The organism is Photobacterium sp. ABD4_091 (assembly GCF_056160145.1).
Window position 1 is genome coordinate 230,687 of record NZ_JBSWWQ010000004.1, and the last position, 115,343, is coordinate 346,029.

The following is a 115,343-nucleotide window of genomic DNA, read 5'->3' on the forward strand; positions in this document are numbered from 1 at the left end:
GGCACATGATTTCCATTGCTGTACGGCCAGCGAAAAAAGGATGGCTATTGGGTTTTTGTACCCAGTTATATACGCTCTCTTCCGCCGAGAACATGATCCGCAGGCATTTGTGGATATTGAGGATATAACTCATTCTTTCCAGTAAATCTTTCGATACCTTTGCTGACTCAGGATGAGTACGGTACTTATTCAGCGTCGAACGGCTGCTTAGTCCAAGCAGTGCCATTTGCTGGGTTTGGCTGCAAGACCATTTATCAAGAATGTTGAAAACAATGGGCAAAACGGCATTGCCTGCTTGGGCGAGTTGCTGGGATTGATTGGCTTGGGCTGCATTCATAATTACCGCTCCACTTGTCTATATATGAACAAATTTAGCACATCTATACATATACAACCACAATAACGATGTTGTTTTCCTCGGCATGAGGTAAAAAAATACCCAGCGATTGCTGGGTATTTCGAATACTCAATTTGAACAGTGCTTAATTATGCCTGAGTGCTCTTTGCTGTGTTTTCGGCAATTTTCACAATAACCTTAACAGCCTGCTCCATCCCTTCAATCGTAATGAATTCATGAATGCCGTGGAAGTTGTAGCCGCCAGTGAAAATGTTCGGACAAGGAAGCCCCATGAATGACAAGCGTGCACCATCTGTACCACCACGGATAGGTTTGATCAAAGGCTGTACATCACACTCAATCATCGCTTGCTTGGCAAACTCAATAATGTGTGGATGAGGCTCTACCATCTCACGCATGTTGTTGTAGCAGTCAGTCAAAACGAGCTCAACGCGGCCCTTCTTCAGCTGGCTGTTAAGCTCATCAACTTTGGCTTGCATGAAAGCTTTACGGCGCTCCAAGCCTTCACGATCGAAATCACGGATGATGTAGCCAAGTTCAGTTCGGGCAACCGCAGGCTCCATGGATTTAAGGTGATAGAAACCTTCGTAGCCTTCTGTGCATTCTGGTGTGTCTTCAGCAGGCATCATCAACTGGAACTGTGCCGCGATGTTCATCGCATTAACCATTTTGTTTTTGGCTGTACCAGGGTGAACATTGACACCATGACAGATAACATCTGCTGATGTGGCATTGAAGTTTTCGTATTCCAGTTCACCTACAGGGCCGCCGTCGATGGTGTAAGCCCATTTGGCACCAAATTTCTCAACATCAAACAGGTTGGCGCCACGGCCAATTTCTTCGTCAGGGGTAAAGCCGATACAGATATCACCATGTGGGATTTCTGGGTTCGCAATAAGATGAGCGGCTGCTGTGATGATCTCGGCAATCCCCGCTTTATTATCAGCCCCTAACAAAGTGGTGCCGTCAGTGGTGATCAGGTTATGGCCATGCAACTTATTGAGATCTGGGTATTGAATTGGCGACAGAACTTCATCACCAATGCCGAGGGCAATATCGCCACCTTGATAATTCTCAACGATTTGAGGTTTCACATTTTTACCTGATGCGTCAGGTGCGGTATCCATATGGGCAATAAAGCCTATCGCTGGCACTTCATGGCTGACATTAGAAGGCAAGCGAGCTGTTAGGTAGCCATTGTCATCTAGGGTGACATCTGAAAGGCCAAGTTCAACCAATTCATCTTTCAGCTGCTGAGCTAATACACGCTGCCCTTCAGTACTTGGGCAGTGGGCATTGGCTGGGTTAGATTGAGTTTCAAAGCTCACGTATCGTAAAAAACGCTCAATTAAGTTATCCATGTCCCACTCATTTTTGGTCAAGTAATTTAATGTACCCAGCAAGTATCCCGATAGGAGCAGTTAAATGAATTGCGATGAATCAGTTTTTTGTGGATTAAATGAAGAATGCTTAGAGCGCTGACCACTTTTTCACATACAAATCACACCAAAGGCAGCATTTTTGATTAATTTTCCAACAGTGGATGCGTATGTATGCTGCACAAATCTGCTTCTGTAGTTTAATTTGTGTTGTGTTATTATAAGCACGTTTCGATTACGCCTTATCATTACCTCGGTCTAGCCGAAGTTAAAGTGTGTAGAAATGTAAAAGGTTGATCACCCACTATAGAACCCACATCTTATTTAGCTGCCATTCAGTATGTGTGACATCGGTAGAAAATATTTTTTCAAATAGTGCATAAGATATATTTAAACCAAGGAGGTCTTATGCTGACAAATCTATTTCTACCGCATGAACCCATTGAAAAAACTTTGGATGTTCAAATACCCGTTATTAACGATAATATTCCAGCCAAACTCAAGCTGAGGTATAAAAAAGGAAAGTTAAAAGCAAATTTACACTTCTGCAATAAAGATGGAAATGAAAAACTAGACCTGTTCTACCCTCGTATTGCTTCAGAGTTCAAGCGTCAAGCTCAGCTTAGCTTTACCCAATGTTGCCACTCTCGTTACTTACCTAACTCTCTTCTCACTTCTCAAGTGTCGAAATGGTGCAATAACAACGCCAAGCTATATATCTCTTACGAAACGCCAGATGGCGTCAAAGTGACTGAACATCAAAAAGGAGGTATCAGAATCAAAGCAAGTAATAGTGATTTAAATGTCTAACTTCTTCTTTGTTTATACAAAAAGCCCGGATTAGTATCCGGGCTTTTTATTTTCATGAGTAATTTCTTTATATCATGCCTGGGGGATCCAAGGCGTTACTTTTACTGCTGGCTGCGCAAAACTCACGGTTTCACCGTCAGAGAGTGAAGGGAGATCGATAACTTTGGTATCGCCATTGTCAAAATGAACAACCACACCTTCGACATCAGGCATAAACCAACCAGAAAACATCCCACCGAGGTCAGACAACATCTGGTTCATCTGAGGCACAAGCTTTGCCACTTCCGATTGCTCAATAGAGGTTCCGTAATCCTTCTTTGCAATAACTTGCATCGATACATCACAGGTAATGCCATCATCAATAACAAAGGTGACGTCTGGGTTGGCCTGGCGCAAGTTGCTATCGATAGGCACTGACAATTCATTGTTTTCCGGAATAACAAGTTCTTCGAAATGCTCGTCCTTGCGCATTGATCCTTCATGGATCTGGCAAACGCTGCCGTCTTGCTGGTTAAGCAGGAACAAAGCAATTTTTACATCTTCATGCCCTTCTTTCACATTCTGCTTGAGCTTGCTGTAAAGCGTGCTGTAACGCATTTCTATGTTCTGAGCTGCTGCATCCTGAGCATAGAGCGATGTGCTGGCAAATAAGCCTGCTAATAGCCAATAGGTCAACTTCATCCTTTATCCTTGGCGCCAATATTGATTGTTATGCTTGATCATAGCTTGTATCTCATCAACATAAGCCTGACCACGTTCTGAGTAACGGCTTAGCCCCTCTGCTAATTTAGTGCCTTCAATCACCTCACCGGAAACCCGCTGAGCAGCACGAATGTCACGCAAGTCTTGGTAAGCACGGTTGGTATTTACATTCATGAAGTAAGCTTGTACTGATAAATATGGCGACGCAAAAACAGCCACTTCATGGCTAGCGCCTTCATTTCGGGCATTTGGAACTAAACCGCAGCCCTTACGATAACACCATTGGCCAAAATAGTTGTTTCCTTCCACTGCAAAGCGTGATGTTCCCCACCCTGATTCATTAGCCGCCTGACTTAAGACAAGCGACTCAGGAAGAACATCGACTCGCTGTAGCATTGCTGATAACCATTCTGCTGTCACGCCTTGGTCATTGAGTGCCAGTTTGTATTTATCAGCTAGCTTATCGGCATAGGTACGTTGATCCCCCGAAAGGGTCTTTCCTGCGGAGACGGTCGATTTAATACTTTCCAAAAACTGGCGCTCTTTATCAACCCGTTGGTTTTCATGTTCAACCGCTGGGCGTAGGAAATCAAAGAAAGCGGCTTTCTTTTGGTTAACGTCGGTTATTTGAGAAAAATCAGGCTTGGCATTTTGTGATGAGGCCGCTGGGGCCTCATCGTTTGAGCTTTGGGAGGGTATTTCACCACATGCTGTCAATCCGCTGACTAATGCAAGAATGGCGACATTACTGGTTGTTATATTTTTTATCACGCGTCAAAAACCTTTGGATCCCCCTGCTGGCCTTGGTCTTGGTCGTTATCGTTTTGGCCTTTCTGAACGGTTGAAACATGGAGTGACACACCGAACAGATTGCGGTAGATGATGGCTTTCACATTGAAGAAAAATGGGATCGTCCAGATCAAACCGATACCAGCAGTGGCAAATGAAATAATAAACATTGTTAGGATGACAATAAAAATGGCTGTCATCGGCAATAGTTTACGTAAAGTTGCGATAAGTGAAAACTGAATTGCTTTTAATGGTGATAAACGTTTTTCACAAACCAGCATGATAGCCAAACTAAAGCCCATTGAAAGCAGCATGCCCAGAATTGGGAAAATTGCATTGGCAATGCCCTGTAGTGACGCACTGAGCAATACAGTGATAACGGATACCAGTGCAAACGGGAATCCTTTAACTAAATAGCTTGGTTTACTTGGTAAGCCGACTGCATGGTTTAACGCCATCAAGCTCACGCCAGCCAATAATGGGGCACTTAATACATCAGACCAAAAGTTTGCCATATAACCCGCTTCAATGACCGAGGCTGAGATCTCACCACCAGTCATAATTGCGTCGAAAAATACGCCGGCACTTCCAAGCTGCACCTGCAGGCCAAGCAAAAGCAGTGCGACCTGAGCCAGAAACAGACCAATAACCGCAGGCAAGAAAGTCAAAAAGTTCTTGGCAGTGATTTTCCAGGCTTCCTGAAGCACTGACAGTGACTGGAGCTCACTCTCACCTTTCAATGCTCTTTCAATTGAACCGCCAACTTGGAATGTTTTGTTATTCATTTGTATTTCACTAACTATTACACACTTGGACGGTGATTGTACGCTAGTTAGGCACGATAGAGAAACTTTGGAACAAAAAGCGGCTTTTGCATTCAGAGTACGATTTTCGATGACGAATTAGCCTGCTCCCCTGAATACACTATGATTAATAGGTTATGCCTAACGAACAGTTAGGGTTAATTATTGATTTATAAGCTTAATTTATCAGGTTGTTAGTACGGCACTTAGGCTGTCATAAAACAAAGATACGCTTGTACGAAAATAGTCAAAAAAATTGGAAAAAAACGCTTTGAATTACACGTTTAGGGGACTATTATGCGCCCCCTAAATTCAACCTAATAGTTGGGGGGATTATCTATGAAACCCCTAGGTGGAGATCTCGTAGAATTGAACGCTGCAGAAACAACTAAAGCACCAGTGATTCAGCTAACAGGGCTGAGCAAAAGCTTCGATGGCAAGCAAATTATCACTGGACTCGATCTGAATGTGAATGATGGTGAATTCCTTACCATCCTTGGCCCATCTGGCTGTGGTAAAACAACGGTACTTCGACTCATCGCTGGCTTTGAAAATGCCGATGCGGGCCAAGTTGTGATTGCCGGTAAAGATGTGACAGCAATTCCGGCTGAACAGCGCAATGTGAATACTGTATTCCAGAGTTACGCGCTTTTCCCGCACATGACAGTATATGAAAATGTTGCCTTCGGCCTGCGTATGCAGAAAGTCGCTGAAAGTGAAATTGAACCGCGTGTGATGGAAGCGTTACGCATGGTGCAGCTTGAGAAGTTTGCTCCTCGTAAACCGCATCAGCTATCTGGTGGCCAACAACAACGTGTTGCTATTGCCCGTGCAGTAGTGAACAAGCCAAAAGTCTTGTTGTTAGATGAATCTCTGTCTGCGTTGGACTACAAACTTCGCAAACAGATGCAGATCGAACTTAAACAGCTGCAGCGTAAACTAGGGATTACCTTCATTTTCGTTACCCACGATCAAGAAGAAGCCCTTTCAATGTCAGACCGTATCATTGTTATGCGCTCTGGTAACGTTGAGCAAGACGGCTCTCCTCGTGAAATTTACGAAGAGCCAGAAAACCTATTTGTTGCGCGTTTCATCGGCGAAATCAATGTGTTTGATGCCGTCGTTAAAGAGCGCCTAGACGAAACCCGTGTATTGGCAAATGTTGAAGGCCGCCCTTCCATGATCCACTGCAAGCTACCAGTTAGCCCAGGTGACAAGGTTAAGGTATTGCTGCGACCTGAAGATATTCGCCTTGAAGAAATCAATAATGGTGACGAAGCACAAGGCATCATTGGCTACATCCGTGAACGCACCTACAAAGGTATGACGCTTGACTCAGTGGTTGAGTTGGAGACGGGCACGTCTGTCATGGTAAGTGAATTCTTCAACGAAGATGATCCTGATGTGGACCACTCCCTGGATCAAAAAGTTGCGGTTACTTGGGTTGAAAGCTGGGAAGTGGTGCTGGCAGATGAACAAGAAGCTTAATCTTCAAAACATCATCATTACCATCATTGTTGGCTGGCTATTGCTGTTTGTATTCATTCCCAACCTGATGATCATCGGAACCAGTTTTCTGACCCGAGATGATGCAAACCTAATTGAAATGACCTTTACATTGGACAACTACATCCGGTTGTTTGATCCGCTTTATGCCAAGGTCATGATGCACTCGTTCTACATGGCGCTGGTGGCCACACTACTCTGTTTGGTGATTGGGTACCCGTTTGCTTATGCGATTGCAAAGATGCCAGAGAAATGGCGTCCGTTTATGCTGTTTTTGGTAATTGTGCCGTTCTGGACCAACTCATTGATCCGTACTTACGGCCTGAAGATCATGCTGGGTACCCGAGGTATTTTGAACAATACCCTGCTCTACCTAGACATTATCGACAAACCGCTACGTATCATGTACACCGAGTATGCGGTAATGGTTGGCCTGGTTTATATTCTTCTGCCGTTTATGGTGCTGCCGCTTTATTCGGCGATTGAGAAACTAGACCACAATTACATAGAAGCAGCGCGTGACTTGGGTGCAAACAAGCTCCAGACGTTCGTAAAAGTGATTTTCCCACTGACCATGCCAGGCATCATTGCTGGCTGTCTACTGGTGCTACTACCTGCTCTTGGTATGTTCTATGTGTCCGACCTACTTGGCGGAGCGAAGAACCTACTGATCGGTAACGTGATTAAGAGCCAGGTATTGAACGCCCGTGATTGGCCGTTCGGTGCAGCAACCAGTATTGCATTGACGATCGCGATGGCAGTCATGCTGTACGCCTACTACCGGGCAGGCAAACTGCTTAACCGTAAAGTGGAGCTTGAATAATGGGACGCGCATTTAAATTCAGTTTTATGACTGTGGTGTATGCCTTCCTATATACACCAATCATTATTCTGATTGTTAACTCATTCAATGCCAGCAAATTCGGCATGAAATGGGGTGGTTTTACTACCAAGTGGTATCACCAGTTGGTCAACAACGACAGCTTGATGCAGGCAGCATGGCACTCACTGAACATTGCAGTGTTCTCTGCAACCGCTGCAGCGATAATTGGTAGCTTGACGGCTGTTGCCCTCTTCCGCTACCAGTTCCGCGGTAAGCATTTTGTCAATGGCATGCTGTTTGTAGTGATGATGTCTCCTGATATCGTTATGGCAATCTCGCTGTTGGCGTTGTTTATCTTGGTGGGTGCAGAGCTAGGCTTCCTGACCCTGTTGCTTTCGCATATTACATTCTGCCTACCATTTGTCGTGGTAACGGTTTACAGCCGCTTGAAAGGCTTTGATGTAAAAATGCTGGAAGCAGCGCGAGATTTGGGTGCTAGTGAGTGGGTAATCCTGAAACAGATCATCCTACCGCTAGCCAAGCCTGCCGTTGCCGCTGGTTGGTTATTGAGCTTCACCCTGTCGCTGGATGACGTGATTGTGAGTTCATTCGTGACAGGTCCAAGCTACGAAATTTTGCCTTTGAAGATTTACTCCATGGTTAAAGTGGGTATCTCACCAGAAGTGAATGCATTGGCTACAATTATGCTGATTGTATCCTTGATTCTGGTTGTCAGCTCTCAGCTACTCGCTCGAGAGAAGATCAAATAAGGCTAGCAACACCGCTTTAAATTTGGCTTTAGCCAAAGAACGAGCAAGTGGCCTTCGGGCCACTTGTTTTGTATTAACACCCTAAAAGGGTTTTGGAGATGATAATCTAATGAAAAAATGGTCCGCTTTTCTAGCCGGTACTGCATGCGCTGCTGCAATGTTTACTAACGTTGCCAATGCGGCAGACAAGGAATTAGTCTTTATGAACTGGGGCCCGTACATTTCTACGGAGCTACGCGAGCAGTTCACTAAAGAAACTGGTATTAAAGTGATTTATTCGACTTACGAGTCGAACGAGACTATGTACGCTAAGTTAAAAGCCCACCCGCAAGGTTACGACCTGGTTGTGCCGTCAACTTACTTCGTTGCTAAAATGCGCGATGAAGGCATGTTACAGAAAATCGATAAATCAAAGCTAACCAACTACAAAGAGCTTGATAAGAATTATCTGGATAAGCCTTTTGACCCAAACAACGACTACTCGATCCCACACGTTATCGCAATGACAGGATTGGCAGTCAACACTGACATGTACGACCCTGCTGATTTCGATAGTTGGGCGGACCTTTGGAATCCAGAGCTTGAAGGCCAACTCATGCTTATGGATGACACGCGAGAAGTGTTCCACATTGCTCTGCGTAAATTAGGTTACTCAGGTAACACCACCGATCCTAAACAGATCGATGAAGCTTACGAAGAACTGAAAAAACTGATGCCAAATGTCTTGGTATTCAACTCTGACAACCCTGCTGCACCATATCTTGCTGGTGAAGTCGGCTTGGGTATGCTTTGGAATGGTTCAGCAGCCGCTGCGCAAAAAGAAGGCCTGCCGATTGAGCTAATTTGGCCAAAAGAAGGTGGTATTTTCTGGGTTGATAGCCTTGCTATTGCCAAGAACGCACAGAACGTTGAAGCAGCACACAAGATGATCGACTTCTTGTTGCGCCCAGACGTGGCAGCCAAAATTTCTGAAGAAACGGGTTACTTGACTGCGGTTGAAGCATCGAACGCGAAATACAAAGACAACCCTACTCTATTCCCACCGCAAGAAGACCTTGACCGCGGTGAGTGGCAGGACGCGGTTGGCGAAATGAACATCCGATATGAAAATTACTTCCTGGAGCTGAAAGCAGGCCAGTAATAATCGACTATTTTGAAGGCAGCCAATTGGCTGCCTTTTTTATACCGAAAATATACCAATTTTGACTATTAATAGTTCAGACAGTTATTAGTCGTTGATATTCCATATCATAGTCATTCCATTCCCTGTTATAATATACTCTTAAAAGCGCTGTATTATCAGTGCTTTTTACAGAACCTTGCTACCCTTGTGGCAAGGGTAAACATCAGACGTTCGGCTTATGGGCTGAGCATAACGACACTTTGCAGGAGAAGCGGTTAGTACTTCACCTTGATGATTTTCATCCATAATTAGTACATTCGCTAGAGAACACTCTCAAAATCCCATTTAGTTTGGAGCATATAACAATGAAAAAATGGTCTTCTTTAATGGCCGGTGGTGTTTGCGCAATGGCTATGTTTTCGAACATGGCAACAGCCGCAGACAAAGAGCTTTATTTCTACAACTGGTCTGAATATATCCCTTCAGAAGTTCTGGAACAGTTCACGAAAGAAACTGGCATTAAAGTGATTTATTCGACCTACGAGTCGAATGAAACCATGTACGCGAAGCTGAAAACTCACGGTGACGGCTACGATCTAGTGGTTCCTTCAACCTACTATGTATCGAAAATGCGTGAAGAAAATATGCTGCAAAAAATCGACAAGTCAAAGCTAAGCCACTTTGATGAAATCGATCCGAACTTCCTGCACAAGCCATTCGATCCTGAGAACGACTACTCTATCCCTTACATCTGGGGTGCAACCGGTATCGGTGTAAACACTGATATGATGGATAAAGACGAAGTCGCTAGCTGGGCTGACCTATGGGACCCGAAATGGGAAGGTCAGCTAATGATGATGGACGACGCGCGTGAATTCTTTCACATCGCCCTGCGTAAACTTGGCTACTCTGCGAACACCAAAAATCCTGAAGAGATTAAGGCCGCGTACGAAGAGCTTAAGAAGCTAATGCCTAACGTACTGGTATTCAACTCTGACTACCCTGCCAACCCTTACATGGCTGGCGAAACATCTCTAGGTATGCTGTGGAATGGCTCGGCTTACATGGCTCGCCAAGAAGGTGCACCAATTGATATCGTATGGCCGAAAGAAGGTGCGATTTTCTGGATGGACAGCATCTCAATTCCAGCAAGTGCCAAGAACGTTGATGCAGCGCATAAGATGATCGACTTCCTGCTTCGTCCAGAAAATGCCGCGAAAATTGCACTTGAGATCGGTTACCCAACACCAGTAGCAACAGCGAAAGAGAAACTACCTGCTGACTTTGTTAACGACCCAAGCATCTACCCACCACAAGAAGTGATGGATGCCGGTGAATGGCAAGACAGCGTAAATGGTGCAAACACCCTTTACGAAGAGTACTACCAGAAGCTGAAAGCAGGTCAGTAATCTCTCTCCTCCGTATAAAAACTCGGGCTCCGGCCCGAGTTTTTATATCCTGCTAACTCTTTTCATTCCACGTCATCCAATAACCCATTTAAAGCAATATTCAACCACTTCACCGCAGGCCCGACAGCTTTTCCTTTCGGCGCCACGCACTCAACCGGAGCTTGCCATTCTTTATGATCGAAGGTTACCGGCAATATTTTCATTTTACCCATTGATGCCCTCTGTTTGGCTTCATGGCTTGGCAGGTAGGTCCAACCCAAACCTTTCTCAACATATTGAATCAGTACGTGGTGATCGTTCGTCCACCAATGCAGGGAAGATATCGGCGGCATGTATGACATGGACTTACCACTTTCGCCTCTTACCATTAACTGGCGATAAGGGATCAAATCTGCCGGCGTGACGCTGTCATGTTTTGATAAAGGATGTCCTGGGCAGGCAACGGGCACAAAGCGAATACTCCCAATGTATCGAACATCCAGTTCTTTGAAGTGAACCATGTCAGTCAACATGACCCCGAGATCCCCTTTCCCGCTAAGCAACAGATTAGGAATATCAGTACTGCTGGCCAGCATGGTACTTAGGGTTGTCGATGGAAAGCGTTGGCTAAACTCATCAGCAATTTCTCCGAGTTTATCAATCAATAAGTTATCGTCAATTAAGATGGTGACTTCCGTTTCTTGGCTATCACTCAATGCATTTGCCGCGCTCTGTAACTCAAAGCTTTGCTGCAAAGTGGCTTCCGCAAACCTGAGCAAATGGCGCCCTTGCTCTGTCAGTGTTGGCTTTCTCGTAGAGCGATCAAACAGTTCGACATTTAAATCAATTTCTAAGTTTGCAATACCCTGGCTGACTGCTGATTGGACTTTTCCCAGCTGTCTGGCACAAGCCGAAAAAGACCCTAACTTAGCCGCTATAACAAACATCTGGAGCTGGTCAAGATTGTACATACTATCAGTAAAAGTGATGATAACTAACTAGATTAAATCACAGATAAAGATACATTACACGCACAAAACAACTTGCATTAGCTCAGGAAAAAAATGATGACTATTAAAGAACGTATCTTACACACAGTGTTGTTTGAAGTGTTTGCCCTTGTGATTTTGATGGGAGCCGCAACAATTTTCACCAAGCATAACCCTGCCGTTGTCGGTGGACTAAGTATCGTGATGTCGTTGATCGCGATGACCTGGAACTACGTCTACAATGTGATATTTGATAAGTTTGCCGGAGAGGATCGTATAAGCAGAACCGTTAAAACGCGTATTTTACATGGCCTAGGATTTGAAGGAGGCCTGATATTTGTCACGATTCCGGTATTAATGTGGGTACTGCAGTTGGACTTCTGGACTGTATTAATCCTGGATTTGGGTATTGTGATTTTCTTTTTAATCTACGCAATCATCTACAATTGGTCTTATGATCATGTCAAAGCGAGGTTTTTCTCAAACCCATCGCCTATTGATACTCGCATACGAGAATATTAATTAAGCGCCCGCAGTGTCGGGCGTTTTTAAAGCCCTCTACCCAAGTGCATTTACCACCTAAAACCCCTCCAAAATATGCTTACTGCAAATATGAAAAAGAAACGCAAGCCACTGATTTATTGCAATAATGCATATTAAAATATTAAAGATGTGTTTTATCGCATATGCTTGATTGATAAATTTAATGCCATCCGTACAATACCCCCACAAAAAACAGGCCATAATAATGATTATAAATAGCATTAGATAAGATCACATATACAAAGAACAAGGTCATTGTCGTGGTTAAACCTTCTCACGCTCCGGCTCGTAAAAATCTTAATAGAAAAATCACAGAAAAGGCTCAAGATCGACTTAAAAATACAAAAGAAAATACATGAGGATAATGAAAGCAAAACCTCTACACGACTTTGCGGATAGATAAACAATATTCTTCAATACCAGTTAACATTAAACACAATACAACAAGGTTTTACATGCATTGTGAAAAATGCCTGCGTCATGGCACTTTAATTCGTATACACAGAACAATCTTTGATAAAATTCTTCGTGTAAAATTGAAATATACATGTAAATCATGCGGACATATTAATAAGTTTTGATGTCATTCAACCCATTTGGGGTTTGATAGAAAATATATATCAAAATAAAAAGGGCGCTGTATGCGCCCTCTTTAACACACTGAAAAAGATCCTAACCAAGAATTTCATCAACAAAGTTTGGCACTAGCATTGATGCCGGCCCATAACGCTTTTCAGCAAATTCGCTTTCGACTTCACTCGGCTCTAGGTTCAACTCAATCGTATGAGCCCCGTGCATCGCCGCCTCGTGAACAAAGCCAGCCGCTGGGTAAACCGCGCCAGATGTACCGATAGAAATAAACAGGTCTGCCTCTAAGAGAGCATCATGGATTCTGTCCATACCAATTGGCATTTCTCCAAACCAAACGACATTAGGCCGCATCGGTGCTGGCATTTGGCAACAGTGGCAATGATCATCTAGTGATATATCCCCACTCCACTCTACTGACTGGCCTGTTTCACTACACTGGGCTTTGAGCAGCTCGCCATGCATGTGAATAACATTTTTGCTGCCTGCAGCTTCATGCAGGTTGTCGATGTTCTGAGTTACAATGGTGACCTTGCCATCAAGCTCTTGCTCAAGCCTAGCCAATGCTTTGTGTGCATCGTTAGGGAATACTGTGCCGCTTTCTAGCTGCTGGCGACGCAAATTATAGAAGTTCTGCACGAGTGCCGGATCACGATAATACCCTTCAGGCGTTGCCACATCTTCTATGCGGTGATTTTCCCACAACCCATCCTGGTCGCGGAAGGTACGGATGCCTGACTCTGCAGAGATGCCCGCGCCGGTTAGTACAACTATATTTCGATATGGGAAAAGCATGGCCGTGTCCTTTCTTTATTCTCTAGTTAACTTTATACCATTGTTTTCATGTGGTTATAAGTAAAACGTCTACGACATTAGTCTAATTATAACCAACAAACAAAAAGTTATAGTGCGCTAGAGAGTTAAAGGCCATAAAGAGCCTACATAACATGTACACAATTGAACTAACCAAAGTGACCAGCTAGATACTGTGTGGTTAAAGGATGTTGTGGTTGTGAAAAGAACACTCCCGCCTTGTCGACTTCAACCAATTTACCTAGGTGGAAATAAGCCGCCCTATCAGAGATTCGTGAAGCTTGCTGCAAGGAGTGAGTGACAATAATGATACTGAAATTTTTCTTTAAGTCTTTAATTAATTGTTCAATTTTGTCTGTCGCTATAGGATCTAATGCCGAGCATGGCTCATCCATCAAGATGACTTCTGGCTGAATCGAAATTGCCCTAGCAATACACAGGCGTTGTTGTTGACCTCCAGATAAACCCAAAGCAGGTTGATCGAGCCTGTCTTTTACCTCGTCCCACAACCCAGCCCTCTTAAGGCATTGTTCAACACAGTGATCTAACTCCGTACGATTACTGATTAAACCATGAATTTTAGGGCCGAAGGCTATGTTGTCATAAATCGATTTAGGAAATGGGTTGGGCTTTTGGAAAACCATCCCTACCCTTGCCCTTAACAGTTCAGGCTCCATCTGCATCACTTGCTGGTTATCCAAAGCAATGTCGCCTGAGACACGACAATTAACAATGGTGTCATTCATACGGTTTAGACAGCGAAGAAACGTGGATTTACCACAGCCTGAAGGGCCAATCATAGCCAAGACTTCCTGTTGACCTATATCCAGATTAACGTCATATATGGCCTGCTCCCCGCCGTAAAACACATTCACATCTCGGGCTGTCATTTTTGCATGAGCGATCAAAGGTTGGCCTAATGTTTTACTGCCAATGTCATCACTATCTTGAAACTTTATGGGTGTCAGTAACTTACTCATTAGTCCTCCCGCTCTAACCGATGGCGTAGATACAATGCCAGTCCGTTCATCAAAACTAAGAAAGCGAGCAATACCAAAATGGCTGCCGCCGTAATTTCAGCAAAGCCTTTCTCAGGGTTTTCCGCCCACAAATAGATTTGTACAGGTAGAACAGTGGCGGAATCCAATATGCCGTTAGGGATATCTACAATGAAAGCGACCATTCCGATCATTAACAATGGCGCTGTCTCACCAAGTGCCTGCGCCATCCCGATAATGGCCCCTGTTAACATTCCAGGTAACGCCATGGGCAATACTTGATGCAATACTACCTGCATATGCGATGCTCCCATCGCCAAACCTGCTTCTCTTATCGAAAGTGGAACCGCGGTGATCGCAGCTCGGCTTGATATTACAATTGTTGGTAATGTCATTAGCGCGAGCACCAAGCCACCTACCAGTGGGGTCGAACGAGGCAAGCCAAATACACTCAGGAAAACCGCCAAACCCAATAAACCAAACACAATAGAAGGTACTGCCGCGAGGTTATTGATGTTTACTTCGATAAAATCGATAAAACGGTTTCTTGGCGCAAACTCTTCCAAATAAACAGCGGTTGCCACGCCAAGAGGAAAGCAAATCACCAGCGCAGTCAACAAGGTATACATTGAGCCAACCAATGCCCCTCGAATACCGGCAAACTCAGGATTTCGGCTATCACCGTTTTGAAAAAAAGTCGTGTTGAATGTCGTTTTTACCTGATCTTGCTGCAGCAGCGCTTGATACCAACCCTCTAACTTATCCGCTAAGTTAGCATCCCGATCGCCTGATTTATGTAACCGGTTAATACTGTCCGATGCCGGCAGCCACACTAACTCAATTATTCCCGCAGTCGGTTGCTGATTACGCCATCGTTCTGCCAGTTGGTATTCCGCTGACTCTGAGATCAACTTGTAGAGTAATCGGCGATCTGAACGGGATTGAACGGCAGGAAACTGTGCTCGTAAGCTTTCCCGAATAGCCGCACGCGCTTTACTTGAAGTGACGGTATCCGGCACTTCTACACGCAGTTGTATTTCTGTGGCTTTAAACGCTGGCATTCCTTTAATCGCAATGGCGGAAAAAATCAGCAGCAAGAAGCCCAGCGAAAAGACGATTGCCGCCAGTCCTATCGTTTTATGGATACTCTGCTGTCGATAGCGCCGCTTTAAGCTCAAGCTAATGTGCTGGTTCTTGTCCGCTATAGCGTGGTTAAACTCAGTCATAATGCTCCCGGTATCGCCTAACTAGTCGAAGCGCAACCACATTAAGTGAAAGGGTCACTAAGAATAATACTAAGCCAAGGCCAAATGCCGCGAGTGTCTTGGCGCTATCGAATTCCTGATCTCCAATCAGTAAGGTCACAATTTGTACCGTCACCGTTGTCATTGATTCAAGCGGATTAGCAGTAAGGTTGGCAGACAAGCCTGCTGCCATGACAACTATCATGGTTTCACCAATAGCCCTTGATACCGCTAGCAATAACCCACCAACAATACCGGGAAGCGCGGCTGGCAATACGACCTTATTTATCGCTTCAGCTTGGGTAGCACCCATTGCCAATGCGGCATCTTTCAGATCTTTTGGCACAGAACGAATCACATCGTCAGAGAGTGATGATACAAATGGGATAATCATCATCCCCATCACTAATCCAGCAGCCAAGGCACTCTCTGAGGATGTCTGAGTAAGACCTATGCCTTCAGCGAGGCGGCGTATGAAAGGGGCAATAAATAGTGCAGCAAAATAGCCATAAACCACTGTTGGGATCCCCGCCAGAATTTCCAAAATCGGCTTCACCCACTTCCTCACCTTTGCTGGTGCATACTGTGAAAGATAAATTGCGGTAAATAAGCCCACAGGAGCAGCAACCAGCATCGCAATAAAGGTGATCATAAACGTGCCTGCGAATAGCGGCACAGCGCCAAATGCACCGCTAGCTCCGGCTTGATCTTCTCTAATCGCAATTTGAGGTGACCAGTGTAGGCCAAATAGAAAATCAGAAAGTGGAACGAGTTGGAAGAACCGAATGGCCTCAAAAAGCAGAGACAATAAAATGCCCAAAGTGGTGATTATCGCAATAAGGGAACCACCCCATAAAAAGCCGATAGTGATCCGTTCAACGACTTTTCTGGCTTTGAAACTCGCATTAATGCGCCACCAAACGACAATGCTGGCGATGAGTGTCCAACCAAATGTGATAGCGTGAAAAACCTGCTTTAAAAACGCCATTTGTTCACGATAATAGTTTGCGGCTTTAGCCATGTTGTCAGATGTCGCAGACAAAATGCCATCAGCGATCCCGATGACTTGGGAAACAACGACGTTGGTCGTTTCAAGAGAGTGTTGCGAGAGATATTGAAGAAGTAGATAACGTGCAAGACTTTCACTGGAAACAAACCAGAAAATACCAAGCAACAACAATGGCGAAACAACCACTAAAACGGCAGACAAGCCGTGGAAATGTGGCAGCGAATGCAGCTGACTCTGCCCACCGAGTTGCCAGGCAATGCGCCTCGCTTTTTCCCGGCAGGCAAAGAAAGCAACCATTGTAATAAGCAATACTAGCCCGATAATCATGGATAGTTGCCCGTCGCTTAATCTAAGGGATGTTCACAGTCAGGTTTACTCCTTCATCCCTGACTTCAGTCCACTCAGTGTCATCCAGTGGGATCAGGCCGCGGTCAGTGAGGTATCCTTCTGCGCCTATCGCATCTTCACTGGTAAAGAGATCTACATACTCTTTCAGACCCGGTACAACACCGATATGGGCCTTCTTAACATAGAAGTACAGCGAACGTGAAACCGGGTAGTCCCCCGCACTGATAGCTTCAAACTCTGGTGCGACACCGTTGATTTTCGCGCCATGAACCTTATCGCTATTCTGATCGAGGAAACTGTAGCCAAAGATACCAAACGCTGACGGGTTAGCACTTAGCTTCTGAACAATCAGATTGTCGTTCTCTCCCGCTTCAATAAACGCACCGTCTTCACGGATGGCATGGCAAGCGGCCTGAAAACGTTTCTTATCCTCTTTCTTCAGCTTTTGAATACTGTCGTTCTCAAGGCAACCTTCCTCCATCACCAGTTCGACAAACGCATCTCGAGTCCCTGATGTTGGCGGAGGACCAAGCACTTCTATTTTGGTATTCGGCAAGTTGGCATTGATGTCTTTCCAGGTCTTGTTAGGGTTTCCGACTAGCTGACCTTTTTCATCAGGCAGTACCTTTGCCAAAGCCTGGTATAGTTCGCCAACAGTCAGCGACATCACATCACTTTTTACTGAGTTAGCCAGTACAATACCGTCATAGCCAATTTTAACCTCGACGATCTCTTTGACATTATTGTTCATGCAATTCTCAACTTCTGAGCCTTTGATTTTGCGTGAAGCATTAGTAATGTCTGGCGTATCAACCCCAACCCCGGCACAGAATAATTTTAAACCGCCACCGGATCCGGTTGATTCAACCTTAGGTACCCCAAAGTCTGTCGAGCGGCCAAACCGCTCAGCGACAACAGTCGCAAATGGATAAACCGTTGACGAACCAACGATGCTGATTGTATCGCGAGAAGCGGCATGTGTTTCAGTAGCGGCAAACGCTGAAACCGAAACCAGTGCAGCTGCTATTACTCTATTTAACTCAAGCATTAAACTGTCCCACCATTGACTGATTTAAACCCACTTCCACAGTAGAAAAGCGCATCCAAAGTTGCCAATAAACTTCTATGACAATTTCAATAACCCTTTGTTAAAACCTTAACAAACCAGTCATATATCCAGCTGCAGATATAAAAAAAACCGGTAGTGTTAGCTACCGGTTTTACTAAAATAATCAGCTGTTATGCGTTATCCTGAGCGGCGTTGCCTTTCTTATCCGCCTCGGCTTTCTCATCATAGCCGGGCTGGTTCTCAGGCAAGTCTTTCACTTCTTCGTACCACAAATCATGGTGCTCTTTAGCCCAAGTTTCGTCCACTTCACCCGTGATCATGCCATCAAGACCCGCTTCCATACCAAACAAACCAATGTAAATATGGAAGATGAAGCCACAGATAAGTACCAATGCAGACAGCATGTGAACTAAGTGCGAGAGTTCCATATCACGACGGGTTTGGTCGAAGATTGGGAAATCCAAGATAAAGCCACTGGCCACGATAAAGGCACCAAAGAAGATCAACAGCCAAAAAATCGCTTTTTCACCGCCATTGGAGAACCCAGCAGATGGGTGACTGCCTTTGTGTTTACCGACCATGCCGCCCATTTTCATGAACCACTGCATATCAACTTTGTTGAAAACACTCTTGCGCCACCACTTAACAAGTACCGCTACCAAGAAAATGGCAAACAGCGGGCCAATGTAGTTATGGTATTGCTTGGCTGCATAAATTACCCAGCCCCAGAGTTCAGTGGGTACGATAGGCTTAATGAAATACTTACCGTAGACCAATGTCAGGCCACTAAATGCCAAGGTCAAGAAGGTAAAGGCCAAGCTCCAGTGCAGAGCCCTATCCAAACGGCTCCAGCGCTTAATCTTACGCCCCGTTTTTGGCTTGCTGAGTTTCAACGGGCCAACGACAACATACGCCAGCGCCACCATCAACAAGCTACCGAAAATAGCCAATGCGCCAAGTGGTGACATCCACTTCTCTTTCATAATGAACCAGGTTTGTCCAGGTACACTGATCAGCACACCGTGCTCTGGTGATTGAGAGGTGGTATAGCCCTCTTGGCCATCTTTGACGGCTCGCCAATAGTCAGCACCGGCAAAACCAATGACTTCATGCCTTACTACAGATTCGCCCAAGCGCTCAGATTCAGAGTTAGCACTGGTTTCGTTACTTGCCGCCGCCGATAATGAAAACATCAATACCAAGGCTGTGGTCAACAAGACTAACCAGTGTTGAATTCGCTTAGTCATATTACTCCCGACTGTTCATTCAACAGTTATGTTCAGATCTCTACATACAGTGGCAATCAGTTCCAAGTAATCCATTCCAAATCATCACTTAAAACTTGATTACCACTTGTTCGTTGGGCTCAATTACGCCTTACGCACCTTAGCGGCATCGTAAGCAAGGTCGTCAGTACTTGCCCAGCCCGCCTCTTTTGCACCTCGTGCTACAACTCGCTCGCGGTAAATATCAGAGATTTTCGCCGCATCACCAGCTAGAAGAGCCTTGGTAGAACATAGAGATGCACACATTGGCAGCTTACCTTCAGCAATACGATTCGCACCGTACTTCTGCTTCTCTTCAACCGAGCCGGTTTCAACATTCGGGCCGCCGGCACAGAAGGTACATTTGTCCATTTTGCCACGCTCTGCAAACGCTGTTTGCTGTGGGAACTGCGGCGCACCAAACGGGCAGGCAAACAAGCAGTAGCCACAGCCGATGCAGAGATCTTTATCATGCAGAACAATACCGTCTTCGGTCTGCACGAAACAGTCAGCTGGGCAGACCGCCATACAAGGCGCATCACTACAATGCATACAAGCTACCGAGATAGAGTTCTCGTTTGGCAAGCCGTCATTGAGCGTCACCACGCGTCGGCGTTGAATACCCCACTCCAGCGCATCATCGTTTTCGTTTTTACAAGCTGTCACACAACCGTTGCACTCGATACAACGTTTAGAGTCACAAAGAAATTTCATACGTGCCATCAGAATGACTCCTTACGCTTTAGAGATTTTACAGAGGGTAACTTTGGTTTCCTGCATCTGAGTCACAGGGTCATAACCATAAGTTGTTGCTGTATTCGCCGCTTCGCCAGAAACAAACGGCGCACTACCCTCAGGATAACGACCACGAAGATCTTCACCCTGGAACTTACCGCCGAAGTGGAACGGTATAAATGCCATTCCCGGCTTCACTCGAGGCGTTACCATCGCTTTTACGTGAATACGGCCTTTCTCGGCACCTTCAACCCACACCATTTCGCCGTCTTTGAAGCCAATATCGTTGGCATCTTTCGGGTTCACCTCTACAAACATCTCTTGCTGCAATTCTGCCAGCCATGGGTTAGAACGGGTTTCATCACCGCCACCCTCGTACTCAACCAATCGACCAGAGGTCAATACGATTGGGTATTCGCCTGACATGTCTTTGTCCTGGATTGACTTGTACAACGTCGGCAGACGGAACATGGCTTCGCTGTCATTCCACGTTGGGTAATCTGTTACAAGGTCACGACGTGGCGTGTACAGCGGCTCACGGTGAAGCGGCACTGCATCTGGGAATGTCCATACCACGGCACGTGCTTTGGCATTACCAAACGGGATACAGCCGTGCTTGATGGCGACGCGCTGGATACCGCCTGAGAGGTCAGTTTTCCAGTTCTTACCCTCTGCCTGCGCTTTCTCTTCAGCAGTCAGATCATCCCACCAACCAAGCTGCTTAAGCATCTTGTCGGTAAATTCTGGGTAACCATCTTCAAGCTCACAACCTAGCGAGAAGCTATCATCTGCTAGAAGGCTTTCACCATTACGCTCTACACCGAAGCGGGCACGGAAGTTACCGCCACCTTGGGCAACAGTTTTCGATGTATCGTACAGAATATGGGTACCCGGGTGTTTCATCTCTGGTGTACCCCAACAAGGCCAAGGCAGACCGTAGGTTTCACCGTTGGCTGGGCCACCTTCCGCTTCCAAAGAAGTCTTATGGAATGTATGCCAGTTTTGCTGGTGCTCTTTCAGGCGCTCAGGACTCTGGCCGGTGTAGCCAATGGTCCACATACCCTTGTTGTACTCGCGGGTAATGTCTTCAATCAAAGGCTGGTTGTTTTCAACACGGATGTGCTTGAACAGCTGCTCGGAAAGGCCAAGCTTCTGAGACAGCAAGTACATGATTTCGTGATCTGGCTTGGATTCGAATAGCGGCTCAATGATCTGATCGCGCCACTGAACCGAACGGTTAGTCGCCGTTACAGAACCTGTGGTTTCAAACTGGGTTGTAGCAGGAAGCAGATAGACATTGTCTTTGCGGTTGTTCATTACCGCAGCGACACCTGGATATGGGTCAACAATTACCATCATATCCAGTTTTTCCATTGCCTTGCGCATTTCAGTACCACGGGTTTGCGAGTTAACTGCATGGCCCCAGTAGAACATGGCACGGATGTTATCGTTCTGCTCGATGTTGGCTTTGTCTTCAAGTACACCATCAATCCAACGAGAGACAGGAATACCAGCATTGTTCATCGGCTTCTTGCCACTGTATTCATTCTGGTCGAAGCGGCCTTTCAACCATTCGTAATCAACATCCCACACTTTCGCCCAGTGTTTCCACGCGCCTTCTGATAAGCCGTAGTAGCCCGGAAGGTTGTCAGACAATACGCCAAAGTCTGTTGCACCCTGTACGTTATCGTGTCCACGGAAAATGTTGGCACCGCCACCTGATTTACCCATGTTGCCAAGTGCAAGCTCTAAAATACAGTAAGCACGGGTATTGTTATTACCTGTGGTGTGCTGGGTACCACCCATACACCAAACCACACAACCCGGACGGTTCTCAGACAACATCTTCGCTGTTTGGTATACGTCAGCTTCAGCAACACCCGATACACGTTCTACTTCAGCTGGGGTCCATTTCGCCACTTCGGCTTGAACGTCATCCATACCCCACACACGTTGGCGGATGAATTCTTTGTCTTCCCAGCCATTTTTGAAAATGTGGTATAGCACACCCCAGATGAAAGCAACGTCAGAGCCAGGACGTAGAGAGACATAGTGATCTGATTTTGCTGCAGTGCGGGTACGGCGCGGATCCGCTACCACAATCTTACAGCTGTTGCGCTCTTTGGCGATCAAGATGTGCTGCATCGCAACTGGGTGCGCTTCTGCAGGGTTAGAGCCGATAAACAGGATCGACTTACAGTTGTGCATGTCATTGAGCGAGTTGGTCATCGCACCGTAACCCCAGGTGTTTGCTACACCGGCAACGGTTGTGGAGTGACAGATACGCGCCTGGTGGTCAACGTTGTTCGAGCCCCATAGCGATACCATTTTACGGAATAGGTAAGCCTGCTCGTTGTTGTGCTTAGCAGAGCCCAACCAGTAAACGGAATCTGGGCCCGACTCTTCACGGATCTTCTTAACTTGTTGGCTGACTTCATCCAAAGCCTGCTCCCAGCTAAGCTTTTTCCACTTGCCGTCAACCAACTTCATTGGGTATTTGATACGGCGTTCACCATGGCCGTGCTCGCGCAGTGCAGCACCTTTGGCACAATGGCCACCTGCATTAAATGGGTGATCGAATGCTGGCTCCTGACCAGTCCAAACCCCTTCTTGCACTTCAGCGTAGATACCACAGCCAACTGAACAGTGGGAACAGATAGTACGCTTCACTTCAACTGGCGCTTTAGGGTCAATCTCTTTGGCTTCGGCTTTTTTCATCATGCCCGGAGCAAACATGCTTGCACCCGCCATACCACCAGCAGCTGCCAGTGATGAGTTACGGATAAAGGAACGACGCGAAATACCTAGCTGGTTTTCGTCCTTGCTTACGTTATCGGAACGTTTTGTCAGTTTCATTTATTGCTCCGCCTTACAAGGTTTCGTAGTAATCGCGAATATGCTGAGTTTCGCGATAGCCAGTAGTGTTGTCATCTTTGCTCTTGTCTTCAGGCTTCTCAATTTTTGCCTGAACCGCTGTTGCTGTACCTGCAACAACAGCACCAGCCGCCACACTCAAACCAATGTTTTTCAATAGCTGTCGGCGGCTTTGACGGGGTTCATTATGACTGGTCTCATTCTGACTAGGTTTTTTCTGCTCACTCATAAAAGCTTGCTCCTTATCGTGTTCCCGAATCCGAATTACTCGCTTCGGAAATCAATTTTTTTGCTAAGTTTTTCGTGAAATAAATAACGACTTAAAAGACATCTTCCAACTATGCACTGAGCACCCTCATTGCGTAGCTCATTACATAGCTAGGTAGCGGTTACGTCGTCACAATAATGAAAATTAGGTAAAGTCTAGTTCACCTCTACCAATCGTGTTTTTTCCACCAGCAGGAACTGAAGGGCCAACTCGGCAACCGCGCTATAAAATACCGCGCTGCTTGCTCCCTTAAGATCTTTGCAAAGGCGCTCAAACCATGTCGCGATATGGCGATTAAAGAAGATTTGCTGAAGGTGCTTATCTCCTCCCTCCACCAGCATGGCCATGACTTCCAGTAAAGCCGCAATATGGTCTTCTGGCTCTTTAACGCTCTCGTCACGCTGAAAGCCAAGCTGCATGAGATCACGTCGAAGATGGGCAAGAGGCATTTCCATTAATGAACCGGTTAGATACCAAGACCCAAAAGGAACAATCTCTCCGCGACCTATCCCGATAAACAAGTCTTGATACTCTTCTTCAACAGCCAACTGCGACGAGGTTTGAGCGGCTAATTTCAGAACAGGCCAAGACGCAGCCATCGTGTTTGTATTCGCGGTATTGTAATTATTCGCTTCAACATCCAGCGCAGAAAGCCAATCAAGCACAGGTTGATCCGGTGCCTTACGGAACAGGTGAGCCAATAAGCTATAAATTTCTACTCGCAGAGCGCTGTCTTCTTGAGACGTTTGAAGTACTGATTCCATTTGCAATTCCTACACTTTTAGCTGACTTTCAGGATCATCGACGATCGTCGAGAAAATATCGCGAACACGACAGTCTTCGCACATATTCAAACGACGCATTGCTTCTCCCTGAAACTGCGAGTGATTTTGTAGCTTTTCTGTCAGCATTTTCACCATAGATGCAGGGGCAAATGGTTTTCCGCAACTGGTACAACAGGCTGCTTCTTCTTCATGAAGAACTTGCGCTTCTCTGCGTGCACTGGCCTCCCAAGTAATACCCGGTTTGAGAGAAATCACTTTTTCAGGACAGGCTTTTTCACACATTCCGCATTGAACACAATCTTGCTCAATGAATAACAAACCCGGACGATCACCGATGGCATGTAATGCACGTGTAGGACACACAGACACACACCCCATACATAAAGTGCAATCTTCCGCTCGGCAGTCTACCGAACCATAAGGGGCATTCTCAGCAACATCAGAACGTTCAGGTTGAGACGGTGCCTTTGCATAAAGTGCATCAATAACAGCAAATAGCTTTTCACGCTTATTCCCTTCTAGAGGGTTAGCAATACTCAATAAAGCCGAATCGAAACCTGTGAAGTTTTTCGCTTCGTCAAAATCAAACAATGCAATGCGATCAAGTTCATAACCCATTTCAGCCAAAAATGACTGAGCCGTCGCCAGTTCACTGTGAAGTACACGATAAATAGTGTCAGGAATATAAGAGGTCTGAGTTGCCAAAAGAACTTGATGCGCACCATAAGCCAATGCACTAAACCAAGTATCAATACCTACCGTCGCCAGTTCTTCCAATGCAACGGGAATAACAGACTCAGGGAGATCAGAAATGATCGCATTGACGTTGTCTTCATCGCGATTGCCGTAGAAAAGCAATGTTGGTTTTTCGCCTCCCGCTTTTCGGTAATTATCCAAAAGGCGATAAACGAAATGTTGCGTATTCGCTGGGTCAGGAAGTGCATAAGAAATCGCTTCTGTCGGGCAAGCCGTTGCACAAGTTCCCACACCTTGGCAAAGGTATGGATTGATTTCTATATGATCGCCCGTACTGGACAATGCACCTGCTGGACAAGCATCAACGCATCGGTCACAGCCAGTAACACCTCGAGAAGAATGCGCGCATAGCTCAGGATCCAAACGGAAATACTTAGGCTTATCGAATGTGCCAATCATTCCAGGAAGATCGTCAATCACATTGGCTAGTTTCGCTTTACCGGCCCCAACGGCATAATAGCCCGGAGCAGAAATCTCAACCTCGGATAAACCTTTGTCCGTCATATCAACAACCAAATCAAAGCAATCATGACCAATCGCCACTTTTGCCAGATTGACTGTTGTCAGCATGCTTTCAACATCACAAGTAACATCAAATGCGCCAAGGTAACCTTTCACTGTCGCCTTAGTCGCAAAGTAAAGGTTGTCACGTTTCACACTGCTTTTAGCTTTATCTGCAGATTCTGACTTCGCTGTGGCAAGTAGGGTTACCGAATTCAACGAAGTAAACTGTGCCTCAAGTGTAGTGATAACGTCTTCTGCACCCACCAGCAATACATTCCCACGGCTCTCGTAAGAAACCGTTGGCGGAATGAGATTGGAAAGCTCAACGGTGCCTTTGATGGCAGCTAGCCTTGCTTTACCATTTTGCTCATTGGTAGCGGATAGTGCTTCTAGTGTACTATTTAACATTATTATTCCTGTCTACTCGTCACCGTTAGTCAGTGGCGATTGAAACGCTTTGTTTAGAAAAGGTTTTTCTAATCTCTTCGCTTCATACTCTTTAATAGAGCAATAACCGATCCAACTTTTCACGGAATAAAATGACTTATAGGGAGCCAAAATCTCTCTGAGTCAGATTGACCGAAGCAAGGAGCGACAAATTGTCCCACTACATGGTGACTATTGCGCCAAAATGTCCCGATCTTTTTTAAGGGTATTATTCCCTTTTTGTCCCAGTTCGTTTGTTGTCGTTAGGTATTAAGATTGTTTTTCTTCACTCGCTATTTCAGTAGGGATAGTGAGTGCAAGTCCGGTTTCAACATTAGTTTCATCATTTGTATCAGAGTTTTTTGCGCCAGAATCGTATGCGTAAGTCTCTTGCGCCTCTGGTGTTGCTGATTCAAGCTGTTCCGGTGTTTTCTCAACAGTATGAGTATCAGGCGCTGTGCCGGCATTAAGTGCTTCCTCAGCGGTTTCCGCAACCTCGTTCACCCATTGGCGTAGTTGCGAAGTCACCTTGGTATCCAATACAGGCACATTGGAAAAGTCCTCGGTGTGATCATCCATATCGCTGATATAGTTGAATTCATCAGAATGGAAAAGCTTGCGCAATGCCGCTTTTTTCACTGACTTTTCAACCCCTTCTTTCATAAAGGTTGATACACCAGAATCAAAAGTCACCTTTGCAACATCAGCCAGTGTAAGCTCAGGTAGAACCGTGTCAGCAGCTCCGCTGTCGCCTGTAGCTTGCTCAACATAAGCGGTATCTTCGGCCGGAGTTTGGACACCCTCTTCATCTTCGGCCTTGTCTAGCGAAGAAGCATCCATGGTCGCTTCTTGCTCTAGTTGAAGTTCATCTTCATCCTTGCCCTTGAGTTTGCGCTGTGACCAACGCTGGAAGAAGTTAGTTGCCACTAGAACGCCCTTTTTGCTCTTTGTTTTTACAACGTTTACGGCGATATTCTATTTGTTCGCCATGTCGGCCGATAAAAGCCTCCATCCATGCCTGGATTTGCAAAGGTGCTTTGATATGGAGAATCTGATAATCGCCGTCCATATAGCTACTTGCTAACCCCTGGGCTGCAGTAATCAATAAGGGAGAAAGCTGTTCATTTTCTTCTTCACAAACAATAAATAAATGCGGATCGCGTGAACTTAGGTTGAAGCGGTAGTCAGAGCGTTCATGACGATGCAGCTCCAGTGGCATAACATATCCATCCTCTTCACTGGCCATCGATGCTTTTTCATCTTCGTCATAAAGGCATACGTCTTCGATAGACCAAGACAATGTTGTCCAACGCCCTATTTGCTTCTCTTCTGATACCAAGCGAAACGCTATAGGCCATAACGATTCGTTCTTATATTGTTCAGGCACATTCGCTCCTTTGCTTTTCGGTTTAGACCAACCCAAGCACTAAAAGCAATTATCAGACCAACTTTAAATTCCAATTCAAAAATCAGTGTCTACAACCGTGACATTTCCCGATACAAATAAGTTGGAACGATGTTTGCTAAGACATCAGACAACGACTTAATCTATGTTTTAAAAGTAGACGTTCCAGAAAGTGTTGCGTATACATGAACACATCCAATAGGAAGATCTCCTTTAGATGCTAAGTAATAACCATCAACAGCAGGATAATTTGATGAGCCAACTGCCAAAAATAATTAAAACAAATTCATCGGTTAATCAGACAATGACCGTTCAGGTAATGGATGAATATGGCGACATGATGGAAAAAGAAATTGCCTGCGAACACCCGCTTACCGTTTATTTGAACTGGGTGGAAATAGTTACCCTAATGACATTGGGTGAACGTCCTTCCGCGCTTGTGCTTGGTTATCTCAAAAACCAAGGCTTCATTGAAGATATTGATGCTATCGAATCATTGATCATCGACTGGGAAACCAATTCCGCCGCCGTCATTACCCGAGAAAACACCGATGGCCTAGTAAAGAAACTGGGAAAGAAAACCGTTACCTCAGGGTGCGGTCAAGGCACCATGTTCGGCAATGTGATGAAAAAGCTGGAAGGTATCCAACTGCCACAGCCTAAAATCCCTCAGTCGAAGCTATACGGTTTGCTCGAATCCCTTACCCATCATAACGAGACCTATAAAGCAGCTGGTGCCGTTCACGGCTGCGCAGTCTGTAAAGACACCAACATTCTGTCTTTTGTTGAAGATGTGGGCCGCCATAACGCAGTTGATACCCTAGCTGGCGAGATGTGGCTCAAAGGCGAGCAAGGTGCCGACAAAATTTTCTACACTACTGGTCGCCTGACCTCAGAGATGGTGATTAAAGTGGCCCAGATGGGGATCCCAGTCTTGCTCTCGCGCTCCGGCGCTACCCAGATGGGCTATGAACTGGCTCAGAAATTAGGGATCACCATGATTGCCCGCGCCAAAGGCCACCGGTTCCAGGTCTATAACGGTATGGAGAACTTAGTCCTCGACGTTAAAGGGGATACTGACAACCCGCCAATAGAAGATGCGTATAAACCAGCACATAAAGGCGAGACTGATCAACCACACCTCAATCAACCAAAGCGTAGCCACCAGCACAATGGTGGTAAGTAATGGAAAGTGCCTACCCAGAATTTATGAATGCCAAGCAAGTGGCAGAATATCTCGATTTAAACGAAAAAAAGGTGTATGCACTGGCCAATGATGGGCTGCTGCCAGCGACAAAAGTAACGGGAAAGTGGCTTTTCCCCAAAGCACTGCTAGACAAGTGGCTACTTGAGTCCTGCCATAATGGCGTTTTGAATGACCGTCTACTCATTGCTGGCTCAGATGATCCTCTCTTGCAGATGATCGTTGGTGACATGGCGAATAAGTTAGGAAGTACAGCCCTTATCGGTTACACCTCTACGGGCACACGACAAGGCTTGGCAATGCTAAGCAAAGGGCATGTCGATATGTGTTGTATCCACTGGGGGCACGCCGAGGAAGCAGCCCTACGCCATCCTGCGTTACTTCAGCAATATAGCGGGCACCGAAACTGGGTACTGATCCACGCATTTGAACGTCAGCAAGGTTTAGTAGTTTCTCAAGAGATCGCCGATTGTGTAAATAATCGCTCTATCCAACCTCAGGAGCTACTTACGTCTAGATGGCGCTGGGCAATGCGTCAAGAGGGAGCCGGGAGTATGCGGGCCCTGTCTGAATGGTTACACACCCATGCATTCACGCTTGAAATGCTGACATCAATTGGTGTCTGTAACAGTGAAAGAGAGCTAGCGTCATCTATAGCCCGCGGTGAAGCCGATGTGGGTTGCGCTAGCCAGAGCACCGCAGGTGAGTTTGGACTTGGGTTTATTCCTTTGTGTACGGAAGCCTTTGAATTGGTGATCCCGAAAAATATCTATTTCAGGGATCTCCAACAGAAACTCATGCATGCCTTGAGCGATAGAGCTATTCAGGGCAAAGGTGATCAGCTCGGTGGCTATAACTTTAGCCGTAGTGGTCAGCAAGTTTGGAGTGGCAAGTAGCCATCCCGTGAACTTGATAAGGAGGGGCTGAGAATGCCCCTCTTTTCGTTTTAATCAATCGCTATCAAAACGAATTTTATTTAGGTATCCCGCCCAAACAAAATGCCATCAATAACCTCAAGTAATCACGACAAACCCACACTTTGCTATCATAAGCCAACTTAACGTTATCTACTCCTGATTAAGACTCTTTCCCCTTAGCATTCATGCTGTTATCTAATGCCTTTACAGACAATCCAATCAATAAAGTCAAGGATGTTAGACCTTTGGCTTATATACATTTATTAATGTTTAGCGCCTGTCATATATTCAATATTTATCACTGGTCTGATGTGACAAATGAAACCCAAAAAGAAAAAGCGTGAGCAATTACTCTAAAACGTAAAATTCCCCCAAGGAATCTTGATCTAGAGCACATTTCTTCAGGATTTGCTTTGAGGATAACTGCCACTAGATGCACACTGAAGTCGGTCGTCTGACCAGTAAATTACTCTGCAATTGAATGTAAAAATAAATACCGCGTAAGGAGTGGTCATGAATTATTTCATTACCGGCGCAACTGGATTTATCGGTTCTCAGTTATTACAACGTCTGGCTAAACGTCCTGGTGATATCTACCTACTCACCTATGACAAAATTTCTGAAGATAGACTGGAAGCTCTGTTAGAAAAACATAATCTGCCTAAGAACAAGTTCCACTGTATCAAGGGCTCGATTACCGAACCAAATTTAGGTATCTCAGCCGAAGATACCAAAAAACTGACTGGAAAAATTGATCAGTTCTTCCACCTTGCTGCCATCTATGATTTGACAGCAAGCGAAGAAGATATGATGCGCGCCAATATTGAAGGCACTGAATATACGTTACGTTTTGCCGAGCGCATTAATGCTGGTTGTTTCCATTACTTCAGCTCAATTGCTGTTGCAGGACAATACCGTGGCTGGTTCCGTGAAGACATGCTGAACGAAGCAACTGGGCTTGAGCATGCTTACTTCTCAACCAAGCACAATGCTGAAAAACTGGTACAAGAAACAGCAACTATCCCTTGGCGTGCTTACCGCCCGGGTATTGTTATCGGTGATTCAAAAACAGGTGAAGCCGATCGTGTTGATGGTCCTTACTACTTCTTTAAGATCATTCAAAAACTACGTCGTGCACTACCTGAGTGGGCACCGCTTCTTGGCCTTGAAGGCGGCCGCCTGAACCTAGTACCGGTTGACTATGTCGCCGATGCTATCGACCATATTTCTCACAAGCCTGAGCTGGATAACCAGTGTTTCCACATTGTTGACCCAGACCCTTACCGTTCAGGTGAAGTGATTAACTTATTTGCCGAAGCTGGCCATGCGCCACGTATGGCTATGCGCTTGGACATGCGTGTATTCCGCATGATCCCTTCTCACTTTTGGTCGCAACTAGGTCAAGTGCCTGCTCTCAAACGCTTTATTGATGCCATCAGTAAAGAAATGGACATGCCGCAGGATGCACTGAGCTACTTTAACTACCCAACTCAGTTTGATTGCAGCAACACGCTGAACGCATTGTCAGACAGCAACATTTGCTGCCCTCGCCTAGCGGATTATGCCGACAAGATTTGGGACTACTGGGAGCGTAACCTCGACCCTGAACTGCATGTAGAGAAAACTCTGCAAGGCTGCGTCAATGACAAGGTTGTTGTGATTACTGGTGCTTCTTCAGGTATCGGTTACACCACTGCAATCAAACTGGCCAGAACCAAAGCTCGCCTAGTGCTGATAGCTCGTGATCTTGAGCGTCTGCAGCAGACTCGTAATGAGATTGAGCGCTTGGGTGGTCACGCCTTTATCTACCAATGTGACCTGAGCCAAGATGAGCCGTCACAGGAAGTGATCAAGCAGATCAAACATGACCATGGCAAGGTTGATATCCTGATCAACAACGCCGGCCGCTCAATCCGCCGTTCGGTAGAGAAAGCCACCGACCGCCTGCACGATTACGAACGTACCATGCAGATAAACTACTTCGGTGCTCTTCGTATGATTCTGGGCAACCTGCCAGAAATGATCGAAGCCGGAGAAGGTCATATCATCAATATCTCATCGATTGCGGTATTGACTAACCAGCCATTGTTCTCCGCTTACGCAGCGTCAAAGTCCGCGTTGGATACCTTTACCCGTACAGCTAGCACAGAACTAGGTGGTCAAGGCATTGATTTCACAACGATCAACATGCCACTAGTTGAAACTCGCATGATTTCCGATCACTACCGTGAGGCTGAAGGTGGTATCCCGCTACTGTCTCCGGAAGAAGCGGCTGATTTAATCATCAAGGCAATTATCGAGAAACCTAAACGCATTGCGACCAAACTTGGCCTGCTAGGTGCATTCATCCATGGCGTTTATCCGAAACTGGGTGAACTACTGATGGCGACGGGTTACAACCCAGACCATGGTAAGCACGATGGTGAAGATGCAGAGCCTAAGCAGCCTTCTGCTGATGTGGTAGCGATTAATAGCATCATGCGCGAAATACACATGTAAGGAATGAGCAATGCAAGTTTCAGTAATCCACGACTACAAAGAAGATCTTGATACCTTACTGCGCTATTTCAGTGAAGAAGACCTCATTACTGAAAAGTACCAGAAACTGGGTGCCAAGAATGTCCGTGTCGCTACGCTTGAAGAGACAGAAGATGGGTTCCAGGTAGAAACCCATCGAGAGATGCCAGCAAGCGTACCTGCAGTGCTAAAAAGCCTACTTGGCAGCTACAACACTATTAAGCAGACAGAGTCTTGGCACTGGCAGGAAAACGAGCAGTTGATCTGTAAACTGCAAATTGAAATCTTGGGTGTCCCTGCCACTATCGAAGGCCAGATGGTCTTCAGTGAGCCAGCAACCCGCCCGGGTATTGCCACTTCAAACCATGTCACTATGGATGTGAAATCAGCGATTCCTCTGGTAGGCAGCACCTTGGTTTCCTTCATTTGCGGTGATATGAAAGAGCAAATGCAGGGCGAGTATGACTTCCTACGTGAAGTTCTACCGCAATTGGTCGCCGAAGAGCAATAATGCTCCCCCCATCACCTTCGGCATAGTCAAAGTATGCTAATGATGGTTATGTCGAAGGTGAAGCTCGAATAACAAGGAAAAGATGATGAAAACCAAAGATAGGATTTTGTCAGTTAGTCTTGAGCTGTTTAATCGTGATGGTGTTGCCCAAGTTAGTACGTTAATCATCGCAACCGAGATGGGGATCAGCCCAGGTAACCTGTATTACCATTTCCGTGGCAAAGATGAAATTATTGCGACCCTTGTCAATGAGCTGCAAAACTCACTGACAACCATCAGCAACGAGTACGCAAGTCAGGTCAAGGACTTTGACGACTACTGGCCCTTTATGCATACCGTTATGGCGCTATTTACCCATTATCGGTTCTTGTTCAGAAACCTAGATAGCCTCAACGGCCAGAACCCGCAAATAAAGCGTAAGATCAGAACCCTGATCCTCAAGCTTCGCAATTTGTGTAATGACATGCTTAAACACCTGGTCGCTCTTGGTAAATTAAAATGTGATGAGCAAAGCCTGCCTCTTTTAGCAGATAACTTACTGCTTGTTAGCCTAAACTGGCTAAATTACCAGACATTGCTAGACGACCATTACACAGAGAGTGACCTCGCCCGCTCAGGGGTACTCCGCCTTATCTCAATGGTGGAACCGTACCTAACTGACAATGCAAAGTCACCTTTCTTTACCCACCAGGATCTTGTGGAAGAGTTAGTAAACTGATCTTCCAAATTAGAATGTCATCCTATTTGTAATAATCAAAAACACCCTATGCCAGCACAGGGTGTTTTTTAATTTTGTTAAACTAGAATTTTGCTAAATCTCTTTAACAGCATCGCTTTTAAGGTGATCAATGAAAGTCATCGTCTTAGTCTTCCTTTTCATCGCCAATACTGTGTTCTTCGCTATGCATACTAAATCGAACGAGCTTAAACAGATAGTAAACAGCAGCATAGTCAACAATACAGTGTCACCACCTAGTAACAAAAATAATTAGCTCTGTAGCTTCCTAGGTCAAGTAGCTTTATAGGTCAAATTGCACTTCGTCCAACAGCCTAACTGCCGCAGTCCGGTACCCGGAAATTTTCTCAAGTGACAGCTCATCAGCATTAAACTCGCCCCAAGAAGCCACTAGCTCTGTGGGTTGAACACCAGGTTTGACCGGATATTCAAAATTAGCGGCTGCATACATTTCCTGTGCTTTGCTGTCAGACAAGAACTCCATCAGTTTAAGGGCATTATCAATATTCGGCGCATGCTTAGCCATCGCCATACCACTGACATTGACGTGGGTACCGTTTTGCTCTTGGCCTGGGAAGTTGATATACACCGATTCAGCCCAGCTGCGCTGATTGTCATCTGCCATCATGAGGCCGAAGTAATAACTATTGCTGACGGCAATATCACAAAGCCCCTCTTTCACTGATTTGATTTGAGCGTGATCATTACCCTGTGGTCTGCGAGCTAGGTTATTCTTGAAGCCTATCAGCCATTCCCTTGCTTCCTCTTCGCCATGGTGCGCAATGATCGATGAGACTAACGAAATGTTATAGTGATGCTTGCCCGAACGAGTACAGATTTTCCCTTCCCATTTAGGGTCGGCTAGATCCATATAGTCAAAGTCACTTGGCAACCTGCCAACACGATCTTTTGAAGACTGGACATTACGGGTACGCAGCGTCAGAGCATACCACTCACCTTCACTATCTCGGTACTGGCTGGGAATGTTCTTATTTACAACTTCATTATTCACTGACTTAACCAGGCCTTCATCGGATAATTCAATCAAGTGACCAACATCCGTCGTCAATATGATATCAGCAGGGCTCAAGCGTCCTTCGTGCTTGAGCATTTCGGTAAAGCCTTCTCTAGCAAATTTCACATTCACTTTTATACCGGTTTTATCAGTAAACTCATTAAACAATGGTTCAACTAAAAATGCCTGCCGATACGAATAGACATTGACTTCTTCGGCTGCTATGGAAAGTTGAGGGAAAAATAAAGTTGCTGATACAGCACCCAATAATAGCTTTTTCATGGACTTCTCTTTTAAGAATGATAGACGTTATCAACACCTTTGGGCAGCATAAGAGTTAGCAGGAACACCTGCAATCACTTCAAAGTTGTTTTATATCTCAAAACCTTAACCCATAAATTAATCAGCCCATTCAATCCCATACCGACCCAAAGACAACTTTACCTTTTGTTATCAGCAACTTAATAAACAAAGCCTTGTTTACCACACCCTCTATTTGTCACTATACAATATTAAATTAAGTGACAATTTTAATAATTAAAAACAGATATCACATATATTGAATAAAGTATTCAATGTCATTAATACATATTTACCATGAATCGCACTTGCTAATATCGTAAATTTATTTTCCAATTAAAATAGTCTTTTACATTTTGAAAAAGTATATCTCTCTATATTGTGCTAAAAATTGACAATTAGCATAAATGGATGACCGGTATGAACATCAAACTTATTAAAAGCCTATCAGAATCAACAATTTGTATTGTTGTGTTCTACACGTGCTTCCATTGGTTGATGGTCAGGTTTGCCGGTGAATTCTATACCGATATCATTGGTAAGTTTTACCGATTCTATATCGTCTCATCTGTCTTGTTTATCGCACTGGAAATTCTGCAGTACTACCGTGGCAGTTCATGGGGCTACCTGGCCTACGCATTTGCCACTGTCGCCATCATGGCCTCATCATTCGAGCCCAACTTACTCAACGAGTTGGCACTTCAAATGATGATAACCATTGGCGCTTTGGGGTTTGTGTTCTGCATGTACCAGTGGTGGGAGGAAAAAGGCTGGGAGGATCAAGAGCCCTAGCAGGAATTAACGGCAAACTAACTTTACCTGTCCCCGCCCCCAAGCTACCCTTGTCTGTAATGCAATAAACCGTTATATCAACAAGGAGTGGTTTTGTTTCGCCATCTCAATCGAATTATCGCCATTGGCCTGCTCATGTCAGGCTTCACTGCACATGCCAGTAAACTAAATACTGATAACATCCAGACAGCATCGGTCAGTACATATGTTACCGACCTCGGTACTAACAAGACACTATTCCACAAAAACTCAAATATCGTGATGCCTGTTGCCTCACTGACCAAAGTCATGACGGCAATGGTTGTGCTGGATGCCAAACTGCCATTGGACGAAGCGATTAGCTTTGAAAAAATAGACAAAGAGAAAATTTACAACGGCTACTCACGCATCAGAATGGGCTCTACGCTAAAGCGCGGTGAAGCGCTTCATATTGCCTTAATGTCCTCTGAAAACCTCGCTACGGCAGCTTTAGCACGGCAATACCCTGGTGGCTATGATGCCTTTATCAAAGCCATGAATACCAAAGCAGAGTCTCTCGGCATGACTGATACCCGGTTTGTTGATAGCTCTGGGTTAGATCCGAATAACGTGTCCACCGCTGCAGATATTACTAAGATGATTAAAGCGGCTTATGCATACCCAGAAATTCAAAAATACAGCACTACGCCGGTACACACCGCTTATTTCAAAAAGCCCCGCTACAAGTTGGGATACACCAACACCAATTCACTGGTGAGAGGCCAAAAGTGGGATGTCTCGCTGAGTAAAACAGGGTATCTCGATATTGCTGGTCACTGCCTGGCGATGGTCACCCATGTTGAAGGCCGGCAGTTGCTTATTGTAACGTTGGATGCCTACGGCAAACTGACTCCTGTCGGTGATGCAGGCAGGATAAAAAAGTGGCTGCAAAACGGCAATAGCGGGAAGGTCTCCGAGTCAGCCATGCACTACCAAAAGCAGAAGCTCTCTACCTTGACCAACTAATTGCTAACTTTGCCCTAAAGCAATTTTCCCTAAAAGCAAAAAGAGCCCTGCGATGGGCTCTTTTTTGTCGAAAATCATCATTGATTCAGCTAGCTTTCTTGTCTATCGACTCACCTGCTTCTTTGAATTTCTCTTTAATAAAGCTAGCCATCAATTTCATCGCATCCCGGGCTTCGCTTAATTGATAAAAGAGCGGATAAACATGCGGTACTCCTTTGACTACATTAATCGTAACATCATTGCCCGCCTCACCCATCCGTTCAGCTAAGTGAATAGCATCATCCATCAGCAGTTCTTCGGTGCCCGAAGTAATAAACGTCGGTGGTAAATCACGATGGTCTGCGTAATAAGGTGAAATATCTGGATCACAAGGGTTTTGCATCCCAATGTAATTATTTCGCATTAACAGCAAGGTGCTTAAATCGAAAAAAGGATCATCTTTGCACTTTTTAAATGCAGATTCACCGGTTACTGCCATATCCGACACTGGGGACATCAATATCCCACCAGCAGGTTGAGGCAGCTTAGCTTCACGTATCCTCAGCATCGTTGTCAGTACCAAATTGCCGCCTGCAGAATCGCCGGCAAAAAAGATCTGGTGAGGATGGTAGCCTTTCACCAACAGCCCTCTATAGACGGCGAAACAGTCATCTGGGGCAGCAGGATAAGGGTTTTCCGGAGCTAAGCGATAATTAACCATCAAACCACGAGAGCTGGTATGGTTAGCCAGGCGTGCAAGAAAGGCATTATGAATCTTTGGGCTATGGAAGCAGAACCCGCCCCCATGGAAATAGAGGATGATCTTATTACCACTACTCTTAGGCATATCGACCCAGTCGCAAGATACATCGGCGAAACGGGTTGGCGTGATCTCCATCCCCTTTGGTGCAGCAATGAAGGGCCCATAGTTATCAATTGATAAAATGAGATCTCGCATTTCTTCGGTTGATTCACAGTTTGCAAGACGTTGCCGCATAATTCGGAATAAAACCTTGTTGAAAGCCCTATTACGCCAACTCTCCATATACGCCACCTTTTTTACAATTCATTTACAAAGTTAGAATTAAACAAGGGGTTTGGTCAATATTTGGTAGCAAAAAAATGATGCATAATTTTAAGAAGTGCCTAGTTTTCTGTTATTTAAGGTTAAAACAACTGCTTTTCTAGGGTGCAAAAAAAACTCTGCCAATAAAGGCAGTAAAAATAGCAAAAAAGGTGCGCGTGCATGGCCCACGCGCAACCTAAAGGCTTCACAACCTGCAGACTGGGAACGGTTGGTCAGCCCGGAGCTACTTTTTGTCTGGCTGGCATAAACGTAGCTCCGTATTGGCAGTTACTCTGCTTCTGCCAATTTCTCAACGGCTTGAGTCAGTTTGTCGATTTTCTCGTCCATACGCTCAAGCTTCTCACGGTCCACGCCACTTAGGCGGTAGAACAGATCATTCATACCTGCTTCTACTTCTTCAGTTGCTTTTTCCGTGTTTTTACCAATGCACTCTTTGGCTTGGATTTCTACTTCTTTACCGCGCTCAACAAGCTCATCAAACATGTGGTTTGATTTCTCGTTAAGCTGCTGAGCTTCTTCCAAGCTACGGCTGTAAATACCAAGGCCTGCTAACCAAATGTTACGTGCAATGCCTTCACCACTTTCAACGACATTTTTTGCCGCTTTCACTACTGTATTGTTGCTCATAATCATATCCTCTTGCGTTATCTTGCTTTAAGCACGCTCGATTTAACTTACGGCTGCATATCTATTGGAAGCTATGCTTACACCACTTCAGGTTTTGTACTTACCGTAGGCTTGTCTTCAGCCTTAGGCTTTGTTTCCGCAACAGGCTTAGCTACCGCTGCGGTCTGTGGCTTTACCGGCGCGTCGACCTCTTTTTTCTCAACTTCTGGCTTTGCAGCTACAGGCTGAGCAGCTTTTACTGGCTTGCGACGTGCAACACTTGGCTTCTTAGCAGCAGGCGCTGCCTTCTCAGTCGCTTTTGCAGCAGTACGCTTGCGTGGAGCCGGTTTTTTCTCAGCTTGTGCTTGTTGGCGTTCAACCAATGCTTCGATATTGGCTGTTAGCTGGTCAATTTTGTCGTCAACACGGTCTAAACGCTCATTGTCCAACCCGATGAATTTCTGAACCATGTTGTGCATGCGTTCTTCAATCGCAACCGAAGTCTGGCTACGTGCTGTGTGAACTCGCTCTTTGGTTTTCGACTCAACTGCACGCCCGCGCTCAATCAACTCATCAAAAAGGCTCTTGCCTTTGTCAGAAAGCTGATTCATTTCTTCTGCGCTCTTGGCATATGCACCAAGGCCAGCTAACCAAATGTTGTATACCATTGCGTCACGAATCTGCTCTTTATTGGATTCTTCCGCAGTCTGTTTAAAAATGCCCATCAGTGTCCCCTCCATACTTTTGCGATAGTGCCAGCCAGTGGGTATTGCCTGACTACTTGTATGTAATTTACGAATTTCAATTAGAATGTTCTCCCTAAAACAACACTTTATCTTTGCGGGGAGCATGTTTGTGATAGCAATCACAGAGAAGACTTGAAAAGCTTTAACAATCATTGAGATAAAAAAAGAGCTCAGGGTGAGCTCTTTCATGAATATTTGCGGTTAGCGTTAACTCGCCAATAAGTGCTTATCGAGTTGTTCGGTAATATGGCTTTCGATAGTTGAAGCAAAAAAGGCGGCAGCAAAACCGACGAGCTGAAGCTGGATCGTTATCTTCCCATCCTCAGCATGTAAGTACCCTTTTGCAGCAGAATGTTTGATATGCATTTTATCGTCTTGCCAGGACCAAGTAAGGCCATACTCCTGTTCAAGCTGACCTGCAATTTTCTCGCTTAGCGTAGTAATGTCATCATGTGCTCTGTCATGATGGCGTTCAATTAAAATCGTCACAAAAGTTCTCGCGCATTAGTGTATTTACTCAGTCACCTTTTGTTAACATACGGCCTAACTATAAAAATTTCTGTGGGACAGATCTAACATTTTGAAATTTATTGCAGATGCCCTATAGGAATATGTATCACCTGTCATATTCGGCACCTTCACAACACCTTTCACAGCAACCGACGAAGCAAAGTCGGCAGAATCAAACTTGCACCGACGGCCAACTTGGCACCTTTGACGGCATTTTGGTACGGCTGCTTTTCAGACGACGTTAGCACAGCACCCAGCAGCAAGCCAACCCCTGCCATTTTAATGACCGTCGAGGGTGCGCTGAGCGTCATATAACCACCCGCTGCTGCAACAACCAAGCGCTGGAATTGGGTGCACTCTATCTGCAAGCCATGGGCTTCACGGACAAATTGCTCACAGTTTTGGTTAAATAAGTTATAGGTCCGCCCGAGCTTGGATTTTGCATAACGTACTGCAGCTCGTGGATATGGGCCAGAAATATCACTGATTTCTATTTTCCGTCCCTCGGAAAACTCATCTTCATTTTCCCGCTCAACCCTACGCCATTTCTTAGAGTTATGAATGACATAACCATTCCCATCTGCAATACCATAGTGCCAATAAGTACTACAGCGAATTCTTAATACCGTACCGGCCGGAAAATTCGTGCTCTGCATAAATACATCTATCCAAGTCACTATCAGTATCGTAAAGCCTAGTCGTTACCGCGCAATATTGTGAAATTTGTCTCATTTCGAATAAGAACTCATATTATCGGGCTATAACGCGCTTTACCTTGGTAGCTTACTTCCAATCTACCTGAACACTGCTAACATAAAAAAGACGTCAAAATAATGACAGATATCACAATAAATTTTTGACTGGCGATAATTTATTATGATCATTAGAAGTATATTTTTGTTTTTGTTCATAAGTTTCACAATTGGATGTCAATCAATCCCAACGGTCAATCAAGGAGACTTAAGCGCGCAAACCGCTTCTGCTCAGTCATTGCCTGAAGATGCTGATAATAAATGTGAAGTGGATAGCCGTTTGTTTGCAGGCAGCTTTGTTGCCACTGGCTCCCGTCATACGCACGACGAGTCTTCATCAGCAATTAATTCGCTAGTAACAAGCCCTGCTGATTTTCATCCAGAACTTACTTCAAACGACATACCTACACAAACCCTGGTTCAAGAGCCTGACATGTGGGATTTGCTTGCCAGCGAGCTCACCATGGTGGTGCCAAATAACCGTACAGTCCGCTATTACAAGCGATGGTATGTCAATAATCCCTACCATGTAGAGAAAGTGACAGCCCGGGCAGAGCCTTTTCTTTATTATATTTACCAGCAAGTTAATGCTCGTGATTTACCTATAGAGCTGGTCCTTCTACCCTTTGTTGAAAGTAGCTTTGATCAATTTGCCTACTCGCACAAAGGTGCGGCAGGCCTTTGGCAATTTACTGAGCCTACCGGTAAGACGTTTGGACTAGATATTATTAAAGGCTATGACGGGCGGAGAGATATTGTCTATTCAACAGAGGCCGCCCTGGATCTCCTCGAGTACCTGTACGACAAGTTTGATGGGGATTGGCTGCATGCGATTGCTGCATACAATACGGGAGGTGGCCGAGTAAGGACTGCCATCAAGCAAAACAAAAAATTAGGTAAATCGACAGATTTCTGGTCTCTCAAACTTCCCAAAGAAACCCGCCACTATGTACCTAAATTGTTAGCCATGGCAGACCTGGTTAAGCATCATGGCTATCGTTACGATATTCCACTCCATACAATCAAAGCTGAGCCTGTACTTGAAGAAATTACTATAAGTCGAAGGGTTAAGTTAGGTACAGTTGCGGCATATTCTGGTTTATCTAGCAAAGAGCTGTATCACTACAACCCTGGCTATACCGCTGGATATACCAGAAAAAATAAAGACAATAAAATCTTGATGCCGATGAAGAACAAAACCCAGTTCTTCGAGCACAAGAATGCCCGCACCTACGCCAAACAAACTTACGACGTGTACGATATTCAGGCAGGTGACTCACTTAACCAGTTGGCCTACACCAACAACATTTCGGTTGATTTAATCAAGCAGGTTAACAACCTCAGTGGCGCTACCATTTTTGCTGGCCAAAAGCTGTTAATCCCCAAGCTAACCAATAACGAGTAAGCTATTAATGGCTTTGATAAAGAAAACCCACAGTAAGTTAAACTCACTGTGGGTTTTCATCTTCGTTCCCAGGGTTATTTCACGTTAACCGCAACCAAGGCCCCATCCGGCTTATCAGCAATATCGCTTGGTAGTGGTTTTACATTGAGGTGAGTTATCTCTGTCGTGGTTTCCGTATACTGATGTGTATCTTGGCCATCCGGGGCTAGAAACACTAGCGCCTTAGTTTCCAAAGCAGAAAGAGTTTTCAAGTCTGTTTCATTATGGGATAAAGACAGACCAATAATGACCCCTGCCATCAAGCAAACAGGCGCAAGAAGGTGCCTAACCACCAAGGCGCATGCAATTGCCGCAACAGAGATCAATGTTGCCAAATAGACATTTCCTGGTAAGTCCGAGTAGAAAGCGACATAAAGAGCAAAAAACTGAAGCAAGGCTCCGAGTAATAAAACTGCAATTTTCATAGCGTCATACGTAACTTGGCCTTTTCTGCAAGTATAGACACTCAAAAAATAATACCATAATTTTTATGCGCTCTCGGCATAGGTCATACAAATTGACAGTGTGCACAATTCTATCAATTAAAGCTTCAAATATAAGAAATTTGATCTATGATAGAAAAGTGAAAAGAAAAACACAAAGATCTCCGATTTGTCATAAAAGGGTAATATATGCAGCATCAAGAAATGATCAATCCAACACACACTGGTATCATCACACGCACTGTTTTCACTAGCCTAGCATTAATGGTTGTCGGTCTCGTACTCATGTAACCACCTCACGGTAAAGAGCGATGAAACTTTTACTTTTAAAGCGTTCATTAAAGTAAAAAGGGCATGTTAAAACATGCCCTTTTTACTTTTTGGTGCCTTAAATGGTTTCTAAGTCAACTAATAGCTTGTTTTCGCTATTCGCTTTTTCCGGAAGGTACACTGTAAACACTGAGCCTTTCCCCAACTCAGACTGCACCACAATATCTCCCCCTATCCCGCTGACTATGCCCTGGCTAACAGACAAGCCAAGCCCGGTGCCGCTTCTTCTGGTGGTATAGAATGGGTTAAATATCCGCTGAATGTTTTCTCTGCTGATACCACAACCATGGTCAGTAATCTTTACGATGGCGCCCATTGGCATACCGTTTTCGTCTATCCAGTCTTCTGTGCTAATCAGCAAGGTACCTTTATCGTCCATCGCATGGATACCGTTCATTTGGAGGTTAACCAGTACCTGAAGCATTTGATGACGATTCACCTCTACACAGCAATGGGCATTTAGCGCGGTTTTAATTTCTACATCGAATTTCTTTGTGCCGCTCCGTACCAAGGTTAGGCTTTCCTCTACAATCGGGTTCAAGTGCTGCCAAGTCACTTCATCCTGAACACCACCTTGCCGGCTGTACTGCAGCAAACTTCGAGTAATATTGCGGATACGGTCGATTTGTTCGTGAATTGCCTCAAGCTCTTCTCGTACCCGCTCGGTATCATCGCCCAATTCAAACTGCATCAACTCAACATTACCCAAGATAACAGCTGTGGGGTTATTGATTTCGTGTGCAATCCCCGCCGTTAACTCACCCAGGGCTGCCAGTTTTTCATTACTAACCAGCTTGCTCCTAGCCTGATTGAGCAATTTAATGTGCTGCTCTAGCTCTTCGGTTTTCTCTCGGAGGCTTTGGGTGCGCCTTTGAACCTTATCTTCCAGTTGTAATGACGCCTGCTTGATCGCTTCATTCCGCTGGTGAAGTTGATCAAGCATAGTATCAAACTGCTTACCGAGGATTTGCAGCTCATGGCCACGCGTCAAGTCTAAACTCCCGATGCGCCGATCTAGCCCTAGCTGGATAGCTGAAACCACTTGGTGCATTTTCTCTATAGGCAGGAACAAATCTCGGGCACCACGATAGACAATCACACCAGAAAGCAATAGAACCAATACGATCCCTACCCCAAGTTCTACAATATTGGTCAGGTAGATTTTGATCATCGGCCATTCGAGATACCCGGTATAGAGCATGCCGATAATATTGCCGTTGTAGTCTTTCAATGGCTCATAGGCTGACACGTACCAATCGTCATACACAAAGGCTCTATCAACCCACATTTCGCCACGTTCGAGTACCGACTTTTTCACATCTTCTGACACTCGCGTCCCCACTGCCCGCCCGTTGAGCTGGGCGCTGTCCAAGGGCACATTGGTACTCACGCGAATATCACTCATAAACAAAGTAACGGTGCCTATACTCCCTTCCGGCAATGTGTCCGATGCGTAAACTAAATCACGCATACGGTCTACAAGATGGGTACTGTTGTTAAGCAATATTCCGCCATCAACGATCCACTGCAGATCGCCATGACGATTGAAAATAGGGATCAAGCTGCGGCTTATCAACCCATCGGATACCAGCGTATTTTCACTTAGCAACGGGATCTGAGCCCTAGCCGGTAGATCCGGATGAAGCGCATCCAGCTCATACGACGCGAGTCGCTGGAAAAACGTCTGCTCCTTGCCTTTTTGCAACAGCTGGCGATTCGCTTTGGGGAATTCACCCAAAGCCGAAGCTGGGTGGATCACCACAAAGTCCAGCTCATAACGGTTCGCCTGCTGCTTGACCCAGTCGATCAACTGGCTTTGGTCGTTTTTAAGCAAGGTTTGGAATTGATAAGACTCGGTCAATGCACCCAATCGCATACGCTGTTCTTTTTGCAATAGCACCATGCTGTGGTGGGCAACAGCCAGATCCGCCCGGGCATTCATCAGCGCATTTTGCCAGGTATACATCACCGTCCAGTACATCGTCAGCGCAATGAGCGCCAGCAAGGTAATGATAATTGGGACAGAGGTTAATAAGAGCAACCGATACCGAACCATCGTCCGAAACCGGCGTACCCAAATCGCAATGCACTGTTTCATAGCCGCCCTACTCTTGTGACTCTGTCAGGGCTTCATCAGCCCATTCCTTGAACTTCCGCTCCAACGTCTTACGCGCCACGCCAAGTTGGCGGGAAGCCGCTGATTTATTCCCCGCATGGGAATCGACAACTTGCATGATATGCGCCTTTTCAACGTCTTTGAGTGTCCAATCGCTTGGGTAGCAAAACGTCGACTCGTCATCTTGGCACCGACATGGCTTACTCTCCGCATTCCCCTCTGATAGCACAACGGGGAGGCTTGAATCTGAGGGCGGATTTGTGACAGCGTCACTAGTAGGACTGGCGACTACAGGAGCTTCTCCAGCTAGCTCCCGCCAATAATCAGCAGGCGGTTTACCCAATAGCAGGCAACGCTCCATCATATTGCGTAATTCTCGAATATTACCCGGCCAGTCGTATGCTTGCATCGCAGTAATATCTTCGAGAGTCCAATTGACAGGTTTCGAGCCCAGGTCTTTGGCGAGTTGCTGGGTAAAGTGATGGGCTAGCGCCGGAATATCATCCAAACGCTCACGTAATGCAGGTAACTCGATGGTCAGCACATTCAGGCGATAATAGAGATCACGGCGGAATCGGCCTTCAGCCACTTCTTCCTTAAGGTTACGGTTTGTCGCGGCAACAATTCGCACATCCACCTGAACTTCACGCTCGGCGCCCACCGGGCGTATTGCTTTTTGCTCCAAGGCTCGCAGCAATGACGACTGCATAGACATTGGCATTTCACCAATTTCATCCAGGAACAAAGTGCCATTGTTTGCCACGCGAAAAAGACCTTCGCGGCCTTTCTTCGCACCGGTAAATGCACCAGAGACATGGCCGAACAGCTCGCTTTCAAGCAAATCAGGCGCGATCGCTCCACAGTTTAATGGAACAAACGGACCGCTCCGCTTACTCAACTGGTGCAGTGCACGGGCGACTAACTCCTTGCCGGTACCCGACTCCCCCTCAACCAATACAGCAGCTTGAGAAGGCGCTATTTGAGCAATCAGCTTTTTCATAGACAGCGTACTCTGCGCATCACCGATAATATCAACCGGATAGCTACGCTCAACGTCCCGCTGCAACGCAAAATTCTGCCTTTCAACTAACCGACGTTCGATACAACGCTGTACCGACTGCATCATCTGATCCAGGTTAAAAGGCTTAAGGATAAAATCAGACGCGCCGGCACGTAATGCTTTTATCGCAGTATCCAAGTCTGCATAGCCGGTCATAAAGATCACATCACTGCGGCGCGTTTGAGGGTCAAAAGCTTCATGCCACTCAATTCCAGAGCGCCCCGGCAAGTTGATATCTACGATAAGCAGGTCAAAGTGGCAGCGCTTGCGAAGTTCTTCGGCTTCTTCGATACTGCCGGCAACATCAACTTGCGCAAATTGCTTACTCAACGCTTTTTTCAAAATGGCACGCATTCCCGGCTCATCATCAACGACCAGAACAGAAACTGCAGACCATGACACTGACGTATGTTCAGACATAAAAACTTAAATACATTATGGTTATAGTGGTGGGACATTTTGTCTCAGTATGATTATCTCTGTCAAAGATGTTTCAAAATGTTTTTCAGACAATGTGAGGAACGACAATTATATTGTTTTAAATCATTACCTTATAAACTGACATAGAGGTATTATACGCAACAAGTTCAAGTTGGCACTTGATTTGCTTAATGACTCGCACATAACGACAGCGAATATCTCTGTCAAAGCATGTTGCTTCATTTGCATACGATAATAAACAAAATGACGTTCAGTCAGGATGACCTATGAAACTATTAAAAACGACTCTTGTTGTGTTGGCCCTTGCTTCTTCAGCAGCGATTCAAGCTGCAGAGGATATGACAATTCGGTTGGCAACAACAACCAGTACCTATCACTCTGGCCTTTTGGACTACTTGCTCCCTGAGTTCAAAAAAGACACCGGCTATACCGTTGAGGTACTAGCCGCAGGTACGGGCAAATCTTTGCGAATGGGCGAAAACGGTGACGTAGACTTGGTAATGACCCACGCCCCTCAAGCAGAAGCAGCGTTTGTAGAAAAAGGCTTTGGTGTTCTACCGAGAAAATTGATGCACAATGATTTCGTCATTGTTGGCCCTAAATCTGATCCCGCCCAAATCAGTGAACTCAAAGATGTCACCACAGCCCTGAAGAAGATTGCCGACGAGAACGAAATCTTTGTATCTCGCGGTGATGACTCTGGCACCCACAAGAAAGAGCTTAACCTATGGGCACAGACAAAAATGGAGCCGAACTTTGGTGGCTACAAAGCCGTTGGTCAAGGTATGGGTCCGACGTTAAATATGGCCTCTGAGCTTCAAGCTTACACCATGACCGACCGTGGTACTTGGTTGGCCTACCAGAACAAGTTGGATTTGAAAATTGTCCTGCAAGGTGACTCGCGCCTATTTAACCCGTACCAAGTCATTCTTGTGAACCCAAGTCGTTACCCAGATATCAACTACCAAGGTGCTAAATCATTCAGCGACTGGCTGGTAAACCCGAAAGCACAGACCATGATTAATGACTATAAACGACACGGCGAGCAGCTATTTGTCGCGGATGCTATCACTCAGTAAATGGATATCTGGCACACCACACACCAAGCGATCCAACTGCTGTTTAGCGGCGATGCCGCCCTGTGGGGGATCGTTGGTGTTTCATTCTCGGTTTCACTGCTGGCAATTGGCCTTGTGCTATTGCCAGCACTGCTAATCAGCTTTGCCCTTGCCTATGGCCGTTTCCCGGGCCGTTGGGTGATCCTGTCGTTGTTCAATACCTGCCAGTCCATTCCAACGGTTGTTATCGGCCTATTGCTTTACATGCTGTTGTCACGCGCTGGACCTCTGGGTGATTGGAAAATGCTATTTACCCAACAGGCCATGGTTTTAGGGCAAATGCTGATCTGCTTGCCGATCTTAGTCTCTATGATGCATGCCGCGTTTCAAAACAGTGATAAACGCGCCTGGGAAACCTCTCTCACATTAGGCGCCAGCTTGCCAAGAGCTTTCATGAGCCTGATGTGGGAAAGCCGTTTCCCTTTGCTGGCTGCTATTATTGCCGCATTCAGCCGAGTGATCACCGAAGTTGGCTGTTCCATGATGGTTGGTGGTAATATCCTCAACTCAACAAGGAATATCCCAACTGCTATCGCCTTGGAAAGCTCTAAAGGGGCGTTTGCCCAGGGCGTTGCCTTAGGAATGGTGCTGCTGATTTTGGCATTAGGACTAAACTTCTTCCTATCTGTTGCGCGTGGCAAAGCCCACCTTCGCACTAACTAAGCCGGAGAATTTGATGACACAACTCTCTATCAAGGCCACAGACCTATCGGTTCGATTCAAAGACCGGCTACTGTTCCATATCCCCAACCTTGTCCTTGGTCCCCACGATGCGGTTTACCTCAGTGGTGACAACGGTGTTGGAAAAACCACTTTATTGAAAGTCCTGAGTGGGCTGCAACCCCCTAGCACCGGCTCGATCAATATCAACAAGCCTTCAATTTTACGACGGGTGTTCTGCGCGCAGTCCAATAGCGGCGTTGTATATATGCATCAAACCCCATACATGTTTGATGGTACTGTGCTGGACAATGTCAGTTATGGTTTGAAATTCACCATTCGTGAACGGCGAAACCGCCGGGCAGAGGCGATCAATGCCCTTCGTATGGTAGGCTTAGAAACTCTGGCGGACGAACATATCTCCGTTCTCTCTGGTGGTGAAAGGCAGCGTGTTGCTATGGCGCGAGCCTGGGCAATCAAGCCAGCCGTGCTGTTAATGGATGAATCCAGTGCTAGCCTAGACCAAGAGTCGGTTGATAGGTTGGTTGTGTTGTGCAAAGACCTGCTTGCTCGTGGTACCAGTTTGGTCATCACTAGCCACCAGAAAAATGCCCTCACAGAACTATGTCGACGCCAGTGGACAATTTCTGATACTCAACTCATTGAACGCGCTGATTTGCAGCTCGTTGACGAGGACAATAATAAATATGCCTACGCCGGATAACACAAGCTGGGTCATTTTGGCTGGCGGCCAAGCCAGCCGAATGGGTGGAAACGACAAAGGACTGGTCACTCTTGCAGGACGAGCAATGGTCGAGCATGTCATCGACACCCTTCAAACGCAAACCAACTCTATCACTATCAATGCTAACCGAAACCAAGATACCTACCGGCAGTACGGTGAGGTTTTTGGCGATCACATCAAAGACTACCCTGGCCCACTAGGTGGCATGCACGCCGCCCTGCACCATATTGATTCCGAATGGATAGGCTTTGTTCCTTGCGACTGCCCTGCTCTGCCTGCCGACCTCGTTGCCAGAATGAGCAACGCCTGCGATAGCAGCACCGATATAGCTGTCGCCCACGATGGCGATCACATTCAGCCAGTTGTTACACTGGTCAACCGCCGCATCTTACCCAAGCTTGAGCAGTTTCTGGAAAATGGTGACCGTAAAATAATCTTGCTATATCGCCAGTGCAATATGATCACTGTGGATTTCAGCGACCAACCGCATGCTTTCGTCAATCTAAATACGCCAGAAGAACTAGAACAATTCGGACAAGCACTATGAACCCAATTCAATCTTCCCTGCCTTTGCTGGGCTTTGCCGCATGGAGCGGAACAGGCAAAACAACCCTTCTAGAAGCAATGCTGCCTAAACTGGTTGAGCATGGTATTCGAGTCGCGGTTATCAAACACGCACACCACAATTTTGATATCGATAAAGAAGGCAAGGACTCTTACCGCCTGCGTAAAGCCGGTGCGGCTCAAATGCTGATTTCTTCCCGTTACCGTCGTGCCATGGTCACTGAAACGCCGGACGAGGAAGCGACACTGCCTCAGCTCATCGCCCAGCTAGATCTCAACGAACTTGATCTGATCTTGGTCGAAGGCTTCAAGAAGCTAAGCTTCCCTAAAATTGAGCTCCACCGCGAAGAAATTGGCAAGCCATGGCTATTTCCGGAAGACAGTAACATTATTGCCGTCGCGTCAGACGTAGCCTCTGACACCCAGCTGCCTAAGCTAGATATTAACGATCTAGATACTCTCACCGCATTTGTTGCCGACTTTGCCAAGCAACAACACGGTGAATCCTTAAACTGCAGTGATATTGACCCATCAGGTATGCTATCTGTCGACGAAGGCCGTTCACGTATTTTGAGCCAGATTGTCGCACCAAGTGCCGAGACAACCGTTGAATTAAAAGAGGCTCTGGGACAAATTGTCGCAAATGATATTTTGTCACCAGTTAATGTGCCACAGCATACCAACTCGGCAATGGATGGCTACGCCATTCGCAGCGACGACCTTAACCAAAAGAGCTATCACGTCGTAGCCCAAGTGATGGCAGGCCACAGCTATGATAAGCCGCTGAACAAAGGTGAAGCCGTCCGCATTATGACCGGCGCCCCGGTACCTCAGCACGCTGACACCGTGATCATGCGAGAGCAAGCTCAGCAAGATGGTGACAGCGTCACCTTTGACTTGGGTATGGGTGCAATTAAAGCAGGACAAAATGTTCGCCAAGCCGGTGAAGACCTAGCGAAAGGCCAAGCGGCCGTCAAAGCGGGTTCACAGGTAAATGCACCAGAACTGGGTATGATCGCGTCACTGGGTCTTGATACTGTCGATATCCGCCCACAAATTAAGGTGGCTATTTTCTCTACCGGCGATGAAGTGCAGCACCCTGGAGAGGCGCAGAAGCCAAACTGTATCTACGACTCTAACCGCTACACCTTACATGCCATGCTGACCAAAGCTGGCTGCAAGGTGATCGACCTCGGCATCATCGAAGACAGTGAAGAAGCCCTTGAAGCAACCCTGACAACGGCCAGCCAGCAAGCCGATCTGATCCTGTCGTCTGGCGGTGTCTCTGTCGGGGATGCTGATTACATCAAAAACATCCTTGATAAACTGGGGCAGATTAATTTCTGGCGTATCAATATGAGACCGGGTCGCCCTCTCGCTTTCGGTCAGATTGATACAACACCTTTCTTTGGCCTTCCGGGCAACCCTGTTGCAGTGATGGTCGCCTTTATGCAGTTCGTAGAACCCGCTATCCGCAAGTTACAAGGTATGACAGACTGGCAGGCGACTTTCTATACGGCTGTTGCTGAGGAAAAACTGCGCTCCCGCCCTGGCCGTACCGAATATAGCCGAGGCATTTTCGGCATCGACGCCAATGGTCGTCTGACGGTCAGAAGTGCCGGCAAGCAAGGATCGGGTATCCTGCGTTCAATGAGCGAAGCGAATTGCCTGATTGAGATCCTGCCCGAACAGCCAGGGGTAGAAATTGGTGAAAAGGTACGAGTAATCCCGTTGGAAAATCGTATTTAGTCATTGGAAAAGTTTGAGAGGTAGTGGTTAAGTCTCTGCTCTGTATCAAGTCAGCAGCAGAGACATTCAACCTGAGAGTGCGCTGCAATTATTATGAGCACTCAGCAAACAGTGTTTAAGCCACTGTTTACTGAGTGCTTATTTTTTGCAGCTTCCGTGCTACTTTATTTTTCCTGAGCTTCTACACGTCTAGAAGATGGTTATCGTGCCCTGTAGCGAGATTTTATCCCGTACATGACCATTTGGAATTGCTCAGATAAAGTAACCTAGCCATTTGATTGTCAGTTTCTGTGAACCTGTCTGTACACCCGTCATCAAAACCCGTTCAATTCTGAACCGTTGCTTATCAGAAGGATATAAAACGACTTTATATCACTATTAGTGATAATTTGTATGTTATTGTCATTTCAGTCGTTTTAATCCATAGTACAAAATTATGTATCCGGTTGCACGAAAAAAATTATTACACGCTATACTAGCTACCATAAGTGTGACAAATACAATCAATGCTTGTGATTTGGTACAATAATCAACCAGCCGTAAGGTTAGGTTTTGGGTCACTTCTTTCTGGTATTCATTTGTAAAGGTATAGCATTTTCCACTGGCTAGACCATTTAACATGAAGATATCAGGTAGAATAGATGACAGTTTAATTAACCCACTATCAGTACGTTAGGCATGTTTCTAGATTCATATTACTTAGAAGAGAATGGTGTATTCAGCTTTACCCGTGAGCAAGCGAGTCACTTTGCAAAAAAAGTCGCGGGCGATTTCAACCCCATTCATGATGAAGACAACAAACGTTTCTGCGTTCCTGGGGATCTTCTGTTTTCTGTTGTGCTATCTCGCGCCGGCATCAGCAAAAAGATGCGATTTGAATTTGCTGGCATGATCAATGACGGTATCGGTTTGAAAGCAAAACACAGCTGCTTCAATGATTTCGCTATTGTTGATGACGCTGACAAAGAATATTTGCACGTCACTCGAGAAGGTGACATCAACACAGACAAAGCACTTATCGAGCAAGTGACCAAGAGTTATGTCCAGTTTTCGGGCATGAACTTTCCGCACATCATGGTTCCTTTGATGAAATCCAAGGACATCATGATCAACACCGTGCGTCCTTTGGTGATCTACGAAAGTATGGAGCTTAACTTTGAGCGCCTAGACCTCACCTCCCCTACGGTTGAGCTCGCCGAGTCCGAAATCTCCGTTGAAGGCAAGCGCGGTAGCGTAACGCTTAACTTCCACTTCAAGGAAAACGGTGAGGTCGTTGGTACAGGACGCAAGCGCATGCTTATGAGTGGTCTGAAGCCGTATGACCAAGCAGCTATCGACGACTTGGTTGAGCGCTTCAATGCACGTAAAGTTGAGTTCTCATCAGTTGCAGCATAAATTTGATTTACTGCTAAAGTAATGAACTTTGTAAAAAGCCGTCTTCCTGACGGCTTTTTTGTATCCCGCCATCGTAAGTCACCAGCGTATTTACCGATTGATCCCCCCCTATTCCCCTATACTTTATGTTGTCATATTTTCATGACGCAGCAATCCATGATGATGATTTCAGACTAGGTGGAGAAATAATCATGGTAAATGTATTAAGATCAGCTTTATGCGTATCAGCCCTTCTATCAGGCAGTCTGTTTGCCGTTCCAGCAATAGCCGAAGACAGCAAGATGTCAGAAGACCTGATGACTGAAAAAATTGGCCGTGCGAAGTCAGCGGCTCCTGCTTCAATCAGCGACGACGCGACTATTGTTGTTGATGGCAAGGTAGTTGTAGAAGGTTCTAATGGCTGGACATGTATGCCAGATACTTTTCCTGATGATGGTATGCCGATGTGCAACGATGCCGTTTGGATGGAAATGCTAACGGCGATGATTAACAAGAAAGACTTTACCGCAACAAAAATTGGCATTTCCTACATGTTGCAAGGTGACCGCGGAGCCGGTGTCAGCAACTCCGACCCTTATCATCCAGATCCTAAAAATGCGGACGATTACACTGAAACCGGCCCGCATCTTATGATCATCGTACCGAGAGTAATGCTAGAAGGCATCACTGATGATCCTTCCTCAGGTGGTCCATACGTAATGTGGAAAGACACGCCTTACGTACATATCATGGTGCCCGTTGCTGACAAGTAAGTAATCATCTCGACAAACACCGTAGTACAAAACCCGGTAGACACACTACCGGGTAAATCTAAAATAGGCCGACTTTGCAATGGGATGATTCTCTAAAGCATCCATGTATGCCTTACCTCTTGAAACCTCAGTTTCAATAGATAGATGGCTAATAATATAATGACTATGTTTCAAGCGTTTAATTGTTGTCATAGCTTGCTTTTTGCCGACAACCTCAGCACGTAATAGAGAACTGAGAACCATACAATTTATATCGAAAGAATATGGGTAGTGCTGGACAACAACATCAAGTGTTTTCATTTGTACTGGTTGTATCGCACAGCCCCGCTTAGACAGCTTCTTCAACCATAAATATACCCTTTGCAGCTGGCTATACGGCCTTGCCGCCCACTTGAAAAGCTCTTCATTCTTCTGTTCAACATCTAACGCATTCAATTCATTGACCAGATTAATACACAATGTCATCTCGCCAAATGTCGCCATCACCCGCAAAGAGACAAGCTGTAGATGAATACAGCACTTCCTCATACGTAATACGTCATTATGGTAAACATCTAAGGCCATCGCTCTTGCCTTAAGCACTTTCCCAACCCGGCTTATATGCAATGTATTCAATAGCTTAACCAATGCGATAAACTCTCGACGCTTATCTGTCCCTAGTCGTTTGTATATACCTCTTAAAACAGGCTCGAAGTACAACCGATATTGTTCCTTGGTTACCCGCATATCCGATGATAATAATGCTTCAGAAACATCTATCGCCAAATTGCAGTAATCTTCAAGCCTGCCTGATAAGTATTTAACTCGATTACTAACAACAGATTGAAATGACTCGATTTTTTCTTGCTTGATCAGGCAGTAGATAAGTTCGACAAAAGCTTGCTGGTTTGCTGGGTTGTTCTCAAATGCAATCAAGCGATGCTGGAAAATGGCCTCTAAGTTATTGAGCTTCTCATATTCCTCTGCCAGTCGTGTATGAACCCGAAGTGGAAGCTCATTTTTCTTTAGCAACCATTGTAATGCAGCGATACTTTTTACAGGCTCACCGCAGCAATCACTAAAACCAATAATATTAACTGGGTCAATCAATGCACGGTCGTGCTGCTGATATAGGCTCATGAATGCATTATTCATTTGCTTTTTATACAGTGACAACAGTGATAAATTCAGCAACTGTGGGTTCTTAATCTTCTGTTTATACTGACTAACGCTTAAGGCAAATTTGTCTAAATTATTACCAGAGCTATCAAATACATGTTCATAAAAATGTTTATGTTTCAGCAACCGCATGAGTAAACTTTTAAACTGCTCATAGCTAAGTTGGCCTGATACAATATGATCAGCATCTAAAGACCGAGCGCTATCGTAGTCAAGAGAAGTAGCAGACTCTGATAATATCAATAAAAACAGAGGGTAAGAGTTAAAAAATGAACGCTCTCTCTTACTTTCAATGTAAGTGCTGATTTTGCTATAGTATTGATATTCAAAATCAATAAAATGAATATCATAAATGTTTCTTGACTGGTTTAGCTTATTACAATCAACCACATCAACGTTAACAACACCTGCTTTTACAAACATTTGTTTTACTTGAAACGCTCGCTCTCTATTCTCACAGCAAACTAGCGCTGATAATTTTGACAATGGAATCATTATAAAAAGACAGTTACCGACAAAAAATATATAATAAATATAGCCAATCATTTTTATATCGCAAAAATGATAAAAATATAACTTAATTTAAAATTGTCTATTTATTTTAATATTAATAGCTTAGCAATACAACAGGACAATAAAATGACACTCCTACAAGATCACGACAATATATTGTCGCAACTAAAAAATTAAATAACCGCCTTTAATTTCCCTTTACCTGCAACACTTACCAATCTATTGCTCTTGGATAATGATACTGTCAGAATAACTTACTGAGGGGCATATTCTTTTAGTCTTGCTTGTGGTTGCCCCCAAAGGATGAATAGGGCCAGAAGGATGGATAGGGTCAGAACGTGAATTTACGTCAGATAGAGGTATTTTACGCTGTCATGAAAACAGGCAGTGTTTCCGGTGCAGCTAAATTACTGCACGTTTCGCAGCCAAACGTCACCCGTATCCTAGCCCATACTGAACTTCAGCTTGGCTTTTCCCTTTTTCATCGCCACAAAGGCCGGCTCATCGCCTCACAACAGGCTGAAGCACTTTTACCTGAAGCTGAAAAACTCTATCGCCAAGTAGGAAATTTACAATCCCTAACCAGTAAATTACAAAAGGGACATTCGCATCTTCGTATCGGGGCGCCGCCTATCCTCTCGGCCAGTATCATCCCTCCAGTTTTGGCTAAGCTCTGTCAATCCGCTCAAGTATCGGCCGAAATCTCGACTGGAAATCAAAATGAGCTCTGTGATGCTTTACTGAATAACCAGCTTGATTTCGCAATTAGCTTTGCCCATATGGCTCCACCTAGAATAACCAGCCAAAAGCTAGAAAAAGCAGCAATGGTCGCCTTGCTGGCAAAAGCTGATATATGGCCTTCGAACGCAATAACAATACCTGAGCTGCTTGATGCCGCTCCTGTTATCGGCTTGGATGCACGCGATCCGCTGGGACTTGCCGTTAAGCACGCCATCCTAAAGCACCAACCTGATTACCATTTTCAATTATCAGTAAGATCGTATTCTACTGCTGCGGAGTTGGTCATTCAGGGCATGGGAGCCACCATTGTTGACCCTTGGACAGCAATAAATTACCAAGAGAAAGTCAGGGTTGTTTCATTGTCAGAGCATATCCCTGTGAGTATCAGTTTACTTTTTGCCGACCATTCCCCTTTATCTTCAACTGCTAATCAGTTTGTTGAGCTTCTTTGCCAGTACTTATTAGAGAATCCTGCGCAAAGATAAGACACTGTCCCGTCGCAAACCTGAATAAGCTATTCATTACTCTTAATGATTAGAGCAAGGCTTAGTCACGCTTTTAGTTTGTAGCTTTAAGGTAGGTTGGCGAAATGATCAGTGTTAAGCAGCAACTGTTACAACCGTTCTCATTGTCTTTAGCCCTATTTAGCTTCGCCTTTCTTCAAGGCTGTGAAGACAAACAAGCTACAGCCCCGCAAGGGCCACAATATGACATTGGCTATGTAACCATCGCAACCAAGTCAGTAGAACTTCGCGATGAAATGCCAGGGCGAACGGTCGCCTCCTATGAAGCTGAAGTCCGGCCGCAAGTCGGTGGGATCATCCTCAGGCAACTGTTTGAGGAAGGGACGATGGTGACTAAAGGCCAACCATTATACCAAATAGACCCAGCGCCATTTCAGCTCTCGCTAGACCAAGCCCGTTCTGATCTCAGCAAGGCTACGGCTAATCTGGCGACAGCAAGAAACCGAGCAGATAGATATCGCCGCCTTGTAAGGGAAAAAGCCGTATCACGGCAGGATTATGATGATGCTGTCGCCACATATCAAGAAGCACAGTCAAACGTGGCTAGTGCCAAAGCCAGTGTCGAAAATGCCAAAATCAACCTCAACTACACCAAAGTCATTGCCCCTATCGATGGCAGAGCCGGGCGGTCTTCTGTTACCGCCGGGGCCTTGGTGACAGCCAATCAATCCGCTCCTTTGGTTACAGTGCAAACCTACAATCCAATGCATGTCGACCTCACCGCTTCGAGTACGGAGTTACTGCAATTCAGGCGAGAGCTGGCTCAAGGCACTTTCAAACGCAATGAAGCAGAGTTAAGTGATATTCAGTTGTCTCTCGAAGATGGCACCACTTATGACCAGCCGGGCACCATCCTCTTTTCTGACATCAACATTGATGAAACAACGGGATCTTTTGTCTTGCGGGTGTCTTTTCCAAACCCACAGCAAATTCTACTACCCGGCATGTTTGTCAGGGCATCTCTACCAAGAGGGGTTGTCGATAAGGCGATCTTAATTCCAGCCAAAGCCTTAACCCGCACCCCCAAAGGAGACGCCCAGGTGAGCGTCATCGGACAAGACAACAAAGTCGAAGTGAAAACCGTACTAACCGACAGGCTGGTGAATAATCAATGGCTGATCACCAAAGGGTTGAACGTCGGAGATAAAGTCATTGTCGATGGCTTGCAGTTTGTCCGCTCTGGTGCACCTGTCAGCAAGTCCCATGAAGTCAGCAGCACAACGACTAACAATCCTTCGAAGTAAATAGGACGGGTTCATGGCTCATTTCTTTATACAGCGACCTGTTTTTGCATGGGTGCTTGCTATTTTGGTGATGTTGGCAGGGGTCATTTCCATCATCTTACTGCCCATAGCCCAATACCCGACTATTGCACCGCCGGCAATTCAGATTTCTGCCACCTACCCTGGCGCTTCAGCGAAAACAGCTGAAGACTCTGTAACCCAAGTTATCGAACAGCAAATGAACGGTCTTGATAACCTGCTTTACATGTCCTCCACCTCGGACTCTTTCGGTAATATCACCACGACCCTTACCTTTGCAGCAGGTACCGACCCAGATATTGCCCAGGTGCAGGTTCAAAACAAACTCTCTGTTGCGACCCCTTTATTACCGCTTGAAGTGCAAAACCAAGGGGTAAAAGTAGAGAAAGCCAGTAACTCTATTCTTATGGTCATTGGCTTTGTCTCTGATGATCCATCCTTAACCAACGAAGATATATCTGACTACATTTCCAGTAATGTGCTAGACCCCCTAAGCCGGGTCGACGGTGTAGGTCAGACTCAGTTGTTCGGGGCGGAATATGCCATGCGGATATGGCTGAACCCTTACCAACTGGAAAATTATGACTTGATGCCCTCGGATGTGGTGGCGGCGATACAGGAGCAAAACGCTCAGGTCTCTGCTGGCCAACTCGGTTCAGCCCCTGCCGTTCCCGGCCAACAGTTAAACGCCACCATTACCGCCCAATCACGATTACAAACTGTTGAGCAATTCAAAAAGATCCTGCTCAAAGTTAACCCTGATGGTTCTCAAGTATTGATGGAAGATGTGGCTAGGGTGCAATTAGGTTCGGCATCTTACCAAACGGTGTCGAATTACAACAAGCAGCCGGCTACTGGGATATCCATTGCATTGGCAACCGGTAAAAATGCACTTGAAACCGCCAATGCCGTTAGGGCCAAACTTGGTGAGCTCACCCCTTTCTTTCCCGAGGGTATCAAGGTTGTTTACCCCTATGACACCACCCCATTCATTGAAATTTCTATAGAGGAAGTGGTTAAGACCCTTCTGGAAGCCATCTTCTTGGTGTTCTTGGTAATGCTGTTGTTCTTGCAGAGCTTCAGGGCAACATTGATCCCGACGATCGCGGTACCGGTCGTGGTTCTCGGCACCTTTGCCGTGCTGCTCGCCCTTGGGTATTCCATCAATACCCTGACAATGTTTGCACTCGTGCTAGCTATCGGCCTACTGGTTGATGATGCCATCGTGGTGGTGGAAAACGTTGAGCGGATCATGGAGGAGGAAGGGCTGGAGCCTAGGGAAGCGACCGAAAAGTCGATGACTGAAATCACCAGCGCCCTGGTGGGTATTGGTATGGTACTGTGCGCGGTATTTATCCCGATGGCTTTTTTCGCTGGCTCTACCGGTGCAATCTATCGCCAATTTTCAATTACTATCGTCACCGCAGTTGCGCTTTCAGTGATGGTAGCCATCATCCTGACGCCAACCTTGTGTATCAGCCTGCTCAAAACCACCGACGGACATAAAACAACAGGTTTTGCAGGCTGGTTCAACCGTAATTTTAATAAAGCTACTGAGAAATATACCTCAGCGGTCACCTTCATTACCCATCGAAGTGTCCGTTTCTTGCTCATTTATTTAGGCATCGGCGCCATCATGGCCTTATTGTTCCTGCGCCTACCAAGCGGTTTTCTGCCAGATGAAGACCAGGGTATTATGATGAGCATGGTGCAGTTACCCAGTGGCTCAACCCAAGAGCAGACATTAGAGATTCTCGATAAAGTTGAAGATCATTTTTTGGTGACTGAAAAGAAAAACGTGAAGTCTGTTTTCTCTGTCTCTGGGTTCAGCTTTGCGGGCTCTGGTGCCAATACCGGTATGATGTTCATTGCCCTGAATGATTGGGATGAACGAACTGCTGACAGTGACAAGGTCAATGCCATTGTCAGGCGGGCAATGATGGCCTTTACCGAGATCCCCCAAGCACTGATCTTTGCTTTTGCGCCACCTGCAATTATGGAGCTGGGTAATGCCACTGGCTTTGATATGTTCCTGCAAGACCGCTCGGGACTCGGCCACGAGAAAATGACCGAAGCGCGAAACCAGCTCTTGGGCATGGCCGCTCAGAACCCTAACCTTATCCAAGTACGCCCTAACGGGCTGGATGACACACCGCAATACCATATCCAAATCGATCAGCTCAAAGCCCGGGCTCTGGGGGTGTCAATCAATGACATCAATAGCACCTTGGGTACAGCGCTAGGTAGTAACTATGTGAACGACTTTGTTGACCGAGGCAGGATCAAACAGGTGTACGTGCAAGCCGACATGCCCTATCGCATGAATCCGGCAGATATTATGGAATGGAAAGTCCGTAATCAATCCGGCGAAATGGTGGCTATGCGGGTGTTCAGTGAAGGGGAATGGACTTATGGCTCCCCTCGGCTAGAGCGTTATAACGGTACGTCTGCGATGGAAATACTGGGCGAACCCGCTCCTGGCGTCAGTACCGGTGAGGCCATGCTGGAAATGGAGCAAATCGTCAGCCAATTGCCTAAAGGCGTCGGTCTTGAATGGACGGGCATGTCCTATCAGGAGCGTATCTCTAGTGGTCAGGCACCTATGCTATACGCCTTGTCGATCCTTATTGTATTCCTGTGTCTTGCTGCACTTTATGAGAGCTGGGCGGTACCCTTCTCGGTCATCCTCATCATACCGCTAGCCATATTGGGCGCGGTGACTGCCACCTTGGTATTCGGACTCGATAATGATGTCTATTTCCAGGTCGGGTTGCTAACGACCATTGGGCTCGGCTCGAAAAACGCCATCATGATTGTCGAGTTCGCCAAGTCATACCATGACTCCGGTGAAGATATGTTCAAAGCGGCTATTCACGCTGCCAAAATCCGCCTTCGCCCTATATTGATGACATCGCTCGCCTTTGGTATGGGGGTTGTACCATTAGCAATATCCAGCGGTGCTGGCTCAGGTGCACAAAACGCGGTTGGTACCGGCGTGGTAGGTGGCGTTCTCACCGCTACCTTCCTAGGTATCTTCTTCGTGCCTTTGTTCTTCGTCGTTGTCACACGGGTGTTCTACGGACCTGATAAAGAGCCTGCTACCGCAGAGGAGACCAAGAATGACTAAATCAACGTCGCTGGCCTTCTGTGTCTATGCCGCCATCAACCTAGCTGGTTGCACTAACTTTATTCCGAGCTACCAACAGCCTGCCGCCCCGATTGATACGACATGGCCGGTGGATGAAAGTGCCAACAACTTCTCCATTTATACCGGGAGTAATGTACCCGGTGTATCCAATACCCAGACGGCGAGCCTTGAACCATCAATCAGCCGGGTTTCTCCCTATGAAGATTGGCGGGCGTTTATCCAAAGCGACAAACTCACACAGGTCATTGAGCTCGCGCTTCGCAACAACCGGGATGTTCGGATTGCTATACTGAATATCCAACGCGCCGAAGCCCAATACGGTATTCAGCGTGCAAACCGGTTACCTAATATCGATCTCGGCGTCACAGGTGCAAACCAGCGGCTGTCTGAAAACATCAATAACGGTAACTCAACCATTAGCCGCCAATATAGCGTCGATTTGGGTGTGAGCAATTATGAAATTGACTTTTGGGGACGTATTCAGAGTCTAGAGCAGCAAGCACTCGAGCAGTATCTGTCTACGATTGAAGCGAGGAAGAACACCCAACTTAGTTTGATAAGCAGTGTGGTTGAGTCCTACTTAACCTTGATTGCTGATCAGCGCTTGTTACGTTTAGCCGAAGATACTTTGCGGGTTCAACAAGACTCCCTGACGCTGACTGAAAAGAGCTTTAATAGCGGTGTTGCAACCGGCCTTGATGTATCGCAGGCGAAAACCACTGTAGCCACGGCACTTAAAGATGTTGCCCTGTTCACCAGCCAAGTGGATGTCGACATCAACGCACTGAACACATTAGTCGGTACACGGGTGCCAATTCACCTACTCCCTCAGTTAGCCGATAACATCGGTTTTGCGCCAGTCCATGTCGGTGTGCCTTCTGACGTACTGCTTCGCCGTCCTGATATTTTGTCTGCCGAATACCAGCTTCGTGCAGCCAACGCCAATATCGGTGCAGCAAGAGCGGCATATTTCCCAACAATTTCACTCACGGCAACAGGCGGGTTACTCAGCGCATCGGCAGATGATCTTTTCTCTGGTGACAGCCGAAGCTGGGTATTCACGCCAAATCTAGTGCTACCGATTTTTAACTGGGGCGAACTAGACAGCCAATTGGATGTTTCCATAGCTGATCAGCAAATTGCGCTAAACCAATATGAGCTGGCTATACAAACTGCATTTCGAGAAGTTGCCGACGCGCTTGCGAACCAAGCGACCTTGAAAGACCAGGTCTCAGCACAGCAAATGCTGGTCGATGCAACTGGGGAAAGCTTCCGTTTATCCAACCTGCGCTTTGACGAAGGGGTTGATGATTACTTTACGGTATTGGACTCCCAACGCGAGTTTTATACCGCCCAGCAAGAGCTTATCAATACCAAGCTCTCTGAGGAACTTAACTTAATTACCCTATACAAGGTACTCGGTGGTGGCTGGGTAGAAACAGATGTACCAATGCCAGATTCCTTGCCGGCAACGGATGCCCTGTATAACCAGCAAAACAGTCAATAGCATTGGACTTTTTGGAGTATACGCACCTTTTCCAAACGGCTTGCGCAAAAGTAAGGCCGTTATATGGAAAATACCGCCAGACGAATATCCCGATTACCAGCACCAAAATGCCATTTATCAATCATTTCTACCGCTGATCACTTTAACTGCACCTCTTGTAATTAAATTACACAGCACCCATTCACGCATGCGAATAAACACTTGAAAAGTGACGTAAGTCACACTAACATTCTTCTTGCGGCAGTAAACAAGCCACTAAACGGTAAGTTAATTACATAAACATTACAGAGGTGACTCATGAACTACGATTCTCTTATGGCAATGCACTACATCGTTTCTAAGCGTGTTAAATCTCAAACCAAACAAAAGAAACGTAAGTAACAACCTTATCGTTCAATGCCAATTGAACGGTTAGAACGCAGCAACACCCAAGAACTGATGACGAGTAAGCCCTCCTTAAGGAGGCATAGATTACATTCCCTTTGAAAACTCGTCATTGAGATACTATGCTACAAGTCTTCACCACCATCTCGGTAATTACTGAGGAAAGCTTGGAACGATTCATTTTGCATTAACTGCTGATACCCCTCCTCGACTAAAGCGTCCACTTGCTCAGCATCTAAGCTCAAATCTGTGGGTATCTGGTTAAGAAAATGCTTTTGCTTTATATCTGTCACATCTTCCAGGTTAATATCAACGAAGTAAGTCGACATCTGTACATCTTCGGTAGAAAGAATTGAAGCCCAACGATCCATGGTTCTAGCAAACAAACTTTTTGATGCATCATTAAAGCGATGTAACTGAATGTCTGTCATTGCCGACAAGGTCTCTTTGATGGTCGGTTCTTTGGTTGATCGCTCCATCTCAAAATCAGGCGATGTAGAGGCATCGACCACAATCATCACGAAATGTGGCAAAGGCTTTGCGCCAATCCGCTTGAAAAAGGCTTCACCGCCACCAGAGCTTTCAATGACATCATAAAATGACAGCAGTCCAAGGTTGTCAGTAATGCCACCATCAACCAGATGAATAAACGTCCTGTCGTATTTATCTTGGTAACTCTTGAGTCCTTCAACTGTATGGCGAGTATGCGCCTTTCTCTCACCATCCGATGATAATTCTATCAACTGGCTTTGCTCACACCCCTCATGGTTTCTCAGTACCACGGGGTTAAATACCAAGGGGACAGCAGAAGAAGCTGTTACGGCATTGGCGACGGGATAAGTGGATAAATCTGAACACAGTAGGTCAAAGTACTCTTGAAGGAAGGAAAAACGTATCCCGCCTCCTAAGTCTGAGGCATTCACCACCACGATGGGTTTATCTGGCCGATTCATATCGGCAAAAGTTGCACCGTAGAAAAGGTTGGCCTGGTAGTAATCAATGGTTCGCTGGGTTCTCCCCCCTGTCGTGAACCACGTTCTCGGACTTATAACCCGTGAAAACAGATCATCACTAATGCTGTGATAAAGGAAGTCTTCTTCAAAATCCGTAAACAGCTTGTCGCCATACAGGCCATAATACGCGGCGGTAAAACTTCCCCCAGATACCGAGCTAATAAAATCAACTTCTTTGAGTATTGTCTGATTGGGCTGCTCGAGTTTCAATGCGGTATCTCTTAGCGCTTTCATCACACCATACGATAATGCAGCAGCCCGCGTTCCCCCCCCTGACATGGCAATAGCTACGGTAATTTCTCCCTTGTTTACCCGGTTTGCCGCAGTGGTGAGTGAATAGGTGTTCTCAGTATTTAAAGACGGCTTAGGCTCATTGACGACGTTGCCATATGTTGTGCAACCGAAAGACGTTACTCCAAGCAACAAGCCAATTGCTTTCTTTGCTAATTGCATTACCCACTACCTATCCCGTTCACTTTGTCTTATACATTAGTTGAGGCTAGGCAATTGAGGTGTAGCAACTAAGCGACTATAACCTGAAGTTATACCCTTGAAACATTTAAGTATTCGAGCTTGGGCCTATGCTGATTTAAGGTGTCATTACGATAGCAAATACCAAGGATGAACCATGCAAATTCCACAACCTTACCTCTTGTTCCTCGGCGATGTCATAGATCCCCTCTCAGCCAAAACAGCAAGGGGGATTCTGCAATGGCGACCGGAGATCTGTGTCGGCCAACTTCGACTCACGCCGGATACTGTCAGTCTTGATTTGTCAGATCTTTGTTTAGAAGATGCCTATGCCAAAGGCGCTAGAACCTTGGTTTTGGGGACAGCAAATTCAGGTGGCTATATTCCTCCAAGCTGGCTGGCAACCCTTGAGCGCGCACTAGACATCGGTTTTAACTTGGCGTCGGGAATGCACCAGCGTTTGGGTGATAACCCGACACTAGCGCAAAAAGCCAGAGCGAATAACTGTAAGCTTTTCGATGTCCGCCACTTCGAAGGCGACTTGGACGTCGGCAGCGGTAAGCCTCGTAACGGCAAAAGGCTACTAACCGTAGGAACGGATTGCTCGGTTGGGAAAATGTATACCTCCCTTGCCCTCGAAAAAGAGATGAACAGCCAGGGGCTGAACACCCAGTTTTGCGCGACGGGTCAGACCGGGATATTTATCGCGGGCAAGGGTATTGCAGTTGATGCAGTCGTCGCTGATTTCATTTCAGGTGCCACAGAAGCGATAAGCCCTGCCTTTGATGACCATGATTGGGATGTCATTGAAGGACAAGGTTCGCTGCTGAATCCTTCTTTTGCCGGTGTCAGCCTCGGGCTTTTACACGGTGCCCAGCCCGATGCCATGGTGCTGTGCCATGAAGTAGGTCGCCAACACATACGTCACCTCCCCCACATGCCAATGCCTGGTTTGGCGCCCGTGATGGAAGCTAACCTGGCGGCTGCACGCCTGACCAACCCGGACGCTAAATTTGTCGGGATCTGCCTCAACACATCTTCGCTTGATATTGATGAAGCCCGCGCATACTGCCAGCAGCTGGCCAGCCAATTCCAACTGCCCGTCACCGACCCGGTTAGGTTTGGTGTGTCTGCCATTGCTGAACAACTTCATCAGTTTTAAGGAGCGTCCATGGAAATCAATGCCCGTCATGAACGTTTTGAGCTTGCAAGGACGTTTGTGATCTCCCGAGGCAGCCGTACCCACCAAGACGTTGTGGTTGCAACGGTCCTACTGGGTGATCGCAACGCAAGTGCGGAATGTACACCGTATGCCTACTATGGCGAGACCGTCGAGAGTGTCATCAAACAAATAGAAGGTTTCAACACCTTGCTTGCTCAACACCCTACTCTTTCGGCAAAATCCGTACAACAAGAACTGGTGCCACTGTTGCCTGCCGGAGCGGCTAGGAATGCTATCGACTGCGCACTCTGGCGGCTTAATGCAGAGACAGACTTCCCTGCACCGCTGTTTGATATCAAGCAACAGATCATCACTGCTATGACGGTGTCAATCGACACGCCGCAACACATGGCTCAGCAAGCGAAGGAGCTCTGTGGCTTGGGGGCGAAATTACTCAAGGTGAAGCTGGATGACCAACAAATTGTCGAACGGGTTGCAGCTGTAAGAAAAGCCGCGCCAGATTGCGAAATTATCTTGGATGCCAACGAGGCGTGGGAGCAGCAAGCATTAGTCGATTTGTTCGCCTCACTGACTGAATACAACATACGGATGATTGAGCAGCCAGTGCCAGCAGGGAAAGATCAATTATTGAAAGGCATCCCGCATCCTATCCCTTTGTGTGCCGATGAAAGCTGCCATACCAGTGATGACTTGGCTAAGTTGGAGGGATGCTATGAGATGGTCAATATCAAGCTGGATAAGACTGGCGGCTTATCCGAAGCGATAAAACTCGCGCGGCAAGCGAGAGTGCTAGGGCTGGAAATCATGGTCGGTTGCATGGTTGGCACCTCGCTTGCTATGGAGGCTGCCCTCCCTGTTGCCAGCCAAGCGGAGATCGTCGATTTGGACGGCCCTGTGCTATTAAAACATGACCGTGAGAATGGTTTGCTTTATGAAAACGGTAAGCTTATTACCGATAGCGTTGCCCCGCTGTAAAAAAAGCGCAAGCCACATTAATGGCTTGCGCTTTCATTCATCAAGAAAGTCGTTTACGACTGACTGGCTACTTCTGCTTGTTCCCAGTGTTGCTGAGCTTCTGCTTCAGCCTTCTTACCTTGCATTCGCAATACGGCAATTGGGCCAGTAACCAAAGTTGCGGCAAGCAAAATAGATACAGGAACCGCAGTGATGACAATGAACGATTGAAGTGCGTTCAAACCACCGTCACCAGCAAGTAGAAGCACACCAGCAATTACGCCCATAGCCAAAGCCCAGAACAGGCGCTGTGATTTCGATGGCTGATTGTCGCCAGAAACCACAAGGGCAATTGAGTAAGCCATAGAGTCGCCCGTTGTCACGACAAATGTTGTCGTCAACACCAAGAATGCAGGGATCAGCAACTCGTTGAACGGTAGTTGTGCCAGAGATGCTAGCAAAACGGCTGGCAGACCAGAGTCAGCAAGCGGACCTGAAATGCTTCCCGGAACCTGAAGCTCGAAGAAGATCCCTGTACCACCCAATACCGTAAACCAGAAATTGGTTACGATCGGCGCGGCTACTGCGATGGTTAGGATTAATTCGCGGATGCTACGACCTTCAGAAATACGGGCAATAAAAATAGCCATCATAGGTGCAAAGCCGATAAACCAGCCCCAGAAGAACCATGTCCACCACTGGCTCCAAGCAGGACTATCTGCATTCACACTCATTTCAGGCAAGTGCTGAATGTATGAAGCGAAGGCTAGACCAAAGTGCTCAAAGATAAATTGAGTCGGGCCAAATACCAACATAACCATCAACAGAGCAAAAGCACCGACAATGTTGAAACGGCTCAGCCATTGAAGGCCTTTATCCATACCTGTAAAGGCAGATAGCGAGTAGATTGCAACAACAACGGCCAAAATCACCATTTGACCAGAGGCGTTATTCTCAATACCAGCAACCACTTCAAGGCTGTAACCTAGCTGTGATGCCAGGAACCCGATTGGGCCGATTGTACCTGCCGCTACCGCAATGATTGAGCATGAATCAATCACCGAACCAAACCAATGGTTTTCCAGCTTATTACCCACAAGAGGATAAAGCAGTGCGCGAGGACGAAGTTTTACCCCACCTTGATGGTGTGCGTACATCAGGACAATCGTTGCAAGCGTACCAAGAGCCGCCCACGCCAAGAAGCCCCAGTGCATGAAACTTTGGCTCAGTGCCGGCACTACTGCAGACGCAGTTTGTGCTTCAACACCATCAAAGCTTGGAGGCATTGTCATGAAGTGATAGATAGGCTCTGCTGCTGACCAGAACACACCGCCACCAGCAAGCAGTGTACACATAATCATCGCTAGCCAGCGGAATGTGCCAATGGTCGGTTTGCTGTTCACAGCGCCCAGACGCTGCTTGCCATAAGGGCTTACCGCAATGATTAGGGCAATAATAAGGTTTAGCACCATTAGCCACTGCCAGAATTGGCCAAACGCTGCTGTGGAATATGCAAACGCGGTATTGATAACCTGACTGATAAATGTCAAATCATAAAGGGAGAAGAGGAGGAACAGTCCTAGAAAACCAATCGTTAGAACTGAAACTGTTTTGTCGCTACCTTTTAGGGTATTGCTTAGCATAATAATCTCACGGTGTGTGTGAGGGGCGGCACTTTAACAGCACATTACCCGCCACACCAGTGAAATATTTCTTTATATTTTATAATGACAACTCAAACACATAGCATCACTGAAAGACAGCCTAGCAAAATAGTCAACTATTAGAGGTAGTTATAAGTTTTCCTACCCACTCCGGGGTAAATGCTTTGAACACGAAATATTTTTTGTGACCCAGTTCAAAATCGCATCAACCCCGAAGTATCAAAATGCCCACAATACTCACCTCATTTCACTTGATTAACCAAATGCTCTGCCAGCAGGTGGCTATGTAAGTTGCGCTGAGTGATAGTAAGTGATTGTTTGCCAGAGCTAACTACCTCTAGCCAGTGCTCTGCCATGGCATGGAAGCCTTTGGTAGCCAGCATTGGTGTCCAGTCGGCAAGCTTAAGTCGTTCTTCTTTATTACCCTGCCAGCAACTCCCTTCAGTGAAAGAGTCAAACCGGTAACTGGCATTTTGATAATTGGCCGATACCGTTTCCATCGTTACACCATGCTGGCGGTTCATTGATGCATGGAAAAGGGTTCCGCCCTGCTGCCATTGCACGTCCAACCGTCCCAATAACTTTTGCCCGCCTCTTTGCACAAACTGACTAGTCACAAAAATATCTTCAGGTGCAACAGTGCCATTGAGGTTAATGCTATCTAGCGGATGAATAAAATCATCAAAGATAAAAGTACGTGCCTCGCCCGGCAGATCATGCCGGTGCTTTTCCCAGCGTAATGACAATAATGGTGTTGTCATCTGGGTATCATTCTCAACACCAGGCAAGAATTGTTGATAGAGAGGGATATAACGACGATTAAAACCCATAAATAAAGGAACTTGATGACTTTCCGCCAAATTATGCAGCCTTTCGCATTGGTCATAACTATCTGCTAGCGGCTTATCGACAAAAACAGGTAGGCCAAGTCTTAGGAAAAATTCAGCCAACATTGGATGTGAAGACGTCACGCTGTGGATCATAACTGCATCAATCCCAGCTTTTGCGAGTTCACGATAATCCGTATAGCTTTCTTTTACATGGTACTTCATCGCGAGTTGTTGCAGGCGCTCGGGGTTACGGGTACAAAACACCCACTCTACGTTTTCCATTTGGGTCAGCACTGGCAAGTGGGCTTTAACGGCAATATCACCTAACCCAATCAAGGCAATCTTCATCTTCTTCCTTACTAAACTTAAGCTAACGGTTTATGACACTTATTTTACTTTTTCGCGGGTAAACTCTGATAGAATCCCGTCTCCATTTTATGAAGTGTATTGATTATGTCTCTCCGCCCATTCATCCAACAAAAAATACCCGGCCTTATCGCACTCTTGTTAATGACAACCGTATTATCTGCGGTATTGGTCTTTTATTCTCAAGCCGACTTGAATGGTTCTGTTTCTGATACCAGCGGAATGCTCTTTTCGCTATTAACACATTCCGCAGGTAATCCAGGCTTCCTGGTATCCGTCGCCGTATTTATGCTCATTCCAATCGTGTTAAGGTTACCACGTAAGTCTCTGATCAAACTAGGCATCCAATTTACGCTGCTGCTTGCTTTGAGTTTTGTGGCAAAAACGGTCATGAAGCACATCACAGAAGTTCCTCGCCCTTATACGCATGAGCTGCAAGCGCTTCATATTGTCGACACGCCTCAAGCGTTCTATGCCCTAAGCCAGGAAAAGAAAGACGAAGCCGTACAGGAAGCCAGCAAAAGTGTCAGCCACTGGCGAATTAGTCATTGGCAAGGGGAAACCAACTATTCGCTGCCATCTGGCCATACCATCTTTACTGCAGTGTGTGTTGCATTCTGGGGTGGTTTTTTCTTAAGACGCCGTCAGATTGTACCTGCGAGCATCATTATTCTATGGGCTATTGGCGTAGGTGTAAGCCGTATCTGGCTGGGTATGCATTGGCCAACTGATCTGCTCGCATCTATTTTCGGTGCCGGTTGTTTGTACCTCTGTATTCCGGAATGGGGACTGTCGCCGGAAAAGCAGAGTAAACTGACTGAGCAAGGGGCTAAGCAGGCAGTGTAATACCCGCTTAGCAGCTAAGTCTGCCAACCTCCGATAATATCCGCTGGTCAAGGTTTAAACTCCCCCTGGTCTTGATCGGCGAACTAATGCTTTTACCACAAGACTTTACCTAAATAACTCAACTGGCAAATCACCTCACTTTTTCACAAAACCACCCTATCCCCATGCTTATAATTACGGTAATTTGATTCGAGCAACTATTTGGGGTTTTGGGTTTTGGGTTTTGGGTTTTGGGTTATTAGCATAAGGGATATCATGCTAGAGCAAATTGTAGGGATACTGTTTCCCGTCTTCACATTGGTCGTCATTGGGTTTGCCGTTGGGCGCTGGTTGAAGCCAGATTTCCGCCCTATCAACCGAATCAACATGGATGCATTCACACCCGCCTTGGTGTTCTCGTCATTAGTTGCGATGCCACTTGATGTCGAACAGCTTCCCTTACTTTATGCCTCTCTGATTGCTGTCCTTATCCCCGGTATCCTGATGATACCTATATGCCGCTTTGGCGAACTCAATTACAAAGCATGGGCTCCCCCACAGATGTTCCGCAATAGTGGTAACCTCGCGATCCCGCTATTTACCTACGCATTTGGTGATTCAGCTCTTGCCCCAGCCGTATTGTTATTTGTGGTATCGGCCTGCGTTCACAGCAGCCTAGGCTTGGCGATGCTTAGCAGTGGAAACCCTTTCAAGCAAATGATTAAAATGCCTATCTTCATGGCAACCTGTGCAGCCCTGCTTGTCAATATAAGTGGCATTGGCGTTTGGAAACCACTGTATGACGCGACAGCGTTATTGGGACAGGCAGCCGTGCCTGTAATGTTGCTGTCATTGGGTTCGCAGATGTGTAATTTACGCCTGGAAGGATTAAAAATCGGGCTGATTTGTACCTGCCAGTCACTGGCCACAGGGGCTATAGCATTCTCACTGATCTACTTTTTTGTCCCGCTCCCCACTCTAGAGCTACAGATGATGGTGCTATTTACCATGTTACCACCGGCGGTAATGAACTACCTCTATGCCGAGCGTTTTGTCATAGAGCCTAACAATGTCGCCTCGATGGTGCTATTCGGTAACTTTTTCAGTATTTTCGCCTTGCCACTCTTATTGATGTTTTCCTTATCTTTGGCTTAAACAAAAACACCTCTGCAAATAGTTCAGTTTGATTAACTATCTGCAGAGGTGTCAGAGACGCAGTGCATCCAAAAATGTGCTTTAAACGGGCTTAATGCACTTCTACGCTATGCACGTATTCGACAACCAGCTTATTGCCTTCATAACGTACATTTCTGATGTCACCATCAACAATGAAGGTATTAGTCAGGGTTACAGAGTTAGGCATGTCGCCACCCATTTGGTTGCGTAGCGACGGTAATGTCAGCATAGGGTCTACGCCAATATAGCTACAGAACTGAGTGACAAAACGGTGTTCCAAAGGAACACTGCCACGAAGAATGTCAGAAAAGACCAGCTGACTCACCCCTAGGCGCTTAGCCATTTCGATCTGGGTTACTCGCATCTTTGCCTTGTAGCTCATCCAAGTATCATGAAGAACCTGACGGTCTTGTTCTGTATATTGCATCTTAGTTTCCTTGCGCCCTGTGCCTAGCGCATTTGTATTTTTTCGTTGTACTTATTTAAGCTGATCCTTAAATCTGTTTTGTCAGAGAAAAGTAAGGCTTCAAGGCTTTCAAAGCCACGTCACATAAGGGCGAGCCCATTCTCATTAAAAACAAATGGGCATTCATAGACTTGTCATTTTTTGTCCAAACAGCGCATTGTCTTGCTCTTGAGATTGTTCAATTTCAAAAATGATGGATATAATGTGCTTATCCGCCAAATTAAGGTTCGTTATGCGCTTACAGAAGATGATTGCCAAACTTGTCATCTTTATGATGCTGTTTGTTTCAGTAGCATCAAGCGCATTTGCCCCTCATGCCAGCCCAACACATTACGATGATTGCGGCTCCTTTGCGGTAATGTCCCACTGTTGTAGCCCTAACTCGATAATGGTAACTGCCGTTTCTGATAACGGTGACACTTGCCAATTAGTGAAAACAACATCATCGGAAAACTGCTGTAAAGACAACCAATGTCATTCCGGGCAGATCCCAATCGCGATTCTTGCTGATGAGCTTATCGTTGCCCCTTTGGCAGGTGAGCCCAAATATAAAGAAATTGAAGGTAGCCACCGCCTGGTAAACCGAGTGATCTTCCGTCCTCCTGTCATTGCTTAATTTGGCCTTTAAAAAGGCTAAACACTAAACGTGCTTCCATTTCAACAGCACCTTAACGTTTCACACTAAGCAAAATAATTTATTTAAAATTAATACGTTACTGACAGGAATTATCATGAAAATGTCTTCAAAAGCTCTAATCGCAACAACATTGATCGCAACAAGCTCTTTTTCATTTGCCCAAGTTCTAAAAGGAACCAACTACCAATCTCCCTACTGTGGCTGCTGTAAAGAGTGGGTGAAGCATATGGAAGATAACGGTTTCGAGCTAGACGTCGTTTACCAAGAGAACATGACTCCAACCAAAATCGATCTGGGCATTCGCCCTGAATATGCGTCATGCCATACCGCTGAAATTGAAGGCTATAGCTTTGAGGGGCATGTGCCAGCTGAAGATATCCTTCGTTTTATCGAGTCTAAACCTAAGCGCATGGTTGGCCTAGCCGTTCCTGGTATGCCGATGGGTTCACCAGGCATGGAATACAACGACCAAAAAGACCCTTACGAAGTACTCGCGTTCGATGAGAATGGACGAACTATGGTATGGTCTCGCCATAACCAGTAATTCAGGCATACTGACAATAAAGGCGCCAATGGCGCCTTTTTTTGTAATTCAAACGGCTTATTCTACTTATAGCTTTTCGAACCACTGTCGGTTCGGATCCTGGTGCTCAGCCCACTCTGGCTCAAGCTCGCGGTGCTCAAGATAAATCTGCATCGCAGTAAAGTAGGTAAAAGCGGTTAACTCAGAATCAGCACCAAAATGCTCGAAAAAAGCGTCTTCTTGCTGGGCAAGTTGATTGAGCGTGGTAATACCCTGCTTCAAAATCCACTGCGTCGCATGCGGCGGGATCATAGTGCGGTGTAAGATAAGCTCCGCGATGTCTCCAACATTAACGTCAATACCCTTAACTTGTTTCGTTTCAGGTACAGCCAATGCCGCTTCTTCAGCTTGCAGGGCTTTGAGGCTATCAATGCTCGCTGTGCGCTCAGCTGCGGAATAACCATAGGTTGTTTTGGCAAAGCGAATGGCATAAGACAGGCGATCCCGCCCCACTACCTCAACAACTTCCTCGAGGTATTCTTGTGGGATATTGTAAGACTTTGCTAGTTGTTCTATCGCGTGAGTCAAACTGGTATAAGTAATACCATCAAATTGCACATGGAAAGCATTGCTTAATGCGGCAACCGGTAAGCCATCAATCGTCAGCGGCCAACCTGGATAGTTTACCCGTGCCTTGGCAATTTCAAACATCTTCCAGGCACTTTCACGAAAACCTTCCAGCGCTTTGCCTTCGAACTCAGATTGTTCAAGTTCTTCCTTGGTCCAGTTCACACCGATCTGTAGGTGCTTTTGGTATTTGCGATGGAGCTGTTCCTTTACTTTATCGCGTAAGAGCTCCAAATCACTGGCTTTTACGCCCTTGCAAATACCATAACATTCTTGGCAACTAGGCAGCATGGTAGGCAGCTTTTGGTGATCGTAATTTGGCGATGGCAAGAAGGCATATGATTCGAAGTAAGGCTCGCCACAAAACCAGCAGGTATGGCGATAATTGAATGGAACATCAACGGATTGGTAGGTCGCTGTCATAGCAAAAATACCCAAAAGAAAAACTGCCGAACATTATGCGTGCCCAACAGCCAAGACTCAAGGCACAGAGGTTTCAATTTCATGATATTCAACGAGTAGATTACTGCTGTCAGCATCGCATATCTTCAAGAAAAAAACTGCATAAACTATCCGCTTAAGATAATTGTGCTGGCTTCGTGAACACGTTAAAATATGTGCCCTTTTCTATCATGGTGCGATCGAATGTCTGAACAAAAGCGAAAGGCGCTCAAAAAAATTGCAAAATGCCTCGAGCTGGGTAGCTCCGCCAACGTCAATGAAGCTGCGCAAGCCATAAAAATGGCGCATCGCTTGATGCTTAAATATGGCCTTGAGCAAGACGACATCGAATTTATCCAAATGGGTAAAACCAAAACGCAAACCCTACTGCCTGCTGATATCAGCCAGCAGATTTTGAAGATCATCCGCGGTATCAATCGCCGCTTCGGTGTCGAATGCGTATTGACCAACCATAAAGGTCTCAAACAGGCTGAGTTCATTGGTGTCGCAGAGCGTGCTATCTTTGCCGCGTTTGCTTTTGACGTTGTTTACCGTGAAATGAACCAGCAGACCGGTCAATTCAGAAACAGCTTCCAAGGCACTGGTACCAGCACTGCCGAAGTGACCCGCCGAGTCTCTTCATTCCTTGCTGGTTGGCTTGAAGGCGCACTTGAAAAGCTACCTGAACTCAACACTGATGATGACCATGATAAGCGCATGAGTAACTTCATCGACAAAGAATTCGAGAACCTTGATCGGGAAACCTTTAAGAAACAGCTTCAAGAAGCGATGAATGCCCTAACCGATGATTACGAAAAAGGCATGAAAAAAGGCCGCTCTATCTCGGTTAACCGCCCTGTTGCCGGTGAGAAAGCGTTCCAGCCAAAACTGCTTTCATAAACTAAATCACTCAACACCCACCAACCAAAGCATTTTGGGGCAGTTATTGAGTGGGATATGAATATTAAGGTATAATTGCTTTTCGCTCATCAAAAAGCAGCCAACACTTTGGCTGTTTTTTTGTTTGTAAAATAATCAGCTATACCTTTTGGAAATGGCAGTTAAATTTTTCCGAATAAAAAAACAGCAACCAATCACAAAATGTCATCTTAGCGTCATGAAGTGGGATGTAAATCTCATTTTTATGATACAATGAAACAAAATCCCCTTTAACCGATAGCCTTCAAACATGAAATTCCCTGGTCAGCGTAAATCCAAGCATTACTTTCCAGTCAATGCCCGCGATCCATTAGTAGCTCAAATCCAGCAAGAAAATCCGCTATCTCGTACTCACCTTGTGGGTGTCGGCCAAACTATCGTAGATATCGAAGCGCGTATTGACGATGAATTTCTGGCTCGCCATAACTTGAGCAAAGGCCACTCACTGGTACTTGCTGAAGACAAGGCTGAACTACTCTACCAAGAGCTGAAAGAACGTAACCTTATCAGTCATGAGTACCCAGGTGATACCATTGGTAACACCCTTCATAACTACTCTGTACTTGCGGATGACAAATCAATTCTTCTTGGTGTAATGAGCCAAGATCTCAAGATCGGATCTTACGCTTACCGCTACCTTTGCAATACCTCTAGCCGTATGGACCTAGATTTCTTGCAACCCGTTGAAGGCCCTATTGGTCGCTGTTACACCCTTATCACCGAAGACGGTGAACGCACATTTGCGATCAACGAAGGGGAAATGAACCAGCTCAAGCCTGAGTTCGTGCCGGAAACTGCATTCGAAAATGCATCAGCTCTTGTTCTTTCTTCTTACTTGGTTCGCGGCAAGCCAGGCGACCCGATGAAGGACTCAGCACTAAAAGCTATCGAACACGCCAAAAAGCACAACGTTCCTGTTGTACTGACCCTTGGTACTAAGTATGTCATTGAAGGCATGCAAGATTGGTGGATCGACTTCCTCAAAGAACACGTAACCTGTGTCGCGATGAACGAAGAAGAAGCTGAAGCGCTAACCGGTGAGAAAGATCCACTTATCGCTGCAGACAAGGCTCTCGAGTGGGTTGACTTGGTACTATGTACCGCCGGCCCTATTGGACTTTACATGGCAGGTTATACTGACGACGAGCTAAAACGTGAATCAACACTGCCTCTTCTTCCTGGTCGTATTGCTGATTTCAACAAATATGAATTCAGCCGCCCGATGAAGAAAGCAACGTGTGAAAACCCAATTCGCGTATACTCGCACATTGCGCCATACCTTGGCGGCCCTGTAGAGATTAAAAACACTAACGGTGCTGGTGATGCTGCGTTGTCTGCCCTTTTGCATGACATGTCTGCTAACCGTTTCCACAAAGCCAACGTGCCAAACTCGGGTAAACACGTTGGTGACTTCCTAAGCTATTCATCGTTCTCGCAAATCTGCCAATACTCAAACCGCGTAAGCTATGAAGTATTGACTCAACACGCCCCTCGCCTATCGCGAGGCCTCCCAGAGCGTGAAGATTGTTTGGAAGAAGCATACTGGGAGCGATAATCGCCACCAGCAACATTCAATAAAAACGGAGCTTCGGCTCCGTTTTTGTTACCCGATGAATAAGTCACTACGTTAAAGTCATATGTTTAGGTAAAAAAAAGTCTACTAATAGTGCCAAACCAAAAAAGGCACGCACTCCCCCAGCAACTTTTTTGTTTTTAACATTAATTGTCCTAACATTAATTTTAAGAGCCCTTGTTCAACATATTGATGGCATTATCATTATTAAAGGGTGAGAGTGGAAAATATCAATGAACTGAATTATTAAACAATATGCTGTTTAGTTTTAAATTAGTAAGGACGTTGAATAATGAAGGCTGTATCGACTGTTTTTACCTTATTGTTACTGTTTGGCTGTTTGGAAGAACGTCCAAAACAGAATGACACAAGTGAAGTCCAGCCTATTTCCGTAGTAACCGGTATCCAGCCCGGTACAGGGCTATTGAGAATAGCTGATAGCGAAGATTATTTCCAACAGCAGAATTTATCGGTCACCATCACAGAAAGGCCCAGTGGCAAACTGGCTATTCTCTCTGTCATCGACAAACAAGTCGATGCCGATGTCATTTTCACTGCTGACATCGCCTACCTTGCCAACCAGCATCACCTTCAAGAGTATCGTATAGTTGCTTCGGTTTTCGACTCGGATAACCATAACGCGATTGCTAGCATGAACCCACTCACTGATATTAATGCTATGGCGGATAAAGTGCTGTGCACTCAATATTTATCTGCTCTTCACTTCTTTGGTCAACTCCTTGTGCAAAGAAATAATATCAATAACGTGAGCTATCAATTTTATAATGTGGCAGATCTCAACGACAAACTACTCAGTGGCGAATGTGACTTCATCACAACCCGCGAACCTTTAAGCTCTGATCTACTCGCGAGGAGTGATAACCAAGTACAACTCACCTATTTCCCTGGGGTGTACTTACAACATGAATTGATGCTTGCGCATAACAGGGTATCAGATGAGTCTTTAGGTCAATTTGTCCAAGCCATGATAGAGGCAGAAAGTTTGTTTGATTCTGAGCCTCATCAAGTAGATATCTTGCTGAGTCATAGTTTAAAAACAACACCACAGAAACTAAGTCGCCTCCATCAAGACAGTGTTTGGGAAGTGTCATTGTATCAACCTTTAATCCCGTTACTCGATCGACAAATGGAGTGGCTTGTGTCCTATGGTCTAGAGGAAGGCAAGACTTTCTCCTCTTCATCCTCCCTCAGGCCGGATGTACTGCAACACATAGCGCCATTAAGACAAACAGTGGTAGCGTATGAAAATTAGTATCAAGCAAGTTATTGTTCTCTTTGTAGTTGTCTTGACTGGCTTCATCTTTACCCTATTCTATATTTCAGAGAAACAGAGCAGTATAAAAGAAGAAGTCATTCAACTTGATGAACTTGCATTTAAGTTAACGCAAGAGACCAATCGATTGAATGTATTCGTTGCCGATTACAACTTCAAACATGCGCCTGAAACCTTGGAACTGTGGGCAACGACTCTAAGCGTCATAGAACAGCAGTATAAAGAGCTGTTACTGTCGACAAACCTCAACAACCACTCTATGTCAAAACGCGTTGATTCAGATCTGTCTCGGATCAGAAGACAGTTCACTTTATTGCAAGGTGCAAAGAGTAGTGAGGATACTCATTGGATCACCATTAACCTTAATACCTACAATCAAAACTTAATTACCCATTTGAACAACCTCACCAAACAGATAAGGAAATTCGCCACCAATGAATTAGCACAGCTCTCTGCTGATCAAAGAGTGATTTTTACCATTATCACATTCTTGTCCCTACTCTTATTTGTCATTATACATTCCGCACTTATTGCTCCGCTCCGTATAGTAAAGTACTTGCTAGAGCGAATTGGTAAAGGTGACGAAATCATTGATTTTAGCAAATCAAACATTAAAGAGTGGTCTCAATTAATCTCTGACATTGAGTCTATGTATCTTGATCTAAAAACCACGACCGTCAGTAAAGTCGCACTTGAAAGTGAAGTTGAAATGAGAAAACGTGCAGAGCAAAAGGCTAACTCGCAGGCGCGTACCGACTTTCTAACCGGGCTGCCTAACCGACGTCGAATGAATGAGATACTGAACAATAAGATTGCTGATAATCACCATTTTTTCCTATTGTTTCTTGATATCGATAACTTCAAGTCCATCAATGATAACTTAGGGCACTCCAAAGGGGATGAACTCCTCAAATCTGTCGGTAGGATCATCGTTGATCACCTTGGCATTCAAGACCAAGTCGCTCGTATTGGTGGTGATGAATTTGCCATTCTTTATAATGGTGATAAAAAACAAGATGTCGAAAAGTTTTCGCAAACACTTCAGATAGCACTGAGTCACCCAATTAGAATTGGCTCCTCCAATATTCGAATTAGCTGCTCTTTGGGTATCGCAAACTACCCTTATGATGGTCAGAACGGTATCGATTTGTTAGCAAGAGCTGATACAGCAATGTTTTATGCCAAACAGCATCAAGTTGAAACATCAGGCATCGCCATCTATACCCCCCAAATTGGTAGCTCTAGCAAATCAAAATTTGAGATCTACCAAGATATAAAATATGCCATTGAAAACAACGAGTTCGATGTATGGTTTCAACCTCAAATTAACATTCAAACTGACGAGATTGACGGATTTGAGGCACTGCTTCGCTGGAAGAAGCAAGATGGCAGTTATATCAGTCCCGATATTTTTGTTCCATTATTAGAAGAATCAATAGATATTGTTGTCGTTGGTGATCTAGTCATTGATAAAGCCATTGCTTTCCATCAACAGTTATTAAGTAAAGACATAAACCTACCTGTTTCCATTAACATTTCTGCTGTTCAACTCGAGCGTATTGACTTTATAGAATCACTCTATGAAAAACTAACGACTCAAGGTTTGAAACCATTCAAGTTCCCGCTTGAACTGACTGAAACCGCAATTATCAAAAACAAAGATGAAACCTTATCCTCAATGCAGACACTCAACCGGTTAGGCTTTTCACTTCAGCTTGATGACTTTGGTACGGGTAATGCTTCTCTTGATCTTCTATTAAGCCAACAATTTGATACCGTAAAAATAGATAAGTCTTTTACACTTAATGCCCCCTACCAGAAAGAAACCGATACGGTGATACGGGCTATTAGCCATCTGTCAAAAGAGCTTAACTTTAATATTGTTCTAGAAGGTATCGAGCAATCTATTCATCATGACCTAGCAGCCAAGTACAACATAGCGTTAGGCCAAGGTTACTTTTACGCCAAACCAATGCCCGATAAAGTTGCTATTGAGTGGGTATTAAACAGACAGGAGCAACACCAGGGGGCTTCATTTGATGTTAGCGCTTAATTGCTGATACCATCGCGCGATTCATAACACGTATTGCCAAGTGACTGAGGTCGCTTACACCAATAGGCCTACATGAGAAGCATACTCGCAAAAATACTGATCGCGCTTACAGTACTCCTAGCATTAGTCGGGATCTTCCAGATAACTGTATTTTGGATGGTAATTTCAGATATGGACTCAATGGAAACACCCTATTACTGTAAAAAAGATGGTGTTGAATACCTGTGTAACCCGGAAGAGCACAGCGCCCTGTATTTTCCTGAATAATCCCTCCAGCACAAAATGGATACCTTAATCGGCAAGATTTCAAATTGAGTTGATTAACATCAACTCAACTTTGCAAATAGTTGATATAATCAACCAAATTCTGCTTTGTCTTTTCTCGACTCTGTCGCTTACCCATTGAGAACATCCACTTGAAGAAATCCCAACCAATACTGGGGAAATCCGGTACGTTATTTTTCCTTGTCATCATTAGTGCCTTTCCCCCACTGACGATTGACTTGTACCTGCCTGCATTGCCGCAAATGGTCAATGTGTTCAACACTGATCAATCGATGGTAAACCTCACTCTCAGCAGCTACTTCGTCACCTATGCGGTCGGCTTGCTATTCTGGGGGCCATTGAGTGAAAAGTTTGGTCGCAAACCTATCTTATTTGTTGGGATAAGTGGATACATCATTGCTAGTATCTTATGCGCAATGGCAGGCAGCATTGAACAGTTGATCGGCGCACGGGTTATTCAAGCCTTTGCCGGCAGTGCAGTTACCGTTGTCGCTACCGCAATCGTCAAAGATCTGTTTGATGGACGTGAACGCGAAAAGATCATGGCGACCATTATGTCTCTAGTGATCATTGCACCTATGGTAGCCCCGGTTCTTGGTGCTTTTCTATTGAAAATCGCCTCTTGGCGAATGATGTTTGTTACGCTTGCAGTATTTGGTGCCTTCGCTTCTATACTGGCGTTCTGCTACAAAGAGACGCTTGAAGCCAAGTACAGTGGCTCTATCATTCGCTCATGGGGAAGGCTTTGGGTCGTACTGAAAAACCCAAGATTCGTTGCACTGCTGGTGATTTTCTCTATCACGCCAATCGCCATGATGGCCTTCCTAGCCGCTGGCTCATATATCTATATCAATGGTTTCGGACTTACCGAACAGCAATTTAGCTATGCGTTTTCATTCAATGCATTGTGTGCTTCATTCGGGCCAACCATTTATATGAAGCTATCTCGTCATATTCCGGTTCAGAAAATCATCACCTTATGCTTCTTCTTACTCGCTACAGCTGGAGTGTTAACGGTTACCATCGGCCATACATCGCCAATAGTGTTCGCGTTAATTGCCGCACCAGCAACTTTAATGGTGATTACCATGCGTGTACCTGGGACTAATCTGATGCTTGACCAGCAAGACAGTGATACAGGCTCGGCTGTCGCATTAATCCAGTTCTGCGGCATGATTTGCGGCTCGCTTGGCATGGTATTGGTTTCCATCCGTCCCGATTCGCTGATTGAAAACCTCGGAATTCTTCAGTTTATCGTAGGCCTCACAGGTGGTGTGCTTTGGTTACTGGCTAGAAACCAGCCATTTGTGGCCAATAAGCTCATCAAGCAATAACGTCAGAAAATAACTTCAAATAATAGATATCTTCACGCAAAACCGGCACTTAAAAGTGTCGGTTTTCTTTAAAAGCCCTTGCTAGAAACCAACAAGACCCGTTTCATACGCTTACTGTTTTCCGAGTAATAAATGAAATGGAATGCACTATCGCGTTAAAACCCCCCTTAATTACAGGGAGTTACAAAGAAAATCTGGGATGATACAGTATAATCAACCTTATTTAAGCAGCAAATAAACAGGCCAAGCTTTTCAACTTGGCCTGTTATATCTATTTTTCTATTCATTAATCTATGAGCATTTAAACACAGCTTTTAAACACTACATGCTTATCGCCCACAAGTTATAAAAACTCATACGTCCAACCAATTCACCAATTACCAGCAAGCCACACGCAGAGAGTAAGATTGGCTGAGCTGATTTCTGTTTCAATAGAGCAAAAAAGGCCAGCCCCCCACCAATCAACAATGCAACACCTTGTGCTACCCACAGGCTACTCTGCTGGGCAGCCAAAGCCGGCTCTACCCCCGTGACAAAGGTAATATAATCAAACCGCAACGCCAGAGTAATAAAGACAGCAGCGATTGATACCGCGACACCATGACGAAACGCCCCTAATACAGCAGCTAGCGCCCCACCGGTGATAAATACCGTCGTCAGCATCTGAATCGTTGTATGGGAGGTATCCCAAGCGGCAACTGTACTCAACTGATAGACTTTCGGAATAGTGGTGATAAAAGCAATAGCAAAAATAGCCGTTGCCCACCGCAGCACTTTTCTTTGTCCTTGTGTTCCTTTCTCATAGAATCCAGCCAGACCGACCAGAATACCAAACCCAGCAAATGCACCGCCTAGCAAAATTTCATTACTCATTGGAGAGCGCCCGATACCCGCCAACAGGTTCAAAGCACGCATTGGCACACCTAGATGGAACATACCGACAAGCATGCCCACCGAAAGCAGTGCCATTGAGACCAAGATACCAATAGACAGCTTGCGCTCATCCATACCATTGACAGGTTGGCTCAACAATAAAATCAAATACGCGCCTGCGGCAGCTTGTGCCAGTACCGTAAAAAATACCAAAGGTAATTCATGCATAACTACACCTCCGCCCTATTCTGAATCGTTCCGGCTTTATCACCGCTCGGCCTTGACTTGGAATGTGGATGAATAACCAAGTTCGGCTTGGTTAAATTCGCATTCGGTAAAGGGGCAATCTCATTGAGCTGGCCATATTTTTCCCTCAGCTCAGCTATTGGCCCAAACTCTATTGCCCGTTGCGGGCAGGCCTCGACACAAACTGGCGATTTCCCCTGCTCCAGCAGGTCAAAACAGCCATCGCATTTGCTCATGACTTTCTTTTCTGCATCAAACTGAGGCGCACCATAAGGGCATCGCATTTCACAGTATCGACAGCCCACGCACTGGTCTTGATCGACAACCACCAGCCCATCTTGTTCACGCTTAGCCATTGCTCCTGTCGGACAGCCCTGCGCACAGGCGGGCTCATCACAATGGTTACACGCAATGGAGAGGTAATAGCTGTAGACATTCTGTTGCCATAGGCCATCTTTCTGCACCCATGTGCCCCCACCGTACTCATAAACGCGGCGAAGTTTAGGGCCGACATCCAAGTCTTTCTTGTCTTTGCAGCTTACCGAACACGTTTTACAGCCCGTGCACTTGGCTGAGTTAATATAGAATCCATATTGCGCCATTACTCACCCCCTAAGCCTTTTGGATTTCCACTAGATTCGAATGCTGCGGATTACCTTTTGCCAAAGGAGAAGGCCGCTGTGTTGTCAGAGTATTAATACATCCTCCAACATCGATCCCTTTCTTGTTCGGTTGATACCATGCCCCCTGCGGGACGGCGACAACCCCCGGAATGATCCTTGCTGTCACTCTCACTGGCATATGGATTTGGCCGCGATCATTGAACACCAGCACACGATCCCCTTGGATCAAGCCCCGTGACTGGGCATCAACAGGGTTCATCCAGACTTCATCATGAACAGCCTCACGCAGCTGCGGGACATTGTGATAAGTCGAGTGGGTTCGGCCTTTGGTATGGAAGCCAATCATCTGCAATGGGAACTGCTTCATGCGCTCAGGCTCACCCAAGCCTTCGAAACTCTCACAGTACTCAGCAACAGCTGTGATCTTATCGCCTGCTGGCAACTCCCACGTATCAGCAATGTTTGCCAAGCGCTCAGAATACATTTCAATCTTGCCCGAAGGTGTTTTTAGAGGGTTGGCCGCAGGGTCATCCCTGAAGTCTTTCAGTGCGATATGGTCTTCACTCTTTGCCAGTTTACGGTCAATGATCCCCATACCATCTGTTTTGGCATATTCTGGAAGGTGAGGGTTTGCTTTGCGAAGGTTCTCATAGCAATAGGCAATCCACTCCTCGTAAGAACGCCCTTCAGTGAAGGCATCGAAGGTTCCCATTTTCTTGGCGATTTCAGCCAATACATCATACGTCGGACGGTTTTCCCACAGCGGCTCAATCGCTGGCTGCAAACGAGTTACGTAATGATAAGCCCCTGTCGCGTAGGAATTATCAATAAGATCGCTGGTTTCCAGTGTTGTCACATCAGGCAAAAGAATATCGGCATAACGCGCTGATGGCGTCATATGATGATCCCAGACCATGATGAACTCACACATCGACTCATCTTGTAGGATGTCATGGGTTTTATTGAGATCCGAATGCTGGTTCATGGTGACGTTACTGGCAAAATGCCACAAGAACTTGATATTCGAATCCAGTTTATCCTTATTGCGGATATAGCTGTTTTCGGCAGTCATTTCGGTACCGCGGGTAATAGCATCCGTCCATAGGAAACAAGGGATCGATGTCTTAACAGGGTTGGCCGTAGCAAAACCAGGAACGGCATATTTCACACTGCTACCCCAGTTACCAGTATTGGTACCCAGTTTGCCGAACTGCTTGGTCATTACAGGCAACATCATAATGGCTCGTGCAGACTGCTCACCGTTGGCAGTACGCTGCAGTCCCCACCCTTGAGAAATCCATGCCGCTTTTGCGCCCGACATTTCCCGCGCCAATTGCTTTATTCTAACCGGAGAGATACCGCAGATTTGGCTCGCCCATTCTGGCGTTTTTTCAATACCATCAGAGCCCTTGCCAAGAATGTAATCTTTATAGGAGGCATTTTCAGGAGCTGAATCTGGCAGCGTACTGGCATCCCACCCCACGGTATAGCGATTGATAAACTCATCATCTGCCAAGCCTTCAACAATGAGGGTATGCCCAAGGGCTGCTACTAGTGCTGCATCTGTACCTGGCTTAATCGGTATCCACTCGGCATCGAACGCAATACTGCTATCAGACATACGGGGATCAATGATAATCACTTTGGCATTGCTACGCTTCAATGCTTCGAAAGCTTCTGCAATCTGTCCACCGCCCGACATCCGGGTTTCAGCCAAGTTTTGACAGAACATGACCACTAAATCCGAGTGAGCGATATTCGATATCAGGCTCCCCTGACCACTGCCGTATACAAAAGGTTCTACGGTAGAGATTTGCGCTGTCGAATAAGTACCATGCTGCTCTAGAAAACCGCCGATGGTATTCAAAAAACGCTTATTGGCATTTCGGCCCAATAGATTTGCACCGGTAGAGCCAGAGCCATATTGGTAATAAATCGCTTCGTTACCATATTCTTCGATGGTGTACTTGAGCTTATCAGCAATAATGGTCGTTGCTTCATCCCAGCTTATCCGCTGGAATTTCCCTTCACCGCGCTTACCCACCCGCTTCATAGGATACTTCAAACGATCAGGACTATAGGTTTTCCATTTCACCGAACGGCCTCTCAGACAAGGGCGGATCTGGTGCTGGCCCCATACCTCATCATCAATACCATTCTCAGTTGAAATTTGAGTCACTACACCGTCTTTGGTGTGGACTTTCAAAGGACAACGACTACCACAGTTGACCAAGCAAGCACTGTATGAAATCTGCTCTTCTGTGTCGTTAACAGTTGTTTGCGCTTGTGCAGATTTAGAGAAAGGAAGTGGGACACTCGCAGCGATTGCTGCCATTCCCCCAGCCTTGGCCGAATGCCCAAGAAATTGCCTGCGAGACAACCCCTTCATGAAGGCATTAAATTTATGTCTATCCATTGCCACCGCCTTAATCATATTAAATTCTGTAATCAGATTAAGGCGGAACACACATTGTGAATGTTGATTAATATCAACAGAGTTATCAGCATCAAAACACCTATCTATAAAGTGGTATTATGATCACCAAAGAAAGCAAATATTCGCTCGCGGAATATTTGAGGAAAATCTGATAAATCAGTAAATGAGAATTAATTACATGATTAGGTTAAACCAGAAAGGCCATAGCAACTTCACTATGGCCTTGTTCTTTATATTCTATTGAGTGGAAAGCTATTAGCTGTTTAAGCAATAATTTAAAAACGCCAATCGAAGCCTACAGAAACCTTTGTTTCTTCTCCACGTAAAGAGTCAATGCTGCCTGTTGGATCGTTAATGTCATTGACTTTAATATTGGTATATTTACCTTCGAGGTAAATATTGAACACAGCATCGCCTAACTGTGTACGGACGCCCTGCAATAACACCAGATCTACCATCTGCATGTCTACACCACCGTAGCTTGAACCGCCAAATGCCTGAAACACAGTATAGTGCGTATCATTCCAAGGCTGAAGCCCATAAAGGTTGACTGAGGCCATATGCGCGTGATCACCTCCAAGCAACTGTTTTACATCAGCCCCTTTAATAGACATGCTATTCGTTCCTGTCGAGTAACCATTTAGCATGCTGCTGTTAGATTGACCGTTAAATCCTTTGGCTATTTCATCAGTATCAATGTCAACATAAGAATAGTTGACGGACGGGAAAAATAACGTCTTGCCGTTGGTTGCTGTCAATGGAAGCATATAACCTGCAGTGTAGAAATTCGCGGCATCCGTTAAATTGACATCGGCGTAGACACCACCGAATCGCTCATCAAAATTAGCTAGGCGAAACCTAAAGTCTTCTGATTGGGTAAAGTATTCGCCAATCATAATAGTTTGTGTTTGATACTCACCATTACCGTATAAGTTATCAAAACCACCACCTGCGACGAGCTTTATTTCGCCTTTATCATCCGATGCAATACCACCCCGCCATGAGGTATTTCGTGGATCTGCATCGTGAACCTCTGTATCTAGAGCCAATGCTGGAGCTGAAAGAGACATAGCCGCAATAAGGCTAAGAGAAAGAAGAGTTTTGCTGCTGTTCATTTTTTGTGCCTATAATTTTTAAAATCTGTTTTGCTTTAATTCGCAATTAAGAGGCACAATCCTTGTGCGAATTTTCCCTGAATTTTATTGAGTTGAGATTGCTGGCATTTTATATTCGCCATCAATAATATTTTGAGCAGGTTCATAAACACGCATTAGTAAGTTCCAACCATCGGTAGTATCTAAGCGGTTAGCCACATCATCACAAACGGCCTTATCTCCATAATGCATCGTGAAAGTACCATCTGTATTCATATCTGCCGTGGCACTATTAATATTGTTGTGGTCTGAGAACATGTAACCCGCATCGTTATATACCGTGATGGACCAAAACGCGTCATTTTCTGGTACTTCATAGGTCGCGGTATAACATACACCTGTATCGAGCTGTGGTGCCTGAGCGATATACACTGTTTCTGAACTTGGGAATAAACCCCAAGATGTTGCGACTGCCATGTTATGCCCTTTATAGCGATCGACCTTGCCTCGTTCACCCTGCCAGTCGTTAGGATACTGAGTGATGGTATCCCGCATGTCTTTTTCATATGTCGAGCGCATCTCTAGCATGCCCTGCCAATCCCAATTAACCATTGGCTTTGGTTCCATACTGCCAGACTCAACCTTCACACCAGCAAGCACATCACGTGCAATTGCGATATCAGCTTCATCTGTCGCATCAAACAACTGGATACGAGGAATAGCCACTACCCAACGTGAGTACTCTTGTTTGTCGAATGTATGAGTGGTTCCCGCCCCCTTTAGGATATGCAAAGTCTTATGCTCATTATCCAACACATAGACAGACACATATCTATCATCTGAATGCTCTGGGATGGTTATGCTATATCCTTCACTGGTATCAACCGGAATACCTGCATAAAGTGTATCGCGGTTCATGCGAGGAACGGGCTGATTGTCTGTTGGTGTTGGCTCCTCATAAACCAAGCCATGGTTCATCCCACCCTCATCGAAGAAACGGTAAATTCGGGCATCCATCTCAACCTCGGCAAAGTTCTCAACTGTGACAGGTTTTGGAGCTGTTTCTGCTGTTACATTCGCAGCATTGAGTGATAGCGCAAGCGCTAATCCCAAAGTGATTCGTGATTTAGTTAAGTTCAACATTTTGTGCCTCTTATCGTTTGTTAAGTACCGCAGTAGGCGGCTCGTTCATTTCGATGGGGGTAATTTAATCGACGAGTGGCATTTCTCAAATGGAATCAAGATACTTTCAAAAAGTCCTGAAATTCATATATTCTAATATCAAGTACCTAACTTACCAGGTGGCAAAATGAATGATGAAGACATGTTCAGGATTGACTTCAACTGTTTGAAAGTATTAAAAATTATTGGGGAGGAAAACAGCACACATAAAGCAGCAGAACGGTTGAAGGTAGGTCAATCGGCGGTAAGCAAAACATTGAAGCGCTTAAGAGAACAATTTAACGATCCATTATTTACACGAAAGCTTCATGGATTAGAGCCAACGCCGAAGTGTGAGCTTATCCTTACTCGTCTTCCTCATGTGCTGAGTGAGATCGAAGAACTCTTCCGAGATAGCCATACCTTTGAGCCAGAGCACTTCGACGGTGTTATTAAGGTTCATATCAATGCCTCACTCTGTCACCCTTTAACCAGTATTCTGATTGAAAAGTTTCATCAGCTTGCCCCTAAGGCGACACTGCAATTCGAAGATTGGTCATACAATACAGAACAGCAGATAAAAATCGGCCAAATAGACCTAGGCATTAATTTCTACCCAATCAATATCTCGAAAGAACTGTTTCAACAGCCAATATGCTATCCAAAATTTAAGTTGTGCTGTGCTAAAGACAATCCAATTGCCAAAAAAAATAAAGTAACCATTAGTGATATCGCTAACTCACCATTAGTATTAGCGATCATGCCTGACTACAGTGTCAAAGAAAGTTATATCGAGACTTACTTAAAACGCAGGGGATATATTCCAAATATCCTACTTCGCACTGACAAATTAGAAGTTTGTAGCAAAGTACTCAAGATAACCAACAGTATTTGTCCTGTTAGCGAAGTGGTGAGCCCGATAATGGAAGAGGAAGGTTTAGTCTTACTGGATGTCGATCACCTAGATGATGTCAAACATTACCCAATTGCATACTTTATTAATAATAGAGTAAAAAATTCAGCTTATTCCGAGTGGTTGATCCAGGTGATAACGGATGTTATCAATGACCTTACATTGATGTATAAAAACCCACAACACCAATATACCTACCCAAGGCTCACCCCTGAACACTATAAGAGCGGTCAATCATGAAAGACGAAGAGTTGTTTAAGATCGATTTTAATAGTCTAAAGCTACTTAAAGTCCTTGGTGAAGAGAAGAGCAGTAAACGAGCAGCACAACGCCTATATATCACCCAGTCGGCTGTCAGCAAGGCGTTGAGTCGATTAAGGGAGCAATTCGATGACGACTTGTTCATCCGCCAAAAACACAGTTTAGAACCAACAGAAAAATGTAATCGGCTGCTAAATCGCCTTCCAGCTGTGATGAGCAGCTTAGAAGACCTATACAGCGATAGAAGTAACTTTAACCCTGAGAGTTATAACGGCGAAATAAAGATCCAAATCAACTCGGTACTGAGTTACGGCATAATGACAAACCTATTTAAAAAGATTCATTCATTAGCCCCGAATGCAACTCTGATAATGGAAAACTGGTCCCCCAATACTGAGCAAAACATCAAGCAAGGGACTGTCGATATCGGTATCAATTTCTATCCGTTAGAACTCTCCAAAGATATTGCTCAAATTGCAATTTGCAATCCTGAATTCAAGCTGTGCTTTCATAAAGATAGCCCACTAGCAAAAAATCAATTCGTCACGCCTCATGACGTTGCCAACTACCCACTTGTCTTGGCCATTCAACCAAGTTTCAATCAAAAAGAGAGTCTTTTAATTAAGTATTTCAAAAAGCGTGGTTTAAACCCTCAGATTTTATTACGTTCAGATAAAGTTGATATTTGCTTGGAAACAGTCCGCAAAATACCGAGCTTTATGGTGGTCAGTGAAGTCGTTCAAAGCGAGTTGTTTGAAGAGTTAGTATTGGTCGATATAAACCATTGGGAAGATGTCCATCACCTTCCCATCGCCTGCTACCTCTCACATAAGTTAAAGGTAACACCTTACTCACAGTGGTTGATCAAGGTGATACAAGAAGCCATTGATGAGCTTTATTAACACAAAAAGCCCTCTTTGACTGAGGGCTTTAATCTTAAAACTGATAGTTAACTTCTATCCTATGATCACCATTGGCATAGTTTGTATTTTCGCTCCAGTTGGCAAAGTAACGAACATTGGTACGAGGATTTATTTGGTAACTCAATGCGGCTTCATGAAGCAATACACTATCATCATTTTCCAGGCCGTAATTCTTGAAGGTGTCTGACCCCGACATTGTCCCCATATACATTGGGTTATAATTCAGCCAAATATTATCTGTAATTTCTAACTTACCGTATAGCCCAACAACATAAAAACTACCATGCAAGTCCCAGCGTTCTTGAGCTGAATCTGCGCCTTTCCCACTGCCATCTAAAGTCTCACCAAACGCGACGCCTACACCAGCTAGGGGGTAAAGATTTACTGGTCCCATTTTAGGAAGAGCTTGAATAAAGCTATATGACGCTGAACCTTGCGTGCCCTGTTCTTGCGTAAATGCCACATTAACATCCAGCTGTGCACCACGCCCGTTAGTCAAATCAACGTTGAAGTTACGGTATCGGATAGAATCTATGCTGTCATCTGCCCCACGCCCATTCCAGCCTAGCGCATCTCCAGCTACCCCTTTTATTTCAACCACATTCATACCCATGGTGGAATCGCTGCCAGTATCATACGTTTGACCAACTTTGAAATTTAGGCCTTTGTCTGTATACCCAATACCCGCTTGAGTGTAGACAGCAAGTGGATCTGACATATCTTGAACATCGGTTTCTGAAGCCAGTAAAGGTGTTGAGAATGACATCGCCGCAATAAGGCCAAGAGATGGAAGTGTTTTACTGCTTTTCATTATTTGTGCCTTTAGTTTAAATTTGTTCTGCTTTAATTCGCAATTAAGAGGCACAATCCCTGTGCGAATTTTCCTTGAATACTGTTGAGTAGTGATGGCAGGTGTATTGCCTCATATCGTTAGTGAAACACCGCGCTATTGCGGCTCGTTCATTTCGATAGAGGTAATTTAAACGACGAATGGATTTTCTTTAATGGAATCAGAACGCTTTAAAAAAGTCCTTTAATTCACATAGCAATTCTCCCTATAAAAAAAGGCAACACACTTGGGTTGCCTTTTCATCAGTTAAACAATTTAGCGTTAATTAACAATCACTAATGGCATTACGCACACGCTTATCAGATACCGGATAAGGGGTACCCAATTGCTGGGCAAAGTAACTGACGCGCAGTTCTTCAATCATCCAGCGGATCTCCTTCACCTTCTCAGGCACAGGCTGACCTTTAGGGATCTTGTTCAATAGCTCTTTGTAGTCCGAAACCACCGAATCGATCTTCATGATGTGCATGCGGTCTTTGTTCGGGTCGATTGGCAGTTTCTCCATACGGCGCTCAATAGCACGCATATAACGAAGAATATCTGGCAATTTCTTCCAACCGCACTCAGTCGCAAAGCCTTTGAAGATCAAGCCTTCAATCTGCGCTTTAATATCAGACAGTGCAAAAGCCATTGTCAAATCGACACGGCCTTTGAGTTTCTTGTTGATATTAAATGCCGTGGTCAGGATCTCTTCAACCTGCTTGGCAATATCCACAACGGTATCGCCGAGTTCACCACGGACATGCTCTTTGAGAGTTTCGAAAGCTTCAGGCTGCCATACAATACCGCCCTTCTCTTCAATCAGCTTGTCAATACCACAGGCGATACAGTCGTCAATCAGATCCATCACCCGACCATAAGGGTTGAAGTACAGACCCAGCTTCGACTTGTTCGGCAAGTTAGCATGAAGGTATTTGATCGGCGAAGGAACGTTGAGCAATACCAAACGACGCTGGCCTTGCTGCATGGCAGTACGCTGCTCTTCTTCGGTTTCAAACAGTTTGATACCGACAGAGTCTTTGTTATCAACAATCGCCGGGTAAGCTTTCACTTCGAAACCGCCACGTTTTTGCTGATAACGTTCTGGTAACTGACCAAAGCTCCAGGTCTTTAGACCTTCCTGCTCGATATCATCGTCCGCTACCTTAGACAGGGTTTCTTGCACCTTCTCTTTTAGGCCATCTTTCAAGCTATAAAGATCTTTGCTTTCACGTAGCTTGCGGTTACGGTGATCAACCACACGGTAAGTGATCTTCAAGTGATCTGGCACCTGATCCAGGTTCCAGTCTTCACGCAATACGGTGACACCCGAAATTCGCTTGAGCTCTTTCTCCAGTGAATCCAACAATGGCATCGCCATCGCTTCAGCACGGGACAAGAAGGCATCAGCGTAGTTTGGTGCAGGAACGAAGTTACGACGAACTGGTTTTGGCAATGACTTGATCAGCGATACCACAAGTTCCTGACGCAAACCTGGGATCTGCCAGTCGAAGCCATCAGGCTCAACTTGGTTCAAGATAGGTAGTGGAACGTGAACTGTTACACCGTCACTGTCTTCGCCCGGTTCGAACTGGTAGCTCAGCTTAAGCTTCAGGTTACCCTGATGCCAGAAGTTCGGGTAATCCAAATCGGTGACATGGCTTGCATCGCCCTTGAACAGCATTTCACGTTCAAAGTTAAGCAGCTCAGCATTATCACGTGAGGCTTTCTTCCACCATGTATCAAAATGACGGCCAGATACTACGGTGTGATCAATACGCTGGTCATAGAAGTTGAACAACTCATCGTCATCAATCAAGATGTCGCGGCGACGTGACTTATGCTCCAGCTCTTCAACTTCACGTAATAGCTTACGGTTCTGTTGATAGAACTTGTGCTTAGTCTCCCAATCCCCTTCCACCAGCGCTGAGCGGATAAATAGCTCACGAGAAATCACAGGATCAATCTTGCCGTAGTTCACTTTACGTTTGGCAACAACAGGGATGCCATAAATCGTCACTTTCTCGAAGGCAGCAACCGCAGCTTGTTTCTTCTCCCAGTGAGGTTCACTGTAGCTACGTTTTAGCAGGTGCTCAGCCAAAGGTTCTACCCACTCAGGTTGGATCTTGGCAGCAATACGGCCCCATAAGCGTGATGTTTCCACCAGCTCGGCAACCATTACCCACTTAGGCTGCTTCTTGAAAATGCCAGAACCTGGGAAGATATTGAATCGCGCATTTCGGGCACCTTGGTATTCGTTTTTCTCCTGATCTTTCAGACCAATATGCGACAGCATACCGGCAAGAATTGCAGTGTGAATACCCTGGTAGCTTGCTTCCTGTTCATTGATACGAAACTCAAGCTCTTTAACAACCTGGCTAACTTGGAAGTAGATATCCTGCCACTCACGGACACGCAAATAGTTGAGGTAATCTTTCTTACACTGGCGACGGAACTGGTTGCCTGACAATGCTTTTTGCTGTTCTTGGATGTAATCCCACAGATTAACAAAGGTCACGAAGTCCGATTCTTTATCGTAGAAACGACGGTGCTTCTCATCGGAAGCTTGTTGTTTATCAGAAGGACGCTCACGCGGATCTTGAATCGACAAGGCACAAGCAATGATCATCACTTCACGTAGAGAACCATTCTTTGGCGCTTCCAACACCATACGAGCCAAACGCGGGTCAATCGGCAGACGAGCTAACTGGCGGCCAATCTGTGACAGACGCTTGCGCGGATCTTTCGCTTTGGTATTAATTGCGCCTAGCTCTTCCAGCAAACGGATACCGTCTTGGATATTACGGTTGTCCGGCGCTTCTACAAACGGGAAGGCTTGGATATCACCAAGGCCAATCGCTGTCATTTGCAGGATAACAGATGCTAAGTTAGTACGCAGGATCTCTGGGTCGGTAAACTCTGGACGTGACAGGAAGTCTTCTTCCGAGTACAGACGAATACAGATACCTTCGGCAACACGGCCACATCGACCTTTACGCTGGTTGGCACTGGCCTGAGAAACACGCTCAATCGGCAGGCGCTGTACTTTGGTACGATAACTATAACGACTGATACGCGCGGTACCCGGGTCGATAACATATCGAATACCCGGCACCGTCAACGAGGTTTCAGCAACGTTGGTTGACAGAACGATACGGCGACCAGCATGAGTTTGGAACACACGGTTCTGCTCACCGGCCGACAAGCGGGCGTACAATGGCAGAATTTCGGTATCCCGCAGATTACGTTTTTCCAACGCATCGGCGGTATCACGAATTTCCCGTTCACCGTTCATGAAGATCAGGATATCGCCCAAGCCTTCATCGCACAACTCGTCTACCGCATCGAAAATCGCTTGCAGCTGATCGCGATCGCTATCATCGCCATCTTCAGAAACAGGACGGTAACGTACTTCCACTGGGTAAGTACGGCCTGACACTTCAATAATCGGCGCATTGAAGAAGTGCTTGGAGAAACGCTCCGGGTCGATAGTTGCCGATGTGATAATGACTTTAAGATCTGGGCGCTTCGGCAGCAATTCACGCAAGTAACCCATGATAAAGTCGATATTAAGGCTACGTTCGTGAGCCTCATCGATAATAATGGTGTCATATTGGCTCAAGAAGCGATCATTCTGGATCTCGGCCAGCAAGATACCATCGGTCATCAACTTGATCTGGCTGCGATCCGACACTTTATCGTTGAATCGGACCTTATAACCGACGTAAGAGCCAAGCTCGCATTGAAGCTCTTCAGCAATACGGCTTGCTACCGAGCGAGCAGCCAAACGGCGTGGCTGGGTATGACCAATCATACCTTTGGTGCCGAGCCCAAGCTCCAAACAAATCTTCGGTAGCTGGGTGGTTTTACCCGAGCCCGTTTCACCGGCAACAATGACAACCTGGTTGTTCTTGATCGCTTCAGCGATTTCGTCTTTTTTCTGGCTGACCGGAAGCTGCTCTGGGTAAGAGATGGTCGGTCGCTGGGTGGCACGCATCTGCACAGTCTGCATAGATTTGGCGATATCTAGCGCGATCTCGTCAAACACGGCATGCCTTGCCTGCTCTTTCTTGATTCTTGCCGCACCTTGCACGCGTTTGTGCAGACGAAACTGATCGCGCATCATGCAATCTTTAATCGCGGCCTTGAGAGTTTTTTCGTTGTTTAAAACGTTAGCCTGAGGAGTATTCGACTGAGTCAATGGAATTCCTGATATTTCAGCTGGGTATTTCACAAAATTGGACGAATTCTACCACAACTCTGTGGTTTTGCGGCATACGAGAATTGCAGCCCAATTTATTAACGATTGGTATGACATAATTTGCAGCACAAATATGTCTTCAGGTATTATTTTGTCGCAACTTCATACATAGAGTAAAAATAATGAAAAAAACACTAGTTAGCCTTGCGCTCGCAGCTGTGATGGCATCACCTGCTTTTGCTAACCAACCTGTACAGCTTTCAGTACCAGGCAACAACCTACCGGATGGCAATGTTCACGGTTTCCGCGCTTCTCTTCTATACGGACAGACTCCATCTGTTACTGGTTTCCAGCTACCGATGCTAGGTTTGGCTGAATCTCAAACTTTTAAAGGCTTGAGCTTCGGTATCCTATTTGGTGCTAACCGCGTTACTGGCGATTCTACTGGTGTTAAGTTTGGTCTAGCTAACTGGAATGACAACACTGCAACAGGTGCTGATTTTGGTTTTGCTAACTACACTGGCAGCCAGTTCACCGGCCTACAGTTTGGTGCGCTTAACTACGCAGGTAGCCTAAACGGCCTTCAGCTTGGTTTCATCAACGCCACTGACCGAATTGAAAAAGGTATTCAGATTGGTCTAATCAACTACGACAAATCTGGTACTTTCATCAGCAAAGATATCCCAGTATTCCCGATCATTAACGCCCGTTTCTAATCGCCAATACTCTTAATATCAGTGGCTTGGATAATAACTCCAAGCTACTTCTCTCTTCTTTTCAACTCTCTCATCTACCTTCACACCCATTATTTATTGAATAACTGCTGACTAAACATCCAATTGCGCCATTTACGAGGAACTCCAGTCCTCTATAAACAGTCATATACTTAATAGAAATGAAACCTGAGGCTCAGCATGTTCACACAATTGCGTACCATTTTCCGCCAAGTCATGAATGAAGGAACAGACGGTGGTGCTGTTGATACCCCTACACTCCACCTCTCCATGGCTTGCCTGCTATGCGAAGTATCCAATGCCGACCACAGTGATGATCCAAGGGAGATAGAAGCCAAGCGTCATCAGCTCGTTCACCTCCTTGATATCAGTGAAGAAAATGCCGCAGCGCTGTTAGAAAAAGCGATATTGCAAAGTAAATCATCCGTTTCCCTGTACGATTTTACCAACAAGCTGCGCTCGCTTATGCCTGAACAGCGTTTTGAACTTATCGTAGCCATGTGGCAAGTCGCTTATGCTGATGGAGTTCTGGATCCGATGGAAGAAGCTGTTATTCGCCAAGTGGCCGAGCTGATTTACCTCGACCATTCAGAGTTTATCAGGGCGAAACTGGCGGTTCAGAATAGTTTGCCGCAATAATAACCCAAATAACCCTGCTGCTTCTGCTGACGTGACAAGAGTGTGGAAGCAGCCATTAAATTATGTGTCCTTCGCAAATGTCTAAATATCTTTACGTGCTCAAGTTCATTACTTTGAAGTTAAGCACTTAATTGCACATGCTTATGCTATAATTTATAGATTGAAGCGACATGACAATTAAGAAGGAGATTTCGAAATGCCATGTACCCATACTCATTCTCACCCTGATCATGCGCATGGCCCTAATTGTGGACATACCGCGATTCAGCATGGCGATCATGTTGACTACCTTGTAGATGGTCACTTACATCACCCTCATGGCGATCACTGCGACGAGCATGTTCTCGAAGTCAATGCCGAACACCCGAGCGAATGCAATTCAGCACATCATTGTGGGGAGCATGTTCATGGACCTGGTTGTGGTCATGAAGCCATTCAACACGGTGACCACATAGACTACATCGTTAACGGTCGCTTACATCATCAACACGGTGACCATTGCGACGACCACGGCCCGATTGAAGTCGTGACAGGCTAGAAATAATTCCCTACATTCTGATTCAACCGATACAAGAAGCCGACATTTCACTAGCAAATGTCGGCATCTCCAGTAACCGTTTATCTTTGAACCCTAGCCCTCACTCACGCCACGTTGCGTCAATGATCTTCATCGCAATAACAATAAACGTAATCCAGAAGGCGAGCGAGTAACCAAACCTCTCCCAGAAGAAGTGGTAAGTTTCAAATTTACTATTGTAAGAAAAGTAGTTAAGCGGAAAGCCGATGAGTTTTTCTGGTGTAAAAAATGCGCAAAATTGAAGCAAAGCAGCAAACAAAGCAACAGTAAACAACCGTTTTTTTCTTTTCGGCGTACCCTTCAACATAATCTTACTCTCAACCTTAGTATTCCAATCAACGGTACCGCAGGCTCATCCTATAAAGAGATGAACAGAATGTATAAGTAGGGTTGTCGTTTTACCTAACCCTTACGCCTCACCACGAGCAAGGTTCTTAGCCATCAATCCCGTGATGCGCTCGAACTCTTCCAGCTCTTTTTGAGAGATCCCTTTCATCATCTTGTCATTCATATTTGTATCGATTGTGGCAAGCTGCGCCAGAATCTCCAACCCTTCACTCGTGACTAACAAGCGCTGGCTTCGCTTATCTTCTGGGTTTGGCACTTTTTCAATCAAGCTCTGTTTGATCAGTTCATTCAAGAGGCGTGTCACCTGTGCTTTATCGCGATCAAGAAATTGAGCAATATCATTCGCGGTACATGATTGTTTTTTATTAATAATTTTTAATACACGCAGGTGCATTGGCGTAATGCTCAGATTCAGTTGCTCGATATGTTCATGCATGTGGCGCTTAAGCATATGGACTAACTGAAACACACTCTCTAGTGACTTTGACTCTGACATCCTAGTTTCCTCAAACAAAAATTAGTTGACTTTGTCAACTAAAACACTATAGTTGACATTATCAACTTAATTGACAGCAAATTCAAGACTGGAGAATCTAGATGACTGCAGAAGCAACAATGACAGCCCCGTTCCCCAATCAAAAGAAAACACCCTTGATCTACAAGATATTGGTCGTACTAGGAATGATGACCCTGATGGGTGGCACATTGACTGGGGTAATGACATACATGAACGTCGGCTACACCGATACATTCTTTGCCGACTGGTTCAGTTCATTCCTGAAAACAGTATTAGTCATGATGCCTTTTGGTTTGGTGATGATGACTTTAGTCACCAAGCTGATAGGTAAATTGATGCCTCAGGCTAGCGAGAAAAAAAGAAACCTCGTTGTGGGCTTAAATATGGCCGTGATTATGGAGTCTATGATGGCCTTCACGACGACCGCAAATAACATCGGTTTTGATGATATAGAGCTGTTTGCCCAAAGCTGGTTGCAAGGCTTTCTGGCCGCATTACCAGTTGGTCTGGCGTTAATCACCTTAATTTCAATGACAATCAAACCTAAGATCGAACGCTTTTTAAAAAGCTAAACCTCAACAGAATTAAATCCTAACTTTAAATAGCTGGAGAATAAAATGAAACAACCACATAACTACCGTATTACTATCGAGCGAACCAATGAAGATAACAAATCAACGATGCAGTTCGAGATGCAGGACCGCGAAGATATGTTCGCCATTGTCGATGCGATCAAACAAGGCAGCGGCCTAAATGAAAACGACTCAACACGCCTTGGTGTCGCACTACGCCTGCTTGGTCCAATGATGATGAAAGACCGCAAACACCCATTGTTTGCTGATTTCTTCCCGCACTTCAAAACATTCATGACCAACTTGAAAGGCAAGTTAAAGAATAAAAGCTAGCAGCTTATATAATTACCACTGATTAAAAAAACCAGAGCTGCCCTTCTTTGTACAAGAAATACAGGCAGCTTCAGGTTTATTAATTTTGTGAATACACTATTTTTTTATTGTCGTGTCCAATAGCGTTACTGCAGAGCGCGCCCAACCATCCAGTACCGGCCTGACATTTTCAAGCTCTACCTGATCACTAGAGCTTTCTACGGGTTTACCAAAACCTTTTTTGACAGCAGCAGCTAACCTTTCACTCGTTGAACTATCAAGCAGCTCTGCCTCTAAGAATATTTCGACAACCTCGTCTCGGGTTCCGGTCGCGGTTTGTACACTCGCCAACGCAAATGCAATTGGGATGTACTCATAGGCTTCCAAGTCTTCAGCTTTAGTTTTTACACCTGTTATTGCAGACCGAAGCCGGACAACATCAGGACCTGGTTGAGTCACTACCTCATAATCGCGACTGACCTCTTGTTCAACTGCTTTATTAATATAAGCTAACATGCTTTTTAGCACCTCAGCACGGAGTTGTGGTCCAGGCTGGGGGTTGGATAAATCACAACGGGGTCAATCATAACCTTGGTATATTGACGAAATGGCAACATTGGGCTGACCCATTTAAGTACGACAGCTTGGCCATCAAGACTCCTCCCTTTTTCCAATTGTGAATAATCACTTAAAAAGCCTGAGAACTCTTCTTCTTCAGTTGTTTCTGAGCTTGAGCACCCCACTAGATAGATACTGCAAACTACGAAGAACAATAAGATTGAATGGAAATATGTAGAGCGAGTGTTTCTTTTGAGCTTATTCATCATCCCTCTCCACCAGGAAATAACCATAAGAATAATGGTTGATTAACACTCAATTTTCCAAGTTTTGAGAGAGATGATGTTATGGAAAGTCGCCCTAACCGAACTTTCTTTCTTGAATCAAGGCATGTAGACCTTGAAAGCAACCTGTATATTTTAATGAGTTCGCTTGTTTGGATATGTCTTTGGCTGACATCGGGGCGGTTTCCACAGCATCATAGACTTGCCCCATCACACCTTCCAGATACTCGTCGCTTACATCAACCAAGCGCACTGGGTAACGTTTACCAACACTGACCTTTGCTTTGAAATAGGAATGGCTTCCTTGCTGCTGCTCAACATTCACATCAAAGCCCAGTAGCTTCATAGCACACACATTTTCATGCCCATTAAACTGCATTCCTTTCTCCCTTGAAGGCGACGCAACCTTTCATACCCGGAGGGTATAGGTTGCTTTATTTCCCTTCATTAATTACATGCCAGTGTGACATTTTTATTGAGATTTGATGGAATAAAATAGACAGTAGCCTAATGAGAAATTGCTAACGCACATCTATAGTTCGGCTCGCCTTGCGATACTGAACCCTCCAGCCTTGCCAACGCGGCAACTCCCAACGTTTCGGGTCAGCTTTACGGTTTCCGCTTTCATGGACAGCCAACACCAACTTTCGCGGTATGTGGTATTCGATCCGCATAGTCAGGTCAGTCAGGGTTACCTTGTAGGGATAAGCTTGGTCAAAATCAGCCCGCTCCCATTCCGGGATCCCAGCAAAAGTGATGTCATCGTTCGTAAATAACTCAAAATCTTCGGCAGATTCCACACCAAGGGCCTTGATTTGTTCGCCTAGCCACTCACGTACATCTACAGGCTCGGCAGCGCGCGAGCACACATCAGCCTGGTAATTGCCCAAGGCCAAATACAAGTTCCACTGGTGGATGTCTGCGGTGATTTTCTCGTTTAGCCCTGGCAATAGGGTTCCATCGAGGATCATGTCGACAAAGGTATCATGCGCTGAAGCGCCTTCCGGTGAAACCCATTCCGACTGTATAACGCGCCCAGCATAAATACGTTGCTTTTCAACCAAACAGCCTTGATCGGATACTTGTGTTTCGCCAAAGGCTTCTTCACCCAACTCAAGTTTGTTCATCAACTCAAAGGTGATCGGTGCCATACAGGTCGCCAACACCAAGTTCTGCTTTACACCTTTGCCGGGTAACGCAAATTGATCGAACACCACTGCGGCTTCTGCGTTTTCTGGGAATCGGCTGTCGCGGCCAGTGCTCACTTCACTGTAGCCATTGCCCAAAGCCTGTCGGCGTTTTTGCCTGCGGACAAAAGTCAGTTCAGGAGCTGCTTTCATCACCGCCAATAGCCATTCATCTCTTTTTACCGACGTAGCCACTTCCAAGGCTGGAAGCCCCAAAGCTTCACGCATTTGCTCTGAAAGCATGCGCGCTTCAGCCAACACCTCTTTATCGAAGGTCAGCCATTCAGGTTCACTGCCGCGCAATAGCTTAATCAGAGCCATGGCGTCACAATGCTTTGGTTCCCATTGTACCAGCTTCTCCCGCGCTTCCTCGCCGGATGGCATTTGCCAAATGCGCTGATAAACGCTTAGCGATGCTGCCAAATCTACCATAGCCTCACGGCTGGCTTTATCTGGCATTGCGGTGATCAGGTGGGCAAACAAGGTATCTATTGGTAACGGATACAAAATTTGGCCATGGTCGGTCGCCTTGCCCTCATCATCTATTGCTTGCATTTGCAGGAGTTTGTCCTTGGCGATCAGCAAGGACTTTTCTGGAATATTGTCGACAAAATCCAGGCTGTCTAATGGATAACCACAGCAGGCAGCCGCCAACATAGGTTCAACCAACTCTTCTCGGTGCATCTCAGGTGGTGTGATCAGTTCAAGTGGTGCCGCCTTGCCAAATAACCTAACACACGTGCCATCGGTGACACGCCCTGCCCGCCCTTTACGCTGCTCAGCACTGGCTTTGGAAATCGCATGCAAGCCTAGTACTGTTCGCCCATTTCTCTGATGGGTCCGGCGCTCTAGACCGGTATCAACAATCAAGGTGACACCTGGGATCGTCAGTGACGTTTCAGCTACATTGGTCGCCAGAATGATCCTTTGTTTATCACTCTCAGTCAGTGCTCGATGGCGTTCGTCATCAGTTACGGATGCATGCAAAGGAATAATATCGAGAGTGCCAAGTTCAACTTGCTCTCTGAAAGCCTGCTTGAGGGTTGAAAGGCACTGTGCAATTTCTTTACGGCCCGGCAAGAAAACCAATATATCTTGGTGATCTTCATATCGTGCCAGTACGGCATCTTTAACTTTGTTCTCAATATGGCGAGCATCTGGCATATTGCGGCTATCTGAAGCGATATGCTCAACGGCCACTTGGAAGTTACGCCCTTTGGCATTAAGGCATTCACCCTTAAGATAAGCGGCTAACCTTTCACTATCCAGCGTTGCCGATGTCACTACGAGTCGATGGCTATCCTTTTGCTTCAGCATGGCCAGCAGCAGGTCTGTATCCCATCGCCGCTCATGGAATTCATCGATAATGATGGTGGCAAAACCGGCTAGCCCATCTTCACTTAACCAACGAAGTGCGACGCCTGGGGTGACAAACACAACCTGAGTCTCATCAGAGAAAGTGTTCTCAAAACGGATAGCATAGCCGACTGAATCACCTACTTTTTCATTCCTATCACTGGCAACGAACTCAGCCAGAGATCGACAGGCAACTCGCCTTGGTTCAACCACCAACACCCGGCCTTTTTCTGCTGACCATACTGGTAAGCGGGTAGATTTACCCGAGCCTGTTTCGGCAGACACGACGAGATGAGAGTGAGCAAGGCGTTCAAGGAAGTCAGCTTTGAGCGAGTCAATAGGTAGAGAGATAGACATAGCAACGGTTTGGCATCAACAACATAACCGCTATTGTGGCAAGTTTTTTCAGACATGTCATGGTGTTCTGGTCATCATATATTGAACGATACCAATAAAAGGTAGCCGGCAAACTGACGAAAAAGAATTCATCCACTGACCGTCAATTTTCAAAATTGAATACCCTTACTCTTTAATTAATTATCCGAGACGAATGTCAAATAGTATTGTTTTGACGTAGCCAAAAATCATTAAAGGCCACTTCAATATCCAGTTAAGCCAAACAATGAAGTTAAGCTCGAAGCCGAGCAGAAGAGAAAATAAAGGATTTACAATATGGAAAAGAAAACAGCTTTAGTAATTAGTGCTCATTCCGCTGATTTTGTATGGCGCTGTGGCGGTGCCATCGCACTACACCAAAAACTAGGTTATGAAGTGACTATTGCTTGCCTTTCCTATGGCGAACGCGGTGAGTCAGCGAAACTATGGAAACAAGAAGGAATGACTCTTGACGATGTTAAGCGAATCCGTCATCAAGAAGCGACTGCCGCTGCTGCTGCACTTGGTGTCAAAGACATTCGCTTCTTCGACTTCGGAGACTACCCGCTTGAGATAGACAAAGAAGGTAAATACCAAATTGTCGACCTTATTCGTGAAGTTCAGCCTGAATTCATCATGACACACTCTAAATGGGATCCCTATAACACCGATCATATGTACGCAACAGAGATCGTTCTTCAGTGTCGAATGATCGCTCAAGCTTGGGGGCATAACCCAGGAGAAAAAGTGCTCGGTGCACCCCAAGTTTATTTGTTTGAACCGCATCAAAGTGAGCAAATGGAGTGGAAACCCAATACCTTCCTCGATATTTCTGAAGTTTGGGAGAGCAAGAAAGCAGCTATCGAATGCATGCAAGGTCAAGAACATCTATGGACATTTTACGAAAACCTGGCAGAAAATCGCGGCAATCACTTTAGAAGAAACTCCGGCGGTCAAGCAGGCGGCAGAACTTGCCAGCACGCTGAAGGCTTCCAGGCTATCTTCCCTCAATGTGTAGACTCTCTGTGACACGAAAGATTGAAATTACAAACAACTAGCAGCACAACCTACCTAGTAAGCAACACCGGGATAGTGACAGCCGTTATTAGCCTAACGGCTAATCCAGAAAGCGCACCAAAGCCAGTCAACCTACTGACTGGCTTTTTCTGGCCTTCGAACTCGTCACTTCTCGCTCAGTTCCGGTAAATAAAATACATGGAGCCAATTCGAGCCTGTCTATCAAGTCGGTAGATATTCATCATTCTATACAAATAACAATGTGTAGAAATTTCACATACTAAGAATCAAGAAAAAACTAAGACATCTCCCTTTCCTCGAAATATGTATACATCCTTCTGGGATATGTATACCTCATCTCATCGCCAGCCTATTTATACTTCTCCTTGCCCACCAGCGAAGCGTTTAAAGGAGAGGGTTATGATCACAAAATACCTAGCGGACATGATGACTAAAAGTGGCCAGTCACCGGTATTCGAAACGCCTGAAAAATATGGTTTGAAATACCAAGACGTTACCTTTACGACTCTAGATGGTGTAGACCTTTCCGGCTGGTTAATCGAAGGGAGTGCAAATAAAGTTATTATCCAATCTCACTTTGGCGTGCAGTGCAGTCGTGCTGGCTATACTCCTGCAGGTAAAGGGATGGTAAAACTGTATAAAAAGAATATTTCCTTTCTCCGGCAAGCCAAACATCTGGTCGAGCAAGGTTACAGCGTATTGATGTATGACTTGAGGAACCATGGAAATAGCTCCAACGGTGTTAGTGAATACATCGCCTGGGGCTGTGAAGAGTCACACGATGTGGTGGCTGCCGTAGATTACATCTCAACCCATCCTACTTATAAAAACAGCGATATTGGCCTGCTTAGCATCTGTATGGGCACCAGTTCTACCGCATTTGCTTACGGTCTTGAGCACGGCCTGCAGCACTACCAAAACATTAAGGCACTGATTTCAGTTCAGCCACTGCGCTACTTAGACTACATGAGCGCCATGGGTATACCTGATTTTCTCACCAAACGCGTGAATCAATACAACATCAAACGAGGCGGAGCGGATCTATCTGGCTCCTTCTTTGAGTTTGTCCCAAACATCAAGGTACCAACGCTTGTCATCCAAAACAAAAATGATCCTTGGACCAAGCTAGAAGCTGTCAACGAGTATTACCAACTGCTTGGTGGCAACAAAGAAATGATGATGCTCGATTTAGATAAAAATCGTGCTGCCGCTTATGAATGGCTAGGCGAGTCTCCGGAATATCTCAGTGCTTATTTTAACAAGCATATGCCTTCGATTAACTAATCAAAACTAGCGATAAAGGCTGGTATAGAAATAATTTTTAAAGAAACGGAATAACAAGCATGATTCAAGTAACCTCACCAAAAGTCATTTTGATCACAGGTGCATCGTCCGGGATGGGTAAAGATACAGCCCTAGATTTAATCAACCAAGGGCACATTGTCTATTGTGCGGCACGGCGTGTTGAAGAAATGGAAGATCTCAATCTCCTAGGTGGCAAGATCATAAAACTCGATATAGCTAATGAGGGTGACATTGTACGTTGTGTCGAGCAAATCATCGAAGAGCGAGGCCGTATCGACGTGCTATGGAACAATGCCGGATATGGCCTTTATGGCTCGGTGGAGGAAACGAGCCTGGAAGATGCCAAATACCAATTCGATGTCAATGTATTTGGTCTTGCGCGCTTAACTCAACTAGTCACTCCGTATATGCGAGAAGCAAAGTCTGGCACCATCATCAATACGTCTTCTATTGGCGGAAAAATCTATGCACCAATGGGAGCTTGGTACCATGCCAGTAAGCATGCTATTGAAGGTTTTACCGATTGTTTAAGGCTTGAACTGGAGCCCAAGGGCATCAATGTCGTAGTACTGGAGCCAGGTGCAATCAAGACTGAATTCCCAGAGGTGATGTCTAAGCAAGTGCTTGGCAACTCGGGACATGGGCCTTACCAAGACCTAGCGAAACGTGTCGCCAATTTGAGCCTCAAAGAATCTGGCAAAGATGGTGCAGGCTCACCAACCTCTGTGATTTCTAAGGTAGTGCAAGAGATCATTGCCAGCCCGAAACCAAAAACACGTTATGCCGCGGGTAAGTTCTCGACTACAACGCTGCTGATGCGACGTTTCTTAAGCGATAGAGCATTCGATAGAATCATTGATTTTATGGTGCGATAACTCCCCCCTAGCTCTAGAGGTAAACCATGCCAATGTTAAGCTCACAAGCCTTGTTAGCTGCCAGTATGTCATTCAGTGCCATGCTAGGTTCAAAATCAGTACACACCGAAATTGTTATTCCGAGTGCGCCGTAAAACGTGTGGCAAGTTTTGGTTGATATTGAGCGCTACCACGAATGGAACCCTGCAATCACACTGGTGAATGGCACTTTAGCAGTCGGTAACTCTGTGACCTACCGCTTTCAAGAAACCGATGACAAAGCGGCGGACATTACCTCCAGAGTTCAAGCTATCAAACCTACGGCTCACCTAAACCACAAAGGTGGGTTGTGGGGAATAATTACGTTTGACCAACACTATCGCTTAACCATTCATGAGTCTGGTACAAAGTTCACAATAGATGAAACCTACACTGGGTTCTGGGTCCATTTCTGGGATCATACACATACCCAAAAACAGTATGAAAATATGGCCTTAGCGCTCAAGCAACGCGTGCTAGATTTATACTAAGCCCTAAGAAGATCAATGAGCTAGAAAAGCTATGACGAACATTATCCATATTACGACCATTGACCAGATACATCAGGCGCTTGGCTTGCCACCGCCCATGCATCCCTTGGTGTCACTTATCCAAATTGATGACAAAGTAACAGGCTACGATTATGGTGATTCTACTTATATATATGATTTCTATCAGATAGCATTAAAGTCAGGGATCAAAGGTGACATCATTTACGGGCGTAATCATTATGACTTCTCCCAAGGCAGCATGATCTTCACCAAACCAGGTCAAGCACAGCAATACACCAATACAGAAAGTGTCGAAAATGAAACGGGCTGGGCTTTACTGTTCCACCCTGATTTAATCCGCCGCTCAGGGCTTGCTAATCAAATGGCGAGCTACTCTTTTTTCTCCTATGACATCCATGAAGCACTTCATGTATCCGACCGAGAAAAGCGAATACTGGGAGAGCTAGTCAATCAAATAGAAGAAGAATACAACCAGAATATAGATAAACATACGCAGAAGCTTATCGTTTCTAATATTGAGCTGATACTGAATTATTGCACTCGATTTTATGAGCGACAGTTTATCATCCGCCAAAATCATAACCTTGATTTGATGGAAAAAGTCGATGCAATTTTATACGACTATTTTGAATCTGATAAAGCGGCGGAAAGCGGGTTACCCACAGTAAAATATGTCAGCCAAACAATGTGTATGTCGAGCAACTATCTCAGTGACATGGTGAAAAATGCCACCGGACGAAATGCCCAGCAATACATCCAAGACCATGTTATTGAAAGGATAAAAAACGCCCTGCTCAGTACTAATGAGCAGGTTAGCCAAATCGCCTATGGGCTTGGATTTGAATACCCACAACACCTATCAAAGTTGTTCAAGGCAAAAACAGGAATGACCCCTATCCAATACCGTAATTCGACCCACTAACACCTAGGCAAGCGATGGGCATTATATACAGAATGCCCTATGTCTAATAATTAGATTATCACTACGCTGGAAAACATCTTTTTCATTTGAAACATATTCAAATTCAATTTGATAATCACACCTGATGCTCTACTAAGCTTTATTTTGTTTAGTGATTCATTCGCTGCGATCGACAGAAGTTCTTAGCAGTAATTTATGGATAAGAATCACGCAATAAACAGGAGATGTGTCAGATGATTAAAAGAACCTCATTAATGATCCTAACCTTTAGCTTTTCCATGTCCGCTCAAGCTAATTTATGCGAAGGATTACCAAGCCATGCAGACCTTTCGAAGGCACTGAAAAGTTCTGTCGCAACAACGAGTGATGAGACGAATGGTGGTCTTGAACTTAATATGTGGGGAACCATCGTCGCTCGTGATGGTACTGTTTGTGCGGTGGCAAAGACCGGCGAACACTTCGGGGACCAATGGCCTGGAAGCCGCGTCATCTCGGCCCAGAAAGCCAATACCGCCAATTCTTTTAGTTTACCTAATCTTGCCCTATCAACTGCAAACTTGTGGACCGCTACTCAACCAGGGGGCAGTTTATTTGGTTTGCAGTTTAGCAATCCTGTCGATATTAACACCGCGTACAAAGGAGATGCCAACAACTATGGCAAGGATAACGACCCCATGAAAGGAAGCCGTATTGGAGGTGTAAATGTTTTCGGTGGTGGGCTTGCCCTTTATGATCAAAACAAAGATATCATCGGTGCTATCGGTGTCAGTGGGGATACTTCCTGTGCAGACCATAACATCGCTTGGAAAACTCGTCATGCACTCAAGCTAGACTATGTTCCTAACGGTGTATCAGATACTAACGACGATAATATCATTTATGTTGAGGGACATGGTTTTGCTCATGTGTCATGCGGTAACGGTGAATCTGAAATAGCGGCAACTTTGCCGAAAAAATTCCCCATATCTAAGTAGATATTAAGATTGGGTCTGCCAATTATATGCCCCAAATTACTTAACCCTTTTCACTTATTATAAATTTATACATTTAGAGGACTTTGGATAACTAAAGGCCTAGGAGTACTGTGCCATGAAGATGAGTAAAACACTATTAGCACTGACCACGGTAATGTTATTTAACACAGCACAAGCAGCGGATATTGAAGTTATTGCCAAACTGGAGGGAACACGACCAGGGAATATTACTGTCACCGAGCAAGAACGTATTTTTCTGTCGATGCAACCTCTTGATGCCCCAGAATTACGTGTTGTAGAACTACTGAAAGACGGCACCACAACCGCATTTCCTAATCAAGACTGGGCTGATGGCCCAGAAAAAGGTGAAGTGGGTTTTTCTTCTGTGATTGGTATCGATAGTACGCCAGATGGTGTGGTATGGATCCTTGATATGGGCAGTGATACTGCTCCTGCACAAATTGTTGCGTGGGACAGTGTTAAAGATCGCTTATTTAAGCAGATAGAGATAGGTAAAGAAGTGATGGTTGCCAACTCTTTCATGCAGGATTTTGCCTTAGATACGAAGCGTAACTTGATGTATATCGCTGATACCAGCTTGGGTAACCTGTTTGGCGATCCAGCTCCCGCCTTTGTGGTGGTTGACCTAGAAACAGGCAATGCGCGCCGTGTGCTGGAATCACATCCCGCGTTGCTGTCACCTCTGCATGATCTCGAGATTGACGGGTCATTAATGGCCGCCAAACGTGAAGATGGCAGCATAGATGCGCTGTATCTAGGTTTGAACCCGATCACCATAGATAAACAGTTCGAGTGGGTGTACTTTGGCACCGTCAACGGCAGTGCTATTTATCGCATTCCTGCCAGCGCACTGGCAAACGACAAATTATCTGGGCAATCTCTCGCCGAAAAGATTGAATTTTATAATGAAAAGCGTCCAAGTGATGGCATGATCATGAGTGATAACGGCGATATCTATGTCGGTGATGTGGAGAAAAACGCTATTGGTTTGGTTCGTGAAAACCAATATCGAATCTTTGTACAGGATGATAAGCGTTTGTCATGGGCAGATGGCTTCTCAACCCAAAATGGGTATCTCTATGTCACACAAAACTCACTACACCTGAACCCTGCATTAAATGAAGGCGAAGAAGGTGCCACCAAACCTTATCACGTTTTACGCATCAAACTTGATTAACCTTTACAGCACTGCGGGAGACTCTCTCCCGGGCTAACTGCTGTCCTACATTTATGGTTGTAGATATTATGAAAAATACTATTGCTATCGGCGTTACCGACCTATCATTCCACCGTATCACTGCCTCATTGGTGACCCATGTGTTGACGGATATGGGCTTTGAGGTCACACGTCATTATGCACCGCATCAGGATAATTTTGCGCAACTCAAATCAGGCACCGTTGATATGCTTTCATCGGCGTGGCTGCCATCCAGTCATGGGATCTACAAAGAAGATGTTGAAACAGTTCAGCCCCTACAGGAGCTTGGACTTCACTATGAGCCCTATGCACTCTGGGGGGTACCCGATTATGTGCCCGAGCAAGCTGTTTCGCAGATTAGTGATTTACTGAAGCCGGATGTAATTGCCAAGATGACCCCTGATATTCAAGGCATTAATCCAGGCGCCGGCATCACTCGTTTTTCACAGCAAATGATGGACGCATATGATCTAGCTAATGCGGGATATCGTTTTCATACCGGTAGTGAAGAAGATTGTTTTGGTGCTTATGAGCGCGCCGTTGCTGACCAAAAGTGGGTAGTGGTACCGCTCTGGAAGCCTCAGTTCTTACATTACAAATACGTGATTCGTGAGATTACAGAGCCCAAAGGGCTGCTCGGTATTGTTGATCGCGCTGTTTTATTACTGCGAAATGATCGCGCGCATTTATTTACCAGTGAGCAATTGGAACAACTCGACAGCCTACGTTTTTCCAATGAAATAATTGCAGCGCTTGATTATCAAGTATGCAGAGAAGGTAAGCCCCTAGATGAGGTGTCCCGTGCTTGGCTTGATGCACAGGCATAAATCACCAGGATAATTCACTACTCACAGCCCTGTACTGTAATAGATACTCATTTCTAGCCTAGGTACGCTCTTTTGAGCGCACCTGAGTTTTATTAAGAGTATATAACTCAATACACTTCGCAAATCACAGATAACCTTCTAGTTATCTGTTCTAACATGTCGTTGTAAAATGCGGTTTGCTTCTTGCTTAACCGTGTTGTTTCTACGCCACTTCCAATATATATCCCTCGCTCTTCGACCACTCTCCTCGATTGCCACTATAGGTGCAGGGTAAGTGTCACCTATATATAGCTGGTACATTTGCTCTTCCATGGGTGTCAATTGCCATGGTTGATGAATAAGCTCATCAGGCAATTTACTCAGTTCAGGTAGCCAATGTCGAATAAAGCTACCTTCAGGATCATGCTCAATCGATTGCTTTATCGGGTTATAGATTCGAATGGTATTAATACCTGTTACACCCGCTTGCATTTGGAACTGCGGATAATGAATACCCGGTTCGAAATCTAGGAACAATGTTGCAAGATGTTCTACGCCATAACGCCAGTCAATCATCAAATGGTGGCAAAGGAAGCTAACCAACATCGCTCGCATCCGAAAATTTATATACCCGGTTTGATGCAAACAACGCATGCAAGCGTCAACCAATGGATAGCCAGTTTTACCGGCTTTCCATGCTTCCAGTTTTTCATCTATATCTTGCTCATATGGGAACGACAGATAGCCTCGGTTAATTGGTCTTTGTTCCATTTCTATTTCTGATTCAAATTTTTGTATGAAATGGCAGTGCCAATGCAAACGGGATGCAAATGCAGACAAAGAACGCCGCCAACCAGGCTTCGACCAATTCGCCAATACAACTTGATACAACTGCCTTAGGCTTATGTTACCCCACGCGAGGTATGGTGAAAGACGGGAACAGCTATCACAGCTTTTTGAAGGCGATGAAATACCAAAGGCGTAATCCTTGCCTCGGGATTCGAAAAAGCTATCCATTACTTGGTGGGCATGTATTTCCCCGCCGACTTGCATGCTGTGGTTGGAAATACTCCATTGCTTCGGTGGGGTATAGAGAGGTAGACGGGGCTCTGTCACCCATTGCAAAGAATCGAGTTCTGGTTTAGCCAACGATGACCGCATAAATTTTCGCCAATGCTTATCCCACCCTTTTCGGGAACTGGCTCCACGAATTACCCCACCCGTTGGAGATTCCACCCATTGTATGCCCTGCATGGAAAACCACTTAGCAATTTCACGGTCCCTGTCGAAAGTACACTGAAGCCCGATCTCTTGGTGGCTCCGCACACACTGAATATTAAAACTATCTTTCAGTGCTTGGAAAACGGAAATAGCTTCACCTTGTACCGCTACAACCTTACCGCCATATCGACCAACTTGTTCATTTAATTGCTCAAGTGACTGCAGGACAAAGCGCCAATGCCGTTCGCTGTAATGGGGATTATCCAAAAGCATTGGTTCAAAAATGTAGAGAAGTAAACAAGGCGTCTCCGGCATGAGTGAAGCTAGATATAATGGATCGTGGTCGCACAATCGCAAATCACGTTTGAACCATACAATCTGGATCGCTGTTTTTTTCATTGTCTTTTCCTTTTTGAAAGACAACGGTGTTTTTTCTCATAAAGATCAATATCTGAGACTTTATTCAAACAGCAAAGAGACCGATTATCAATTATTGTTGAGGGGTTGTTTACCGGGAAGTCACCTTGCGATAAATACGGCTGATCAGCCAGCACACCACCAAGGTATAAACAACGGCATTGAAAACACTCAGCAAACGGAATTGGTAGGACTGGTAAATATTGAAATCAAACCGGTCAGCTTGGAGAAGGAGCAAGGCAAAAGGCGTTAACGAATAATGGGCCAAATGTTTGACCTTGGGGTGATAAATGATTGCTGTCAGTAGCAAGCTGGACAGAAACACTACCGCAAGCGGTAGAAGGTATTCGCTAGAGGTGACTGACAAACCCAGAATATAGGTGACATAGCCTACCACCGCCAATGCCCCACCCAGTAAATTCGCACGCAGAAAATCCCAACTGACTTTAGCAACATGACTGACTTCAGGGTAAAAGCTGATCACACTCACGGCCACGATGACCATGTAATACTGCTTCAAATCTGTATAGGTGAATAATATGAGCAAAGGCATGAATACCGCCAACACTACCCACTCTTTATTGAGCAGTAGCGGACTCGTTTTCGCTTCGGCTCCTGAGTGAGAATCGTCATTTTGGCTTTTAGCTGGAAGCAAAGCATACATGATATAACTAACCACCATGGCAACGGCAAGACCTAGCAGCAAGCTGGCAGTCAAGGGCACGATGAGTGCTTGGTTGACGATACCGATCGCCGATACCAAGACGATAGCCACGACCCGGATCGGTGCGTGAATAGGGTTTGGCTTTAGTCTGTCAAAGCGATGGCAGGCAAAAATGACGGCGGCAATTGTGAGCAGAAATACCCACGATGACAGCGAATAAACCATGGCTACCAACGCCCCAACCCCCGCGCCAACAGCAGCGGTCACAAATACCTTAACGTATTCTTTGAGTGGGATACCTGGCAGTTGCAACATCATGATGTGCAAACTGAGCAAAGGGCAAAAAAACGAATAAGGCCAATCAAAGAACAATGTAATGGCCACACAAACAGTAAATGTCAGTGTTAATTGCAGTTGTGGTGAAACACCCTTTTGCCCGACGCTCATAATGAGTTTGCTATCCTGCCTCACCTTACATCCACTAGGCTAAATTGTTAGCCAACTCTAAACAGAGTTTGCGCAATGACTCGACATCCTCAGCCTTCATACTGGATTTCTCCTCAAGCTGGGTCTTAAGATCTTTGGCTTTGTCACGCAAGGCAAGGCCCTCATCAGTGAGGGAAATGACTTTCTTTCTCTCATCCTCTGCAGAAACTTGTCTGGTTAACAACTGCTTGGCTTCAAGACGCTTAACAATCGGTGTCAAGGTACCGGAATCCAGCCGTGCACTCATAGATAGCTCTTTCAGGCTGACACCATTTTGGTACCAGAGCGACTGCATCACAATGTATTGTGGGTAAGTGAGGTCGAATTCATCGAGCAGTGGACGGTATGCCCTCACCAATGCATTCGAGGCGGTATACAAGGCAAAACACACATTGTCTGATAGCTTCTGGGCCATACTAAGATCCGAGTTATATCGATTAGGTGTGATGATACCAAAATGCCTGACTTCAAAAAATACTTAGCGCGCAAATTATTTTATCGCAAAGCTATTGCATCTTTCTCGCTCTGGCAGTAAGTTAATGAGCAAATAGTTTGCGCACAAACAATTTACGCAAAAAGTATTACTACGAAAAGCATCTCCACACAGAGCTGATAAGGACTGAATAATGAACAGCCAACAAATCCACCTTGCCTCTCGCCCAGAGGGTACACCATCTGCAGGTAACTTCGAACTGGTCACGGTTGCCCTACCCGAGCTAAAAGAGGGTGAATTACTGGTTCAAAACACCTGGATGTCGGTCGACCCCTACATGCGCGGTCGCATGATTGATCGCAAGAGCTACATCCCTCCTTTTCAAATTGGCGAAGTGCTAGAAGGCGGCGCTATCGGTGAAGTTATCCAATCAAATAACCCAGACTTCCCTATTGGTAGCAAAGTCAGCAGCATGCTGGGTTGGCGCAGTCATTTTATCAGCGATGGCAATGGCTTAACCTTGCTGCCTACTACCCCACTACCAGAGCAGACTTTCCTAGGGATCATGGGCATGCCGGGTATGACGGCATGGACAGGTCTTTTCCGTATTGCGGAGCTTAAACCGACTGACACTGTCTTCATCTCAGCCGCCTCTGGCGCTGTCGGCAGCATCGCCTGCCAGATTGCAAAAATGCATGGCTGTAAGGTTATCGGATCGGTCGGCTCAGAAGAAAAAGCCCAATATCTTCGTTCTTTGGGTGTCGATGCCACAATCAATTACAAAGAAGCAGACAACCTAAGCCAAGCCCTTGCTGAAGCAGCCCCTCAGGGCATTGATGTGTACTTCGAAAATGTGGGCGGTGAACACTTGGAAGCGGCATTGAATAACATGAATGACTACGGTCGTATTGCGGTGTGCGGACTGATTTCACAGTATAACGCCACCGAGCCACAACCTGGCCCGAGTAACATGGCGATGTTGATTATCAAGAAGCTCAAGATGCAGGGCTTTATTGTGTTCGACCACTGGTCACACTACGGTGAGTATGCACAACAGATGGGTCAATGGATTGCAGAAGGCAAAGTGAAATACGAAGAGACGGTTTACCAAGGTATTGACCAAGCAGCAGACGCTTTCATCGGCCTGTTTGAAGGTAAAAACAAAGGTAAGATGCTGGTTAAGCTCTGATCCCGTCAAACCAAGGGTAATCTAGCATCTTTAAATTAGCCACCAGCTGTCTTTAGCAAGGTTGGTGGCTATTAAATATCCCACCTCACTCAAAACATTCGCCATCTAGTCACATTCTTTCATAAACCATTGACATTTGGCTGTAACTCCCTAGCCTTACATCACCTTTTGTTTTATTCAGGCAATCGTCATCATGAGCCGCAAAGAGATTTTTAACCCTGAGCTTTGGGAAGAAGTTCCAGGGTTCGACTTTGAAGATATCACTTACCACCGCGCCAAAGATCAAGGTACGGTACGTGTCGCATTCAACCGCCCAGACTGTCTAAACGCCTTCCGCCCAAAGACGGTCGATGAGCTTTACACCGCCCTAGACCACGCACGCCAATGGTCAGATGTTGGTTGTGTATTCATCACGGGCAACGGTCCATCAGAAAAAGGCCAATGGTCATTCTCTTCAGGTGGCGATCAGCGCATTCGCGGCAAAGACGGTTACAAGTACGAAGGTGAAGAAGCTGGCAAGGCAGACGTAGCCCGTATGGGTCGCCTGCACATTCTTGAAGTTCAGCGCCTGATCCGCTTTATGCCTAAAGTGGTTATCGCTGTTGTACCTGGCTGGGCTGTTGGTGGCGGTCATAGTCTGCATGTGGTTTGTGACCTAACACTGGCCTCTAAAGAGCACGCGATTTTTAAGCAGACTGACCCAGATGTCGCTTCATTCGACTCAGGTTACGGCTCTGCTTACCTTGCAAAAATGATCGGCCAGAAACGTGCCCGTGAAATTTTCTTCTGCGGCTTTAACTACAGCGCACAAGAAGCTTTTGAAATGGGCATGGTAAACAAGGTAGTTGATCACTTCGAGCTGGAAGAAGAAGCGCTACGCTGGGCAAAAGAGATCAACAGCAAGTCGCCGACGGCAATGCGTATGCTGAAGTACGGCTTCAACCTGCCTGACGATGGCTTGGTTGGCCAGCAGCTATTCGCCGGTGAAGCGACTCGCCTAGCCTACGGCACCGACGAAGCACAAGAAGGTCGTGATGCATTCCTAGAGAAGCGTGACCAAGACTTTAGTAAATTCCCTTGGCATTACTAATTTCTTATACACCGTTTTAAAAAAACGCCCTCAGTCACATTGAGAAACTGAGGGCGTTTTTGTATCCATAACCATTCAATGTGTCATTTCTGCCAGCGCTATAAGTACACACCCAACAGAATAACCAAGATTGTGATGACACTGGGTGTGATTAAACGAAGTATCCACTTTAGCCAAGATCTCAACGTTTCCTCCATCAAGTAAATGCATGTGCCCTAAATATTTATGTGTATACATCCACCAGTGAGACGTTAGAGATTTATGAGGCCCATAAACAGGTCATTTTGTGACAATTGCGGAGTATTTGATAAATTTGAGAACTCTGGACTAACGCGACTCAATCAGATAGCCATTTCGCCCATTCGTCTTGACCTGATACATGCAAGCATCAGCCTCATTTAAATAATGCTCGGTAGGGTAACGGTCTGGCTCAGCATGAATGCCACCAATACTGATGCTCACGTATTGCCTTTCCGGATGCTTTAATGCAAGTACCCTCACCGCTTCACAGGCTTGCTTCGCTCTTTCTTCTAGGTCTTTTTTAGTGATACCAGTCAGCATGACAACAACCTCCTCGCCACCGTACCTAGCAATAACATCGCTCTTGCGTTTAAACACATTTCCCATGGCTTGCGAGACTTTCTTCAGATACTCATCGCCTTTTGCATGGCCATACACATCATTCACCTGCTTGAAGTGATCAATATCGATGAGTAGCAC

Annotated in this window: 103 protein-coding genes and 1 pseudogene (2 of these 104 running past the window's edge); 54 read left to right on the forward strand and 50 right to left on the reverse strand. The window is 45.6% G+C overall.

The genetic code is table 11. The features are described from left to right. On the reverse strand, nucleotides 1-337 hold the 5' portion of the coding sequence (locus tag ACXAGQ_RS25485; protein WP_475257717.1) for an MbcA/ParS/Xre antitoxin family protein. It extends 68 nt beyond the left edge of the window; the window shows 337 of its 405 coding nt (coding positions 1-337); the start codon lies at nucleotides 335-337; the stop codon falls past the left edge of the window. Nucleotides 338-486: 149 nt separating this feature from the next. Beyond that, nucleotides 487-1,719 (reverse strand): peptidase T, encoded by a 1,233-nt coding sequence (gene pepT / locus ACXAGQ_RS25490; RefSeq protein WP_475257718.1) that lies wholly within the window; start codon nucleotides 1,717-1,719, stop codon nucleotides 487-489. Nucleotides 1,720-2,145: 426 nt separating this feature from the next. On the opposite strand from pepT, the gene ACXAGQ_RS25495 reads away from it, so the two are divergent. After that, complete coding sequence (locus tag ACXAGQ_RS25495) at nucleotides 2,146-2,547, forward strand: hypothetical protein (protein ID WP_475257720.1); 402 nt, start codon at nucleotides 2,146-2,148, stop codon at nucleotides 2,545-2,547. Nucleotides 2,548-2,619: 72 nt separating this feature from the next. Here the strand turns inward: ACXAGQ_RS25495 and ACXAGQ_RS25500 are convergent, their stop codons facing one another. The 3 genes from ACXAGQ_RS25500 to ACXAGQ_RS25510 are packed head-to-tail and all read right to left on the reverse strand — an operon-like array spanning nucleotide 2,620 to nucleotide 4,823. After that, nucleotides 2,620-3,228: a DUF2987 domain-containing protein gene (locus tag ACXAGQ_RS25500; RefSeq protein WP_475257721.1), complete on the reverse strand. Its 609-nt coding sequence runs from the start codon at nucleotides 3,226-3,228 to the stop codon at nucleotides 2,620-2,622. 3 nt (nucleotides 3,229-3,231) lie between these two features. After that, nucleotides 3,232-4,020: a glucosaminidase domain-containing protein gene (locus ACXAGQ_RS25505; RefSeq protein WP_475257723.1), complete on the reverse strand. Its 789-nt coding sequence runs from the start codon at nucleotides 4,018-4,020 to the stop codon at nucleotides 3,232-3,234. Beyond that, nucleotides 4,017-4,823 carry a DUF2189 domain-containing protein gene (locus ACXAGQ_RS25510; RefSeq protein ID WP_475257725.1) on the reverse strand — a complete coding sequence of 269 codons (807 nt, stop codon included), beginning with the start codon at nucleotides 4,821-4,823 and terminating at the stop codon, nucleotides 4,017-4,019. Before ACXAGQ_RS25510 ends, ACXAGQ_RS25505 begins: the two co-directional genes overlap by 4 nt. A gap of 387 nt (nucleotides 4,824-5,210) precedes the next feature. On the opposite strand from ACXAGQ_RS25510, the gene potA reads away from it, so the two are divergent. The 5 genes from potA (at nucleotide 5,211) to ACXAGQ_RS25535 (ending at nucleotide 10,472) form a co-directional block, all read left to right on the forward strand. Beyond that, nucleotides 5,211-6,329: a spermidine/putrescine ABC transporter ATP-binding protein PotA gene (gene potA / locus ACXAGQ_RS25515; RefSeq protein WP_475258072.1), complete on the forward strand. Its 1,119-nt coding sequence runs from the start codon at nucleotides 5,211-5,213 to the stop codon at nucleotides 6,327-6,329. Continuing rightward, a complete protein-coding gene (gene potB, locus ACXAGQ_RS25520) occupies nucleotides 6,313-7,170 on the forward strand; it encodes a spermidine/putrescine ABC transporter permease PotB (RefSeq protein ID WP_475257727.1) in 858 nt (285 codons plus the stop codon). Before potA ends, potB begins: the two co-directional genes overlap by 17 nt. Continuing rightward, the gene (potC, locus tag ACXAGQ_RS25525; RefSeq protein WP_039461261.1) at nucleotides 7,170-7,940 is read left to right on the forward strand and encodes a spermidine/putrescine ABC transporter permease PotC; all 771 of its coding nucleotides are present in this window, start codon (nucleotides 7,170-7,172) and stop codon (nucleotides 7,938-7,940) included. The genes potB and potC overlap by 1 nt, the downstream gene beginning before the upstream one ends. 109 nt (nucleotides 7,941-8,049) lie before the next feature. Next, nucleotides 8,050-9,081, forward strand: a complete 1,032-nt coding sequence (locus tag ACXAGQ_RS25530) for an extracellular solute-binding protein (RefSeq protein ID WP_475257728.1) — start codon at nucleotides 8,050-8,052, stop codon at nucleotides 9,079-9,081. Between the two features lie 347 nt (nucleotides 9,082-9,428). Continuing rightward, entirely contained in the window at nucleotides 9,429-10,472 is a 1,044-nt protein-coding gene (locus ACXAGQ_RS25535) for an extracellular solute-binding protein (RefSeq protein WP_475257729.1), read from the forward strand. Nucleotides 10,473-10,534: 62 nt separating this feature from the next. Here the strand turns inward: ACXAGQ_RS25535 and ACXAGQ_RS25540 are convergent, their stop codons facing one another. After that, nucleotides 10,535-11,422 (reverse strand): LysR family transcriptional regulator, encoded by an 888-nt coding sequence (locus tag ACXAGQ_RS25540; RefSeq protein WP_475257731.1) that lies wholly within the window; start codon nucleotides 11,420-11,422, stop codon nucleotides 10,535-10,537. 96 nt (nucleotides 11,423-11,518) lie between these two features. Between ACXAGQ_RS25540 and ACXAGQ_RS25545 the strand changes: the two genes are divergently transcribed. Then, on the forward strand, nucleotides 11,519-11,962 hold the full coding sequence (locus tag ACXAGQ_RS25545; protein ID WP_475258073.1) for a PACE efflux transporter: 444 nt from the start codon (nucleotides 11,519-11,521) through the stop codon (nucleotides 11,960-11,962). Between the two features lie 693 nt (nucleotides 11,963-12,655). Here the strand turns inward: ACXAGQ_RS25545 and cobB are convergent. From cobB to ACXAGQ_RS25610, 13 genes are all read right to left on the reverse strand, one after another. Further along, nucleotides 12,656-13,366, reverse strand: coding sequence for a Sir2 family NAD+-dependent deacetylase (gene cobB / locus ACXAGQ_RS25550; RefSeq protein WP_475257732.1), 711 nt, complete (start codon nucleotides 13,364-13,366; stop codon nucleotides 12,656-12,658). A 167-nt stretch (nucleotides 13,367-13,533) separates the two neighbouring features. Beyond that, a complete protein-coding gene (pstB, locus tag ACXAGQ_RS25555; protein WP_475258074.1) occupies nucleotides 13,534-14,274 on the reverse strand; it encodes a phosphate ABC transporter ATP-binding protein PstB in 741 nt (246 codons plus the stop codon). Between the two features lie 89 nt (nucleotides 14,275-14,363). Further along, on the reverse strand, nucleotides 14,364-15,608 hold the full coding sequence (gene pstA, locus ACXAGQ_RS25560; RefSeq protein WP_475257733.1) for a phosphate ABC transporter permease PstA: 1,245 nt from the start codon (nucleotides 15,606-15,608) through the stop codon (nucleotides 14,364-14,366). Next, the gene (gene pstC / locus ACXAGQ_RS25565) at nucleotides 15,601-16,962 is read right to left on the reverse strand and encodes a phosphate ABC transporter permease subunit PstC (protein ID WP_475257734.1); all 1,362 of its coding nucleotides are present in this window, start codon (nucleotides 16,960-16,962) and stop codon (nucleotides 15,601-15,603) included. The genes pstA and pstC overlap by 8 nt, the downstream gene beginning before the upstream one ends. A 22-nt stretch (nucleotides 16,963-16,984) precedes the next feature. Further along, nucleotides 16,985-18,031, reverse strand: a complete 1,047-nt coding sequence (locus ACXAGQ_RS25570; RefSeq protein ID WP_475257736.1) for a PstS family phosphate ABC transporter substrate-binding protein — start codon at nucleotides 18,029-18,031, stop codon at nucleotides 16,985-16,987. A gap of 191 nt (nucleotides 18,032-18,222) precedes the next feature. Continuing rightward, nucleotides 18,223-19,299: a formate dehydrogenase subunit gamma gene (locus ACXAGQ_RS25575; protein ID WP_475257737.1), complete on the reverse strand. Its 1,077-nt coding sequence runs from the start codon at nucleotides 19,297-19,299 to the stop codon at nucleotides 18,223-18,225. A gap of 123 nt (nucleotides 19,300-19,422) precedes the next feature. Next, nucleotides 19,423-20,040: a formate dehydrogenase FDH3 subunit beta gene (gene fdh3B, locus ACXAGQ_RS25580; RefSeq protein WP_187462056.1), complete on the reverse strand. Its 618-nt coding sequence runs from the start codon at nucleotides 20,038-20,040 to the stop codon at nucleotides 19,423-19,425. A gap of 12 nt (nucleotides 20,041-20,052) precedes the next feature. After that, nucleotides 20,053-22,908: a formate dehydrogenase subunit alpha gene (locus ACXAGQ_RS25585; RefSeq protein WP_475257739.1), complete on the reverse strand. Its 2,856-nt coding sequence runs from the start codon at nucleotides 22,906-22,908 to the stop codon at nucleotides 20,053-20,055. A gap of 13 nt (nucleotides 22,909-22,921) precedes the next feature. Continuing rightward, on the reverse strand, nucleotides 22,922-23,155 hold the full coding sequence (locus ACXAGQ_RS25590) for a twin-arginine translocation signal domain-containing protein (RefSeq protein WP_475257740.1): 234 nt from the start codon (nucleotides 23,153-23,155) through the stop codon (nucleotides 22,922-22,924). A 194-nt stretch (nucleotides 23,156-23,349) separates the two neighbouring features. Beyond that, nucleotides 23,350-23,958, reverse strand: coding sequence for a TorD/DmsD family molecular chaperone (locus ACXAGQ_RS25595; protein ID WP_475257741.1), 609 nt, complete (start codon nucleotides 23,956-23,958; stop codon nucleotides 23,350-23,352). A gap of 9 nt (nucleotides 23,959-23,967) precedes the next feature. Continuing rightward, nucleotides 23,968-25,647, reverse strand: a complete 1,680-nt coding sequence (locus ACXAGQ_RS25600; RefSeq protein WP_475257743.1) for a 4Fe-4S dicluster domain-containing protein — start codon at nucleotides 25,645-25,647, stop codon at nucleotides 23,968-23,970. 288 nt (nucleotides 25,648-25,935) lie between these two features. After that, nucleotides 25,936-26,592, reverse strand: a complete 657-nt coding sequence (locus ACXAGQ_RS25605) for a DUF3306 domain-containing protein (RefSeq protein ID WP_475257744.1) — start codon at nucleotides 26,590-26,592, stop codon at nucleotides 25,936-25,938. Then, nucleotides 26,582-27,052: a DUF3305 domain-containing protein gene (locus tag ACXAGQ_RS25610; protein WP_475257745.1), complete on the reverse strand. Its 471-nt coding sequence runs from the start codon at nucleotides 27,050-27,052 to the stop codon at nucleotides 26,582-26,584. Before ACXAGQ_RS25610 ends, ACXAGQ_RS25605 begins: the two co-directional genes overlap by 11 nt. A 271-nt stretch (nucleotides 27,053-27,323) precedes the next feature. Here ACXAGQ_RS25610 and fdhD point away from each other — a divergent pair, with 271 nt between their 5' ends. The 5 genes from fdhD to ACXAGQ_RS25635 all read left to right on the forward strand — a co-directional run bounded on the left by fdhD (nucleotide 27,324) and on the right by ACXAGQ_RS25635 (nucleotide 32,937). Then, the gene (fdhD, locus tag ACXAGQ_RS25615; RefSeq protein ID WP_475257747.1) at nucleotides 27,324-28,256 is read left to right on the forward strand and encodes a formate dehydrogenase accessory sulfurtransferase FdhD; all 933 of its coding nucleotides are present in this window, start codon (nucleotides 27,324-27,326) and stop codon (nucleotides 28,254-28,256) included. After that, nucleotides 28,256-29,170 carry a substrate-binding domain-containing protein gene (locus ACXAGQ_RS25620; RefSeq protein ID WP_475257749.1) on the forward strand — a complete coding sequence of 305 codons (915 nt, stop codon included), beginning with the start codon at nucleotides 28,256-28,258 and terminating at the stop codon, nucleotides 29,168-29,170. The genes fdhD and ACXAGQ_RS25620 overlap by 1 nt, the downstream gene beginning before the upstream one ends. A gap of 534 nt (nucleotides 29,171-29,704) precedes the next feature. Then, entirely contained in the window at nucleotides 29,705-31,690 is a 1,986-nt protein-coding gene (locus ACXAGQ_RS25625) for an SDR family oxidoreductase (protein ID WP_475257750.1), read from the forward strand. A 10-nt stretch (nucleotides 31,691-31,700) separates the two neighbouring features. After that, a complete protein-coding gene (locus ACXAGQ_RS25630; RefSeq protein ID WP_475257752.1) occupies nucleotides 31,701-32,219 on the forward strand; it encodes a DUF2505 domain-containing protein in 519 nt (172 codons plus the stop codon). Nucleotides 32,220-32,304: 85 nt separating this feature from the next. Then, nucleotides 32,305-32,937, forward strand: a complete 633-nt coding sequence (locus ACXAGQ_RS25635; protein ID WP_475257754.1) for a TetR/AcrR family transcriptional regulator — start codon at nucleotides 32,305-32,307, stop codon at nucleotides 32,935-32,937. 301 nt (nucleotides 32,938-33,238) lie between these two features. Here the strand turns inward: ACXAGQ_RS25635 and ACXAGQ_RS25640 are convergent, their stop codons facing one another. Then, complete coding sequence (locus ACXAGQ_RS25640) at nucleotides 33,239-34,252, reverse strand: extracellular solute-binding protein (protein ID WP_475257756.1); 1,014 nt, start codon at nucleotides 34,250-34,252, stop codon at nucleotides 33,239-33,241. Between the two features lie 438 nt (nucleotides 34,253-34,690). Here ACXAGQ_RS25640 and ACXAGQ_RS25645 point away from each other — a divergent pair, with 438 nt between their 5' ends. Beyond that, nucleotides 34,691-35,062, forward strand: coding sequence for a hypothetical protein (locus tag ACXAGQ_RS25645; RefSeq protein ID WP_475257757.1), 372 nt, complete (start codon nucleotides 34,691-34,693; stop codon nucleotides 35,060-35,062). 93 nt (nucleotides 35,063-35,155) lie between these two features. Beyond that, on the forward strand, nucleotides 35,156-36,046 hold the full coding sequence (gene pbpG, locus ACXAGQ_RS25650; RefSeq protein WP_475257759.1) for a D-alanyl-D-alanine endopeptidase: 891 nt from the start codon (nucleotides 35,156-35,158) through the stop codon (nucleotides 36,044-36,046). 85 nt (nucleotides 36,047-36,131) lie between these two features. On the opposite strand, the gene ACXAGQ_RS25655 is transcribed toward pbpG, so the two are convergent. The 5 genes from ACXAGQ_RS25655 to ACXAGQ_RS25675 all read right to left on the reverse strand — a co-directional run bounded on the left by ACXAGQ_RS25655 (nucleotide 36,132) and on the right by ACXAGQ_RS25675 (nucleotide 39,630). Next, nucleotides 36,132-37,070 carry an alpha/beta hydrolase gene (locus ACXAGQ_RS25655; protein WP_475257760.1) on the reverse strand — a complete coding sequence of 313 codons (939 nt, stop codon included), beginning with the start codon at nucleotides 37,068-37,070 and terminating at the stop codon, nucleotides 36,132-36,134. Between the two features lie 309 nt (nucleotides 37,071-37,379). Beyond that, nucleotides 37,380-37,739: a phasin family protein gene (locus ACXAGQ_RS25660; protein ID WP_475257761.1), complete on the reverse strand. Its 360-nt coding sequence runs from the start codon at nucleotides 37,737-37,739 to the stop codon at nucleotides 37,380-37,382. Nucleotides 37,740-37,816: 77 nt separating this feature from the next. After that, nucleotides 37,817-38,443 (reverse strand): phasin-related domain-containing protein, encoded by a 627-nt coding sequence (locus ACXAGQ_RS25665; RefSeq protein WP_475257763.1) that lies wholly within the window; start codon nucleotides 38,441-38,443, stop codon nucleotides 37,817-37,819. A gap of 228 nt (nucleotides 38,444-38,671) precedes the next feature. Beyond that, nucleotides 38,672-38,953 carry a polyhydroxyalkanoic acid system family protein gene (locus ACXAGQ_RS25670; protein ID WP_475240863.1) on the reverse strand — a complete coding sequence of 94 codons (282 nt, stop codon included), beginning with the start codon at nucleotides 38,951-38,953 and terminating at the stop codon, nucleotides 38,672-38,674. A 161-nt stretch (nucleotides 38,954-39,114) separates the two neighbouring features. Further along, the gene (locus tag ACXAGQ_RS25675) at nucleotides 39,115-39,630 is read right to left on the reverse strand and encodes a lecithin retinol acyltransferase family protein (protein WP_475257764.1); all 516 of its coding nucleotides are present in this window, start codon (nucleotides 39,628-39,630) and stop codon (nucleotides 39,115-39,117) included. 220 nt (nucleotides 39,631-39,850) lie between these two features. On the opposite strand from ACXAGQ_RS25675, the gene ACXAGQ_RS25680 reads away from it, so the two are divergent. Continuing rightward, entirely contained in the window at nucleotides 39,851-41,131 is a 1,281-nt protein-coding gene (locus ACXAGQ_RS25680) for a transglycosylase SLT domain-containing protein (protein WP_475257766.1), read from the forward strand. Nucleotides 41,132-41,205: 74 nt separating this feature from the next. Here ACXAGQ_RS25680 and ACXAGQ_RS25685 read toward each other — a convergent pair whose 3' ends face one another. The 3 genes from ACXAGQ_RS25685 to ACXAGQ_RS25695 all read right to left on the reverse strand — a co-directional run bounded on the left by ACXAGQ_RS25685 (nucleotide 41,206) and on the right by ACXAGQ_RS25695 (nucleotide 45,539). Beyond that, on the reverse strand, nucleotides 41,206-41,595 hold the full coding sequence (locus ACXAGQ_RS25685) for a hypothetical protein (protein WP_475257767.1): 390 nt from the start codon (nucleotides 41,593-41,595) through the stop codon (nucleotides 41,206-41,208). A 406-nt stretch (nucleotides 41,596-42,001) separates the two neighbouring features. Then, nucleotides 42,002-44,041, reverse strand: coding sequence for a sensor histidine kinase (locus ACXAGQ_RS25690; RefSeq protein ID WP_475257768.1), 2,040 nt, complete (start codon nucleotides 44,039-44,041; stop codon nucleotides 42,002-42,004). Nucleotides 44,042-44,048: 7 nt separating this feature from the next. Continuing rightward, nucleotides 44,049-45,539, reverse strand: a complete 1,491-nt coding sequence (locus ACXAGQ_RS25695; RefSeq protein ID WP_475257769.1) for a sigma-54-dependent transcriptional regulator — start codon at nucleotides 45,537-45,539, stop codon at nucleotides 44,049-44,051. 287 nt (nucleotides 45,540-45,826) lie between these two features. Between ACXAGQ_RS25695 and ACXAGQ_RS25700 the strand changes: the two genes are divergently transcribed. The 7 genes from ACXAGQ_RS25700 to ACXAGQ_RS25730 all read left to right on the forward strand — a co-directional run bounded on the left by ACXAGQ_RS25700 (nucleotide 45,827) and on the right by ACXAGQ_RS25730 (nucleotide 52,543). After that, nucleotides 45,827-46,639 (forward strand): ABC transporter substrate-binding protein, encoded by an 813-nt coding sequence (locus tag ACXAGQ_RS25700; RefSeq protein ID WP_475257771.1) that lies wholly within the window; start codon nucleotides 45,827-45,829, stop codon nucleotides 46,637-46,639. Continuing rightward, entirely contained in the window at nucleotides 46,640-47,341 is a 702-nt protein-coding gene (locus ACXAGQ_RS25705; RefSeq protein WP_475257773.1) for an ABC transporter permease, read from the forward strand. Between the two features lie 13 nt (nucleotides 47,342-47,354). Next, complete coding sequence (locus tag ACXAGQ_RS25710) at nucleotides 47,355-48,062, forward strand: ABC transporter ATP-binding protein (protein WP_475257775.1); 708 nt, start codon at nucleotides 47,355-47,357, stop codon at nucleotides 48,060-48,062. Then, on the forward strand, nucleotides 48,046-48,630 hold the full coding sequence (gene mobA / locus ACXAGQ_RS25715; RefSeq protein ID WP_475257776.1) for a molybdenum cofactor guanylyltransferase MobA: 585 nt from the start codon (nucleotides 48,046-48,048) through the stop codon (nucleotides 48,628-48,630). The genes ACXAGQ_RS25710 and mobA overlap by 17 nt, the downstream gene beginning before the upstream one ends. After that, a complete protein-coding gene (locus tag ACXAGQ_RS25720) occupies nucleotides 48,627-50,396 on the forward strand; it encodes a bifunctional molybdopterin-guanine dinucleotide biosynthesis adaptor protein MobB/molybdopterin molybdotransferase MoeA (protein WP_475257777.1) in 1,770 nt (589 codons plus the stop codon). Before mobA ends, ACXAGQ_RS25720 begins: the two co-directional genes overlap by 4 nt. 678 nt (nucleotides 50,397-51,074) lie before the next feature. Then, nucleotides 51,075-51,791: a DUF3581 domain-containing protein gene (locus tag ACXAGQ_RS25725; protein ID WP_475257779.1), complete on the forward strand. Its 717-nt coding sequence runs from the start codon at nucleotides 51,075-51,077 to the stop codon at nucleotides 51,789-51,791. A 191-nt stretch (nucleotides 51,792-51,982) separates the two neighbouring features. After that, nucleotides 51,983-52,543 carry a hypothetical protein gene (locus ACXAGQ_RS25730; protein WP_475257780.1) on the forward strand — a complete coding sequence of 187 codons (561 nt, stop codon included), beginning with the start codon at nucleotides 51,983-51,985 and terminating at the stop codon, nucleotides 52,541-52,543. Between the two features lie 45 nt (nucleotides 52,544-52,588). Here the strand turns inward: ACXAGQ_RS25730 and ACXAGQ_RS25735 are convergent, their stop codons facing one another. Then, nucleotides 52,589-54,247: a hypothetical protein gene (locus tag ACXAGQ_RS25735; RefSeq protein WP_475257781.1), complete on the reverse strand. Its 1,659-nt coding sequence runs from the start codon at nucleotides 54,245-54,247 to the stop codon at nucleotides 52,589-52,591. A 305-nt stretch (nucleotides 54,248-54,552) separates the two neighbouring features. On the opposite strand from ACXAGQ_RS25735, the gene ACXAGQ_RS25740 reads away from it, so the two are divergent. The 4 genes from ACXAGQ_RS25740 (at nucleotide 54,553) to ACXAGQ_RS25755 (ending at nucleotide 61,396) form a co-directional block, all read left to right on the forward strand. Continuing rightward, a complete protein-coding gene (locus ACXAGQ_RS25740; RefSeq protein WP_475257783.1) occupies nucleotides 54,553-55,440 on the forward strand; it encodes a LysR family transcriptional regulator in 888 nt (295 codons plus the stop codon). Nucleotides 55,441-55,544: 104 nt separating this feature from the next. Continuing rightward, nucleotides 55,545-56,723: an efflux RND transporter periplasmic adaptor subunit gene (locus ACXAGQ_RS25745; RefSeq protein ID WP_475257785.1), complete on the forward strand. Its 1,179-nt coding sequence runs from the start codon at nucleotides 55,545-55,547 to the stop codon at nucleotides 56,721-56,723. Between the two features lie 13 nt (nucleotides 56,724-56,736). Continuing rightward, entirely contained in the window at nucleotides 56,737-59,868 is a 3,132-nt protein-coding gene (locus ACXAGQ_RS25750) for an efflux RND transporter permease subunit (protein WP_475257786.1), read from the forward strand. Continuing rightward, the gene (locus ACXAGQ_RS25755) at nucleotides 59,861-61,396 is read left to right on the forward strand and encodes an efflux transporter outer membrane subunit (RefSeq protein ID WP_475257787.1); all 1,536 of its coding nucleotides are present in this window, start codon (nucleotides 59,861-59,863) and stop codon (nucleotides 61,394-61,396) included. The genes ACXAGQ_RS25750 and ACXAGQ_RS25755 overlap by 8 nt, the downstream gene beginning before the upstream one ends. Nucleotides 61,397-61,905: 509 nt before the next feature. Here ACXAGQ_RS25755 and ACXAGQ_RS25760 read toward each other — a convergent pair. Beyond that, on the reverse strand, nucleotides 61,906-63,246 hold the full coding sequence (locus ACXAGQ_RS25760; RefSeq protein WP_475257789.1) for a patatin-like phospholipase family protein: 1,341 nt from the start codon (nucleotides 63,244-63,246) through the stop codon (nucleotides 61,906-61,908). Nucleotides 63,247-63,421: 175 nt separating this feature from the next. On the opposite strand from ACXAGQ_RS25760, the gene dgcN reads away from it, so the two are divergent. Both dgcN and dgcA read left to right on the forward strand, forming a co-directional pair. Further along, nucleotides 63,422-64,426, forward strand: a complete 1,005-nt coding sequence (gene dgcN / locus ACXAGQ_RS25765; protein ID WP_475257791.1) for an N-acetyltransferase DgcN — start codon at nucleotides 63,422-63,424, stop codon at nucleotides 64,424-64,426. Between the two features lie 9 nt (nucleotides 64,427-64,435). Beyond that, entirely contained in the window at nucleotides 64,436-65,422 is a 987-nt protein-coding gene (gene dgcA, locus ACXAGQ_RS25770) for an N-acetyl-D-Glu racemase DgcA (protein ID WP_475257793.1), read from the forward strand. A 53-nt stretch (nucleotides 65,423-65,475) separates the two neighbouring features. Here dgcA and ACXAGQ_RS25775 read toward each other — a convergent pair whose 3' ends face one another. Beyond that, nucleotides 65,476-67,044: a BCCT family transporter gene (locus ACXAGQ_RS25775; protein WP_475257794.1), complete on the reverse strand. Its 1,569-nt coding sequence runs from the start codon at nucleotides 67,042-67,044 to the stop codon at nucleotides 65,476-65,478. Nucleotides 67,045-67,307: 263 nt separating this feature from the next. Next, nucleotides 67,308-68,243, reverse strand: a complete 936-nt coding sequence (locus tag ACXAGQ_RS25780) for a Gfo/Idh/MocA family protein (protein WP_475257796.1) — start codon at nucleotides 68,241-68,243, stop codon at nucleotides 67,308-67,310. A gap of 105 nt (nucleotides 68,244-68,348) precedes the next feature. On the opposite strand from ACXAGQ_RS25780, the gene ACXAGQ_RS25785 reads away from it, so the two are divergent. Together ACXAGQ_RS25785 and ACXAGQ_RS25790 are read left to right on the forward strand one after the other, a co-directional pair. After that, nucleotides 68,349-69,107 (forward strand): phosphatase PAP2 family protein, encoded by a 759-nt coding sequence (locus tag ACXAGQ_RS25785; RefSeq protein WP_475257798.1) that lies wholly within the window; start codon nucleotides 68,349-68,351, stop codon nucleotides 69,105-69,107. 255 nt (nucleotides 69,108-69,362) lie between these two features. Further along, nucleotides 69,363-70,241, forward strand: a complete 879-nt coding sequence (locus tag ACXAGQ_RS25790) for an AEC family transporter (RefSeq protein WP_475257800.1) — start codon at nucleotides 69,363-69,365, stop codon at nucleotides 70,239-70,241. Between the two features lie 91 nt (nucleotides 70,242-70,332). On the opposite strand, the gene ACXAGQ_RS25795 is transcribed toward ACXAGQ_RS25790, so the two are convergent. Continuing rightward, entirely contained in the window at nucleotides 70,333-70,689 is a 357-nt protein-coding gene (locus tag ACXAGQ_RS25795) for a helix-turn-helix domain-containing protein (protein WP_475257802.1), read from the reverse strand. A gap of 271 nt (nucleotides 70,690-70,960) precedes the next feature. Between ACXAGQ_RS25795 and ACXAGQ_RS25800 the strand changes: the two genes are divergently transcribed. Both ACXAGQ_RS25800 and ACXAGQ_RS25805 read left to right on the forward strand, forming a co-directional pair. Further along, nucleotides 70,961-71,344, forward strand: a complete 384-nt coding sequence (locus ACXAGQ_RS25800; RefSeq protein ID WP_475257803.1) for a hypothetical protein — start codon at nucleotides 70,961-70,963, stop codon at nucleotides 71,342-71,344. A 121-nt stretch (nucleotides 71,345-71,465) separates the two neighbouring features. Further along, a complete protein-coding gene (locus ACXAGQ_RS25805) occupies nucleotides 71,466-71,909 on the forward strand; it encodes a DUF411 domain-containing protein (protein ID WP_475258075.1) in 444 nt (147 codons plus the stop codon). Nucleotides 71,910-71,975: 66 nt separating this feature from the next. Here the strand turns inward: ACXAGQ_RS25805 and ACXAGQ_RS25810 are convergent, their stop codons facing one another. Continuing rightward, nucleotides 71,976-72,938 carry a hypothetical protein gene (locus tag ACXAGQ_RS25810; RefSeq protein WP_475257805.1) on the reverse strand — a complete coding sequence of 321 codons (963 nt, stop codon included), beginning with the start codon at nucleotides 72,936-72,938 and terminating at the stop codon, nucleotides 71,976-71,978. Between the two features lie 222 nt (nucleotides 72,939-73,160). On the opposite strand from ACXAGQ_RS25810, the gene ACXAGQ_RS25815 reads away from it, so the two are divergent. The 5 genes from ACXAGQ_RS25815 to ACXAGQ_RS25835 all read left to right on the forward strand — a co-directional run bounded on the left by ACXAGQ_RS25815 (nucleotide 73,161) and on the right by ACXAGQ_RS25835 (nucleotide 80,434). Further along, nucleotides 73,161-73,856, forward strand: coding sequence for a DUF2786 domain-containing protein (locus ACXAGQ_RS25815; RefSeq protein WP_475240808.1), 696 nt, complete (start codon nucleotides 73,161-73,163; stop codon nucleotides 73,854-73,856). A 289-nt stretch (nucleotides 73,857-74,145) separates the two neighbouring features. Continuing rightward, nucleotides 74,146-75,450 carry an inosine/guanosine kinase gene (locus tag ACXAGQ_RS25820; RefSeq protein WP_475257807.1) on the forward strand — a complete coding sequence of 435 codons (1,305 nt, stop codon included), beginning with the start codon at nucleotides 74,146-74,148 and terminating at the stop codon, nucleotides 75,448-75,450. A 310-nt stretch (nucleotides 75,451-75,760) separates the two neighbouring features. Beyond that, nucleotides 75,761-76,741 (forward strand): ABC transporter substrate-binding protein, encoded by a 981-nt coding sequence (locus ACXAGQ_RS25825; RefSeq protein WP_475257809.1) that lies wholly within the window; start codon nucleotides 75,761-75,763, stop codon nucleotides 76,739-76,741. Next, a complete protein-coding gene (locus tag ACXAGQ_RS25830) occupies nucleotides 76,731-78,815 on the forward strand; it encodes a putative bifunctional diguanylate cyclase/phosphodiesterase (RefSeq protein WP_475257811.1) in 2,085 nt (694 codons plus the stop codon). Before ACXAGQ_RS25825 ends, ACXAGQ_RS25830 begins: the two co-directional genes overlap by 11 nt. Nucleotides 78,816-79,231: 416 nt before the next feature. Beyond that, nucleotides 79,232-80,434 carry a multidrug effflux MFS transporter gene (locus ACXAGQ_RS25835; RefSeq protein ID WP_475240799.1) on the forward strand — a complete coding sequence of 401 codons (1,203 nt, stop codon included), beginning with the start codon at nucleotides 79,232-79,234 and terminating at the stop codon, nucleotides 80,432-80,434. Nucleotides 80,435-80,755: 321 nt separating this feature from the next. Here ACXAGQ_RS25835 and ACXAGQ_RS25840 read toward each other — a convergent pair whose 3' ends face one another. The 5 genes from ACXAGQ_RS25840 to ACXAGQ_RS25860 form a co-directional block, all read right to left on the reverse strand. Then, a complete protein-coding gene (locus tag ACXAGQ_RS25840; protein WP_475257812.1) occupies nucleotides 80,756-81,535 on the reverse strand; it encodes a dimethyl sulfoxide reductase anchor subunit family protein in 780 nt (259 codons plus the stop codon). Between the two features lie 2 nt (nucleotides 81,536-81,537). Then, nucleotides 81,538-82,155 (reverse strand): DMSO/selenate family reductase complex B subunit, encoded by a 618-nt coding sequence (locus ACXAGQ_RS25845; RefSeq protein ID WP_475257814.1) that lies wholly within the window; start codon nucleotides 82,153-82,155, stop codon nucleotides 81,538-81,540. A gap of 10 nt (nucleotides 82,156-82,165) precedes the next feature. Continuing rightward, entirely contained in the window at nucleotides 82,166-84,592 is a 2,427-nt protein-coding gene (locus ACXAGQ_RS25850) for a DMSO/selenate family reductase complex A subunit (RefSeq protein ID WP_475257816.1), read from the reverse strand. A 296-nt stretch (nucleotides 84,593-84,888) separates the two neighbouring features. Continuing rightward, entirely contained in the window at nucleotides 84,889-85,728 is an 840-nt protein-coding gene (locus ACXAGQ_RS25855; RefSeq protein ID WP_475257818.1) for a hypothetical protein, read from the reverse strand. An 84-nt stretch (nucleotides 85,729-85,812) separates the two neighbouring features. Further along, nucleotides 85,813-86,850 carry a DUF1214 domain-containing protein gene (locus ACXAGQ_RS25860; protein ID WP_475257819.1) on the reverse strand — a complete coding sequence of 346 codons (1,038 nt, stop codon included), beginning with the start codon at nucleotides 86,848-86,850 and terminating at the stop codon, nucleotides 85,813-85,815. A gap of 166 nt (nucleotides 86,851-87,016) precedes the next feature. Between ACXAGQ_RS25860 and ACXAGQ_RS25865 the strand changes: the two genes are divergently transcribed. After that, entirely contained in the window at nucleotides 87,017-88,021 is a 1,005-nt protein-coding gene (locus ACXAGQ_RS25865; RefSeq protein WP_475257821.1) for a LysR family transcriptional regulator, read from the forward strand. After that, nucleotides 88,018-88,944, forward strand: coding sequence for a LysR family transcriptional regulator (locus tag ACXAGQ_RS25870; RefSeq protein WP_475257822.1), 927 nt, complete (start codon nucleotides 88,018-88,020; stop codon nucleotides 88,942-88,944). The genes ACXAGQ_RS25865 and ACXAGQ_RS25870 overlap by 4 nt, the downstream gene beginning before the upstream one ends. 34 nt (nucleotides 88,945-88,978) lie before the next feature. On the opposite strand, the gene ACXAGQ_RS25875 is transcribed toward ACXAGQ_RS25870, so the two are convergent. After that, nucleotides 88,979-89,731, reverse strand: a complete 753-nt coding sequence (locus tag ACXAGQ_RS25875) for a hypothetical protein (protein WP_475258077.1) — start codon at nucleotides 89,729-89,731, stop codon at nucleotides 88,979-88,981. Nucleotides 89,732-90,080: 349 nt separating this feature from the next. After that, nucleotides 90,081-93,995 carry an ATP-dependent RNA helicase HrpA gene (gene hrpA, locus ACXAGQ_RS25880; protein WP_475257823.1) on the reverse strand — a complete coding sequence of 1,305 codons (3,915 nt, stop codon included), beginning with the start codon at nucleotides 93,993-93,995 and terminating at the stop codon, nucleotides 90,081-90,083. Nucleotides 93,996-94,177: 182 nt separating this feature from the next. Here hrpA and ACXAGQ_RS25885 point away from each other — a divergent pair, with 182 nt between their 5' ends. The 3 genes from ACXAGQ_RS25885 (at nucleotide 94,178) to ACXAGQ_RS25895 (ending at nucleotide 95,906) form a co-directional block, all read left to right on the forward strand. Next, a complete protein-coding gene (locus ACXAGQ_RS25885; protein WP_317521430.1) occupies nucleotides 94,178-94,711 on the forward strand; it encodes an LA_2272 family surface repeat-containing protein in 534 nt (177 codons plus the stop codon). A 198-nt stretch (nucleotides 94,712-94,909) separates the two neighbouring features. Beyond that, a complete protein-coding gene (locus ACXAGQ_RS25890) occupies nucleotides 94,910-95,368 on the forward strand; it encodes a tellurite resistance TerB family protein (RefSeq protein WP_475257824.1) in 459 nt (152 codons plus the stop codon). Between the two features lie 196 nt (nucleotides 95,369-95,564). Continuing rightward, nucleotides 95,565-95,906, forward strand: a complete 342-nt coding sequence (locus ACXAGQ_RS25895) for a hypothetical protein (protein ID WP_475257825.1) — start codon at nucleotides 95,565-95,567, stop codon at nucleotides 95,904-95,906. A 100-nt stretch (nucleotides 95,907-96,006) separates the two neighbouring features. On the opposite strand, the gene ACXAGQ_RS25900 is transcribed toward ACXAGQ_RS25895, so the two are convergent. Next, a complete protein-coding gene (locus tag ACXAGQ_RS25900; RefSeq protein WP_475257826.1) occupies nucleotides 96,007-96,252 on the reverse strand; it encodes a hypothetical protein in 246 nt (81 codons plus the stop codon). Nucleotides 96,253-96,354: 102 nt separating this feature from the next. Then, entirely contained in the window at nucleotides 96,355-96,789 is a 435-nt protein-coding gene (locus ACXAGQ_RS25905; RefSeq protein WP_475257827.1) for a MarR family winged helix-turn-helix transcriptional regulator, read from the reverse strand. 101 nt (nucleotides 96,790-96,890) lie between these two features. Here ACXAGQ_RS25905 and ACXAGQ_RS25910 point away from each other — a divergent pair, with 101 nt between their 5' ends. Both ACXAGQ_RS25910 and ACXAGQ_RS25915 read left to right on the forward strand, forming a co-directional pair. Then, complete coding sequence (locus tag ACXAGQ_RS25910; RefSeq protein WP_475257829.1) at nucleotides 96,891-97,382, forward strand: DUF2798 domain-containing protein; 492 nt, start codon at nucleotides 96,891-96,893, stop codon at nucleotides 97,380-97,382. Between the two features lie 45 nt (nucleotides 97,383-97,427). Continuing rightward, on the forward strand, nucleotides 97,428-97,715 hold the full coding sequence (locus ACXAGQ_RS25915) for a DUF3861 domain-containing protein (RefSeq protein WP_475257830.1): 288 nt from the start codon (nucleotides 97,428-97,430) through the stop codon (nucleotides 97,713-97,715). A gap of 96 nt (nucleotides 97,716-97,811) precedes the next feature. Here the strand turns inward: ACXAGQ_RS25915 and ACXAGQ_RS25920 are convergent. From ACXAGQ_RS25920 to ACXAGQ_RS25930, 3 genes and pseudogenes are all read right to left on the reverse strand, one after another. Next, nucleotides 97,812-98,545, reverse strand: a pseudogene (locus ACXAGQ_RS25920) (DUF3313 domain-containing protein). Between the two features lie 67 nt (nucleotides 98,546-98,612). Beyond that, nucleotides 98,613-98,915: a hypothetical protein gene (locus ACXAGQ_RS25925; protein ID WP_475257832.1), complete on the reverse strand. Its 303-nt coding sequence runs from the start codon at nucleotides 98,913-98,915 to the stop codon at nucleotides 98,613-98,615. 142 nt (nucleotides 98,916-99,057) lie between these two features. Further along, complete coding sequence (locus ACXAGQ_RS25930) at nucleotides 99,058-101,436, reverse strand: helicase-related protein (RefSeq protein WP_475257833.1); 2,379 nt, start codon at nucleotides 101,434-101,436, stop codon at nucleotides 99,058-99,060. A gap of 315 nt (nucleotides 101,437-101,751) precedes the next feature. Here ACXAGQ_RS25930 and ACXAGQ_RS25935 point away from each other — a divergent pair, with 315 nt between their 5' ends. The 8 genes from ACXAGQ_RS25935 (at nucleotide 101,752) to ACXAGQ_RS25970 (ending at nucleotide 109,144) form a co-directional block, all read left to right on the forward strand. Then, entirely contained in the window at nucleotides 101,752-102,483 is a 732-nt protein-coding gene (locus tag ACXAGQ_RS25935) for a PIG-L deacetylase family protein (RefSeq protein WP_475257835.1), read from the forward strand. 408 nt (nucleotides 102,484-102,891) lie between these two features. Next, on the forward strand, nucleotides 102,892-103,776 hold the full coding sequence (locus ACXAGQ_RS25940; protein ID WP_475257836.1) for an alpha/beta hydrolase: 885 nt from the start codon (nucleotides 102,892-102,894) through the stop codon (nucleotides 103,774-103,776). A 59-nt stretch (nucleotides 103,777-103,835) separates the two neighbouring features. Further along, a complete protein-coding gene (locus ACXAGQ_RS25945) occupies nucleotides 103,836-104,672 on the forward strand; it encodes an oxidoreductase (protein ID WP_475257838.1) in 837 nt (278 codons plus the stop codon). Between the two features lie 149 nt (nucleotides 104,673-104,821). Further along, nucleotides 104,822-105,181 carry an SRPBCC family protein gene (locus tag ACXAGQ_RS25950; protein ID WP_475257840.1) on the forward strand — a complete coding sequence of 120 codons (360 nt, stop codon included), beginning with the start codon at nucleotides 104,822-104,824 and terminating at the stop codon, nucleotides 105,179-105,181. Between the two features lie 31 nt (nucleotides 105,182-105,212). Further along, nucleotides 105,213-106,124: a helix-turn-helix domain-containing protein gene (locus ACXAGQ_RS25955; RefSeq protein ID WP_475257842.1), complete on the forward strand. Its 912-nt coding sequence runs from the start codon at nucleotides 105,213-105,215 to the stop codon at nucleotides 106,122-106,124. A 233-nt stretch (nucleotides 106,125-106,357) separates the two neighbouring features. After that, nucleotides 106,358-107,098 (forward strand): GlcG/HbpS family heme-binding protein, encoded by a 741-nt coding sequence (locus tag ACXAGQ_RS25960; protein WP_475257843.1) that lies wholly within the window; start codon nucleotides 106,358-106,360, stop codon nucleotides 107,096-107,098. 115 nt (nucleotides 107,099-107,213) lie between these two features. Beyond that, complete coding sequence (locus ACXAGQ_RS25965; protein WP_475257845.1) at nucleotides 107,214-108,296, forward strand: L-dopachrome tautomerase-related protein; 1,083 nt, start codon at nucleotides 107,214-107,216, stop codon at nucleotides 108,294-108,296. A gap of 68 nt (nucleotides 108,297-108,364) precedes the next feature. Continuing rightward, nucleotides 108,365-109,144: a glycine betaine ABC transporter substrate-binding protein gene (locus ACXAGQ_RS25970; protein WP_475257847.1), complete on the forward strand. Its 780-nt coding sequence runs from the start codon at nucleotides 108,365-108,367 to the stop codon at nucleotides 109,142-109,144. A gap of 138 nt (nucleotides 109,145-109,282) precedes the next feature. Here ACXAGQ_RS25970 and ACXAGQ_RS25975 read toward each other — a convergent pair whose 3' ends face one another. The 3 genes from ACXAGQ_RS25975 to ACXAGQ_RS25985 form a co-directional block, all read right to left on the reverse strand. Further along, complete coding sequence (locus ACXAGQ_RS25975) at nucleotides 109,283-110,743, reverse strand: cryptochrome/deoxyribodipyrimidine photo-lyase family protein (RefSeq protein WP_475257849.1); 1,461 nt, start codon at nucleotides 110,741-110,743, stop codon at nucleotides 109,283-109,285. Nucleotides 110,744-110,852: 109 nt separating this feature from the next. Next, a complete protein-coding gene (locus ACXAGQ_RS25980) occupies nucleotides 110,853-111,872 on the reverse strand; it encodes a DUF2955 domain-containing protein (RefSeq protein WP_475257851.1) in 1,020 nt (339 codons plus the stop codon). Nucleotides 111,873-111,906: 34 nt separating this feature from the next. After that, nucleotides 111,907-112,326 carry a MarR family winged helix-turn-helix transcriptional regulator gene (locus ACXAGQ_RS25985; protein WP_475257852.1) on the reverse strand — a complete coding sequence of 140 codons (420 nt, stop codon included), beginning with the start codon at nucleotides 112,324-112,326 and terminating at the stop codon, nucleotides 111,907-111,909. 211 nt (nucleotides 112,327-112,537) lie between these two features. On the opposite strand from ACXAGQ_RS25985, the gene ACXAGQ_RS25990 reads away from it, so the two are divergent. Then, complete coding sequence (locus ACXAGQ_RS25990) at nucleotides 112,538-113,533, forward strand: NADP-dependent oxidoreductase (protein WP_475257854.1); 996 nt, start codon at nucleotides 112,538-112,540, stop codon at nucleotides 113,531-113,533. A 193-nt stretch (nucleotides 113,534-113,726) separates the two neighbouring features. Beyond that, nucleotides 113,727-114,623, forward strand: coding sequence for a 1,4-dihydroxy-2-naphthoyl-CoA synthase (locus tag ACXAGQ_RS25995; protein ID WP_317521419.1), 897 nt, complete (start codon nucleotides 113,727-113,729; stop codon nucleotides 114,621-114,623). Between the two features lie 327 nt (nucleotides 114,624-114,950). On the opposite strand, the gene ACXAGQ_RS26000 is transcribed toward ACXAGQ_RS25995, so the two are convergent. After that, nucleotides 114,951-115,343: the 3' end of a GGDEF domain-containing protein gene (locus ACXAGQ_RS26000; RefSeq protein WP_475257856.1), read on the reverse strand. Its footprint extends 747 nt past the window's final position; the window shows 393 of its 1,140 coding nt (coding positions 748-1,140); its start codon lies off the right edge, out of view; it ends in the stop codon at nucleotides 114,951-114,953.

Coding starts and splice junctions, on each gene's coding strand:
- pepT (WP_475257718.1), bottom strand. CDS start 1,719: ATGGATAACTTAATTGAGCGTTTTTTACGATACGTGAGCTTTGAAACT.
- ACXAGQ_RS25495 (WP_475257720.1), top strand. CDS start 2,146: ATGCTGACAAATCTATTTCTACCGCATGAACCCATTGAAAAAACTTTG.
- ACXAGQ_RS25500 (WP_475257721.1), bottom strand. CDS start 3,228: ATGAAGTTGACCTATTGGCTATTAGCAGGCTTATTTGCCAGCACATCG.
- ACXAGQ_RS25510 (WP_475257725.1), bottom strand. CDS start 4,823: ATGAATAACAAAACATTCCAAGTTGGCGGTTCAATTGAAAGAGCATTG.
- potB (WP_475257727.1), top strand. CDS start 6,313: ATGAACAAGAAGCTTAATCTTCAAAACATCATCATTACCATCATTGTT.
- potC (WP_039461261.1), top strand. CDS start 7,170: ATGGGACGCGCATTTAAATTCAGTTTTATGACTGTGGTGTATGCCTTC.
- ACXAGQ_RS25530 (WP_475257728.1), top strand. CDS start 8,050: ATGAAAAAATGGTCCGCTTTTCTAGCCGGTACTGCATGCGCTGCTGCA.
- ACXAGQ_RS25535 (WP_475257729.1), top strand. CDS start 9,429: ATGAAAAAATGGTCTTCTTTAATGGCCGGTGGTGTTTGCGCAATGGCT.
- ACXAGQ_RS25540 (WP_475257731.1), bottom strand. CDS start 11,422: ATGTACAATCTTGACCAGCTCCAGATGTTTGTTATAGCGGCTAAGTTA.
- ACXAGQ_RS25545 (WP_475258073.1), top strand. CDS start 11,519: ATGACTATTAAAGAACGTATCTTACACACAGTGTTGTTTGAAGTGTTT.
- cobB (WP_475257732.1), bottom strand. CDS start 13,366: ATGCTTTTCCCATATCGAAATATAGTTGTACTAACCGGCGCGGGCATC.
- pstB (WP_475258074.1), bottom strand. CDS start 14,274: ATGACAGCCCGAGATGTGAATGTGTTTTACGGCGGGGAGCAGGCCATA.
- pstA (WP_475257733.1), bottom strand. CDS start 15,608: ATGACTGAGTTTAACCACGCTATAGCGGACAAGAACCAGCACATTAGC.
- pstC (WP_475257734.1), bottom strand. CDS start 16,962: ATGATTATCGGGCTAGTATTGCTTATTACAATGGTTGCTTTCTTTGCC.
- ACXAGQ_RS25570 (WP_475257736.1), bottom strand. CDS start 18,031: ATGCTTGAGTTAAATAGAGTAATAGCAGCTGCACTGGTTTCGGTTTCA.
- ACXAGQ_RS25575 (WP_475257737.1), bottom strand. CDS start 19,299: ATGACTAAGCGAATTCAACACTGGTTAGTCTTGTTGACCACAGCCTTG.
- fdh3B (WP_187462056.1), bottom strand. CDS start 20,040: ATGGCACGTATGAAATTTCTTTGTGACTCTAAACGTTGTATCGAGTGC.
- ACXAGQ_RS25585 (WP_475257739.1), bottom strand. CDS start 22,908: ATGAAACTGACAAAACGTTCCGATAACGTAAGCAAGGACGAAAACCAG.
- ACXAGQ_RS25590 (WP_475257740.1), bottom strand. CDS start 23,155: ATGAGTGAGCAGAAAAAACCTAGTCAGAATGAGACCAGTCATAATGAA.
- ACXAGQ_RS25595 (WP_475257741.1), bottom strand. CDS start 23,958: ATGGAATCAGTACTTCAAACGTCTCAAGAAGACAGCGCTCTGCGAGTA.
- ACXAGQ_RS25600 (WP_475257743.1), bottom strand. CDS start 25,647: ATGTTAAATAGTACACTAGAAGCACTATCCGCTACCAATGAGCAAAAT.
- fdhD (WP_475257747.1), top strand. CDS start 27,324: ATGAGCCAACTGCCAAAAATAATTAAAACAAATTCATCGGTTAATCAG.
- ACXAGQ_RS25620 (WP_475257749.1), top strand. CDS start 28,256: ATGGAAAGTGCCTACCCAGAATTTATGAATGCCAAGCAAGTGGCAGAA.
- ACXAGQ_RS25625 (WP_475257750.1), top strand. CDS start 29,705: ATGAATTATTTCATTACCGGCGCAACTGGATTTATCGGTTCTCAGTTA.
- ACXAGQ_RS25630 (WP_475257752.1), top strand. CDS start 31,701: ATGCAAGTTTCAGTAATCCACGACTACAAAGAAGATCTTGATACCTTA.
- ACXAGQ_RS25635 (WP_475257754.1), top strand. CDS start 32,305: ATGAAAACCAAAGATAGGATTTTGTCAGTTAGTCTTGAGCTGTTTAAT.
- ACXAGQ_RS25640 (WP_475257756.1), bottom strand. CDS start 34,252: ATGAAAAAGCTATTATTGGGTGCTGTATCAGCAACTTTATTTTTCCCT.
- ACXAGQ_RS25645 (WP_475257757.1), top strand. CDS start 34,691: ATGAACATCAAACTTATTAAAAGCCTATCAGAATCAACAATTTGTATT.
- ACXAGQ_RS25655 (WP_475257760.1), bottom strand. CDS start 37,070: ATGGAGAGTTGGCGTAATAGGGCTTTCAACAAGGTTTTATTCCGAATT.
- ACXAGQ_RS25660 (WP_475257761.1), bottom strand. CDS start 37,739: ATGAGCAACAATACAGTAGTGAAAGCGGCAAAAAATGTCGTTGAAAGT.
- ACXAGQ_RS25665 (WP_475257763.1), bottom strand. CDS start 38,443: ATGGGCATTTTTAAACAGACTGCGGAAGAATCCAATAAAGAGCAGATT.
- ACXAGQ_RS25675 (WP_475257764.1), bottom strand. CDS start 39,630: ATGCAGAGCACGAATTTTCCGGCCGGTACGGTATTAAGAATTCGCTGT.
- ACXAGQ_RS25680 (WP_475257766.1), top strand. CDS start 39,851: ATGATCATTAGAAGTATATTTTTGTTTTTGTTCATAAGTTTCACAATT.
- ACXAGQ_RS25685 (WP_475257767.1), bottom strand. CDS start 41,595: ATGAAAATTGCAGTTTTATTACTCGGAGCCTTGCTTCAGTTTTTTGCT.
- ACXAGQ_RS25690 (WP_475257768.1), bottom strand. CDS start 44,041: ATGAAACAGTGCATTGCGATTTGGGTACGCCGGTTTCGGACGATGGTT.
- ACXAGQ_RS25695 (WP_475257769.1), bottom strand. CDS start 45,539: ATGTCTGAACATACGTCAGTGTCATGGTCTGCAGTTTCTGTTCTGGTC.
- ACXAGQ_RS25700 (WP_475257771.1), top strand. CDS start 45,827: ATGAAACTATTAAAAACGACTCTTGTTGTGTTGGCCCTTGCTTCTTCA.
- ACXAGQ_RS25705 (WP_475257773.1), top strand. CDS start 46,640: ATGGATATCTGGCACACCACACACCAAGCGATCCAACTGCTGTTTAGC.
- ACXAGQ_RS25710 (WP_475257775.1), top strand. CDS start 47,355: ATGACACAACTCTCTATCAAGGCCACAGACCTATCGGTTCGATTCAAA.
- mobA (WP_475257776.1), top strand. CDS start 48,046: ATGCCTACGCCGGATAACACAAGCTGGGTCATTTTGGCTGGCGGCCAA.
- ACXAGQ_RS25720 (WP_475257777.1), top strand. CDS start 48,627: ATGAACCCAATTCAATCTTCCCTGCCTTTGCTGGGCTTTGCCGCATGG.
- ACXAGQ_RS25725 (WP_475257779.1), top strand. CDS start 51,075: ATGTTTCTAGATTCATATTACTTAGAAGAGAATGGTGTATTCAGCTTT.
- ACXAGQ_RS25730 (WP_475257780.1), top strand. CDS start 51,983: ATGGTAAATGTATTAAGATCAGCTTTATGCGTATCAGCCCTTCTATCA.
- ACXAGQ_RS25735 (WP_475257781.1), bottom strand. CDS start 54,247: ATGATTGGCTATATTTATTATATATTTTTTGTCGGTAACTGTCTTTTT.
- ACXAGQ_RS25745 (WP_475257785.1), top strand. CDS start 55,545: ATGATCAGTGTTAAGCAGCAACTGTTACAACCGTTCTCATTGTCTTTA.
- ACXAGQ_RS25750 (WP_475257786.1), top strand. CDS start 56,737: ATGGCTCATTTCTTTATACAGCGACCTGTTTTTGCATGGGTGCTTGCT.
- ACXAGQ_RS25755 (WP_475257787.1), top strand. CDS start 59,861: ATGACTAAATCAACGTCGCTGGCCTTCTGTGTCTATGCCGCCATCAAC.
- ACXAGQ_RS25760 (WP_475257789.1), bottom strand. CDS start 63,246: ATGCAATTAGCAAAGAAAGCAATTGGCTTGTTGCTTGGAGTAACGTCT.
- dgcN (WP_475257791.1), top strand. CDS start 63,422: ATGCAAATTCCACAACCTTACCTCTTGTTCCTCGGCGATGTCATAGAT.
- dgcA (WP_475257793.1), top strand. CDS start 64,436: ATGGAAATCAATGCCCGTCATGAACGTTTTGAGCTTGCAAGGACGTTT.
- ACXAGQ_RS25775 (WP_475257794.1), bottom strand. CDS start 67,044: ATGCTAAGCAATACCCTAAAAGGTAGCGACAAAACAGTTTCAGTTCTA.
- ACXAGQ_RS25780 (WP_475257796.1), bottom strand. CDS start 68,243: ATGAAGATTGCCTTGATTGGGTTAGGTGATATTGCCGTTAAAGCCCAC.
- ACXAGQ_RS25785 (WP_475257798.1), top strand. CDS start 68,349: ATGTCTCTCCGCCCATTCATCCAACAAAAAATACCCGGCCTTATCGCA.
- ACXAGQ_RS25790 (WP_475257800.1), top strand. CDS start 69,363: ATGCTAGAGCAAATTGTAGGGATACTGTTTCCCGTCTTCACATTGGTC.
- ACXAGQ_RS25795 (WP_475257802.1), bottom strand. CDS start 70,689: ATGCAATATACAGAACAAGACCGTCAGGTTCTTCATGATACTTGGATG.
- ACXAGQ_RS25800 (WP_475257803.1), top strand. CDS start 70,961: ATGCGCTTACAGAAGATGATTGCCAAACTTGTCATCTTTATGATGCTG.
- ACXAGQ_RS25805 (WP_475258075.1), top strand. CDS start 71,466: ATGTCTTCAAAAGCTCTAATCGCAACAACATTGATCGCAACAAGCTCT.
- ACXAGQ_RS25810 (WP_475257805.1), bottom strand. CDS start 72,938: ATGACAGCGACCTACCAATCCGTTGATGTTCCATTCAATTATCGCCAT.
- ACXAGQ_RS25815 (WP_475240808.1), top strand. CDS start 73,161: ATGTCTGAACAAAAGCGAAAGGCGCTCAAAAAAATTGCAAAATGCCTC.
- ACXAGQ_RS25820 (WP_475257807.1), top strand. CDS start 74,146: ATGAAATTCCCTGGTCAGCGTAAATCCAAGCATTACTTTCCAGTCAAT.
- ACXAGQ_RS25825 (WP_475257809.1), top strand. CDS start 75,761: ATGAAGGCTGTATCGACTGTTTTTACCTTATTGTTACTGTTTGGCTGT.
- ACXAGQ_RS25830 (WP_475257811.1), top strand. CDS start 76,731: ATGAAAATTAGTATCAAGCAAGTTATTGTTCTCTTTGTAGTTGTCTTG.
- ACXAGQ_RS25840 (WP_475257812.1), bottom strand. CDS start 81,535: ATGCATGAATTACCTTTGGTATTTTTTACGGTACTGGCACAAGCTGCC.
- ACXAGQ_RS25845 (WP_475257814.1), bottom strand. CDS start 82,155: ATGGCGCAATATGGATTCTATATTAACTCAGCCAAGTGCACGGGCTGT.
- ACXAGQ_RS25850 (WP_475257816.1), bottom strand. CDS start 84,592: ATGGATAGACATAAATTTAATGCCTTCATGAAGGGGTTGTCTCGCAGG.
- ACXAGQ_RS25855 (WP_475257818.1), bottom strand. CDS start 85,728: ATGAACAGCAGCAAAACTCTTCTTTCTCTTAGCCTTATTGCGGCTATG.
- ACXAGQ_RS25860 (WP_475257819.1), bottom strand. CDS start 86,850: ATGTTGAACTTAACTAAATCACGAATCACTTTGGGATTAGCGCTTGCG.
- ACXAGQ_RS25865 (WP_475257821.1), top strand. CDS start 87,017: ATGAATGATGAAGACATGTTCAGGATTGACTTCAACTGTTTGAAAGTA.
- ACXAGQ_RS25870 (WP_475257822.1), top strand. CDS start 88,018: ATGAAAGACGAAGAGTTGTTTAAGATCGATTTTAATAGTCTAAAGCTA.
- ACXAGQ_RS25875 (WP_475258077.1), bottom strand. CDS start 89,731: ATGTCATTCTCAACACCTTTACTGGCTTCAGAAACCGATGTTCAAGAT.
- ACXAGQ_RS25885 (WP_317521430.1), top strand. CDS start 94,178: ATGAAAAAAACACTAGTTAGCCTTGCGCTCGCAGCTGTGATGGCATCA.
- ACXAGQ_RS25890 (WP_475257824.1), top strand. CDS start 94,910: ATGTTCACACAATTGCGTACCATTTTCCGCCAAGTCATGAATGAAGGA.
- ACXAGQ_RS25895 (WP_475257825.1), top strand. CDS start 95,565: ATGCCATGTACCCATACTCATTCTCACCCTGATCATGCGCATGGCCCT.
- ACXAGQ_RS25900 (WP_475257826.1), bottom strand. CDS start 96,252: ATGTTGAAGGGTACGCCGAAAAGAAAAAAACGGTTGTTTACTGTTGCT.
- ACXAGQ_RS25905 (WP_475257827.1), bottom strand. CDS start 96,789: ATGTCAGAGTCAAAGTCACTAGAGAGTGTGTTTCAGTTAGTCCATATG.
- ACXAGQ_RS25910 (WP_475257829.1), top strand. CDS start 96,891: ATGACTGCAGAAGCAACAATGACAGCCCCGTTCCCCAATCAAAAGAAA.
- ACXAGQ_RS25915 (WP_475257830.1), top strand. CDS start 97,428: ATGAAACAACCACATAACTACCGTATTACTATCGAGCGAACCAATGAA.
- ACXAGQ_RS25925 (WP_475257832.1), bottom strand. CDS start 98,915: ATGCAGTTTAATGGGCATGAAAATGTGTGTGCTATGAAGCTACTGGGC.
- ACXAGQ_RS25930 (WP_475257833.1), bottom strand. CDS start 101,436: ATGTCTATCTCTCTACCTATTGACTCGCTCAAAGCTGACTTCCTTGAA.
- ACXAGQ_RS25935 (WP_475257835.1), top strand. CDS start 101,752: ATGGAAAAGAAAACAGCTTTAGTAATTAGTGCTCATTCCGCTGATTTT.
- ACXAGQ_RS25940 (WP_475257836.1), top strand. CDS start 102,892: ATGATCACAAAATACCTAGCGGACATGATGACTAAAAGTGGCCAGTCA.
- ACXAGQ_RS25945 (WP_475257838.1), top strand. CDS start 103,836: ATGATTCAAGTAACCTCACCAAAAGTCATTTTGATCACAGGTGCATCG.
- ACXAGQ_RS25955 (WP_475257842.1), top strand. CDS start 105,213: ATGACGAACATTATCCATATTACGACCATTGACCAGATACATCAGGCG.
- ACXAGQ_RS25960 (WP_475257843.1), top strand. CDS start 106,358: ATGATTAAAAGAACCTCATTAATGATCCTAACCTTTAGCTTTTCCATG.
- ACXAGQ_RS25965 (WP_475257845.1), top strand. CDS start 107,214: ATGAAGATGAGTAAAACACTATTAGCACTGACCACGGTAATGTTATTT.
- ACXAGQ_RS25970 (WP_475257847.1), top strand. CDS start 108,365: ATGAAAAATACTATTGCTATCGGCGTTACCGACCTATCATTCCACCGT.
- ACXAGQ_RS25975 (WP_475257849.1), bottom strand. CDS start 110,743: ATGAAAAAAACAGCGATCCAGATTGTATGGTTCAAACGTGATTTGCGA.
- ACXAGQ_RS25980 (WP_475257851.1), bottom strand. CDS start 111,872: ATGAGCGTCGGGCAAAAGGGTGTTTCACCACAACTGCAATTAACACTG.
- ACXAGQ_RS25985 (WP_475257852.1), bottom strand. CDS start 112,326: ATGGCCCAGAAGCTATCAGACAATGTGTGTTTTGCCTTGTATACCGCC.
- ACXAGQ_RS25990 (WP_475257854.1), top strand. CDS start 112,538: ATGAACAGCCAACAAATCCACCTTGCCTCTCGCCCAGAGGGTACACCA.
- ACXAGQ_RS25995 (WP_317521419.1), top strand. CDS start 113,727: ATGAGCCGCAAAGAGATTTTTAACCCTGAGCTTTGGGAAGAAGTTCCA.